This is a genomic window from Dactylosporangium sp. NPDC006015 (assembly GCF_040614215.1).
GTDB classification, from domain to species: domain Bacteria; phylum Actinomycetota; class Actinomycetes; order Mycobacteriales; family Micromonosporaceae; genus Dactylosporangium; species Dactylosporangium maewongense.
Genome location: NZ_JBEXUD010000028.1, coordinates 57,672 through 154,569, shown reverse-complemented (window position 1 = coordinate 154,569; position 96,898 = coordinate 57,672). Strand labels below are relative to the sequence as shown.

At 70.5% G+C, this 96,898-nt stretch carries 90 protein-coding genes and 1 tRNA gene (1 of these 91 running past the window's edge); 44 read left to right on the top strand and 47 right to left on the bottom strand.

The window, feature by feature from the left end; all coding sequences use genetic code 11:
* The 3 genes from ABZ321_RS37625 to ABZ321_RS37615 all read right to left on the bottom strand — a co-directional run.
* Positions 1–1,367: FtsX-like permease family protein (locus tag ABZ321_RS37625; RefSeq protein WP_354900292.1), on the bottom strand; the 1,367-nt coding region annotated here is incomplete at its 3' end.
* A 45-nt stretch (positions 1,368–1,412) separates the two neighbouring features.
* On the bottom strand, positions 1,413–2,390 hold the full coding sequence (gene meaB / locus ABZ321_RS37620; protein WP_344510211.1) for a methylmalonyl Co-A mutase-associated GTPase MeaB: 978 nt from the start codon (positions 2,388–2,390) through the stop codon (positions 1,413–1,415).
* A 208-nt stretch (positions 2,391–2,598) separates the two neighbouring features.
* A complete protein-coding gene (locus tag ABZ321_RS37615; RefSeq protein ID WP_344510213.1) occupies positions 2,599–3,786 on the bottom strand; it encodes an acetyl-CoA C-acetyltransferase in 1,188 nt (395 codons plus the stop codon).
* 73 nt (positions 3,787–3,859) lie between these two features.
* On the opposite strand from ABZ321_RS37615, the gene mce reads away from it, so the two are divergent.
* The 5 genes from mce (at position 3,860) to ABZ321_RS37590 (ending at position 11,766) form a co-directional block, all read left to right on the top strand.
* Entirely contained in the window at positions 3,860–4,336 is a 477-nt protein-coding gene (gene mce, locus ABZ321_RS37610; RefSeq protein ID WP_344510215.1) for a methylmalonyl-CoA epimerase, read from the top strand.
* A gap of 158 nt (positions 4,337–4,494) precedes the next feature.
* The gene (gene ccrA, locus ABZ321_RS37605) at positions 4,495–5,844 is read left to right on the top strand and encodes a crotonyl-CoA carboxylase/reductase (protein ID WP_344510217.1); all 1,350 of its coding nucleotides are present in this window, start codon (positions 4,495–4,497) and stop codon (positions 5,842–5,844) included.
* A gap of 618 nt (positions 5,845–6,462) precedes the next feature.
* Positions 6,463–7,707 carry a cell division protein DivIVA gene (locus ABZ321_RS37600; protein ID WP_344510219.1) on the top strand — a complete coding sequence of 415 codons (1,245 nt, stop codon included), beginning with the start codon at positions 6,463–6,465 and terminating at the stop codon, positions 7,705–7,707.
* Positions 7,708–7,828: 121 nt separating this feature from the next.
* On the top strand, positions 7,829–10,294 hold the full coding sequence (locus ABZ321_RS37595; protein WP_354900289.1) for a hypothetical protein: 2,466 nt from the start codon (positions 7,829–7,831) through the stop codon (positions 10,292–10,294).
* 185 nt (positions 10,295–10,479) lie between these two features.
* Positions 10,480–11,766 (top strand): hypothetical protein, encoded by a 1,287-nt coding sequence (locus tag ABZ321_RS37590; protein ID WP_344510223.1) that lies wholly within the window; start codon positions 10,480–10,482, stop codon positions 11,764–11,766.
* Positions 11,767–11,816: 50 nt separating this feature from the next.
* Here the strand turns inward: ABZ321_RS37590 and ABZ321_RS37585 are convergent, their stop codons facing one another.
* The 3 genes from ABZ321_RS37585 to ABZ321_RS37575 are packed head-to-tail and all read right to left on the bottom strand — an operon-like array spanning position 11,817 to position 14,476.
* Positions 11,817–12,473, bottom strand: a complete 657-nt coding sequence (locus ABZ321_RS37585; protein WP_354900287.1) for a PIG-L family deacetylase — start codon at positions 12,471–12,473, stop codon at positions 11,817–11,819.
* Positions 12,443–13,237, bottom strand: coding sequence for a glucose-1-phosphate cytidylyltransferase (locus ABZ321_RS37580; RefSeq protein ID WP_344510227.1), 795 nt, complete (start codon positions 13,235–13,237; stop codon positions 12,443–12,445). Before ABZ321_RS37580 ends, ABZ321_RS37585 begins: the two co-directional genes overlap by 31 nt.
* A 6-nt stretch (positions 13,238–13,243) precedes the next feature.
* Positions 13,244–14,476 carry a class I SAM-dependent methyltransferase gene (locus ABZ321_RS37575; protein ID WP_344510229.1) on the bottom strand — a complete coding sequence of 411 codons (1,233 nt, stop codon included), beginning with the start codon at positions 14,474–14,476 and terminating at the stop codon, positions 13,244–13,246.
* 216 nt (positions 14,477–14,692) lie between these two features.
* On the opposite strand from ABZ321_RS37575, the gene ABZ321_RS37570 reads away from it, so the two are divergent.
* The 14 genes from ABZ321_RS37570 (at position 14,693) to ABZ321_RS37505 (ending at position 31,344) form a co-directional block, all read left to right on the top strand.
* Complete coding sequence (locus ABZ321_RS37570; RefSeq protein ID WP_344510231.1) at positions 14,693–15,721, top strand: SDR family oxidoreductase; 1,029 nt, start codon at positions 14,693–14,695, stop codon at positions 15,719–15,721.
* Positions 15,722–15,803: 82 nt separating this feature from the next.
* Positions 15,804–16,988, top strand: a complete 1,185-nt coding sequence (locus tag ABZ321_RS37565; protein WP_344510233.1) for a methyltransferase domain-containing protein — start codon at positions 15,804–15,806, stop codon at positions 16,986–16,988.
* Entirely contained in the window at positions 16,989–17,951 is a 963-nt protein-coding gene (locus ABZ321_RS37560) for a glycosyltransferase (protein ID WP_344510235.1), read from the top strand.
* An 8-nt stretch (positions 17,952–17,959) separates the two neighbouring features.
* A complete protein-coding gene (locus tag ABZ321_RS37555) occupies positions 17,960–19,570 on the top strand; it encodes a lipopolysaccharide biosynthesis protein (RefSeq protein WP_344510237.1) in 1,611 nt (536 codons plus the stop codon).
* A gap of 10 nt (positions 19,571–19,580) precedes the next feature.
* On the top strand, positions 19,581–20,891 hold the full coding sequence (locus tag ABZ321_RS37550; protein WP_354900284.1) for a glutamate-1-semialdehyde 2,1-aminomutase: 1,311 nt from the start codon (positions 19,581–19,583) through the stop codon (positions 20,889–20,891).
* A 10-nt stretch (positions 20,892–20,901) separates the two neighbouring features.
* Complete coding sequence (locus ABZ321_RS37545) at positions 20,902–22,158, top strand: hypothetical protein (RefSeq protein ID WP_344510242.1); 1,257 nt, start codon at positions 20,902–20,904, stop codon at positions 22,156–22,158.
* A gap of 420 nt (positions 22,159–22,578) precedes the next feature.
* A complete protein-coding gene (locus ABZ321_RS37540) occupies positions 22,579–23,586 on the top strand; it encodes a Gfo/Idh/MocA family oxidoreductase (protein ID WP_344510244.1) in 1,008 nt (335 codons plus the stop codon).
* 22 nt (positions 23,587–23,608) lie between these two features.
* Complete coding sequence (locus ABZ321_RS37535) at positions 23,609–24,742, top strand: DegT/DnrJ/EryC1/StrS family aminotransferase (RefSeq protein WP_344510246.1); 1,134 nt, start codon at positions 23,609–23,611, stop codon at positions 24,740–24,742.
* 57 nt (positions 24,743–24,799) lie between these two features.
* Positions 24,800–25,666, top strand: a complete 867-nt coding sequence (locus ABZ321_RS37530) for a sugar transferase (protein ID WP_354900282.1) — start codon at positions 24,800–24,802, stop codon at positions 25,664–25,666.
* A 52-nt stretch (positions 25,667–25,718) separates the two neighbouring features.
* A complete protein-coding gene (locus ABZ321_RS37525; protein WP_354900280.1) occupies positions 25,719–26,990 on the top strand; it encodes a glycosyltransferase family 4 protein in 1,272 nt (423 codons plus the stop codon).
* Positions 26,991–27,044: 54 nt separating this feature from the next.
* A complete protein-coding gene (locus ABZ321_RS37520) occupies positions 27,045–28,040 on the top strand; it encodes a hypothetical protein (protein WP_354900278.1) in 996 nt (331 codons plus the stop codon).
* Positions 28,037–29,521: an O-antigen ligase family protein gene (locus ABZ321_RS37515; protein WP_344510254.1), complete on the top strand. Its 1,485-nt coding sequence runs from the start codon at positions 28,037–28,039 to the stop codon at positions 29,519–29,521. The genes ABZ321_RS37520 and ABZ321_RS37515 overlap by 4 nt, the downstream gene beginning before the upstream one ends.
* A 15-nt stretch (positions 29,522–29,536) precedes the next feature.
* On the top strand, positions 29,537–30,358 hold the full coding sequence (locus tag ABZ321_RS37510) for a glycosyltransferase (protein ID WP_354900276.1): 822 nt from the start codon (positions 29,537–29,539) through the stop codon (positions 30,356–30,358).
* Positions 30,355–31,344, top strand: coding sequence for a glycosyltransferase family 2 protein (locus ABZ321_RS37505; protein ID WP_344510258.1), 990 nt, complete (start codon positions 30,355–30,357; stop codon positions 31,342–31,344). The genes ABZ321_RS37510 and ABZ321_RS37505 overlap by 4 nt, the downstream gene beginning before the upstream one ends.
* Here ABZ321_RS37505 and ABZ321_RS37500 read toward each other — a convergent pair.
* The 6 genes from ABZ321_RS37500 to ABZ321_RS37475 form a co-directional block, all read right to left on the bottom strand.
* Positions 31,335–31,667, bottom strand: a complete 333-nt coding sequence (locus ABZ321_RS37500; RefSeq protein WP_344510260.1) for a hypothetical protein — start codon at positions 31,665–31,667, stop codon at positions 31,335–31,337. The two genes, ABZ321_RS37505 and ABZ321_RS37500, sit on opposite strands and share 10 nt — an antisense overlap.
* A 737-nt stretch (positions 31,668–32,404) precedes the next feature.
* A complete protein-coding gene (locus ABZ321_RS37495; RefSeq protein WP_354900274.1) occupies positions 32,405–34,189 on the bottom strand; it encodes a 3-hydroxybutyryl-CoA dehydrogenase in 1,785 nt (594 codons plus the stop codon).
* Positions 34,190–34,416: 227 nt separating this feature from the next.
* Positions 34,417–35,172, bottom strand: a complete 756-nt coding sequence (locus ABZ321_RS37490) for a maleylpyruvate isomerase family mycothiol-dependent enzyme (RefSeq protein WP_354900272.1) — start codon at positions 35,170–35,172, stop codon at positions 34,417–34,419.
* Positions 35,173–35,230: 58 nt separating this feature from the next.
* Positions 35,231–35,731 (bottom strand): DUF456 domain-containing protein, encoded by a 501-nt coding sequence (locus tag ABZ321_RS37485; protein ID WP_344510268.1) that lies wholly within the window; start codon positions 35,729–35,731, stop codon positions 35,231–35,233.
* 10 nt (positions 35,732–35,741) lie between these two features.
* Complete coding sequence (locus ABZ321_RS37480) at positions 35,742–36,725, bottom strand: alpha/beta hydrolase (RefSeq protein WP_354900270.1); 984 nt, start codon at positions 36,723–36,725, stop codon at positions 35,742–35,744.
* A 30-nt stretch (positions 36,726–36,755) separates the two neighbouring features.
* Complete coding sequence (locus ABZ321_RS37475; RefSeq protein ID WP_354900268.1) at positions 36,756–37,172, bottom strand: hypothetical protein; 417 nt, start codon at positions 37,170–37,172, stop codon at positions 36,756–36,758.
* A gap of 133 nt (positions 37,173–37,305) precedes the next feature.
* Between ABZ321_RS37475 and ABZ321_RS37470 the strand changes: the two genes are divergently transcribed.
* The 3 genes from ABZ321_RS37470 to ABZ321_RS37460 all read left to right on the top strand — a co-directional run bounded on the left by ABZ321_RS37470 (position 37,306) and on the right by ABZ321_RS37460 (position 39,100).
* Positions 37,306–37,662: a DoxX family protein gene (locus tag ABZ321_RS37470; RefSeq protein WP_354900266.1), complete on the top strand. Its 357-nt coding sequence runs from the start codon at positions 37,306–37,308 to the stop codon at positions 37,660–37,662.
* An 80-nt stretch (positions 37,663–37,742) separates the two neighbouring features.
* Positions 37,743–38,243 carry a MarR family transcriptional regulator gene (locus tag ABZ321_RS37465; RefSeq protein ID WP_344510276.1) on the top strand — a complete coding sequence of 167 codons (501 nt, stop codon included), beginning with the start codon at positions 37,743–37,745 and terminating at the stop codon, positions 38,241–38,243.
* Between the two features lie 155 nt (positions 38,244–38,398).
* Entirely contained in the window at positions 38,399–39,100 is a 702-nt protein-coding gene (locus ABZ321_RS37460; RefSeq protein WP_344510278.1) for an SDR family NAD(P)-dependent oxidoreductase, read from the top strand.
* Between the two features lie 566 nt (positions 39,101–39,666).
* Here ABZ321_RS37460 and ABZ321_RS37455 read toward each other — a convergent pair.
* The gene (locus tag ABZ321_RS37455; protein ID WP_354900264.1) at positions 39,667–40,470 is read right to left on the bottom strand and encodes an alpha/beta fold hydrolase; all 804 of its coding nucleotides are present in this window, start codon (positions 40,468–40,470) and stop codon (positions 39,667–39,669) included.
* A gap of 104 nt (positions 40,471–40,574) precedes the next feature.
* On the opposite strand from ABZ321_RS37455, the gene ABZ321_RS37450 reads away from it, so the two are divergent.
* A complete protein-coding gene (locus ABZ321_RS37450; RefSeq protein ID WP_344510282.1) occupies positions 40,575–42,080 on the top strand; it encodes an aldehyde dehydrogenase family protein in 1,506 nt (501 codons plus the stop codon).
* A gap of 92 nt (positions 42,081–42,172) precedes the next feature.
* Here the strand turns inward: ABZ321_RS37450 and nucS are convergent, their stop codons facing one another.
* Positions 42,173–42,832, bottom strand: coding sequence for an endonuclease NucS (gene nucS, locus ABZ321_RS37445; protein WP_344510284.1), 660 nt, complete (start codon positions 42,830–42,832; stop codon positions 42,173–42,175).
* A gap of 65 nt (positions 42,833–42,897) precedes the next feature.
* Here nucS and ABZ321_RS37440 point away from each other — a divergent pair, with 65 nt between their 5' ends.
* Positions 42,898–43,527, top strand: a complete 630-nt coding sequence (locus ABZ321_RS37440; RefSeq protein ID WP_344510286.1) for a DUF4126 domain-containing protein — start codon at positions 42,898–42,900, stop codon at positions 43,525–43,527.
* Positions 43,528–43,539: 12 nt separating this feature from the next.
* Here the strand turns inward: ABZ321_RS37440 and ABZ321_RS37435 are convergent, their stop codons facing one another.
* Complete coding sequence (locus ABZ321_RS37435; RefSeq protein WP_344510288.1) at positions 43,540–45,555, bottom strand: protein meaA; 2,016 nt, start codon at positions 45,553–45,555, stop codon at positions 43,540–43,542.
* 77 nt (positions 45,556–45,632) lie between these two features.
* On the opposite strand from ABZ321_RS37435, the gene ABZ321_RS37430 reads away from it, so the two are divergent.
* Genes ABZ321_RS37430 through ABZ321_RS37420 form a run of 3 tightly spaced genes read left to right on the top strand, consistent with a single transcriptional unit; the run spans position 45,633 to position 49,598 of the window.
* Positions 45,633–46,475, top strand: a complete 843-nt coding sequence (locus ABZ321_RS37430; protein WP_344510290.1) for an ABC transporter ATP-binding protein — start codon at positions 45,633–45,635, stop codon at positions 46,473–46,475.
* Entirely contained in the window at positions 46,472–47,257 is a 786-nt protein-coding gene (locus ABZ321_RS37425; RefSeq protein WP_344510292.1) for an ABC transporter permease, read from the top strand. Before ABZ321_RS37430 ends, ABZ321_RS37425 begins: the two co-directional genes overlap by 4 nt.
* A 43-nt stretch (positions 47,258–47,300) precedes the next feature.
* A complete protein-coding gene (locus ABZ321_RS37420) occupies positions 47,301–49,598 on the top strand; it encodes an ATP-binding protein (RefSeq protein ID WP_354900261.1) in 2,298 nt (765 codons plus the stop codon).
* Here the strand turns inward: ABZ321_RS37420 and ABZ321_RS37415 are convergent.
* Positions 49,583–50,434 carry a 3-hydroxyacyl-CoA dehydrogenase family protein gene (locus tag ABZ321_RS37415; protein WP_354900259.1) on the bottom strand — a complete coding sequence of 284 codons (852 nt, stop codon included), beginning with the start codon at positions 50,432–50,434 and terminating at the stop codon, positions 49,583–49,585. The genes ABZ321_RS37420 and ABZ321_RS37415 overlap by 16 nt on opposite strands.
* An 89-nt stretch (positions 50,435–50,523) precedes the next feature.
* Between ABZ321_RS37415 and ABZ321_RS37410 the strand changes: the two genes are divergently transcribed.
* Entirely contained in the window at positions 50,524–50,835 is a 312-nt protein-coding gene (locus tag ABZ321_RS37410; RefSeq protein ID WP_354900257.1) for a hypothetical protein, read from the top strand.
* A gap of 195 nt (positions 50,836–51,030) precedes the next feature.
* On the opposite strand, the gene murA is transcribed toward ABZ321_RS37410, so the two are convergent.
* Positions 51,031–52,314, bottom strand: a complete 1,284-nt coding sequence (gene murA / locus ABZ321_RS37405; protein WP_344510297.1) for a UDP-N-acetylglucosamine 1-carboxyvinyltransferase — start codon at positions 52,312–52,314, stop codon at positions 51,031–51,033.
* Between the two features lie 28 nt (positions 52,315–52,342).
* Between murA and ABZ321_RS37400 the strand changes: the two genes are divergently transcribed.
* Positions 52,343–52,924, top strand: coding sequence for a cob(I)yrinic acid a,c-diamide adenosyltransferase (locus ABZ321_RS37400; RefSeq protein ID WP_344510299.1), 582 nt, complete (start codon positions 52,343–52,345; stop codon positions 52,922–52,924).
* Here ABZ321_RS37400 and ABZ321_RS37395 read toward each other — a convergent pair.
* The 11 genes from ABZ321_RS37395 to ABZ321_RS37345 all read right to left on the bottom strand — a co-directional run bounded on the left by ABZ321_RS37395 (position 52,912) and on the right by ABZ321_RS37345 (position 62,353).
* Positions 52,912–54,468 carry a PQQ-binding-like beta-propeller repeat protein gene (locus ABZ321_RS37395; RefSeq protein WP_354900255.1) on the bottom strand — a complete coding sequence of 519 codons (1,557 nt, stop codon included), beginning with the start codon at positions 54,466–54,468 and terminating at the stop codon, positions 52,912–52,914. The genes ABZ321_RS37400 and ABZ321_RS37395 overlap by 13 nt on opposite strands.
* A gap of 90 nt (positions 54,469–54,558) precedes the next feature.
* Complete coding sequence (locus ABZ321_RS37390; protein WP_344510303.1) at positions 54,559–55,014, bottom strand: DUF2550 domain-containing protein; 456 nt, start codon at positions 55,012–55,014, stop codon at positions 54,559–54,561.
* Between the two features lie 16 nt (positions 55,015–55,030).
* The gene (locus ABZ321_RS37385) at positions 55,031–55,315 is read right to left on the bottom strand and encodes a F0F1 ATP synthase subunit epsilon (RefSeq protein ID WP_344510305.1); all 285 of its coding nucleotides are present in this window, start codon (positions 55,313–55,315) and stop codon (positions 55,031–55,033) included.
* A gap of 254 nt (positions 55,316–55,569) precedes the next feature.
* On the bottom strand, positions 55,570–56,997 hold the full coding sequence (atpD, locus tag ABZ321_RS37380) for a F0F1 ATP synthase subunit beta (protein ID WP_344510307.1): 1,428 nt from the start codon (positions 56,995–56,997) through the stop codon (positions 55,570–55,572).
* Positions 56,997–57,923, bottom strand: a complete 927-nt coding sequence (locus ABZ321_RS37375; RefSeq protein ID WP_344510308.1) for a F0F1 ATP synthase subunit gamma — start codon at positions 57,921–57,923, stop codon at positions 56,997–56,999. The genes atpD and ABZ321_RS37375 overlap by 1 nt, the downstream gene beginning before the upstream one ends.
* Positions 57,924–57,926: 3 nt before the next feature.
* Entirely contained in the window at positions 57,927–59,564 is a 1,638-nt protein-coding gene (gene atpA / locus ABZ321_RS37370) for a F0F1 ATP synthase subunit alpha (protein WP_344510310.1), read from the bottom strand.
* Between the two features lie 40 nt (positions 59,565–59,604).
* The gene (locus ABZ321_RS37365; RefSeq protein ID WP_354900252.1) at positions 59,605–60,423 is read right to left on the bottom strand and encodes a F0F1 ATP synthase subunit delta; all 819 of its coding nucleotides are present in this window, start codon (positions 60,421–60,423) and stop codon (positions 59,605–59,607) included.
* Positions 60,423–60,971: a F0F1 ATP synthase subunit B gene (locus ABZ321_RS37360; protein ID WP_344510452.1), complete on the bottom strand. Its 549-nt coding sequence runs from the start codon at positions 60,969–60,971 to the stop codon at positions 60,423–60,425. The genes ABZ321_RS37365 and ABZ321_RS37360 overlap by 1 nt, the downstream gene beginning before the upstream one ends.
* 43 nt (positions 60,972–61,014) lie before the next feature.
* Positions 61,015–61,239, bottom strand: a complete 225-nt coding sequence (gene atpE, locus ABZ321_RS37355) for an ATP synthase F0 subunit C (RefSeq protein ID WP_344510314.1) — start codon at positions 61,237–61,239, stop codon at positions 61,015–61,017.
* Positions 61,240–61,330: 91 nt separating this feature from the next.
* Positions 61,331–62,104, bottom strand: coding sequence for a F0F1 ATP synthase subunit A (atpB, locus tag ABZ321_RS37350; protein ID WP_344510454.1), 774 nt, complete (start codon positions 62,102–62,104; stop codon positions 61,331–61,333).
* Positions 62,105–62,137: 33 nt separating this feature from the next.
* Positions 62,138–62,353: an AtpZ/AtpI family protein gene (locus ABZ321_RS37345; protein WP_344510316.1), complete on the bottom strand. Its 216-nt coding sequence runs from the start codon at positions 62,351–62,353 to the stop codon at positions 62,138–62,140.
* 228 nt (positions 62,354–62,581) lie between these two features.
* Here ABZ321_RS37345 and ABZ321_RS37340 point away from each other — a divergent pair, with 228 nt between their 5' ends.
* Positions 62,582–63,034 carry a hypothetical protein gene (locus ABZ321_RS37340; RefSeq protein WP_354900250.1) on the top strand — a complete coding sequence of 151 codons (453 nt, stop codon included), beginning with the start codon at positions 62,582–62,584 and terminating at the stop codon, positions 63,032–63,034.
* 8 nt (positions 63,035–63,042) lie between these two features.
* Here ABZ321_RS37340 and ABZ321_RS37335 read toward each other — a convergent pair whose 3' ends face one another.
* Both ABZ321_RS37335 and glyA read right to left on the bottom strand, forming a co-directional pair.
* Complete coding sequence (locus ABZ321_RS37335) at positions 63,043–63,441, bottom strand: hypothetical protein (RefSeq protein ID WP_354900248.1); 399 nt, start codon at positions 63,439–63,441, stop codon at positions 63,043–63,045.
* Entirely contained in the window at positions 63,438–64,688 is a 1,251-nt protein-coding gene (gene glyA, locus ABZ321_RS37330; protein WP_344510322.1) for a serine hydroxymethyltransferase, read from the bottom strand. Before glyA ends, ABZ321_RS37335 begins: the two co-directional genes overlap by 4 nt.
* 44 nt (positions 64,689–64,732) lie before the next feature.
* On the opposite strand from glyA, the gene ABZ321_RS37325 reads away from it, so the two are divergent.
* Positions 64,733–66,226: an SDR family oxidoreductase gene (locus ABZ321_RS37325; protein WP_354900246.1), complete on the top strand. Its 1,494-nt coding sequence runs from the start codon at positions 64,733–64,735 to the stop codon at positions 66,224–66,226.
* A 103-nt stretch (positions 66,227–66,329) separates the two neighbouring features.
* On the opposite strand, the gene ABZ321_RS37320 is transcribed toward ABZ321_RS37325, so the two are convergent.
* The 3 genes from ABZ321_RS37320 to prmC are packed head-to-tail and all read right to left on the bottom strand — an operon-like array spanning position 66,330 to position 68,418.
* Entirely contained in the window at positions 66,330–66,899 is a 570-nt protein-coding gene (locus ABZ321_RS37320; RefSeq protein WP_344510326.1) for a phosphotyrosine protein phosphatase, read from the bottom strand.
* 6 nt (positions 66,900–66,905) lie between these two features.
* Complete coding sequence (locus tag ABZ321_RS37315) at positions 66,906–67,541, bottom strand: L-threonylcarbamoyladenylate synthase (RefSeq protein ID WP_354900297.1); 636 nt, start codon at positions 67,539–67,541, stop codon at positions 66,906–66,908.
* Positions 67,542–67,548: 7 nt separating this feature from the next.
* Positions 67,549–68,418, bottom strand: coding sequence for a peptide chain release factor N(5)-glutamine methyltransferase (gene prmC, locus ABZ321_RS37310; RefSeq protein ID WP_354900295.1), 870 nt, complete (start codon positions 68,416–68,418; stop codon positions 67,549–67,551).
* Between the two features lie 55 nt (positions 68,419–68,473).
* On the opposite strand from prmC, the gene ABZ321_RS37305 reads away from it, so the two are divergent.
* Positions 68,474–70,012 carry a GGDEF domain-containing protein gene (locus tag ABZ321_RS37305; protein ID WP_344510328.1) on the top strand — a complete coding sequence of 513 codons (1,539 nt, stop codon included), beginning with the start codon at positions 68,474–68,476 and terminating at the stop codon, positions 70,010–70,012.
* A 766-nt stretch (positions 70,013–70,778) separates the two neighbouring features.
* Here ABZ321_RS37305 and ABZ321_RS37300 read toward each other — a convergent pair.
* The 3 genes from ABZ321_RS37300 to rpmE all read right to left on the bottom strand — a co-directional run bounded on the left by ABZ321_RS37300 (position 70,779) and on the right by rpmE (position 72,553).
* Positions 70,779–70,985, bottom strand: a complete 207-nt coding sequence (locus ABZ321_RS37300) for a hypothetical protein (RefSeq protein WP_344510330.1) — start codon at positions 70,983–70,985, stop codon at positions 70,779–70,781.
* A gap of 128 nt (positions 70,986–71,113) precedes the next feature.
* Positions 71,114–72,220 (bottom strand): peptide chain release factor 1, encoded by a 1,107-nt coding sequence (gene prfA / locus ABZ321_RS37295; protein WP_344510460.1) that lies wholly within the window; start codon positions 72,218–72,220, stop codon positions 71,114–71,116.
* Positions 72,221–72,331: 111 nt separating this feature from the next.
* Entirely contained in the window at positions 72,332–72,553 is a 222-nt protein-coding gene (rpmE, locus tag ABZ321_RS37290; RefSeq protein WP_344510332.1) for a 50S ribosomal protein L31, read from the bottom strand.
* A 231-nt stretch (positions 72,554–72,784) separates the two neighbouring features.
* Here rpmE and ABZ321_RS37285 point away from each other — a divergent pair, with 231 nt between their 5' ends.
* Both ABZ321_RS37285 and ABZ321_RS37280 read left to right on the top strand, forming a co-directional pair.
* Complete coding sequence (locus ABZ321_RS37285; protein ID WP_354900242.1) at positions 72,785–73,843, top strand: RNA ligase; 1,059 nt, start codon at positions 72,785–72,787, stop codon at positions 73,841–73,843.
* On the top strand, positions 73,843–74,745 hold the full coding sequence (locus tag ABZ321_RS37280) for an AAA family ATPase (RefSeq protein WP_344510336.1): 903 nt from the start codon (positions 73,843–73,845) through the stop codon (positions 74,743–74,745). The genes ABZ321_RS37285 and ABZ321_RS37280 overlap by 1 nt, the downstream gene beginning before the upstream one ends.
* Here the strand turns inward: ABZ321_RS37280 and ABZ321_RS37275 are convergent.
* The 3 genes from ABZ321_RS37275 to thrB all read right to left on the bottom strand — a co-directional run bounded on the left by ABZ321_RS37275 (position 74,742) and on the right by thrB (position 78,426).
* Positions 74,742–74,933 carry a DUF2945 domain-containing protein gene (locus ABZ321_RS37275; RefSeq protein WP_354900240.1) on the bottom strand — a complete coding sequence of 64 codons (192 nt, stop codon included), beginning with the start codon at positions 74,931–74,933 and terminating at the stop codon, positions 74,742–74,744. The two genes, ABZ321_RS37280 and ABZ321_RS37275, sit on opposite strands and share 4 nt — an antisense overlap.
* Before the next feature lie 61 nt (positions 74,934–74,994).
* The gene (gene rho / locus ABZ321_RS37270; RefSeq protein ID WP_354900238.1) at positions 74,995–77,193 is read right to left on the bottom strand and encodes a transcription termination factor Rho; all 2,199 of its coding nucleotides are present in this window, start codon (positions 77,191–77,193) and stop codon (positions 74,995–74,997) included.
* A gap of 291 nt (positions 77,194–77,484) precedes the next feature.
* A complete protein-coding gene (gene thrB, locus ABZ321_RS37265; protein ID WP_344510342.1) occupies positions 77,485–78,426 on the bottom strand; it encodes a homoserine kinase in 942 nt (313 codons plus the stop codon).
* 47 nt (positions 78,427–78,473) lie between these two features.
* On the opposite strand from thrB, the gene ABZ321_RS37260 reads away from it, so the two are divergent.
* Genes ABZ321_RS37260 through ABZ321_RS37250 form a run of 3 tightly spaced genes read left to right on the top strand, consistent with a single transcriptional unit; the run spans position 78,474 to position 80,758 of the window.
* The gene (locus tag ABZ321_RS37260; protein WP_354900236.1) at positions 78,474–79,670 is read left to right on the top strand and encodes an MFS transporter; all 1,197 of its coding nucleotides are present in this window, start codon (positions 78,474–78,476) and stop codon (positions 79,668–79,670) included.
* 30 nt (positions 79,671–79,700) lie between these two features.
* Positions 79,701–80,534, top strand: a complete 834-nt coding sequence (locus ABZ321_RS37255; protein ID WP_344510346.1) for an SPFH domain-containing protein — start codon at positions 79,701–79,703, stop codon at positions 80,532–80,534.
* An 11-nt stretch (positions 80,535–80,545) separates the two neighbouring features.
* Complete coding sequence (locus ABZ321_RS37250) at positions 80,546–80,758, top strand: hypothetical protein (protein WP_344510348.1); 213 nt, start codon at positions 80,546–80,548, stop codon at positions 80,756–80,758.
* Between the two features lie 142 nt (positions 80,759–80,900).
* On the opposite strand, the gene thrC is transcribed toward ABZ321_RS37250, so the two are convergent.
* From thrC to argS, 4 genes are read right to left on the bottom strand one after another with little or no spacing between them, the layout of a single operon-like run.
* Entirely contained in the window at positions 80,901–81,950 is a 1,050-nt protein-coding gene (gene thrC, locus ABZ321_RS37245; protein WP_344510350.1) for a threonine synthase, read from the bottom strand.
* Between the two features lie 4 nt (positions 81,951–81,954).
* Positions 81,955–83,226, bottom strand: coding sequence for a homoserine dehydrogenase (locus ABZ321_RS37240; RefSeq protein WP_344510461.1), 1,272 nt, complete (start codon positions 83,224–83,226; stop codon positions 81,955–81,957).
* 8 nt (positions 83,227–83,234) lie between these two features.
* Complete coding sequence (lysA, locus tag ABZ321_RS37235; protein WP_344510352.1) at positions 83,235–84,620, bottom strand: diaminopimelate decarboxylase; 1,386 nt, start codon at positions 84,618–84,620, stop codon at positions 83,235–83,237.
* A 4-nt stretch (positions 84,621–84,624) separates the two neighbouring features.
* Positions 84,625–86,283, bottom strand: a complete 1,659-nt coding sequence (gene argS / locus ABZ321_RS37230; protein ID WP_354900233.1) for an arginine--tRNA ligase — start codon at positions 86,281–86,283, stop codon at positions 84,625–84,627.
* Between the two features lie 176 nt (positions 86,284–86,459).
* On the opposite strand from argS, the gene ABZ321_RS37225 reads away from it, so the two are divergent.
* The 4 genes from ABZ321_RS37225 to ABZ321_RS37210 all read left to right on the top strand — a co-directional run bounded on the left by ABZ321_RS37225 (position 86,460) and on the right by ABZ321_RS37210 (position 89,515).
* Positions 86,460–87,401 (top strand): DUF3105 domain-containing protein, encoded by a 942-nt coding sequence (locus tag ABZ321_RS37225; RefSeq protein ID WP_344510356.1) that lies wholly within the window; start codon positions 86,460–86,462, stop codon positions 87,399–87,401.
* Between the two features lie 43 nt (positions 87,402–87,444).
* Positions 87,445–88,032: a DUF305 domain-containing protein gene (locus ABZ321_RS37220; protein ID WP_354900231.1), complete on the top strand. Its 588-nt coding sequence runs from the start codon at positions 87,445–87,447 to the stop codon at positions 88,030–88,032.
* Positions 88,033–88,076: 44 nt separating this feature from the next.
* A tRNA-Arg gene (locus tag ABZ321_RS37215) sits at positions 88,077–88,148 on the top strand.
* A 359-nt stretch (positions 88,149–88,507) separates the two neighbouring features.
* A complete protein-coding gene (locus ABZ321_RS37210; RefSeq protein WP_354900229.1) occupies positions 88,508–89,515 on the top strand; it encodes an RNA polymerase subunit sigma-70 in 1,008 nt (335 codons plus the stop codon).
* Positions 89,516–89,600: 85 nt separating this feature from the next.
* Here ABZ321_RS37210 and ABZ321_RS37205 read toward each other — a convergent pair whose 3' ends face one another.
* A complete protein-coding gene (locus tag ABZ321_RS37205) occupies positions 89,601–90,188 on the bottom strand; it encodes a dihydrofolate reductase family protein (RefSeq protein ID WP_344510362.1) in 588 nt (195 codons plus the stop codon).
* 225 nt (positions 90,189–90,413) lie between these two features.
* Here ABZ321_RS37205 and ABZ321_RS37200 point away from each other — a divergent pair, with 225 nt between their 5' ends.
* Positions 90,414–91,349, top strand: coding sequence for a hypothetical protein (locus ABZ321_RS37200; protein WP_354900227.1), 936 nt, complete (start codon positions 90,414–90,416; stop codon positions 91,347–91,349).
* A 187-nt stretch (positions 91,350–91,536) separates the two neighbouring features.
* Entirely contained in the window at positions 91,537–92,412 is an 876-nt protein-coding gene (locus ABZ321_RS37195; RefSeq protein ID WP_354900225.1) for a hypothetical protein, read from the top strand.
* A 67-nt stretch (positions 92,413–92,479) separates the two neighbouring features.
* On the opposite strand, the gene ABZ321_RS37190 is transcribed toward ABZ321_RS37195, so the two are convergent.
* Positions 92,480–94,747: a S8 family serine peptidase gene (locus ABZ321_RS37190; protein WP_354900223.1), complete on the bottom strand. Its 2,268-nt coding sequence runs from the start codon at positions 94,745–94,747 to the stop codon at positions 92,480–92,482.
* A 563-nt stretch (positions 94,748–95,310) separates the two neighbouring features.
* Here ABZ321_RS37190 and ABZ321_RS37185 point away from each other — a divergent pair.
* A complete protein-coding gene (locus tag ABZ321_RS37185) occupies positions 95,311–95,895 on the top strand; it encodes a hypothetical protein (protein ID WP_354900221.1) in 585 nt (194 codons plus the stop codon).
* Here ABZ321_RS37185 and ABZ321_RS37180 read toward each other — a convergent pair.
* Entirely contained in the window at positions 95,892–96,323 is a 432-nt protein-coding gene (locus ABZ321_RS37180; protein ID WP_354900219.1) for a hypothetical protein, read from the bottom strand. The two genes, ABZ321_RS37185 and ABZ321_RS37180, sit on opposite strands and share 4 nt — an antisense overlap.
* Positions 96,324–96,336: 13 nt before the next feature.
* A protein-coding gene (locus ABZ321_RS37175; RefSeq protein ID WP_354900217.1) for a hypothetical protein crosses the window boundary here: on the bottom strand, positions 96,337–96,898 show its final stretch. It continues 572 nt past the right edge of the window; 562 of the gene's 1,134 nt are visible here — the last part of the coding sequence; the start codon falls outside the window, past its right edge; it ends in the stop codon at positions 96,337–96,339.

Sequence of the window (96,898 nt, the reverse complement as noted above, 5' to 3'; positions counted from 1 at the left end):
GACAAGCAGGGCCTGCTGGACGCCGTCGCGAGCCACGGTTTTGTGTCGTACCTGGGTGGCAAGATGGGGCTGCCGGAGACGGGGGATCCTGTGGACGCCACGACGACGCCGTCCGCGACGCCGGCCCGCCGGCCGCCCCGCTCCGGCACGCGCCGCAGCAGGCCGAGGATCGGCCGGGCGAGGGTCTGCCGGCCGGCGAGCACCGCGGCGGCGATCCCGGCGGCCAGGGCGAGAGCGGCGCCGGTGAACACCGGCCAGCGCACCTCGACCCCGACCCCCTCGGCCAGCAGCGCGCCGGCGGCGACCTGCACGAGCAGCAGCCCGGCCGCGATCCCGGCGGGGACCGCGGCGACGATCAGCAGCAGCACCTCGCCGAGGCCGAACCTGGTGGCCCGTCCGGACGGGTAGCCGCGCAGCTTCGCCAGGGCGATCTCCGGCGCGCGCTCCTCGGTCAGCGAGGCGACGAGCAGGAACAGCACGAACCAGCACAGCAGCAGCAGCGGCACCGCGATGACCGGCGCCGTCCGTCCGATGCTGGCCTGGTCGGCGTCGATGTCGCGCAGGACCGCCGGGAGGGTGGTGGTCAGCTCCAGCTCCTCGCCGCGCAGCCGGTCACCCAGGGTCTGGATGCCGTCGCGGAGCCCGGCGACGTCGTCGAGCCTGACCCGGTCCGCGCGCAGCGGGTACTCCAGGCGGGTCGCGAGCGTCGCGGTGCGCTCCAGCCGCAGGTCGTCCTCGGTCATCGAGAACAGGGCGTCGGCCGTGCTGTCGCTGGCGCTGAAGTAGGAGGTGCGGCCCCAGTACGCGGCGTCGGCGTCGGTCGGGGTGTAGAGGCCGCTGATCGTGAACGTCTTGTCGTGCCCGCCGGTCGCCGGCCCGAGGTGGACGGTGAGGTGGTCCCCGGTCTTCAGGTCCCGGGCGGCGGCGGTGCGCTTGCTGACCACGATCTGGCCCGGGTCGTCCGGGCAGGTGCCGTCGATCGTCAGGTGGTAGCAGGCGTTGTCGCGGTACGCGAGCTTGGCGTTGGTGTCGCCGAACGAGATCTCGGTGTCGATGGCCGCGACCGGCAGGTCGAGCCGGTCGGCGAGCAGTTGGTCCTTGGCGAGCGCGGTGTTCATGGCCAGCCGGATCTCGGCGAGGTCCTTGAACGCGGCGCTGTCTGCGGTGCCCTTTGCCCCGGCGGTCAGCCCGGTCGCGTCGGTGGACGCGGCGGACAGGCCGTCGGTGAGCACGGACTGCTGCGCGGCACGGCTGTACGCGGGTGCGAGCACGGCCGCCGTGGTCGCCGTCACGGCGAGGAGGAAGACCACGAACGACCGGCCGGCCCGGTACCTGATGCCACGCAGCATGACGGTCCAGGCCGTCAAGATGTGCCCCCTGTGCTGGTCGAGCTGAAGGTTGACCCGCAGACCTTAGCGGTCGTTCCGCCGCTCGGTCATGGTCACCAGCTCGCTCGCGGCGGTGTGTGGATCCAGGTCACCGTCCGCCACCTGCCTCGCCAGGCCGGCGAGCACGGCGCCGTCCCGCAGGGCTTCCATCCGGCCACGCAGCGTGCCCAGCGCGATCGCCTCGATCTCGGCCGCGGCCCGCCGCTCGCGACGCCGGCGCAGCTCGCCGGTGTCGTGCAGGTGCTCGCGGTGCTCGGTGATCGTCGCAACGATCTCGTCGATGCCCTCGCCCCGCGCCGCGACGGCCCGCAGCACCTTGGGCCGCCACTGGCCGGGCGCGCGCTCGCCGAGCCCGATCATGCCCTGGATGTCGCGGTACGTGGCGTCGGCGCCGTCCCGGTCCGCCTTGTTGACCACGAAGATGTCGGCGATCTCCAGCACGCCCGCCTTCGCCGCCTGGATCGAGTCGCCCATGCCCGGGGCGAGCAGGACCAGCGTCGTGTCGGCGAGCCCCGCGATCTCGACCTCGGCCTGGCCGACGCCGACGGTCTCCACGACGACGGGGTCGCAGCCGGCGCCGTCGAGCACCCGCACCGCCTGCGGGGTCGCCGCCGACAGCCCGCCGAGGTGCCCGCGGCTGGACATCGAGCGGATGTAGACGCCCGGGTCGGTCGCGTGGTCCTGCATCCGGACGCGGTCGCCGAGGATCGCCCCGCCGGTGAACGGGCTGGACGGGTCGACGGCGAGCACACCCACCCGCCTGTCCTGCTTGCGGAACGCGCGGACCAGCTCGTTGGTGGTGGTGGACTTGCCGACGCCGGGCGAGCCGGTCAGCCCCACGACGTGGGCGTCGCCGGCGTGCGGCGCGAGGGCGGCGGCCACCTGCGGTAGCAGCTCGTCACCGTCCTCCACCAGCGACACCAGGCGGGCGACGGCGCGGGGGTCACCCTCTCGCGCCTTCGCCACCAGGTCCGGCACGTCCCGCGATCGCCGGACGCTCACCGCTGCGGTTCCTTGTCGCCGTTTTCGCTCATGTACGGCATGATCGCCGCTCCAGGCGCTCCGCGCCCGGGGGTGAGCCCCGTTCCTCCCCCTCGACCGAGCCGACCGTCCACCCCGAGCACCGCTCGATATGCGGGGCGGCGGCCGGTGATCGCCGTTCCGGGCGTTCGACCGGCCGCCGGGACCGCTGGCGCGAGTCGCCGCAGGGTCACTGCTTGGGGACGCGGAGCAGGAGTGCGTCGCCCTGGCCGCCGCCGCCGCACAGGGCCGCGGCGCCGAGCCCGCCGCCGCGGCGGCGCAGCTCCAGCGCGAGGGTCAGGGCGAGCCTGGCGCCGGACATGCCGATCGGGTGGCCGAGCGCGATCGCTCCCCCGTTGACGTTGACGATCGCCGGGTCGATGCCCAGGTCGGCGGTCGACTGCACGCCGACGGCCGCGAACGCCTCGTTGATCTCCACGAGGTCGAGGTCGGCGGCGGTCAGGCCGGCCTTGCCGAGCGCGTGCTTGATCGCGTTGGACGGCTGGCTGGTCAGCGAGTTGTCGGGGCCCGCGACGTTGCCGTGCGCGCCGATCTCGGCGAGCCAGGTCAGCCCGAGCTCCTCCGCCTTCGCCTTGCTCATGACGACGACCGCGCAGGCCCCGTCGGAGATCGGCGAGGACGTCGCGGCGGTGATGGTGCCGTCCTTGCTGAACGCGGGCCGCAGCTTCGCCAGGGTCTCGGCCGTGGTCTCGGGCCGGATCTGCTCGTCGTCGGTGACCAGCAGCGGGTCGCCCTTCCTCTGCGGGATCTCCACCGGCACGATCTCCTCGGCGAGGCGCCCCTCCTTCTGCGCGGCGGCGGCCCGCTGGTGGCTCGCCGCGCCGAACGCGTCCTGCGCCTCGCGGGTGATGCCGAGCCGGGACACGTGCCGCTCGGTCGACTCGCCCATCGACACCTGGTCCCAGGCGTCGGTGAGGCCGTCGAGGGCCATGTGGTCGCGGATGACGACGTCGCCGTACTTGTAGCCCTGACGCTGCCCGGCGAGCAGGTGCGGGGCGTTGGTCATCGACTCCATGCCGCCGGCGACCACGATCTCGAACTCGCCGGCCCGGATCAGCTGGTCGGCCAGGGCGATCGCGTCGAGGCCGGAGAGGCAGACCTTGTTGATCGTCAGGGCGGGCACCGACATCGGGATGCCGGCCTCGACCGCGGCCTGCCGGGCGGGCATCTGGCCGGCGCCGGCGGTCAGCACCTGGCCCATGATCACGTACTGCACCTGCTCGGGCGCCACGCCCGAACGCTCGAGCGCCGCCTTGATGGCGACACTCCCGAGCCTGGTGGCGGGAAAGTCTTTGAGGGCGCCGAGCAGCCGCCCCATCGGCGTGCGGGCGCCGCTGACGATCACCGCTTGAGTCATCGTGAGGCCTTTCGAGAGATGGTTCACATCGCACCGTCGCGACTGAACGATTACTAGGGTTCAGACTATCGCCATGACGACCTCGGACCCGAAGTTGGATATCTCACCCGTCGGCATTCTCCGCATCGATCACGTCGGTATCGCCGTCGCGGATCTCGACGAGGCGATCGCGTTCTACGGGCGCGTGTTCGGCATGCGTTGCGTGCACGAGGAGACGAATGAGGAGCAAGGGGTGCGCGAGGCGATGCTGTCGGTCGGACCCACCCCCGAAGGGGGTTGCCTGCAGCTGCTCGCGCCGCTGAGCCCGGCCTCGACGATCGCGAAGTTCCTGGACCGCAGCGGTCCGGGCATGCAGCAGCTCGCCTACACGGTGAGCGACATCGATGCGACCTGCGCCGAGCTGCGGTCCCGTGGCGTCCGGCTGCTGTACGAGACGCCCCGCCGCGGCACGTCCGATTCCCGCATCAACTTCGTGCATCCGAAAGACGCCGGAGGCGTACTTGTGGAGCTGGTGGAGCCGTTCCGAGCAGCTTCGAGCAACCACTCCTGAGGAGGTCAGTGGACTTCTTCACAGGCCGGTTCCCGATTTAGCTACCGTTCAGTAACGTCCGCTTCAGGGCATCGAGATGTGTTGCCGATCCCCATAGGCACCCCGCTTTCCGGGGTCCCACGCTTTATGCCTTCATCCCGGACGTTAGGAGCCCAGCGGTGCAGCAGATCCTCGACGCGATCATGCAGGCGGAGCGGGCGGCGGACCCCGCGGCCGAGCTCCGCGCCGTGGCGGGCCTGCCGGTGCCCTCGTCGTACCGTGGCGTGGTCGTCCGCGCCGACGAGACCGACATGTTCGACGGCCTCGCCACCCGCGACAAGGACCCCCGCAAGTCCCTGCACGTGCAGGAGGTCCCCACGCCCGAGGTCGGTCCGGGCGAGGCCCTGATCGCCGTGATGGGCAGCGCCGTCAACTACAACACCGTCTGGACGTCGATCTTCGAGCCGGTCTCGACGTTCGGCTTCCTTCAGCGGTACGGCCGCCTCAACGACCTCTCGAAGCGCCACGACCTGCCCTATCACGTGGTCGGCTCGGACGCGGCCGGCGTGGTCCTGAAGGTCGGCCCGGGGGTGAGCAAGTGGAAGCCCGGCGACGAGGTGGTCGCGCACTGCCTCAGCGTCGAGCTGGAGGACGCCACCGGGCACGACGACACGATGCTCGACCCGCAGCAGCGGATCTGGGGCTTCGAGACCAACTTCGGCGGCCTCGCCGAGCTGGCCCTGGTCAAGGCCAACCAGCTCATGCCGAAGCCCACCCACCTGTCGTGGGAGGAGGCGGCCTGCCCCGGGCTGGTCAACTCCACCGCCTACCGGCAGCTCGTGTCCCACCACGGCGCGCAGATGAAGCAGGGCGACACCGTCCTCATCTGGGGCGCGTCCGGCGGCCTCGGCTCCTACGCGACGCAGTTCGCCCTCAACGGCGGGGCTACCCCCGTCTGCGTCGTGTCCAGCCCGCAGAAGGCCGACCTGTGCCGGGCCATGGGCGCTGAACTGGTGATCGACCGCTCCTCGTTCACCTTCTGGAAGGACGAGCACACGCAGGACACCGCCGAGTGGCGCCGCTTCGGGGCGGAGATCCGCGCCCTGACCGGCGGCGACGACCCGGACATCGTGTTCGAGCACCCGGGCCGCGAGACCTTCGGCGTCAGCGTCTACGTCGCCAAGCGCGGCGGCACCATCGTCACCTGCGCGTCGACGTCGGGCTTCATGCACCAGTACGACAACCGGTACCTCTGGATGAACCTCAAACGCATCATCGGCAGCCACTTCGCCAACTACCGCGAGGCGTGGGAGGCCAACCGGCTCATCGCCCTCGGCAAGATCCACCCGACGCTGTCGCGCACCTACTCCCTGGACCAGACCGGCCAGGCCGCACACGACGTGCACCGCAACGCGCACCAGGGCAAGGTCGGCGTGCTCTGCCTGGCCCCCACCGAGGGCCTCGGCGTCCGCGACCCCGAGCTGCGCGCGAAGCACGAGACCGCGATCAACCGCTTCCGCAACCAGTAGCCGGCCGACACCCGCCGCACCTAGCCGCGGCGGTTACCACCCCTCAAGCCGGGTACGCACCAGACCCCGCGACGGGACGCCACAGCGTCGTGGCTCCCGCCGCGGCCCACCACTCCGGCCACGGCCCCACCCCGCTCGCCGAGCCGCCGCCATCACCCCTCGGTCCACAGACGTTGGTCAATGCCCCGAGACGTCCCGTTCCGGATGGGGGGCGGATAGAGGGTGCGCGATGTGGACCCGAATCAGAGATCATCTTGTGGGTGGATCGCGCGGGGTCTATGGAACGAAAGCCGCGAACCGGGGCATTGATCAACGTCGTCAATGGGGTGGGGGCGGGTGTGGTTGAGTTCAGTGAGCAAGAAGACCCACCGGGGTGGCGGGGCGGCGGGGCAGGTGGCGGCGGGGGTGTGTCATCCGAGGTGAGGGGCGGTATGGACGTTGTCTCGGTGGGTGCACTTTTCGGTGATTGCGACCTGGCCGTACGGTCACTCGACACGCCGACAAAGCATGACAAAAACATGGCGTGTCCTGGTCCGGTGAAGTTGACCTTGCGACCATCTCGGAAGAGTGCCGTTGCACCCTTGCGAAAGCCCCCCGGTGGTCTGCAAGTATGTGCCAATGCCCCAGCAGCAGTCCTCGGTTGACTTCTTTCAGAACGGCTCGGATCACGAAGAGCTGAGTGTGGTCCTGCGCGGTTACGACCGTGCCCAGGTCGACGCCAAGCTGCAGCGGATCAACGCGCAGCTCCAGCAGGCCAACCAGGCTCGCGAAGAGGCCGAGAGCCGGCTCGCCGAGTCCCAGCGGCGCATCCGTCAGACCGAGCAGCGGCTCGGCACGATGGAGCAGAAGCTGAGCGACACCAACAAGCAGCTGGAGGAGAACAACCGGCCGACGCTGTCGGGGCTGGGCACGCGGGTCGAGCAGATCCTGCGGCTCGCCGAGGAGCAGGCCAACGACCACCGGGGCGAGGCCAAGCGGGAGTCCGAGGGCATCATCTCCGCCGCGCGTCTCGAGGCTCGCGAGATCACCGACAAGGCGCGGGCCGAGTCCGCCGCCATGAAGGCGACCGCTGAGCGCGAGGCGGGCAACCTGCGCACCGCCGCCGAGCGGGAGGCCGCCGAGGTCCGGGTGCAGGCCCGGCGCGAGGCCGACACGCTGCGCGCCGACGCGGAGCGCGAGACCAAGCAGCTGCGCACGGCCACGGCACACGAGGTCGCCGAGCTGAAGGCCACGGTCGAGCGCGAGGTGGCGACGCTGCGGGCCACCGCCGAGCGGGAGATCACCCAGCTGCGCGCCAAGGCCGCCCGCGAGGCGGAGGAGAAGCGCGCCGAGGCGACGAAGCTGCTGACCGACGCGCGGGACAAGCGCGACAAGGACCTGCAGTCCCTCGCGCTGGAGATCGCCGAGCGGCAGGAGAAGGCGGAGCGCGACGAGTCGGCCCGTCACCAGTCCGCGGTCGCCGCGACCCAGAAGCTCGTCAACGAGGCCGAGAGCCGCGCCCGGGCCGCCGAGGACCGTGCGAAGGAGATCGAGCAGCGGGCCGAGGCGCGCCGGGTCGAGTCCGAGCGCAGCGCCGCCGAGACGGTCGAGAAGGCCAAGAACCTGGCCGACAAGACGGTCAACGAGGCCCGCGCCGAGGCGCACCGCCAGCTCAGCGAGGCGCGTGCCGAGGCCGAGGAGACCACGCAGCGGGCCCGGCGCGAGGTCGAGGACCTCACCCGCCAGAAGGACGCGGTCACGTCGCAGCTGGGTCAGATGCTCTCCGGCCTCGCCGGGATCATGCCGACGGTCCAGCCGCCGCAGCAGGCCGGCCCGGCCGACGCCAAGAAGGAGTCCGGAGACGGCAAGAAGGTCTCCGCCTGACGTTCGCGGGGCGCGGTGATCCGGCCGCTTCTCGATCATTCACGGGGAGTTCGATCGCACGTCCCGTCATGCGCGGTGTGTAATTGCGCGTGGCGGGACGTTGCGTGTGAGGATGGGTGTCATGTCAGACCGCGACCTCTTCGACACGGGCCCGGGCGGCGTCTCTTCAGAGCCCGACTTCGAGACCGCACTGCGTGGGTACAACCGCAGCCAGGTCGACAAGTACTGGACGCAGTCGGAGAACGAGATCCATGCCCTGAAGCTGGAGAACGAAGAGGTCTGGAGCCAGGTCCAGGCGCTCGCCTCCCAGGTCCAGGAGCTGCAAATGGAGCTCGCTGACCTGCGCCGGCGCGGTCCTGTGGGCGAGGTCTCGTTCCGTCATCTGGGCGCCCGCGTCGAGCAGATCCTGGGGCTCGCCGAGGACCAGGCCGAGTCGATCCGCGCCAATGCCGTGCAGGACATCGCGGGCCTGCGCGGCGAGGCCGAGCGGCTCCTCGCCGACGCCCGCGGCCGGGCCGCCAAGGCCAACGAGGACTTCGAGCTCGCCCTCGCCGCCCGCCGCGCGGAGGAGGAGCGGGCGGTCACGGAGCGTCGCGCCGCGCTCGCTGCCGAGGTCCGGGCGATCGAGGAGCGGGCCGCCGCTTCGCGGGCCGAGGCCGACCGGATCGTCGCGCACGCGCACGCCGAGGCGCAGCGCATCACCGCCGAGGTCACCGCCCAGCTCGAGCAGGCCCGCTTCCAGGCGGAGCGGGAGCTGCAGGCGCTGCGCGCGTCGGCCGAGCAGCACTCGGCGCAGGTCCGCGCCCAGGCCGACCAGCACGCCACCGCCGCCCAGCAGCACGCGGCGACCGTGACGAGCGAGGCCGAGCAGCAGGCCGCCGCGATCGTCGCCCAGGCGCAGCAGCAGGCCGCCGCGGTCACCACCGAGGCACAGCAGAAGGCGTCCGCGGTCACGGCCGAGGCCCAGGCGCAGGCGACCGCGCTGACCACCCAGGCCCAGGAGACCGCCGCGACCGTCGCGGCGAAGGCGCAGGAGGCCGCGACCGCCGTGGCCGCGCAGGCCGAGGAGCACGCCGCGACCGTCACCGCCCAGGCGCAGGAGACGGCCGCCGCCGTCGCCGCGCAGGCCGAGCAGGCCGCGAATGCCGTCACCGAGCAGGCCGCCGCGCAGGCGAAGGCCATCGCCGACAGCGCCGTGGCGAAGGCCGAGGCCGCGGCCGCCGAGGCGCACGCCGTCGCGACCGAGGCCCACCGCAAGAGCACCGACGAGGCGACCCGGAAGGCCGACGCCGAGGCCGTGCAGCGGGCCGACGCGGCCCGCGCCACGCTCGACCAGGAGCTGCGCGACCTGCGCGCCACCCACGACGCCGAGGTCGCCGAGCTGCGCACGACGGCCGACCGCGAGCTCGCCGAGGCCCGCGCCGCGGCCAAGGCCGAGACCGACCAGCTCCGCGCCACCGCCGAGTCGGAGGCCGAGACGCTGCGGACCACGGTGCGGACCGAGGTGGACGAGCTGCGGGCCGCCGCGAGGACCGAGGCCGAGACCCTCACCACCGCCGCGTCAGCGGAGGCGGACCAGCTCCGCACCGCCGCCAGCACCGAGGCCGAGACGCTGCGGAGCACAGCGCAGACCGAGGCCGAGACGCTGCGGACCACGGCGCAGACCGAAGCGGAGTCGCTGCGGACCACGGCGCAGACCGAGGCCGAGACGCTGCGCACCGAGGCCGCGGCCGCCGTGACCGCCGCCCAGGCGGAGGCCGCGACCAAGGCCGAGGCCGCCACGAAGGCGGAGACGGAGGCGATCGCCAAGGCCGACGCCGCCGCGAAGGCCGGCGCCGAGGCCACCGCCAAGGCCCAGGCCACGGCGAAGGCCGAGGCGGAGGCCACCGCGAAGCAGGCGGCCACCGCGAAGGCCGAGCTCGAGGCCGTCACCGCGGAGCTCACCGCGGCGGAGGGCCGGCTGGCCGAGGCCCGGGCGCAGGAGGCCGCCGCCCGCGAGCGACTCGATGAGGTCGCCGGCGCCGAGGCCCGCCTCGCCGACCTGCGCGAGCAGGAAACGGCGCTCACCAGCAAGGTCGCCCAGGCCGAGACGGCGCTCAGCGGCGAGCTGGCCGGCCTGCGGGCGCAGGAGACCGAGCTGACCACCCAGGTCGCGGCCGCCGAGGCGCGCCTGGCCGAGCTGCGGCAGCAGACCGCCGACGCCGAGAAGCTGAGCGAGCAGGCGCAGCAGGCGACCGACAAGGCGAAGCAGGCCGACGACAAGGCCAAGCAGGCCGAGGCACAGGCGAAGGCGGCCGCCGAGAAGGCGAAGCAGGCCCAGCAGCAGGCAAAGCAGGCCGGCGAGAAGGCCAAGCAGGCCGAGGAGCAGGCGAAACTCGCCGAGGAGCGGGTCGAGGCCGCGCAGCGGCGGGCCGAGGAGATCGACCAGCTCGCCACTGCCGCCGGCACCGAGGCCGCCGAGCGCGCCGCCCAGACCCTGGCCGAGGCCGAGCAGTCCGCCGAGGCGATCCGCGAGGCCGCCCGCATCGAAACGGCGACCCCAGCGGCAACGAACGGCAACGGCAAGGTGAAGGTCGCGGCCGAGTAAGGGCCGAACTGGCGAAACACCCCGTGCATCAGGTGCGGAAAGCCGACACTCAAGTTGAGGACGTGATGACGAATCACGTATCGTCCGCGGGTCTGCGCGCCTAGTCACTCAGGGGGAAGAGCGTGAGCAGTACGGAGCAGGTCGAGCGCCCCGGACGCCACTCCGTTCCACCCCAGAAGCCACGCGTGTCCGCGCGCACCGTGGCGATCGGCGTCGCCATCGTCGTGGTGGTCGCCGCGGGCGGGATCGCGGCCGCGGCGTACACGAGCGGCGGCTCCGAGAGCCAGTCGAGCAGCGCCGACGAGAAGGCCACCGTCATCAGCACCGACGGCGCCGTCGTCGACGGCAAGCAGCTCACCACTGCGCTGCACATCAAGGCCAACAACGTCAAAGTGGTCAACACGACCGTGCGGCACCGGGGCACGGCGGCGATCCGGATCTTCCCGGGCGTGCACGGCACCGTCGTGGAGAACACCGAGGTGTTCTGCGACGGCAAGGACATGGTCGGCGTCGGCAACGGCGGCTACACGGCCACGAAGGTCAAGGTGCACGGCTGCGCGGTCGGCTTCCAGCACTACGCCGGCGCCCCGGCCACGGTCACCGACTCGACGGTCGACGACAAGCCGTACAAGGCCAGCTACGCCTTCACCGAGCAGGGCAAGAAGCACCCGACCACCGGCACGGGACTCGTCGCCGGGCCGGTCGCGGCCGCGAAGCCCTGGCCCGGCCCCGACAACACGGGCGTGCCGGCGGGGACCACGCTCACCCCGTACACCGGCCCGTACGCGATCACGCAGGAAAACACCGTCATCGACGGGAAGATCCTCACCGACTGCGTCGAGATCAAGGCGAAGAACGTCACGATCAAGCGGTCGAAGATCAACTGCAAGAACAAGGGCGGCATGATCATCCGGGTGTTCGACGAGCTCGTGCCCGACGCGAGCCTGCTCGTCGAGGACACCGAGATCACCGGTGACGGCGAGGGGCTCGGGGTCGGCTTCGGCCACTACACGCTGCGCCGCGTCAACATGCACAACCTCAACGAGGGCCCCCGGGTCTCCGACGGCGCGGTGATCGAGGACAGCTGGATCCACGGCCTGGTCTTCACCGACGAGAAGGACCACCAGGACATCCTGCAGACGACCGGCGGCACCGGCATGATCGTGCGGCACAACACGCTCGAGGCGTTCAACCCGGCCACCAACGACCCGTTCAACGCGGGCTTCCAGCTCGGCTCGGAGACCGCCCCGAAGCTGAGCGACCTGCTGGTGGAGAACAACCTGTTCAGCGGTGGGAACTACACGGTGAACCTGCGGCCGGACACGAAGACCGAGAAGGTCGTGTTCCGCAACAACGTGTTCGTGCAGAACAGCCGCTACGGCGCCGCCTCCAACGAGGACCTCCCAGGCGTCACCTGGGAGGCCACCAACGTCTTCCTCGACGGAGGCAAGCCCGTCACGCACGGGCCGTAGCGCAGGCCCGACTCGCACGGGCCCAAGAGCAGGCCCGTCACGCACGGACCCTAGAAGGTCACGACCGCCTTCGTGACGGTGTACGCCTCGGCGTAGTGCGACCGGCACTCCATCCCACGGATGCGGGCGAGGCCGAGGAACACCTCGTCGTCCCACCAGTCGCGGGCCTTCTGCGACGGGAAGTGCTCGTGCAGCAGCGCGACCTTGCGCCGGCCCTGCTCGACGGTGAGCGGCACGTACACGTTGCGCCGGGACAGATCGCCGTCCCACTTCGGGATCTCGTAGTGCATGACGAGCGAGTTCCGGAAGGCGGTCGAGGCGAGCGAGCCGAGCAGCCGGTGGTCCTGGTGCGCGTCGTCGGTCGACGGCGCCAGGACCAGGTCCGGGGTGCCGAGCCGGGCCGCGGCCTCGACGATCTCCTTCGTCGCGTCCCAGTGCGCCGGGAGCCGGCCGTCGGGCAGATCACCCAGCGAGAACCGCACCGCGCCCTGGGACAGGAACGCCGTCGCGGCCGCCCGGGCCTCCGCCTGCCTGGCAGGAACACCCGTCGCGAGGACGTAGTGGACCGAAACCCCGGCGGGCAGGGAGAGCAGCAGCCCGCCGGCGGCGATCTCGATGTCGTCCGGGTGTGCACCCAGGGCGACCACGGACCGCACGCCGGCGAGGGAGAAGCCGATCATGCGGACGGGCGGCGGGACGCGTCCCACAGCATCCACGGGCAGTTGCCGTGGTTGTAGGCCTCTTCCATCTCCGCCCGGTCTTTGAACGTGTCGACCGCGCGCCAGAACCCGTCGTACTGCTGAGCCAGCAGCTTCCGGTCCGGGATGAGCCGGTCGAAGGCGTGCGGCACCATGTCCTCGCCGTCGCGCAGGACGTCGAAGATCTCCGGCCGCATGATGAAGTAGCCGCCGTTCTCCCAGGTCATCAGGTCGCGGAAGTCCCGGACCCGCGACACCGACCCGTCGTCTGACATCTCCAGGATGTGGTGCGTGGAGACCGGCGGCACGGCGAGCATGCTGACCGCCGCCGTGGACGCCCGGAAACGCTCCACCATCTCCGGCAGCGGCGCGTCGGTCAGCGTGTCGGCGTAGTTGGCCAGGAACATCGGCTCGTCCTCGACGTACTTGCGCACGCGCATGAGCCGCTCGCCGATCGTGGCCTTGAGGCCCGTGTCGATGAACGTGATGTTCCAGTCGGTGATGTCGGTCGAGAAGAGCTGCACGTCACCGTTGCCGCCGACGAGGGTGAAGTCGTTGGACAGCGTCTCGTCGTAGTGCAGGAAGTAGTCCTTGACCACGGCGGCGCCGTAGCCGAGGGCGAGCACGAAGTCGGTGTGCCCGAAGTGGGCGTAGTAGCGCATGACGTGCCACAGCAGCGGCCGGTCGCCGATCATCGCCATCGGTTTCGGGACGTTGCTCGTGCCCTCGCGCATCCGCATGCCGAGACCACCGCAGAACAGGACGACCTTCACGACAAACTACTCCTCGACGTCGAGAGCCGGGATCGGGTAGACCAGCTTGCCGCCCCAGTCGCGCACGTACGACAGCTGCGCGCTGATCTCGGTGCGCAGGTTCCACGGCAGGACCAGGACGTAGTCGGGCCGGTCCGCGGCGATGCGCTCCGGCGCGTGGATCGGGATGTGCGTGCCCGGCAGGAACATGCCCTGCTTGTGCGGCGACCGGTCGACCGTGTACTCGAGCAGGTCCTCGCGGATACCGCAGTGGTTGAGCAGCGTGTTGCCCTTGCCCGGGGCGCCGTAGCCGACGACCCGCTTGCCCTCGGCGCGCGCCTTCATGAGGAAGTCGAGCAGGTCGCGCTTGATGGTGAAGACCTCGCCGGCGAAGCCCTTGTGCCCCTCGAAGGTGTGCAGACCGGCCGCGGCCTCGGCGTCGAGGACGGCCTTGACGGCCACCGAAGGTTCACCCGCTGTTTCACTTCGCTGTGCGTGCACGCGCAGCGACCCGCCGTGGGTCGACAGCTCCTCCACGTCGACGACGGTGAGGCCGCCCTTGGCGAGCGCCCGCGACGCGGTGAGCAGGGACAGGTACTGGTAGTGCTCGTGGTAGATCGTGTCGAACTGCCGGCGCTCGATCAGGCGCAGCAGGTGCGGGAACTCCAGCGTGACCAATCCGTCCGATTTGACCAAATTGGCGAGTCCCTGACTGAATCCAATAATGTCCGGAATATGTGCATAGACGTTATTTGCGGCAACCAGATCCGCACGGCCGTACTGCGCCGCGACCGATTCGCCGGTTTCCGGCCCGAGAAAGCACACCTCTGTCCGGATCCCCTTTTCGCGGGCGACCGCGGCGACATTTCCGGCTGGCTCAACGCCGATCACGGGAATACCCGCGGCCACAAAGTGCTGCAGAAGGTACCCGTCATTACTGGCCACTTCGGCGACCAGGCTGTCGGCCGTTAGGTTGAGCTTCTCGATCATAGCGACGGAGTACTGCCGCGCATGCTCCACCCAGGATGATGAATAGGAGGAGAAGTAGAGGTAGTCGGAGAAGATCTCCTCACCCGCCACGTAGGCCGGGAGCTGCACCAACAGGCACTCAGAGCAGGTGCGCACGTGCAGCGGGTAGAACGTCTCCGGTGCGTCGACCTTCTCTGCGGGCACGTAGCTCTCACACAGTGGCGACATACCGAGGTCGACGAAGGTCTCGGTGAGCTCGGCACCACAGAGCCGGCACGAGACAACGGGCATGCGTCCCCCCAAAATAATCGTTGGCGCTAGGCTCCCACCTATACGGCTGGAGCATGATGTGGACGCGTCAGCCTAAGGCAGAATCCAAGCCAAGAAGCTAGCGGTCGCGGAACACTGCTGTTCAACGTCAGAGTAAGAAGTCCGACACACCACCGAGGGCACTTTCGGTCCCTCTTAGACTCGCCTTCCACCCGCCGAGCGTTCGGGAGCTTTGCCATGCGCGTACTCGTCACCGGTCACGACGGATACATCGGCAGTGTGCTGGTGCCGATACTCCGGCAGGCCGGGCACGAGGTCGTCGGTCTCGACACCGGGCTGTTCGCGGACTGCGTCCTCGGGCCGGCGCCGGAGGAGGTCAAGACGCTGCGCGTCGACCTCCGCGACGTCGAGCCGTCGCACGTCACCGGGTTCGACGCGGTCATGCACCTGGCCGCGCTGTGCAACGACCCGCTGGGCAACCTCAACCCCGACCTGACGTATGACGTCAACCACCGCTCGACGATCCGCCTGGCGAAGGCCGCCAAGGCCGCCGGGGTCCAGCGGTTCCTGTTCTCGTCGTCCTGCTCGCTGTACGGCAAGGGCGCCGACGACACCCCGCTGGACGAGACGGCCGGCTTCCAGCCCGTGACGCCCTACGGCGAGTCGAAGATCCTCTCGGAGCAGGGCCTGCTGGAGCTCGCCGACGACGACTTCTCGCCGGTGTTCCTGCGCAACTCCACGGCCTACGGCTTCTCCCCCCGCCTGCGCGGCGACCTGGTCGTCAACGACCTCGCCGCGCACGCGCTGCTCACCGGGCAGGTCCGGCTGCTGTCGGACGGCAAGGCGTGGCGGCCGCTGGTCCACATCGAGGACATCTCCGCCGCCTTCCTGGCGCTGCTGGAGGTCGACCGCGGGCGCGTGCACGCCAAGGCGTACAACATCGGCAAGAGCAGCGAGAACTACCTGATCCGCGACGTGGCCAACCTCGTCGCCGAGGTGGTGCCGGGCAGCGAGGTGACGTTCGCCGAGGGCGCCGGCACCGATCTGCGCAACTACCGGGTCACCTGCGACCTGATCGCCGCCGAGGTCCCCGAGTTCCAGCCGAGGTGGACGGTCAAGCTGGGCGTCGAGCAGCTGATCGAGCAGTACCAGCGGCACGGCCTGACGATCGAGCAGTTCGGCAGCCAGACCCACCAGCGCATCAAGCGGATCAAGGCGCTGATGGAGGCCGGCAAGCTCGACAACGACCTGCGGTGGACGGCATGACCGGCCAGCGCAGCGACTCGGGCCGGTCATCATCGGCGCAGGTTCAGTCAGGACGACGCCGGAGCGCAGCGGAGGTGGTGGCATGACGAGCGACCGGATCTGTGACGCCTGCGGCGAGGAGCGGCTGGTCCCGTTCGCCGACCTCGGTGACATCCCGGTTCTGTGCGGGGTGCACTGGGAGGCGCACGGCGACGCGGTCGCGTCCCCCGTCGGCCGGATGGAGCTGGCGCACTGCCCGCGCTGCGCCTACGTGCGCAACGTCGCGTTCGAGCAGGACAAGCTCGTCTACGACACGACGATGGACACCAACCTGCACTTCTCCCCCGCGTTCCAGCGGTTCTCCGCGGACCTGGTGCAGAGCCTCAGCGAGCGGTACGACCTCAGCGGCAAGCTCGTGCTCGACGTCGGCTGCGGCCAGGGCGAGTTCCTCAAGGAGCTCACCCACGTCAGCGGCGCCAGCGGCGTGGGCTACGACGCGATGTACGCGGGCGAGGTCGGCACCAACGGCCTGACCACGTTCCACAGCGGGCTCGCCCCGCGCGGGTCCGGCCTGCCGAAGTACGACTTCTTCACCTCGCGGCACTGGTTCGAGCACCTCGACGACCCGTTCGAGTTCCTGGTCGACCTGCGGGAGCAGGCGAAGGGCCGCGAGGTCTTCGGCTACGTCGAGGTCCCCGACGCGGTGTACGACCTCGCCACCGCCGGCTGGGAGGTCATCTACCCGCACGTGTCGTACTTCGACGCCTACTCCCTGGCGAGCATCTTCGGCCGGGCCGGCTGGACGGTCGAGTCGACGGGCACGCTGTTCTCGGGCATGTTCCGCTACATCGAGGTGTCGGCCAACCGCCCCCGCGCCGGCGGTCACGTCGCGCACACCGGCGAGCTGCCGTCGATGCGGGCCCGCGACAAGCAGCTCGCGGCGATCGCCGGCTTCGCCGAGCGGCACCACGCCGAGCGGGAGCGCTGGCGGAGCACGATCGCGAAGCTCAACGCCGACGGCGCGCGGCCGGTGCTGTGGGGCGCGGGCTCCCGCGGCGTGCAGTTCCTGACCCTCGCCGACCGCGAGCTGGGCCTGCACGGCGTCGTGGACCTCAACCCGCGCAAGTGGGGCCGCTTCCTGCCGGTCACCGGGCACCGGGTCGACCCGCCGTCGACCCTCACGACCCTGCAGCCGAAGGCCGTCGTGATCACCAACCCGGCGTACAAGGACGAGATCGCCAAGTCCCTCGCCGACCTCGGCGTCACCGCAGAGATCCTGGTGGCCTAGATGCCCAGAGTTTCGATCGGGATGACGACGTACAACGTCGAGAAGTACCTGCCGCTGGCGATCGAGTCGATGCTGGCGCAGGACTACCCGGACTTCGAGATCGTCGTGTGCGACAACCTGTCCACCGACAGCACCTGGGAGATCCTGGAGCGCTACGCCGCCAAGGACGAGCGGGTCCGGGTGTACCGCAACCCGGAGAACCTCGGCGAGGCCGGCAACTTCCGGCGGGTCGTGCAGCTGGCCCGCGGCGAGCTGTTCCGGCTCGCCGCGCACGACGACCTCGCCGCGCCGACGCTGATCAGCCGGTGCGTGGAGGCGCTCGACGCGCACCCCGAGGCGATCCTGGCCTTCCCGCAGACGATGCTGATCGACAGCGACGGCAACGAGATCGGCCCGTGGGACGACGCCATGGACACCCAGACCCTGCGCTCGCGGGGCCGGGTCAGCTGGTACGCGCGGAAGTGGAACCTCTGCAACGAGGTCTTCGGCGTGGTCCGCACCGACGTGCTGCGCAAGACGCGGCTGCTCGGGCCGTTCCTGTCCAGCGACGTGCGGATGCTGCACGAGCTGGCGCTGCGCGGCGAGTTCATCCAGGTGCCGCAGCGGCTGTTCTACCGCAGGATGCACGCGACCAACACGTTCGGCGCGCAGCGCGACACCGACGAGGTGCTCGAGTGGCTGGAGCCGGGCGCGGCGAAGGGCAAGAACCGCAAGCGCAAGCCCGCCTCGGACCAGAGCCACCACACCAGGATGACCTGGGAGATCACGAAGGCGCTCATGAGCAACGAGCTGCCGGTGACGGAGCGGGCGGTCGCCACCGGGGCGTTCCTGACCTCGTGGGGCACCCGCCGCGGCCGGGCCAAGCTGGGCCGGATCCGCCGCTCGATCACCCGCACGCCGATCGCGCCGCCGGTCTGGGAACAGCCCCAGCAGCAGTCGTCTGACCAGCAGTCGCAGGCCTAGGAGTCCGCATGAGTCAGAGCGTCGACAGCAGCGTCGACCCGCTCGACCGCACCGTCGATCTTGACCGTACCGCCGAGATCAGCGCTCTGACACCACCGGCGACAACGACGACGCTGGACGCACCGGAGGAGGAGGCGCCGCGCAAGCGCCTCAAGTCCGCGATCTTCTGGTCGTACGCGCTGACCGCCGGCCGCCTGGGCACCACGACCGTCGTCACGTTCGTGCTGGCGGGCATGCTGGGACCGCACGCGTTCGGCGTCGTGGGCACCGCGCTGCTGTTCGTGATGATCACGCAGATGCTGCTCCAGCAGACGCTGCTCACCACGATCATCCAGCGCGAGAAGCTCGAAGGCGACCACCTGGACGCCGGGTTCTGGCTCGTCATCATCGGCAGCCTGGTGCTGACCGCGGTGGCCGCCGCCGCGGCACCGCTGTGGGCGGCGTTCAACAACCAGCCCGAGGTCACCATGATCTGCGTGGCGCTGACCCCCATGATCCTGCTGCAGGGGCTGACCGTGGTCCCCGAGGCGATCATGCGGCGGAGGATGACGTTCCGGCCGCTGGCCATCCGGACGCTGATCGCGAACGTCATCGGCGGCGTGGTCGGCATCGCCATGGCGCTCGCCGGCTACCAGGCCTGGGCGCTGGTGGGGCAGCAGCTGGTGGTGGGCGGCGTCGGCGCCGTCGTGCTGTGGACCGTCACCGACTGGCGCCCCCGCTGGCGGCTGCCCCGGCAGGCGATCAAGGACCTGTGGGGGTTCTCCGCCCAGTCCGCGCTCGGCGGCATCGGCGTCTTCCTGGCCATCCGCATCGACCTGTTGGTCCTGGCCAAGTTCTTCGGCCCGGTGGCGGTCGGTCTGTACCGCATCGCGCAGCGCCTGCCTGACATGCTGACCGAGGTGACCAGCCGGTCGCTGCAGCAGGTGTCGCTGCCGGAGCTGGCCCGCCTGCAGCGCAAGCCGGCCGAGCTCGGTGACCGGCTCGCCAAGATGCTGCACGTGTCCGCCGTCGCCGGACTGCCCGCGCTGGGCATCCTCGCGGCCGTCGCGAAGCCGCTCGTCGCGCTGCTCGGTCCCGAGTGGTCGCCGGCCGGCACCGGCATGCAGCTGCTGTGCATCGTCGGCATCGTCAACGTGTACGGGGTGCTGCTCGGCCCCGCCCTGCAGGCCGTCGGCCGGCCGGGCATCAACACGGCGCTGTCCTGGTTCCAGCTCACGGTCGGGGTCGGCACCTTCTACCTCATCGGGCAGTGGCTCAACGGCTCCACCGACGACCGCGCGCAGGTCGCCGCGATCGCGCTGGGCATGTCGGCGGTCGAGCTGTCGATCACGATCCTGATGATGTACATCACTTTCGTGCGGGTGTTGAAGGTCAGCACCTGGCAGATCCTCGGCCCGACGGTGCCGGCGTTCATCGCGGGCTCGGCAGGCTTCCTCGTGCCGTTCCTCGTCGACCGGTTCGGCCTGGTCAGCGGGCCGTGGGTGCTGAAGCTCCTGGTCTACGGCGTGCTCGCCACCGGCATCGCCGGCGGCCTGCTGCTCGCGCTGGACACCCGTACCCGCGGGATGGTCATGCGCAAGGTTCAACCATTGCTCGGAAAGAAGCTCGGAAAGAAGTAGGAGCGGGTCTTTGCTGTTCGACGAGTCCAACCGCCTGCGGCCCCTGGCCCACGCGGTGATCCCCGGTGGCGCGCACACGTATGCGAAGGGGGACGACCAGTTCCCCGAGGAGGCGCCGGGCTTCATCGTCCGGGGCAGCGGCTGTCACGTCTGGGACGCCGACGGCAACGAGTTCGTCGAGTACGGCATGGGCCTGCGCTCGGTCACGCTCGGCCACGGATACGCGCCGGTGGTCGAGGCCGCGGCCCGGCAGATGGCGGACGGGCTCAACTTCAGCCGCCCGGCGACGATCGAGCTGACCGCCGCGGAGCGGCTGCGCGGCGCGCTCGGCGTGCCCGACCGGATGGTGAAGTTCGCGAAGAACGGCTCCGACGTGACGAGCGCCGCGGTGAAGCTCGCCCGCGCGTTCACCGGCCGGGACCTCGTCGCGATCTGCGCCGACCACCCGTTCTTCTCCACCGACGACTGGTTCATCGGCACGACCGGCATGCCGGGCGGCATCCCCGGCGCGGTCCGTGACCTGACCGTCCGGTACCGCTACAACGACCTGGCCAGCGTCGAGGCGCTGATCGCCGAGCACCCCGGGAAGATCTCCTGCCTGGTGCAGGAGGTCGAGACGACCGAGCCGCCCGCGCCGGGCTTCCTCGAGGGCCTGCGGGCGCTGTGTGACCGGCACGGCATCGTGCTGATCTTCGACGAGATCATCACCGGGTTCCGCTGGCACGTGCGCGGCGCCTCCCACGTGCACGGCGTGCGGGCCGACCTGACCAGCTACGGCAAGGCACTCGGCAACGGCTTCGCGGTGGCCGCGCTCGTCGGCCGGCCCGACATCATGGAGCTCGGCGGGCTGCGCACCGACCGGGAGCGGGTGTTCCTGCTGTCCACCACCTACGGTGCCGACACGCACACCCTCGCCGCGACGATGGCCGTCCTCGACGTGTACGAGCGCGAACCGGTCATCGAACACCTGCACCGCCAGGGCCGGCGGCTGGCGGAGGGCGTGACGGCGGCCGCGGCGGCGCACGGCGTCCAGGACTTCGTGGGCGTGGCCGGCCGCGACAGCAACCTCATCTACATGACCAAGGACAGCGACGGCGAGCGCTCGCAGGCGTTCCGGACGCTGTTCCTGCAGGAGCTGGTCCGCCGCGGCGTGATCGCCCCGTCGTTCGTCGTCAGCTACTCCCACACCGACGCGGACATCGACCGCACGATCGAGGCGGTCGACGGCGCCCTCGCGGTCTACGCGAAGGCCTTGAGCGACGGCGTCGACGCCTACCTGGTCGGTCGCGCCGTGAAGCCCGTCTTCCGCCCTTACGTCTAGGGGAGCCACCGTGGTCGCAGTCCTCGAGCGGGAACAGGTCCGGCGCGGCACCCGTACACCGGTGAAGGCCGCCCTGGTCGTCGGCGCCCTCGTGGCCGGGACGGCGGCCTCGATCCTGCGGCAGCCCGGGCCCGGGGCGCTGGACACGATCTGGGCCGAGGACGGCGAGATCTTCCTGACCCAGGCGGCGCGTGACGGCGCCGGGGCGTTCACCACGTCCTACGCCGGCTACTACCACCTCGTCGCCCGGCTCGTCGCCGGCGTCGCGGCGCTGCTGCCGGCGTCCCAGGCCGCTGCGGCGCTCGCGATCGGCGCGGCGCTGGTCACGACGGTCTTCGCGATCGCCGCGTATGCCCTGAGCGGGGAGTACCTGTCCTCGACCGTGGCCCGGCTGGTGGTGTCGGTGCCGGTCGCGGTGCTGCCGATGGCGCAGGGCGACGTGCTGAACTCCCCGGCGAACCTGCACTGGACCGGTCTCTACGTCCTGTTCTGGTTCCTGCTGTGCCGGCCCGCCTCGGTCGCGGGGAAGGTGCTGGCGTGCGCGGGCATCGTGCTCATCGTCGGCAGCGACATCCTGACCGGCGTCTACCTGCCGCTCGTCGCGTTCGTGCTGTGGTTCCACCGGGACCGGTACGCGGTGGCGAAGGCCGTGGCGTTCGTGGTGCCCTTCGCCGTGCAGGTGCTCGGCCTGCTCACCGGGGCGAGCGAGCGGGAGGGCCTGGCGCCGGACCCGGTCCGGGCGGTGACCGGCTTCGTGCTCCGCGCGGTGCCGACGGCGCTGTTCGGCGAGCGTTGGGTCGGCCAGACGGTCAACGCCCGCAGCCTGATCTTCGCCGCGCTCGCGTGGCTGATCCTCGGCGCCGTGCTGGTCCTGGGGCTGCGCAAGGTCGTCCGTCCACGGTGGACGCTGGTGATCGCGGCGGGCGTGCACAGCGCGCTGGTCTACCTCGCGCCGGTCGCGCTCAGCGGCATCGCCACCCCGCGGTACAACGTGGCGCCGGCCCTGCTGGTGCTCGTCACGCTCGTCGCCCTGCTCAACGACGTGACCGGGGTCCGGATCCTCGCGGCGCTGGTGCTGGTGGTCTGCGCGGTCAACTTCCGGGTGGACAACGCCCGGGCGGACGGGCCGGCCTGGCACACGGGGTTGCGGGGCGCGGAGACGGCCTGCGCCGCCGATCCGGCGGCCACGGTGAGTATTGAGGTGACTCCGCTCGCGGCACCTGGGTGGCATGTCGCACTGCCGTGTGACTATGTCGACAAAAAATAACCCTCTGGCATTGGGGCCATCGTCGGACAAGCAATTATCAGGCGAACTATGATCCACTCCAGAGTTAAAGCATGAATTTCCTCGACCGTTCGGGCAGGGTTGCCTGGCGGAACGACGGAGCCCTCTACACCCCGGAACGAGATTCACCTTCTGCGGCCCGCATGTACGCTGAGCTGCGAAACAGAAGATCAATCTTGTCCGTTTAGCCGCATTCGTACAGAATGCGCAAATTAGGTTTTTTGTTCAATTTAACAAGTCAAGCGGCATTTCATGTTTCGTTAAAAGCGGCATGTAAAGAATGCGACACGGCGAGTTTGCCAGTGCCCACTTGCCCCGCTGACGCGTTATCCGCCAGTGTCGCTAGGCGACTGCCCGTGGGGGGGCGCCGCGACCTATTTTTCTTGGGGAGCAGGGTCGGTCATGAAGGTTGGCGTCATCGGCTGTGGTTACTGGGGGGCGAAGCACGTGCGCGTGCTGTCATCACTCCCCGAGGTGTCACTGGTCGTCGCGATCGACGCACAGACGGAGCGGATCGATCCACTGCGCCGGATGTACCCGAGCGCGCTGTGCGTCACCAGCCTGGACGAGGTGATCGACCTCATCGACGCCGCGATCATCGCCACGCCGCCGCGCTCGCACGCGCCGCTGGCGAAGCGGCTGCTCGCCGCCGGCAAGCACGTCATGGTCGAGAAGCCGATGACCGCCTCGACCGCGGAGGCCCGCGAGCTCGTCGCGATGGCCGACGAGGCCGGCCTCACCCTCGCCACCGGGCACACGTTCGAGCACAACGCGGTGGTCAAGCACCTGCGCGACATGGTCGCCGCCGAGGAGCTCGGCAAGATCTACTACATCGACACCGCGCGGCTGAACCTCGGGCTCTACCAGCCCGACGTCAACGTCGTCTGGGACCTCGCGCCGCACGACATCTCGATCATCAACATGGTGCTGGGCAGCACGCCGACCGCGGTCAGCGCGTGGGGCACCAGCCACGCCGGCACGCCCTTCGAGGACGTCGCCTACCTGCGCCTGGAGTACGGCGCGATCGGCGCGACCGCCAACATCCACGTCAGCTGGCTCGACCCGTCGAAGGTGCGACGCGTGACGGTCGTCGGCAGCCAGCGCATGGCGGTCTACGACGACATGCTCGACGAGGGCCGGCTGCGCATCTACGACAAGGGCATCCAGGGCGCCCCGCTGGACGGCACCGTGCCGATGTCGTACCGCTACGGCGGCATCACCTCGCCGCACATCCCGATGACTGAGCCGCTCGGCGAGGTCGACCGGGACTTCGTGCAGTCGGCGATCACCGGGCGCACCCCTGCCGTCGACGGCCGGCGCGGGCTCGCCGTGGTGGAGGTCCTGGAGGCCGCCGCCGAGTCGATGGCCACCGGCCGCACCGTCAACATCTCCCAGCCCGCAACCGTCTGACTCGAGAGGAACACCACGTCCCGTGCGCATCCCGTTCAATGACCTCGCGACGCCGCACGCGTCGATCGTTGAGGACGTCGTCGCCGAGGTGCGGGCGTTGGCCGGCAACTCCCGCTTCATCGGCGGGCCGGCCGTCGAGTCCTTCGAGCAGGATTTCGCGGCGTACTGCGGCACCACGCACGCCGTGGGCGTCGCCAACGGCACCGACGCGATCGAGCTGACCCTGCGGGCGCTCGGCATCGGTGGCGGCGACGAGGTCCTGGTGCCGGCCAACACGTTCATCGCGACCGCCTCGGCCGTCGCGGCGACCGGCGCCACCCCCGTCTTCGTCGACGTCGACCCGGTGAGCCTGCTCGTCACGCCCGCCACCCTGGAGGCCGGCAAGACCGAGCGGACCGCCGCGGTGATCCCGGTGCACCTGTACGGGCACATGGTGCCGCCGGCGGACGTGCTGCCGTTCGCGGCGAAGCACGGCCTGGCAGTGCTCGAGGACTCCGCGCAGGCGCACGGGGCGGACGCTCCGGCGCAGCATGACGGCCTGGGTGAGAAGGTGCGGGCCGGGTCCTACGGTGTCGCCGGAACCTTTAGTTTTTACCCAGGCAAGAACCTTGGTGCCTGGGGAGACGGTGGCGCGGTCGTGACCGACGACGCCCAGCTCGCCTCGCGGATCCGGTCGCTGGCCAACCACGGCCGGTCCGAGGGCACCGACCACTACGAACACCGCTACATCGGGCGCAACAGCCGGCTCGACGCGTTGCAGGCGACAGTCCTGCGCCGCAAGCTAGCCGACCTGGACGCGGCCACCGCTCAGCGCCGTCGCGTCGCGTCGGTCTACGCGGAGGCACTCGCCGCCCACGGAATCCCGATGGTGGCACCGCTGCCCGGCGTGGACAGCGCGTGGCACCTGCTCGTCGCCCGGGTCCCGGGACGGGAGCAGGTGCGCCGCCTGCTCGACGAGGCCGGGATCGGCACCGGGGTCCATTACCCGGTTCCGTGTCACCGCCAGCACGCCTACGCTACCGACCAGACCGTCAGCCTCCCGGCGGCCGAACAGGCCGCCACCGAGATCGTCTCACTTCCCTTCTTCCCCCACCTGCGGGACGAAGAGGTCGCCTATGTCGCGGACCACCTCGCCAAGGCGATCGCCGCGCTCTGATTTCCGTCAGCTCGCTCGTTCGTTGTCGCACCAACGCACAGTGAGGAGGTGTCGCCGTTGACCGCGCCACAGGCCGTCGACGCCACACTGAACACCACGCCGCCCGTTTCCGCCCAGGAGGACGAGACCGACGACGCCACCGTCGTCATCTCGTCCCTGCCCCAGCCCACCGCTCCCGCCGAGCCGTCCGTGTCCGACGACGCCACGGTCGAGATCCCGATGCCGCAGCGCGTGCTGCGCAAGGTCGGCAGCGGCTGGGGCCTGATCCAGGGGCACCGCGAAGGCCGGTCGCTGATCCCGAAGCGGTCCCTGCGGCAGCTCGTGGAGGGGCTCGTGGCGCTGGGCATCCTGGCCGCCCTGTCGCCGATCCTGCTCGTCGTCGCGCTCGCGGTGAAGTGGACCAGCGAGGGCCCGATGCTGTTCCGGCAGGAGCGGCTCGGCCTGCACCGCAGCACGTTCAAGATCATCAAGTTTCGCACGATGAGCAACAAGAACAGCGACGCGCAGCACCGCGAGTTCGTCAAGAAGATGCTCACCTCCGACGACGACGTCGACGGTGGCGAGCAGGGCGTCTACAAGCTGGTCAACGACCCGCGGATCACGCCCATCGGCGGCTTCCTGCGGCGCACCAGCATCGACGAGCTGCCCCAGCTGTGGAACGTCGTGCGCGGCGAGATGTCGCTCGTCGGCCCGCGCCCCGTCCTGGCGTGGGAGGCGGACCTGTTCCCGCCGGAGGCGGAGCGGCGCTTCGCGGCCCGGCCCGGCATGACCGGCCTGTGGCAGGTGTCCGGCCGCAGCACCCTGGACTTCAAGGCCGCCCTCGAGCTCGACGTCGTCTACGTCGAGAAGAAGTCGGTCTGGTACGACATCACGATTCTCTGGCGGACCGTCGGAGTGGTCTTCAACCGATCGGTGGCACGGTGAGAATTCCGGAGCGTAGCGGGGCATTCGCTCGCCGCGAGGGCAGGGTGGCTCGGTGAAGGATCCGCGACTCCACGTCGTGATTGCGGTGGCGAATCTGCCGGTCGAGCGCGACCGGCGGGTCATCCGTGAGGTGAAGGCCCTCGAAGCGGCCGGATACCGGGTGACGGTGATCTGCCCCCGCGGCGCCTCCAAGATCAGCCACGTCCCCGGTACCGTCGACGCCAAGGTCCGCTCGTACAAGATGTACGAGTCGTCCGGCGGCGCGGTGTCCTTCGCGATCGAGTTCGCCTGGTCCTTCGTGTGCATCGGCTGGCATCTGATGGCCGCAGTGCTCCGCGACCGGGCCGCCGCCGCGCAGGTGTGCAACCCGCCGGACGTGTTCTTCCCCCTCGCGCTGCTCATGCGGATGCTGGGCCGCCCGTGGGTGTTCGACCACCACGACCTCTCCCCCGAGGTGTACCAGGCCCGCGGCGGCCGGCCCGGCTCGCTGCTGGACCGCATCCTGCTGCGCTTCGAGAAGTGGTCGCAGCGCGCCGCCTCGGCGGTCGTGTCCACCAACGAGTCCTACCGGGAGCTCGCGATCAGCCGCGGTGGCTGCGACCCGTCGCGGGTCGTCGTGGTCCGCAACGGCCCGTCGGCCGCCGAGGTCAAGCCGGTCGCGGCGGCACAGCTCGACGTCGACGACCACACGATCGTCTACCTCGGCGTGCTCGGCGCGCAGGACGGCGTCGACAACGCGATCCTCGCCGCCGAACGCCTGGTCGACCTGCGCGGCCGGCTCGGCTGGCGCCTCGTCGTCGCCGGCGACGGCGAGTGCCTGGAGAGCCTCAAGGCGCTGACGGTCGAGCGCAAGCTCGAGGACGTCGTGGAGTTCACCGGCTGGCTCGGCGTCGAGGAGATCGACCGGCTGCTGCGCACCGCTTCCGTCGGATTGCAGCCAGATCCTCGCAGCGCGCACGCCGAGGTGTCGACAATGGCCAAGACTGTCGAATACCTCGCCCGGGGGCTGCCCGTCGTCGGCGTGGACATGCGGGAGACCCGGCGCAGCGCCGGCGACGCCGGTGTCTACGTCCCGAACGGCACTCCTGAGGAGTTCGCCGTCGCCCTGCACCGCCTGCTCGACGACCCGGTTGCACGCGCGTCGATGCGCAATGTCGCGCTCGCACGGTTCCGTAATACCTTGGCCTGGGAACACCAGGCGGCGGCGTATGTCCGGCTATGGGATGAGTTGCTGTCCACCCGCCGGGAGAGGTACAAAGCGGGATCGGCGATCGTTCGGCAAGCCGCACCAGCGGACGTCAGTCAGGCAGAACAACGACAGTGATAAGCGCAATTACATACCGCCCGCCCGGCGACCGCGCTTGTGTGAGGGGATGACGTGGACCTCTGGGATCTCGCCAAGCTGATGGGTCGCCGCTGGTACCTGATGGCGCCGATGATCATCTTGACCCTCGCCGCGACCAGCTGGGCGCTGCTGACGATCAAACCCGACTACACCTCGACCGGCCAGATCATGCTGATCCCGCCGGCCGACCGCACGCCGCTCACGCCGGCCGAGCTCCAGTCGACCAACACCTGGGTCGAGGTCGGTGAGGACATCATGGCGAAGGCCCTGTCGATCTCGCTGAACACCACCGCGACCCACAAGGAGATCGCCGGCGAGGGCTTCTCGGACGCGTTCGAGGTGGCCGCCGAGGACCGCTCCAGCATCCTCACCGTGACCGCGACCGCCACGACGCCCGAGGCGGCGCAGGCGACCGTGCAGCGGCTGGAGAAGCAGATCACCCGCGAGGTCGAGGAGATGCAGGCGCGCTACAAGCCCAAGGCGGGCCGCGCGATCAGCACCCAGGTCCTCGACGCCGGCGACACCATCGAGGTCGTCTCCTCGAAGGTCAAGCGCGCCGCGGTCGTCATCGTCGGCGTCGGTCTGCTGCTCACCGCAGCGGTGACCATCGTCGGCGACAACATCCTGCGCCGCCGCGCCCGCAACCAGCGGCGCCGCCAGCAGGGTGACGACCTCGAGCCCGGCAACGACACCGACGTCATCTCCGACGGCGACCGGCAACAGCAGTCAGGCCGGGCCAACGGCGCCGGCGGCGGGGATGCCGTCGCGAAACAGGACGAGACGGCCGTGATCAACCTCGGCAGGATCAAGAGCACCGTCGCGTCCGGCAACAACGGTGGCGGCAACGGCAACAGCGGCAACGCCGCCGGTCCGGGCCTCACCGTCGCGTACCGGCAGGCCGAGAACGCCCCCGACGACGACCGCCGCGGGGTCGAGACCGACGACGCGACGATCATCCTGCCCCTGGGCAACACGCCGTGGGCCGGCCGGGAGGGGCGCGACAAGGACGCTGAGGCGCGCGGCCGTTGACCTCCAGCACCGTCGCCGGCGAGAGCCGCACACGTCAGGCGCCACCCGATGCGGTGGCGCCCGACGACCTGCGGATCTTCAAGGGGAAACCGAAGCGGAAGCGGCCCCAGGGCTACCGGCCGTCGCCCGACCTGCTGCCGGTCCTCGTCGACGAGCGGACCTACGCGTCCCGCCGCCGGCGCAGCCACATCGACGCCGCGTCGCTGCTCGTGCTGGTCGTGGTGCTGATCCAGCTGCTCCCGTCGCGCCTCGTCGTCCCGGACCTCACCTCGGTCGGCCGGCCAGGCCTGCTGATCGGCCTCCTGCTCGCCCTCTGGTGGCTGCTGTCGAAGCTGCACCCACGCCTGGCGATGACGGGTCCGCAGCCGATGCGCTGGGCGTTCGTGGTCTACGCGCTGACCCTCCTGCTGTCCTACGCCGCCGGCCAGTTCCGCGGCATGCCCGTGCTGGAGGCCAACTCCGCCGACCGCGCCCTGCTCGGTGCGCTCGCGTTCATGGGCATCGTGTTCATGACCGCCGACGGCGTGCCGACCCGTGACCGCCTCGACGACGTGCAACGCGTCCTGGTGTACTGCACCGCCATCAACGCGCTGCTCGGCATCATGCAGTTCATCACCAAGAAGGACCTGACCCAGAGCATCGTCATCCCCGGCCTGACCCTGCAGGGCGAGCTGGTCGGTCTCGCCGACCGCGGCGGCGGCGGCCTCATCCGGGTCGCCGGCACCACCGGGCACTTCATCGAGTTCAGCGTGGTCATGGCGTTCGCGGTGCCGCTCGGCATCCACTACGCCCGCTACGCGAGGACCAAGCTCGAGCGCCGGATCTTCCTCGTCGCGACGCTGGTCATCGCGGGCTCCATCCCGCTGGCGCTGTCGCGCACCGGCATCCTCGCCGTCGGCATCGCGCTGCTGTGCATGTGGCCCGCGTGGAACTGGCGTTTCCGCTTCAACGTCCTGGTCATCAGCGTCGGCCTGCTCGCCCTGCTCTCCGTGGTCCGGCCCGGCCTGCTCGGCACGCTGCGCTCGCTGTTCAGCAACGCCGAGGACGACCCCAGCATCAAGGGCCGCACCGACGACTACGCCATCGTCTTCCAGTACGCCTCCGAGCGCCCCTGGCTGGGCCGGGGCACCGGCACGTTCATCCCCGAGCTCTACCGCTACCTGGACAACCAGTGGCTGATGACGCTCATGAACAACGGCTACCTCGGCATCGCCGGAATGGTGGTCCTGCACTTCTCCGGCGTGTTCCTCGCGATCATCGCGTTCCGCCGGGCGGAGAACGAGGTCGACCGCCACCTGTGCGCGGCGATCTCGGCGGTGCCGCTCATCGCGGCGCTCACCGGCCTGACGTTCGACTCGTTCTCGTTCAGCACCTTCGTGGTCGTGCTCGCCCTGCAGCTCGGTGCCGCCGGCGCGATGTGGCGCTTCACGCACCCGGCCCGCACCACCCGCAGCGCCGCCGTCGGCGCTCTCCAACGCTGAATTCCTGGAGTTCCGGTGATCTCTGTCGTCATCGCCGCCCACAACGAGGCGGCGGTCATCGGTCGCTGCCTCGACGGCCTCATCGCCCCCGACATCGACATCACGGTGGTCGCCAACGGCTGCAGCGACGACACCGCCGCGGTCGCCGCTTCGCGCCCCGGCGTGCGGGTCATCGACCGCCCGGAGCCGGGCAAGTCGGGCGCGCTGAACGCCGGCGACGCCGCCGCGGTCGGCTTCCCCCGCGTGTACCTCGACGCCGACATCCCGCTGACCGCCGCGGACGTGCGCACCCTGGCGGCGTTCCTGGCGTCGACGCCGGGCCTGCTCGCCGCGACCGCGCACCGAACGCTCGACACCCGCCGCCGGCCGCTGCTGGTGAAGGCGCACAGCGCGATCAACGGCCGGCTCCCCGCGTACCGCGACGCCCTCTACGGCCGCGGCGTCATCGCGCTGTCGGCGGAGGGCCGCGCCCGGTTCGACACGTTCCCCGAGGTCGTCGCCGACGACCTGTTCCTCGACGGCCTCTTCGGCCCCGGCGAGAAGGCCGAGACGCCCGCGGTCGTCGCCGTCGTCGAGACGCCCCGCCGCACTTCGGACCTCGTGAAGCGTTTGGCCAGGGTCCGAGCGGGTAACGCCGCCCTGCGCGCCGCGGGTGCCGCCCGTCCAGCGGCGCGCTCCTCGTGGTTGCGCGACGTCGTGCTCCCCAGGCCCTGGCTTCTGCCGGCGGCGGTGGGCTACGTTGCGCTGACCGTCGCCGCGTCGCGCGCCGCCCGCCGTCGCGACGTCGGATGGGGCCACGACACGTCCACCCGCGGAGCAGTCGGAGCGCAGCAGTGAGCCTTGATCCACTCGTCAGCGTCGTCCTCGTCTCGTACAACACCCGTGAGCTGACGCTCAAGAACCTCGCGGGGCTGCAGGCGGGCACCGCCGTGCCGATCGAGATCATCGTGGTCGACAACGCCTCGACCGACAACTCGGCGGCCGCGATCGGTCACGCCTACCCCGAGGTCCGCGTGCTGCACCAGCCCGTGAACCTCGGCTTCGGCAACGCCGTCAACCTCGGCGCCGCGCACGCCAAGGGCCGCTGGATCCTGCTCATCAACCCCGACACCGAGCCGGTCGGCGACGTGATCCGCACCCTCGTCGAGTACGCGGGCAGCCACCCCGAGTACCGCATCTACACCGGTCGCACGCTCCGCGCCGACCACACCGACGACGGCCACTCGGTGCACGCGCTGCCGAGCCTGTGGGGGTACGTCTGCTTCGCGACCGGCCTGTCGTCGCTGCGCCGGCGCTCGCAGCTGTTCAACCCCGACGAGCTGCCCGGCCTCGACCGCGTCATCGGCGGCGAGGTGCCGGCCGTGTCCGGCTGCCTGCTGCTGATCGACCGGCCGCTGTGGGAGCAGCTCGGCGGCTTCACCCCCGACTACTTCATGTACAGCGAGGACATCGACCTCTCCGCCCGCGCCCGCGACCTGGGCGCCCGCCCCGTCCTCGTCCCGGAGGCCCAGCTCCTGCACGTCGGCGGCGCCGCATCGAGCACCGTCAACAAGCGGATCATGGTCCTGCGCGGCAAGACCACGTTCGTCCGCCTGCGCTGGTCCCCCGGGCGCGCCAAGCTTGCCCGTCTCCTCATGTCCGCCGGTGTACTGGTGCGCTCCGCCGCCGGCGCAGGCTGGCGCGACGTCTGGCGCCAGCGAGCGACGTGGCTGTCCGGCTGGCCCGCTCCGACCGCCCCCGCGGCCGTCCCCACCCAGCCGCTGCCCGCCCCGATCTCGGCCGTGCCGTCACCGGACCCCGCCGCGGCGCGACCTCACCCGTAGCGGGGCGCGCTCCTGGACCGCTGGATGTTGGGCGTCCGCCGCTCACGGGCCCGCCAGCACCCCGTGTGCCAGTGCCGCCGGTCCGCGAGATCCCCGCGCCCGTCCGCCGGCCACGCCACGAGATGCGGCACCCCCGGCGCGATCTCCTGGTCACACCCCGGGCACCGGTACGCCTTCACCGCCGCACTCGACGGAATGTTGCGCACCTGCCACTCCCCATCACTCCACGCCTGCACCCCTTCAACGCCACGCTTGACCCGCTCCAGATCGATCGGCTCAGGCACAGCGTCGCGCCGGGCATGGTTGCGACGGGGACTCACCATTCCAGCGTACCGACGCCCACCACCAACCAATGATCACGGCCCCACCACACCCAGCCGCCACCCCGCGATCCCGGTCGCGCCACCCCCGCCACGCCGTCGCCAGCCATGACCGCCGCCTTGCCGTGACTGTCGTCCCGCCGTAGCCACAGTCGCGCCGCACTACCGCTCGCCGTGATTGTCGCCGTGCCGTGATCGCAGTTGTGCCGCAACCGTCCATCGTGCACCATCGCCACACTGCGACCACACCACCGCGATCAGCGCCGGGCAGCACCACCTTCTTGCAGTGCGGATCGCCGCGCCGCAATCGCCGCCCGGCCGCAGTCACCGCCTTGTAGTGACCGCCGCCCGTACTGCGATCACTACCCCGCCGCACGACCACCGCCTCACCACACGATCACCGCCGCGCCGCAATCACCGCCCGGTAGTGACCGCCGCCCGTGCTGCGATCACAACCCCGCCGCACGACCACCGCCCCACCACACGATCACCGCCGCGCCGCAATCACCGCCCGGTAGTAACCGCCGCCCACGCCGCGATCACCGCCCGGCTAGGGACGCCGCCCGGCCGCGATCACCGCCCGCTAGGAACCGCCGCCCGCGCCGCAATCACTGCCACGCCGCAATCACTGCCACGCGGCGAGCACCGCCGCGCCGCGAAGGGCTGTCGTGCGGCGGGCAGTGACGCGGCGGGGCGGCGGTTGTGTTGTGGTCAGTGGTGGTGGGTTGGTGCTCGGGTGGTCAACGCTTCGAGTAGTCGCGGAAGCCGCGGCTGACCTTGCGGCCCAGGTAGCCGGCGGTCACCAGGTGCTCCAGCAGCGGGGCGGGGGCGAAGCCGGGCTCGCGCAGCTCCAGGTACAGCTCCCGCTGGATCGCCAGGGACACGTCCAGGCCGACGACGTCGAGCAGCTCGAACGGGCCCATCGGGTAGCCGCAGCCGAGCTTCATCGCGTAGTCGATGTCGTCCGCCGTCGAATACGAGGCCTCGACCATCTTGACCGCGTCGTTGAGGTACGGGAACAGCAGCGCGTTCACCACGAAGCCGGACCGGTCGGCGCACACCACCGCGTGCTTGGCCAGCGCCCGGCACACGGCGGCGGCGGTCTGGACCGTCGCGTCGGAGGTGCGGATCGTCCTGACCACCTCGACCAGCCCCATGACCGGCGCCGGGTTGAAGAAGTGCAGGCCGACCACGTCGGCGGGCCGCTCGGCCGCCACCGCGCACTCGATGACCGGCAGGCTCGACGTCGTCGTGGCGAGCACGACCCCCGGCTTGCAGATCTCGTCGAGCGACGCGAACAGCGCCTTCTTCACCGACAGCTCCTCGACCACCGCCTCGACCACCAGGTCGACGTCGGACAGGTGGTCGAGGCTCGCCGACCACGTGACCCGCCCGATCGCGGCGTCGCGGTCCTGCTCGGTCAGCTTGCCGCGCACGACCCCCTTGTTGAGCGACGTCTTCAGCCGCTCGCAGACCTTGGCCGACTTCTCGGCGCCGCGCGTCACCGACACGACCTCGAACCCGGCCTTCGCGAACACCTCGATGATGCCCGTCGCCATCGTCCCCGACCCGACGACGCCCACCTTCGCGATGTTCGTCGGCCTGCCGTGCTCGGCGGTGCTGGACGGCGTCAGCTCGTCGGCGACGACGACCGGCGACCCGGGCTTCTCGTACGTGTAGAACCCCCGCCCGGACTTCCGCCCGAGCAGCCCCGCCGTCACCATCTGCTTGATCAGCGGCACCGGCGCGTGCCGCCGGTCGCGACCGCCCCGGCGGTACATCGTGTCGAGGATCTCGTACGCGGTGTCGAGCCCGATCAGGTCCATCAGCGCCAGCGGCCCCATCGGCAGCCCGCACCCGAGCTTCATCGCCGCGTCGATGTCCTCGCGGGTCGCGTACTTCGCCTCGACCATGGACACGGCCTGGTTGAGATACCCGAACAGCAGCGCGTTGGCGATGAAGCCGGCCCGGTCCGTGATCGTCACGTCCACCTTGCCGAGCCGCTCGCACAGCGCCTCGATGTCCGTGACCACGTCCTGCGACGTGACGACCGTCCGCACCACCTCGACCAGCTTCATGATCGGCGCGGGGTTGAAGAAGTGCATGCCGATGACCTGGTTCGGCCGGCCGGTCGCCACCGAGATCTCGGTGACCGACAGGCTGGACGTGTTGGTGGCGAGGATGGCCTCGGGCTTGCACACCTTGTCGAGCTCGGCGAAGATCCGCTGCTTGAGGTCCAGGTGCTCGGGCACGGCCTCGATGACCAGGTCCACGTCGCCCAGTGCGTCCAGCCCGACCGCGAACGTCACCCGCTCCAGCAGCGCGTCGCGGCCTTCCGCGGACAGCTTGCCCTTGGCGACCGCCCGGTCCAGCGACCCGCGCATCGTCGACTCGCCCCGGTGCAGCGCCGCGTCGCTGATCTCGACCGCGGTCACCGAGAGCCCGCTCCGCGCGAACACCTCCACGATGCCGGCGCCCATGGTGCCCAGCCCGACCACGCCCACGGAACCAAACTCGCGCGCCATCGCACGACCTCCCTAACGACCGATCAGGTTACTGGCGAGTCTCCCACGCCACCCGGCTCCCGCGCCCTGTGGGATATCTTGCTGCGCCGCACTCCCGCCCCGCCGCCAGCGGCGGCACTGCCAGCGCCGATGCGCGGCAGCTTCCCTCCAGGCCGACCGCACCGCCGCCCGATCGGATTGCGGAATTGGTCACTCCCCCGGGCACGGATCGCCACTGCAGCGGGCGGTCAGGTCCAGCGGATGGTGGCGCTGGAGCGCCAGAGCGACAGGACGGTGGGGTCACCGTTGACGTGGAGGTCGGCGGTGGCCCGACGGTTCCACAGGGCTAAGTACAGATCGCTGGCGGGACCGCGGAGGGTGCAGTCGGCGGCGGCGTCGGTGCCGCGGGTGATGTCGGCGCCGGTGGGGCCCATGCGGACGGTCCAGGAGTTGGGGGCGTCGGAGGCCTCGACGGCGAGCGTGGCGGGGGCGTCGCAGCGCAGACGGCTGCCACGGGCGGCATAGAAGGTCATGAGCAGCTCGTCGATGCCGTCGACACCGAGGTCGCGGGCGACGCCGTCGGACTGGCCGACGGCGGCGTGGAGGTCGGCGCGATGGATGATCGTCTCGTGGGCCTGGCGGCGCGCCCAGAAGGCGAGGGGCGAGTCGGCGGGGAGGAAATGCCAGCAGGTCAGGTCGCCGGGGGCGGCGCGGAGCCGGTCGACGAGGGCGAGGTGGCCGGCCTGGAACCACGGGACGAGGTCGGCGTCGGCCGGCATGGGGCCGACCGCCTGCTCCTCCTCGTCATCGGTGAGGACGGCGGCGCGGGCGTCGCGGACATAGGCCGTCGCCCAGCGGTGCACATAACCCACGTGCTGGACGAGGTCGCGGACCGTCCAGTCGGGGCAGGTCGGCACGGGGGCGTCGAGGCCCGCCTTCTCGGCGGCGTCGACGAAGTCGAGCCCGGCACGCTCCAACGCATCGATGTGCTGCCCGATTTCCATGCCGTCATGCTAAGCCGACCCCCCGACAAAAAACGCCGGCGGAAAGTCACACCGAGGCTCAGGCGGCCAGCAGGCCGCCCACCCAGATGCCGGCGATGATCAGGGCGGTGGCGAGCTCGATGAGCATCGACACGCCGGCGGCCTTGAGGGCGTGCTTGGTGGACTGCCAGGCGAGGCTGGTGTCCTTCTGGCGGATGCGCTCGACGATGAAGACGCCCAGGACGAAGCCGATGACGAGGCCGACGACCGGGATGAGGAAGAAGCCGACGATGCCCAGCAGGCCGCCGAGGAAGAGGGTCAGGTTGGGCACACCGGCGCGCTTGAGGTTGCGGCCGGGGACGAGGTACTTGGCGGCGAACCCGAGGCCGAGCACGATCGTGGCCGCGACCGCGACGGTCCAGCCGACGGCGCCGTGACCGCCGAAGACCGCCCACACCATGACCCCGGCCCAGCACAGGACCAGGCCGGGGAGCATGGGAATGACGACGCCGATGGTCCCGATCAGCACCGCGGCACCCGAGATGAAGGCCACGAGGCCGGAGCTGTCGGTCACATCCACGCCGATCAGGCTAAGCGGAGGCGACGACACCCGCCAGTGCGGCGGCGAAGTCCGCGGCGCGCTCCACGTGCGGGGAGTGGCCGCACCCTTCGTAGACGATCTCGGTGTACGGGCCGTACGCGGTCAGCACCGCCCGGGTCTGCCCGATCATCGGCTGGGGCGGGCACTCCTCATCGCCGGGCCAGCCGGGGACGAGGCCGAGCTTGCCGAGCTGCGCGAGGTCGAAGAACGACGCGTCGGACACGATCGCGTCCTGGTCGCCGCGGATCCACGTGATCGGGGGCTTGACCGGCAGGTCGACGATGCCCGAGAGGTTGAGCCAGCGCGGCGACAGCGTGTTGAGCACCCCGCGGTCGCCGGGGCCGACGCCGGGCCAGTTGTCGCTGGCCGATCCGGTGCCGGGGTAGTTGTCGTCGCCGACGAACGTGCTGAGCATGGTGTCCAGCAGCAGCTCCTCGTCGTCGCCGAACGAGTCCGGCGACGCGACGTAGAAGGCGCGCATGACGTTGCGCGGCGAGGCCTGCTCCTCGGTGCCACGGTCCGCGGCACCGAGGAGCCGCACGAAGTCGGGGTTGGCCGATCCGCCGCCGGTGCCGGCGAAGTCGGGCGTGGTCGGGGTGCCGGACAGGTCCCGGGTGCCGCCGAACCCGTACGGCGAGACGGGCGCCTCCAGCACCAGCGCCGCGATGGCATCAGGGTGGTCGAGCAGCAGCTGCAGCGCGACACCACCGCCGAGCGAGTGCCCGACGACCACCGGCGGCCGGTCGAACCCCTTCAGCAGCGGGACGAGATCGTCGGCGAAGTCGCGCACCCCCCGGGTGGCGTCGACGGGGAGGGCGGGGCTGGCGCCGTACCCGCGCAGGTCTGGCGCGACGATGCGCCAGTCCTGCGGCAGGTGGCGCAGCAGGGGCTCCCAATATCCGGATGACGAGCAGTTTCCGTGGATGAGCAGGACCGGAGGGCCGTCGACCGGACCGCGAGTGGTGACGTGCATCACCGCATCGTGACACCCCGGCCGACCGCCTCACATGGTGCCGGCCCACATGTTCCGGTCGTTTTTCGTGAGGGCCCAGATGACTGCGACGTCGGCCGCGATGATGAGCATCGACCACAGCGGGTAGTACGGCAGGAACAGGAAGTTGGCGATCGCGCTGATCGCGGCCAGGATGATGCCGAGCACGCGCGCCCAGACCTGGCCGGCGAGCACCCCCACGCCGCCCGCGGCGACCACCACGCCGAGCGCCAGGTGGATCCAGCCCCAGGTCTCCACGTCGAAGCCGAACAGATAGTTGTCGGTGAGCACGTAGAAGGTGTCTTCGAAGATCGCCGTCAGGCCGACCACGATCTGGAAGATGCCGATGACGACCATCATGCTGCCGCCGAAGACGGCGAAGCCGGTGACCCAGCCGGATTGGCGGTCCGTTGTCGATGTCGTACTCATGCGGCCCACCGTGGGCCGCCCAGAGGTGAACCAGGCTCACCCTTCCCGGATGCACGGCGATGAGAACTTGACGCTTCAAGTACACGTGCCGCACCATCTACTTGAAGCTTGAACCAATTAGGGAGACATCGCCATGAACGTCGTTCTCTGGGTCCTGCAGGGCCTGCTCGGCGCCGCCTTCATCGGTGCCGGCCTGATGAAGGCGACCCAGCCGAAGGAGAAGCTGCCCGCCGCCATGACCTGGACCCAGCGACGCAGCGCCGGGACCATCAAGTTCATCGGCGTGACGGAGCTGCTCGGCGGCCTCGGCCTGATCCTGCCGTGGGCGACCGACATCGCGCCCGTGCTGACCCCGCTCGCCGCCGTGGGCCTGCTCGTCATCATGCTGCTCGCGGTCGTCGACCACGTCCGCGCCAAGGAGTACTCCGTCATCCCGGTCAACCTGGTGCTCGGCGCGCTCGCGCTGGTGATCGCGATCGGCCGGTTCTGACGCGAATCGGACGTCGCACCGGCCGCGGCGGACGGCAGGTGGACACCGCAAGCAGCACCGGACGAGGCACCATGGATGACATGAACGACGAGACACGATGGCTGGACGACACCGAGCGACGCGCTTGGCTGTCGCTGCTGGCCGTCGTGCTCGTCGGCTTCCCGGAGCTGGAGCGCACGTTCCGCCCGTACGGTCTGGTGCACGTGGAGTACGGGCTCCTCGCGGCCCTCAGCGGCGAGGACGAAGGGCTGCGCCTGTCGGAGCTCGCGGCGCAGATGAACATGTCGCAGAGCCGGCTCAGCCACCGCATGCGCAAGCTGGTCGACCTCGGCTACGTGGAGGTGTCCGGCGACGCGTGCGACGGGCGGGTCAGCATCGCCAAGGTCACCGAGGCCGGGCGGCGCTTCGCCGAGCAGGTCTCCCCTGCCCACGTCGCCGACGTCCGGCGGCTCATCTTCGACCACCTCGACGACGCCCAGACCGCGGCCCTCGCCGACGCGCTCGGTGCCGTCGCCGACCGCCTCGGCTCCAGTTGCCCCGGCGCGCCCAAGGGTCCACCCGTGCCGAAGGCCCGCGCCTGACTCCCGTTCCGCTGCTCTTCGCCGGTACGTGGCCCTCGCCGTACACCTGCCGCAGACGCGACATCGAGGGCCTGTGAGGGACAGCCGGAAAGCCGTCACCGCATCGGGACCACAGAGCCTGTCGGCGCGTGGTCCGACAGGAATAGAGTGACCGCATGCGTGCGGTCGTGATCACCGGAGTGTCCCGCGGCTTGGGCGCCGCCCTCTTCGACGTGTGCAACGCGCGCGGTGACCGGATCCTCGCGGTCGGCCGGCACTTCACCCCCGAACAGCACCAGAGCCGCGACGACCGGCCCGGCGACATCACGCTCTTCTCGACCGACGTCGCCGACGCGCACTGGCTGCCCGACCACGACACGCTGCGACCGTTCCTGCGCGACGCGGACGAGGCCGTGCTGCTGCACAACGCCGCCGTCGTCGAGCCGATCGGCGCCGTCGGCAAGCTCAGCACCGAGGCGATCACGCGCGCGATCGCGGTCAACCTGACCGCGCCCGTGGTGCTCACCAACAGCTTCCTGCGCGCGGCGCCCCGCGAGGCCCGGCTGCGGGTGCTGTTCATCTCCTCGGGCGCCGCACACCGGATCATCGACGGCTGGTCGCTGTACTGCACCACGAAGGCCGGCGGCGAGACGTTCTTCGAGGCGGTCGCGTCGCAGGTCGCCGACGACGAGCGGGTCACGGTCGCCAGCGTCGACCCCGGCCAGATGGACACCGGCATGCAGGACGCCATCCGCCGCGCGGCCGCCTCCGGCACCTACTTCCCCGGCCAGCAGCGGTGGCTCGACGCCCACGCCGAGGGTCGCCTCGCCGACCCCCTCACCGTCGCCGAGCGCATCATCAAGGAGCACGCCCCCTAGCCCGGCACCGGACGGTCCACCACTCCGACCCACCCCCGGATAAATCCGGCGCAAGCGCCAGACTTATCCGACATTTCGTATTTGTCCGAAGGGGAGGGTCGGAACGCAGCTCGCCCGAGGGGTCGGAACGCAGTTCGCCCGACGGGGAGGGGTTGGGGCTCGGTTTGCCCGACGGGGCCGGGTTGAAGCTCGACTTGCCCGAACGGACATGGCTGACGCTCGGCGCCGCCGCCATGGGACCGACCTGGGCGATTTTTGTCCGGTGGAAGGGCTGAAGCTCGGCGCCGCCCATGGGACTGGCAGCTTCGTCCGGCGAAGAGGACTGGAGCGCGATCCCGTCGCACGAGCGAGGCCGGCAGCGCGGGCGATCTGGCAGGGCGCTCTTCGAAGCACCCGCCGGACAATTACGAAATGTCGGATAAGTGCGGCGCTTGCGCCGTACTTATCCGGGGCGTGCGCCGTACTTATCCGGGGCGTGCGGCGCGATCGCCATGATCGAAGGACAACCGTGGCCGTCCGGGCGACCGCCACACGACTTCGATCACGACCGGCATGACCACGACGCGTCAGAGCAGCACTTCGCGCAGGCGCGGGGCGAAAGCGGCCGGATCGCCGTGGCCGCCGTGGCCGCCGGGGAACTCGACGACGTCGACGCCCAGGCGGTCCGCGAGCTCCACCCCCACCCGGTGCGGCGCCTCCCCCGCGCTCGCCGCGCCGACCGCCGGCACGATCCGGGCGGTCCCCGCGCGCAGCGAGTCGAGGTCCGGCACCCAGACGCCGAAGGCGGGCACCTCGTAGCCGATGAAGAACGGCAGGTTGCCCTGCATCCGCGCCATGAAGTCCGGTGACGCCTCGGCGCCCTTCTCGTCGGCCATCTCCAGGCCCGCGCCGAAGACGCGCATCGCCGCGCCCCAACCGTCGTGGTGGAAGGTAGCCTCGACCTCGCGCATCAGGTCGCGCCAGTGCGTGGCGTCGCTGAGCAGCTCGAACGCGGGCGGCTCGTGCGCCACCACCGTGCGGACCAGCTCCGGGTGCCGGGCGGCGAGCTCCAGGGCGATCTCCGCGCCCGAGCTGTTGCCGAACACGTCCGCCGGCTCGTCCTCGGTCACGCCGACCGCGCCGAGCAGCCGGTACGCGTCGTCGCCGTGCTCTTCGATCGACTGCACGGCCGGCGGGCCGTCCAGCGGGCTGCGCGAGTTGCCCCGGCGGTCGTAGGTGACGACGGTCCGCTCGTCGGCGAGCGCCTCGGCGAGGCCGTCGAAGCCCTCCGAGTCGTACACGCCGCCGCAGATCAGCAGCAGGACGGGCCCGCTGCCACGGATCTCGTAGCGCAGCGTCGCCCCGGGCACCTCGAGCGTTTCGACCTTCATGACTCCTCCTCGGTGGCTTCGACCGTCGGTCGTTGCGGGCGTGGCGCGCTCGACACGGTTTTCGGGGCTACTCGTGAGTAATTTCCGGGTTTACACTCGGCGCCATGACCGCCACGCGAACTCCCGGCGTCCCCGCCATCGACGAGGGCTCGCTGATCTCGACCAGCCCGGCCAGCGGCGAAGAGGTCGGCCGCTTCCCCGTGGCCTCCCCCGATCATGTCACCGAGTCGGTCCGGCGGGCCCGGGACGCGGCGGGTTGGTGGGCCGGACTCGGCTTCGCCGGCCGCCGCAAGCGGCTGCTGACGTTCCGCAGCCTGATCGCCAACCGCCTGGAGGAGCTCGCCGAGCTGATGCACCGCGAGGGCGGCAAGCCCACCGCGGACGCGCTCGTCGAGGCGATCGCCGCGGTCGACCACATCGCCTGGGCCGCGAACCACGCCCGCAAGGTGCTCGGGCGGCGCCGGGTCGGCTCCTCCATCCTGCTCACGGAGCACAGCTCCTACCTGGAGTATCTGCCGTTCGGCGTCATCGGGGTCATCGGACCCTGGAACTACCCGGTGCTCACGCCGATGGGCTCCATCGCGTACGCGCTGGCCGCCGGCAACGCAGTGGTGTTCAAGCCCAGCGAATACACGCCGGCGGTGGGCCAGTGGGTGGTCGACCGGTTCGCCGAGGTGGTGCCCGAGCAGCCGGTGCTGCAGATCGTGCACGGCATGGGCGACGTCGGCGGCGCGCTGTGCCGCTCCGGGGTGGACAAGATCGCGTTCACCGGCTCGACCGCGACGGGCAAGAAGGTCATGGCGGCCGCCGCCGAGTCGCTGACCCCCGTGCTGCTGGAGTGCGGCGGCAAGGACGCCATGATCGTCGCCGCCGACGCCGACCTGGACGCCGCCGCCGAGGCCTGCGTCTGGGGCGGCCTCACCAACGCGGGTCAGACCTGCGTCGGCATCGAGCGGGTGTACGTGGCGGACCGCGTCTACGACGAGTTCCTCGGCCGCGTGGTGGCCCGCGCGGCGAAGCTCACGGTCGGCGAGGAGGGCACGGCCGACATCGGCCCGATCACGATGCCCTCGCAGATCGACATCATCCGCCGGCACATCGAGGACGCGCTGACCCGCGGCGGCCGGGCGGTCCTGGGCGGCGCCGAGGCGGTCCGGCCGCCGTTCGTCAGCCCGACGATCCTGGTCGACGTGCCGGAGGACGCGGCCGCCGTGCAGGAGGAGACCTTCGGCCCGACGCTCACGATCGCCCGCGTCGCGAACGCCGAGGAGGCCGTCGAGCGCGCCAACGGCACCGGGTACGGCCTGGGCGGCGCGATCTTCTCCAAGTCCCGCGGCCTGGAGCTGGCCCGCGGCATCCGCTCCGGCATGACGTCGGTCAACTCGGCCCTGACCTTCGCCGGCATGCCGTCGCTGCCCTTCGGCGGCGTGGGCGGCTCGGGCTTCGGCCGCATCCACGGCGAGGACGGCCTGCGCGAGTTCACCCGGCCGAAGGCGATCGTGAAGCGCCGCGGCCCGACCCTGCTGCCCCTGACGACGTTCGACCGCACCCAGAAGTCGATGCTGCAGGCCCTGAAGCTCGTCAAGCTCATCCACGGCCGCACCAAGTAGCCGGCCGGTCGGCGTGAAGATCGAATGACGGATCTGGCTGTGATGACGACCAGATCCGTCATTCGATCACGGTAGGCCTGAACGCGCGCGGGTCAGAACAGCGTCAGCTCGTCCTTCACCACGCCGCGGAGGGCGTTGTAGTCGAGGACGACGCAGCGGATGCCGCGGTCCTCGGCGAGGACCCGGGCCTGGGGCTTGATCTCCTGGGCGGCGAAGATGCCGCGGACGGGGGCCAGCAACGGGTCGCGGCCGAGGAGCTCCAGGTAGCGGGTCAGCTGCTCCACCCCGTCGATCTCGCCGCGGCGCTTGATCTCGACGGCGACGGAGGCGCCCTCGGCGTCCTTGCACAGCAGGTCGACGGGGCCGATCGCGGTCATGTACTCGCGGCGCACCAGCGTGTAGCCCTCGCCGAGGGTGTGCGGGGCGGCCGCGAGCAGCACCTGCAGGTGCGCCTCGACGCCGTCCTTGACCAGGCCGGGATCGATGCCGAGAGTGTGGTCGGTGTCGTGCAGGATCTCCTCGACGGTGATCTGCAGCTCCTCGCCGCCCTTGTTCACCACGCTCCACAGACCGTCGGTCTGCGAAAGTCGGCAGGGCGGCGTCATCCACATCAGTGGCTTGTAGCCACCGGTGTCGGAGTGCACCAGGACCGAGCCGTCGGACTTGACCATGATGAGGCGGATGGCGGGCGGCAGGTGGGCCGTGAGCCGGCCGATGTAGTCGACCGAGCACTTGGCGATGACGAGACGCACGCGCGACAGCCTAGCCGGGCCCGGACAGCAGCGCCGAAGTGGCGGGTCGATGTCATGCTAGGGGCGTGCTTGAGTCATTGACGGGGCTCGGCCTGGCCACGTCGGCCGGGCTCAACGCCTACATCCCGTTGCTCGCCATCGGCGTGCTCGCGAGATACACCGATCTCATCACGCTGCCCGACAACTGGGCGTGGATGGAGAACGGCTGGACGCTCACGATCGTCGCGGCGCTGCTGGCGATCGAGTTCGTCGCCGACAAGGTGCCGGTGGTGGACCATGTCAACGACGTGCTGCAGACGTTCGTGCGGCCGACCGCCGGCGGGCTCGCGTTCGGCGCGGCGTCGAGCTCCGAGACGGTGACGGTAACCGATCCCGGCTCGTTCTTCAGCAGCCATCAATGGGTGCCGCTGGTGGTTGGCGGGGCGATCTCGCTCGGCGTGCACGGCATGAAGGCCGCGTCCAGACCGGTGATCAACGCCAGCACGGCGGGCTTCGGCGCGCCGGTGGTGAGCACGATCGAGGACATCGCGAGCGTGGCGATGTCGCTCGTCGCGATCATCCTGCCGGTGCTGGTGCTGCTGTTCATCGTGCTGCTGTTCGTGGCGTTCTGGTGGCTGATGCGACGCCGCAAGCGGCGCAAGGAGGAGAAGGCCGCGGCCAGGTGGGCCCAGTCCCAGGGGTACCGGCCGACCTGACCGCGAGCCGCGTCACTGCGCCTGGATCACCAGGATGGGGAGCTTGTGCGCCTCCCGGACGACGGTGACCAGCTCGTCGACCACGTCGGTGATCGCGAAGTCCTTCGGGGTGAAGACCCTGGCCACCCCGGAGGCGAGCAACGTGGCGGCGTCGGACGGCGGGATGATGCCGCCGACCACGACCGGGAGGTCATCGAGGCCTTCGGCGCGCAGGCCCTCCAGCACCGACGCGACCGCCGCCAGATGTGAACCTGACAGGACCGAGAGGCCGACGAGGTCGACGTCCTCCTCGACGGCCGCCGCGACGATCTGCGCCGACGTGAGGCGGATGCCCTGGTAGACCACCTCGAAGCCGGCGTCGCGGGCGCGGACGGCGATCTGCTCGGCCCCGTTGGAGTGTCCGTCGAGGCCGGGCTTGCCGACCAGCATCCGCAGCCGGCCCGCGCCGAGCTCCTCCGCGGTGCGCCGGACCCGCTCGCGGACCGCCACCAGCGCGGAGCCGGGCACCGTCGAAGCCCCTGCGGAGACGGCGCCGGTCAGCCCGGTGGGGGCGCGGTACTCACCGAACACGTCCCGCAGCACCGACGCCCACTCGCCGGTGGTGACGCCGGCGCGGACGCAGTCCAGGGTGGCCTCCATGAGGTTCCCGGTGCCGCCCGCGACCTGCCGCAGCCGCTCGAGCGCGTTGTCGACGTCGGCCGGTGTACGAGCGGCGCGCCAGGCCAGCAGCGACTCCACTGCGGCGCTCTCCACCGCGGGGTCGATCTGCTCGATCGCGGCGGCACCGGCGGCGACCAGCGGCGACGGCTCGGTCTCGGGGAAGCGGTTGACGCCGACCACGACGTCCTCGCCGCGCTCCATCCGGCCGCGCCGCTCGGCGAGCGACGCGACGAGGGCGCTCTTGAGGTAGCCGGACTCCACGGCGGCGACGACCCCGCCCATCTCCAGGACCCGGTCGAGTTCCGCGGTCGCGCCGGCGACCAGGTCGTCGACGAGGGCGGTCATGACGTGCGAGCCCTCGAACAGGTCCGGGTACTCCAGCAGGTCGGACTCGAACGCGAGGACCTGCTGCATGCGCAGCGACCACTGCTGGTCCCACGGGCGGGGCAGGCCGAGGGCCTCGTTCCACGCCGGCAGCTGCACGGCGCGGGCCCGGGCGTCGCGCGACAGCGTCACGCCGAGCATCTCCAGCACGATGCGCTGCACGTTGTTCTCGGGCTGCGACTCGGTGAGGCCCAGGCTGTTGACCTGCACGCCGTACCGGAACCGCTTCGCCGACTTGTCGGAAATTTCATACCTGTCGGTCAGGATCCGGTCCCACAGCAGGCCGAAGGCCCGCATCTTCGCGGTCTCCTCGACGAAGCGGACGGAGGCGTTGACGAAGAAGGAGATCCGGGCCGCGACGGCGGCGAAGTCGGCCACCTGGCCCGAGTCGCGGACCGCGTCGAGCACGGCGATCGCGGTGGCCAGGGCGAACGCGACCTCCTGCACGGGCGTCGCGCCGGCCTCCTGCAGGTGGTACGAGCAGATGTTGACCGGGTTCCACTTCGGGCAGTTCGCCACGGTCCACGCGATGGTGTCGGTGGTCAGGCGCAGCGACGGCCCCGGCGGGAAGATGTGCGTGCCGCGGGACAGGTACTCCTTGACGATGTCGTTCTGGGTCGTGCCCGCGAGCGAGGCGAGCGGCGCCCCCTGCTCGCGCGCCACCGTCACGTACAGGCTGAGCAGCCACATCGCGGTGGCGTTGATGGTCATCGAGGTGTTCGCGAGACCGAGGTCGATGCCGTCGAAGAGCGTGCGCATGTCGCCGAGGTGCGCGACCGGCACGCCGACCCGGCCGACCTCGCCGCGCGCCAGCTCGGCGTCGGGGTCGTAGCCGGTCTGTGTGGGCAGGTCGAACGCGACCGACAGGCCCGTCTGACCCTTGCCGAGGTTGCGCCGGAACAGCGCGTTGGAAGCGGCCGCTGACGAGTGGCCGGCATAGGTGCGCATGACCCACGGGCGGTCGCGCTCGGGGAGCTTCGCCATACAAGCACCTTACTGAACGGTAATTTGGTGAGGCTGGTGAAAATCCTCACCGGAGCCTCGTGCCTATAGTGAACGCCGTGACGGATGCGATCACCGTGCGTGGGCTACACAAGCGGTACCGGGGACATGTCGCCGTCGACGGCGTCGACCTCGACGTGCACCGCGGTGAGGTCTTCGCGCTGCTGGGCCCCAACGGCGCGGGCAAGACGACGACGGTCGAGATTCTCGAGGGGTTCCGCCGGCGTACGAGTGGCGAGGCGACCGTGCTGGGCGTGGACCCGCACGACGGCGACGCGGCGTGGCGGCAGCGGGTGGGCATCGTGCTGCAGAGCACCGGCGAGTTCGACGACCTGACCGTGCGCGAGGTCGTGCACCACTTCGCGCTGTACTACCGCAACGCCGACGACCCGGACGCCGTCATCGAGCGGGTCGGGCTCGCCGACAAGCGTGGCGCCCGGACGCGGATCCTGTCCGGCGGGCAGAAGCGCCGCCTCGACGTGGCGCTCGGCATCATCGGCCGGCCCGAACTGCTGTTCCTCGACGAGCCGACCACCGGCTTCGACCCCGAGGCGCGGCGCGAGTTCTGGGGGCTGATCCGGGCGCTCGCCGCGGCCGGCACCACGATCCTGCTCACCACCCACTACCTGGACGAGGCCGAGAACCTCGCCGACCGGGTCGGCGTGCTCGTCGGCGGCAAGCTCATCGCCGTCGACACCCCCGCCCGGCTCGGCAACCGCGGCAACTCCGCCACGACCGTCACCTGGGACGAGCCGGACGGCCCGCGCCAGGAGCAGACCGACACCCCGACCGCGGTCGTGACCCGGCTCGCCGCGCGGTTCGGCGGCGAGGTCCCCGGCCTGACCGTGACCAGACCCAGCCTCGAGGACGTGTACCTGCGGATGATCGGCGCCGGCGAATGACCACGTTGCGGCTCGGACTGGCCCGCGGCGGGCTGGAGATCAAGCAGTTCCTGCGCAGCCGGGAGTCGGTGATCTTCACGCTCTTCTTCCCGCTGCTGCTCCTCGTCATCTTCGGCTCGGTCTTCGACGCCGAGATCGCCCCGGGCGTGTCGTTCACGCAGTACTTCGCCGCCGGCATGATCGCCGCCGGGCTGCTGACCACCGGGTTCCAGTCCCTCGCCATCCAGATCCCGATGGAGCGCGAGAAGGGGATCCTCAAGCGGCTGCGGGGCACGCCGATGCCGCGGACCGCGTACTTCATCGGCAAGGTCGTCATGGTCCTGGCCATCGGTGCGGCGGAGACCGTGGTGCTGCTCGTGACCGCGGCGGCCTTCTACGACCTGCCGCTGCCCGCGACGGCGGCGAAGTGGGCGACGTTCGCCTGGGTCGCGGTGCTCGGCATCAGCGCGTGCACGCTGTGCGGGATCGCGTTCTCCTCGCTCGCCCGCTCCGGACGCGGCGCGCCGGCGATCGTGACCCCGGTCGCGTTGGTGCTGCAGTTCATCTCCGGCGTGTTCTTCCAGTACACGAGCCTCCCCGACTGGATGCGCTCCATCGCGTCGCTGTTCCCGCTGAAGTGGATGACCCAGGGCATGCGCTCGGTCTTCCTGCCGGACTCGTTCGCGGCGCGGGAGGTCGGCGGGTCCTGGGCGCTCGGGCACGTGGCCGTGGCGCTCGGCGCCTGGGTCGTGATCGGGCTGGCGCTGTGCATCTTCACGTTCCGCTGGACCGACCGGGGATAGTTTCGCTCAGGGTTGCAACCCGGTTGCCGATCAGTGCGGGGTGATGGGTCGGCTGGGCACGGCGGTCCGGCATGCCGGCGCTGTCGGCATCCTGGCGATCCTGCTCGTCCTCGCCCTCGGGCTGGCGGCGTCCTGGAACGCGGCCGCCTCCCTGCGGAGCAACCAGCAGGCCCGGGCCAACGCCGTCATGGACCGCGACACGTCGCTCGCCGAGGCGGCCGTGCGCACCGAGGTCCACCGGTACCTCGACACGCTGCGCACCGTCGCCGCAGCCGTCGGATCGCACGAGACGCTGACCTTCGACGACTTCGCCACGACCACCGCCCCGCTGCGCGACGCCGGACTGCCCGGAGCCACCTCGCTGGTCTTCGTCGTGGCCGCCGAGGACTCCCAGTTGGAGCAGGTCCAGGCGTACTGGCGGGACCGCGGCGTCACGGGACTCGACCTGACCGCCAAGGGCAGCGGGCGGGAGCACCTGTTCGTCATCTTCTCCCGGCCGCTGGACGGGGCGCCCGCGACCCTCCCCGGCACCGACCTGTCGCAGTCCGCCGAGCCGACCGCCGCCCTCAACGAGTCCCGCCGCGCGGGCGCGCCCGCCGTGTCCGACACGTACATCCTGCTCCGCGACCGCTCCCTGCCCGTCGCGCAGCAGCAGCGCTCGTTCGCGATCGCCGCGCCCGTGTTCGGCAACCCGACGCCCGCCGGCACGAAGACGTTCAAGGGCTGGGTCGTCTTCGGCCTGCGCGGGCAGGACTTCGTCGGCGGCGTGCTGGACGCCGCCACGCAGGGCAAGGTCGACGCGGACCTGTGGGCCGCCAACGGCGTCGGCCAGGACACCCGGGTCGCGTTCCTGCACCGCATCCCCGGCACCGACCTGCGCCGCGAGGTGGCGATCCCGGTCGGGAACCGGCGCTGGCGGCTCGTCCTGGCCGCCGACTCCGGCCGGCTCGCCGGGCTGTCCGGCCCGGCCGACACCGCCCCGCTCGCGATCGGCGCCGGCGGCACGATGCTGACCCTGCTGGTCGTGGCCATGCTGTGGGCCCTCGCCGGCGGCCGGGCCCGTGCCGAGGCCCGGGTCGTGTCCGCCACCGCCGGGCTGCGCGAGGCCGAACGCACCGCCCGCCGGCAGGTCGCGCTGCTCAACGGCATTCTCGACCGGATCAGCGACGGCGTCGGCGTGGTCGACGAGCACGGCACCTTCCTGGTCCACAACCCGGCCGCCAAGGCGATCCTCGGCATGGACGCGGACGCCACAGGGATGGATTCCTGGCAGTCGCACTACGGCATCTTCCGGCCCGACGGCCGGACCGAGTTCCCGACCGCGGACCTGCCGCTGGTGCGCGCCCTCGCCGGCGAGTCGACGGACGGCGTCGAGATGGTCATCCGCAACGCCGGCCGGCCGGAGGGGACGCTGCTGTCCGTCAGCGGGCGGCCCCTCGACGTGGACGGGCGGCGCGGTGCCATCGCCGTCTTCCACGACATCACGGAGGTACGGGAGCGCGAGGGCGACCTGACCGCCTTCGCGGGCATCGTCGCCCACGACCTGAAGAACCCGCTGACCGTCATCGCCGCCCACGCCGAGATGGCGCACGACGCGCTGCTGTCCTCGTCCTCGGCCCTGCTCGGCGACGGCGCCTGGGACGCGCTGGTCGCGGGTTTCCGCGACGCCGGCGCCGGGGGCACGCTGGTCGCGGGTTCCCGCGACGCCGGCGCGCGGGACGCGATCGTCGCGGGTCTTCGCGACGCCGGCGCGAGCGTCGAACGGGTCAGTGCCGGGGTGGTGCGGATGCGGCGGCTGATCGACGACCTGCTCGCCTACACCACGGCTCGCGACGCGGCCCTGAAACCGCGGCCGCTCGACCTGGGCGGGCTCGTCGCCGAGGTCGTCGCCGAACGGGTCAACCACCTCGCGGTCCGCCCGGACATCTACGTCGGACCGCTGCCGTGGGTCGACGCCGACCCGGCGATGCTGCGGCAGGTGCTGGACAACCTGATCGGCAACGCCCTCAAGTACGTCCAACCCGGCCGCATCCCGAAGGTCGACGTCAGCGCGTCACCGGCCGGACCGGGCTGGGTGAGGGTCGAGGTCGCGGACCGGGGCATCGGCGTGCCCGACGCCGACAAGCCCTACGTCTTCGAGTCCTTCCACCGGGCGCACACCGGCCAGTCGTACGGCGGCACCGGCCTCGGACTGGCCATCTGCCGCCGCGTGATCGACCGGCACGGCGGCTCGATCACCGTGGTGGACAACCCCGGCGGCGGCAGCCGCTTCAGCTTCACCCTGCCGGGGGCTCCCGTCGCGCTGGAAGCCCCGGCGGAGCTCGCTCAGGCGTACTTGTAGAAGCCCTGCCCGGTCTTGCGCCCCAGGTCCCCGGCGACGACCATCCGCGCCAGCAGCTCCGGCGGGAAGAACTTCGGGTCGGCGGTGTCGGTGTGGATGTTCTTCGCCGCGTGGTACAGCACGTCGACGCCGGTCAGGTCGGTCGTCGCCAGCGGCCCCATCGCGTGGCCGAAGCCGAGCTTGCACGCCAGGTCGAGGTCCTCGGCGCTCACCACGCCGCTCTCGACCAGCTGCACCGCCTCGACCACCAGCGCGGCGATCAGCCGCGTGGTGACGAAACCGGCGACGTCCCGGTTGACCACGATGCACGTCTTGCCGATCTCCTCGGCGAACGCCCGCGCCGTCGCCAGCGTCTCGTCGCTGGTCTTGTAGCCGCGCACCAGCTCGCACAGCTTCATGACCGGCACCGGGCTGAAGAAGTGCGTCCCGACGACCTGCTCGGGCCGCTGCGTCGCGGTCGCGATCTGCGTCACCGGGATCGCGGACGTGTTCGTCGCCAGCACCGCGTCCGCCCGGCAGATCTTGTCCAGCGTGGCGAACAGCTCCTGCTTCACGTCCAGCCGCTCGAACACCGCCTCCACGACGATGTCCGCCTCCGCCGCCGCGTCCAGGTCCGTGGTGGTGGTGATCCTGGCGAGGGCCTGCTGCACGTCGTCCTCGGCGATCACGCCCTTGCTCGCGAACTTCGTCAGCGACTTCTCGATGCCGTCCACACCGCGCCGTGTCGCCTCATCGGTCAGGTCCCGCAGCGTCACCTCCCACCCGGCCTGCGCTGCGACCTGGGCGATGCCAGACCCCATCAGCCCCGCCCCGATGACCGCCAGTCGACCCGCCATGTGACTCCCTCTCGCATCGTCGTTGACCTGCTGACCTTATCCGGCTCCGAAGGGTGATCATCTAGTGGCAGACTGTCAGTGTGCCCCTCATGTACCTCGCAGGATGGGCGGCGTCCGCCGGCGCACTCGCCACCCTGATCCTGATCATCCGCCTGCTCCGCCTCGGCGAACGGCGCCCGAGCCAGTCCGGCGTCCGCCTGCCAGAGCCCGGCAGCGCCCCCGACTACGGCCTGCTCCGCTCGGTCTCGCTCATCGGCGACCTGGCCTTCGCCCGCGACGTCCGCGACCGCCTCCGCCGCAACGGCCTGCGCGCCACCCTCGCCACCGGCTCCGACGGCATGGTCCGCGTCCTCGTCTTCGCCGACGAGTACGACCGCGCCCGCCTACTCCTGGCGCAGTAATCCCCGTTCCTCATGATCCGGAAGACTTTGTGTCGTCATAGCAGCACAAAGTCTTCCGGATCACGGAAACCGGCGCAGCCGCTTGGCCTGCCTCGCGTCTCGGCGCGGGCAGTGCGTCGCGGAGCGGCGCATTGGGGTGCGGGTGAGAATCCCCGCCGGGCCCCGCCGCGGCAGCGGTGGGGGAATTGCAGCAGCTCAGAAGTCGAACTGGTCGGGGGGTGCGACGGCGCGTTCGACCTCGACGCCCAGGCCGCGCAGGTCCGACTCGAAGCTCGGGTAGCCGCGGTCGATGTGGTGCACGTGGCGGATCTCGGTGACGCCGTCGGCGCAGAGGCCGGCGATGGCCAGGCCGGCGCCGGCGCGGATGTCGGTGGCGGTGACCGGGGCGCCGGAGAGGCGTTCGACGCCGCGGACCACCGCGTGGTGGCCGTCGGTGCGGATGTCGGCACCGAGGCGGGACATCTCGTTGATGAACATGAAGCGGCCGTCGAAGATGTTCTCCGTGATGAGGGACGAGCCCTCGCTGACGGAGGACAGGCCGACCGCCATGGGCAGCAGGTCGGTGGCGAAGCCGGGGAACGGCAGGGTGACCACGTCGACGGCGCGGGGGCGGTCGGCCATGCGGACGCGGAAGGAGTCCGGGGTGGTGTCGACCTGGCCGCCCGCGGTGGCGACCTTGTCCAGCGCGATCTCCAGGAAGCTCGGATCGATGCCGTGCACGGTCACGTCGCCGCGGGTCATGGCGGCGGCGAAGGCCCAGGTGCCGGCGACGATGCGGTCGCCAACGGTGCGGTGCGAGACGGGGCGCAGCTCGGGGACGCCCTCGATGACGAGGCGGGAGGAGCCGGCGCCGGAGATGTCGGCGCCCATGTCGGTGAGCATGCGGCAGATGTCGACGATCTCCGGCTCGCGGGCCGCGTTGTCGATCTCGGTGCGGCCGTTCGCCAGTACCGCGGCCATGAGCAGGTTCTCGGTGGCGCCGACGCTCGGGAAGTCGAGCCAGATGGTGGCGCCGTGCAGCTTGGGGGCGGTGGCGATGACGAAGCCGTGCTCGCCGGAGATGTCCGCGCCCATCCGGCGCAGGCCCTCGACGTGCATGTCGAGGCCGCGCGAGCCGATCGCGTCGCCGCCGGGGTGCGCCACGCGGACGTGCCCGCAGCGCGCCAGCAGCGGGCCGAGGACGCAGATCGAGGCGCGCAGCCGGCGCACGAGGTCGTAGTCGGCCTCGGTGCCGAGCCGCTCGGGCACGTCGATGATGACGCGGTCCTCGTCCTGCTCGACCTCGCAGCCGAGGCGGCGCAGCACCTCCGCCATGATGGCGATGTCGGTGATACGGGGCACGTTGGTGAGCACAGAACGCCCGGTCGCCAGCAGCGCGGCGGCCATGAGCTTCAAGGCGGAGTTCTTGGCGCCGACCACCGACACGTCACCGGCGAGCCTGGCGCCGCCCTTCACACGGATCACGTCCACGACCGCCATCGTAGGTGCATTCCGTACGGTGAAGCCCATGGCCATTCATCTCACCCGCATCTACACGAAGACCGGTGACACCGGCACGACCGGATTGGGCGACTTCTCCCGCGTGCCGAAGACCCATCCACGCATCGGCGCGTATGCCGACGTCGACGAGGCCAACGCCGCGCTCGGGGTCGCGGTCGCGATGGGTGAGCTGACCGAGGAGCTGCGGGCGGTGCTGACCGTCGTGCAGAACGATCTCTTCGACGTGGGCGCCGACCTGTGCAACCCGATCACGGCGGAGCCCGAGTATCCGCCGCTGCGGGTCACCGAGGAGTACCTGACCCGGCTGGAGACGTGGTGCGACGAGTTCAACGAGCGCCTGCCGAAGCTCGACTCGTTCATCCTCCCCGGCGGCACGCCCGGCGCGGCGCTGCTCAACGTGGCGAGGACGGTGACGCGCCGGGCCGAGCGCAGCGCGTGGGCGCTGATGGAGCTCGACCCGGAGCACACGAACGAGCTGGCGGTGAAGTACCTGAACCGGCTGTCGGACCTGCTGTTCATCCTCGGCCGCATCGCGAACCCGGACGGCGACGTGAAGTGGGTCCCGGGGGCCAACCGTCAGGTGCCGTAGACACCCAGCCCCTCGCTGGTGTGCACCAGCAGGCGGCCGTCGGCCACGATCGGCCCCGCGGTGGCGCCAGAGGGGCCGGTCCACAGCACGGCCCTGCTGGCGAGGTTCAGCGCCAGGACCCGGCCGAGGTTGACGTACAGGACGCCGTTGGCCACGACGGGGAACGATGAGGCGACCGAGTTGACCTGGGCCGGCCCGGCCTGCGTGAAGGTCCAGCGGTCCGCGCCGGTCGCCGGGTCGATCGCGTGCAGGACCGGCGGGGTGGCCAGGTCGACGCTGTAGAGGGTCGTGTCCTGCACGGCGGGGAAGCCGAAGGTGCCCGGGCGGGTCCACAGCGTCCGTCCGGTGGCTCCGTCGTAGGCGACCAGCCCGTTGAAGCCGAGGTAGACCCGGCCCCAGGCGGCCACCGGCGTCAGCATCGACTGGCCGGCGGGCACCGACCACAGCACCGCGCCCGTGGTCGCGTCGATGGCGGTCAGCGTCTGGACGTTGCCGCCGGCGACGTAGAGCCGGTTACTGTCGTACGCCACCGTCGCCGTCGTGTAGCCGGTGAGCTCACAGGTCCAGCGCACCGCGCCGGTCGCGGCGTCGAAGGCGTACACGAGCGTGTTGTCGCCCTGCGCGTCACCCTTGGCGTAGAGGGTGTCGCCGACCAGGATCGGCGCGTTGAAGAGCTGGTTGCCGTCGATGCGGAAGTTCCACCGCTCGACCCCGGTCATGGCGTCGAACGCGTGGATGAAGCCGATCTGCGTCCCGGCGTAGACGAGGCCGTTGCCGACGGTCCCGCCGGTGGTGTAGCGCAGCGCGGGCTCGGTGGCCGGCGGCGTGGTCCAGCGCACCGCGCCGGACGCCAGGTCGGTGGCGGCGAACTGCAAGGTGTTCGCCTGACCGTAGGCGATGCCGTCGGCGACGACCGGCGCCTCGATGTCGGCGCCGGTCAGCCGCAGCCGGTGCAGGGTCCCCACGTTGGCGGCGCCGAGTGTCCGCTCCCCCGCGTTGACGCCCGCGTGCCCGGCGCCGCCGCCCCACGTGCCCCACGCCGCCGAAGCGGCCGGGGGCACCACCGCCGGGTACACCTCGACCTCGAACAACGAGTAGCCGTAGCGGGTGGCGCGGGTGAGGCCGGTCAGGCGGACGTACCGGGCGGCCGCCGTGGCGGCGACGGACAGCGTCTGCGTCCCGCCGGTACCGGTGGCCGCCGGCACGAGGTCGAACCACGACGTGCCGTCCGGCGAGCCCTGCAGCGTGAACGTGCGGGCGTAGGCGGCCTCCCACCGCAGCACGACCCGGCACAGCTGCTGGGCACCGCCGAGGTCGACCTGGAGCCACTGCGGGTCGCTGAAGGCGCTCGACCAGCGGGTGGCGGAATTTCCGTCGAACGCCTTCGCCGGCAGCAGGCTGCCGTTCTCCGACGACGATGCGGTGGCGGGCCGGTTGAGCGCGATGTTGGTGGTGCCGCAGGTCGCGGCAATCGCGGCGGCGGGCGCGGGCACCGCGAACAGCACTGCCGCGGAAATCACCACGGCAGCGAGCAATCTGGACATACGTGATTCTCCTAGGGGTGACGGCCACTGGGAGAGCGCTCTCAGACGGCGTCAGTCTCCACCAGGAGAAAGAGAAACGTCAATTTCTGCTTAGTTTGTGCGGTACCTGTACGGCCGGGTCTCCGGGGTCGACTCACCCGGAGGCGCCGCCTCTACCCAGGACAGGAACCCGGTCAGCGCCCGCTCCGCCATCGCGATCTCGACCGGCGACTGCCGGCTGACGCACCGCACGATCACCCAGTCCGGCGGAAGCACCAGCAGCTCGGCCGGGTCAGGGGTGCGACGGCGGTCGACGGAGAGCCCACGCCGGGAAAGCACCCGGCGCGGGCCAGGCCAGAAACTGAAGATGCGATACCACTTCAGCTCGTCGCCGGCGAAGCGGGCCAGGCCCGCGGACCAGCCCCGGCCGGGCAGCATGGTGCTCAGCCGGACACCCAGCTCGATCGTGCCGCCCTGCCGGGCGATGACCACGCGGCGCAGGAAGAGCAGCGCCAGAGCGGCGAGCAGGATGAGGACCCCGATGCCGATTCCCTCGACGATCCTCACCACCGCCGCCCGCCGGTCAGTGCGCGGCTTGCGCGGAGGCGGGGGTGCAGCTCTCGGCCAGCACCGTCACCCCGGTCGCCGTGACGGAGAGGAACCCGCCCGAGACGTCGAAGGCGATCTCCTGCCCACCGGAGTGCTTGATGCGCACCTGGCCCTCCTCGGCCAGCTGACCGAGGAGCGGCGCGTGACCGGGAAGCACACCGAGCTCGCCCTCCGTCGTGCGCGCCATGACCATGTCGGCGTCACCGGACCAGACTTTTTCCTCGACGGCTACGAGCTCGACGTGCAGCTGCCTCGCCACGCTAGTTACTCCTCGTGTGCGCGATTGGTTTTGCCGAGTGTAGTCAATGATCCGACGCGGCGAGCAGTGGGCCTCGCCACGTTGGCACAACTCCTGAAATGCCGGTGGAGCGGCGATCCGCAATCGCGCTGCAGATGACCACTCAACACTTCAGAGCGTGACGTATGTCACGCCGCGATGGTGGCGTTTTCCTGAAAACCAAGCAGAAAAGGGCGCCCCCCGAAGCGGGAGACGCCCTTTGCCGTACGGCTATGTCAGTCCTTCATGAGCTCGTGCGCGTTGCGCTCGAGGTCCTCGAGACCGCCACACATGAAGAAGGCCTGCTCGGGGAAGTGATCGTACTCACCCTCGGAGATCTTCTTGAACGACTCGATCGTCTCCTTGAGCGGGACGGTCGAACCGGGGACGTTGGTGAACTGCTCCGCCGCGTAGGTGTTCTGCGACAGGAACCGCTCGATGCGCCGGGCACGGCCGACCGTGACCTTGTCCTCTTCGGACAGCTCGTCCATACCGAGGATGGCGATGATGTCCTGCAGGTCCTTGTACTTCTGCAGGATCCGCTGCACCTCGCGGGCGACCGTGTAGTGCTCGATGCCGACGTACTCCGGCGCGAGAATGCGCGAGGACGACGCCAGCGGGTCGACGGCCGGGTAGATGCCCTTGTCCGAGATCGACCGCTCGAGGTTGGTCGTCGCGTCCAGGTGGGCGAACGTGGTGGCCGGCGCCGGGTCGGTGTAGTCGTCGGCGGGCACGTAGATCGCCTGGAGCGAGGTGATGGCCTTGCCCCGCACGGAGGTGATGCGCTCCTGCAGCAGACCCATCTCGTCGGCCAGGGTCGGCTGGTAGCCGACGGCGCTCGGCATACGGCCGAGCAGCGTCGAGACCTCCGAGCCGGCCTGCGTGAACCGGAAGATGTTGTCGATGAAGAGCAGCACCTCCTGGTTCTGCACGTCACGGAAGTACTCCGCCATGGTCAGCGCGGACAGGGCGACCCGCAGACGCGTGCCGGGCGGCTCGTCCATCTGACCGAAGACCAGGGCGGTCTTGTCGAGCACGCCACCCTCGTCCATCTCCAGGATGAGGTCGTTGCCCTCACGGGTGCGCTCGCCGACACCGGCGAACACCGAGGTGCCACCGAAGTTCCGGGCGACCCGGATGATCATCTCCTGGATCAGCACCGTCTTGCCGACGCCGGCACCGCCGAACAGGCCGATCTTGCCACCGCGCACGTACGGCGCGAGCAGGTCGAGAACCTTGATGCCGGTCTCCAGCATCTCCGTCTTCGGCTCGAGCTCGGCGAACGCGGGAGCCTTGCGGTGGATCTCCCAGCGCTCGTTGATCTCGAGCTTCGACTCGTCGGCGTTGAGCACCTCGCCGAGGGCGTTGAACACGTGGCCCTTGGTGATGTCGCCGACCGGCACCGAGATGCCGGAGCCGGTGTCGTGCACCTCGGCGCCGCGGACGAGACCGTCCGTCGGCTGCATGGAGATGGCGCGGACCTGGTTGTCACCCAGGTGCTGGGCAACCTCGAGCGTCAGCTTCTTGGTGCCCTCGGAGAGGGTCACCTCGACGTGCAGCGCGTTGTAGATCGCGGGCATGGCGTCGCGCGGGAACTCGGCGTCGACGACCGGGCCGATGACCCGGACGACGCGGCCGACCGCGGTCTTGGCTGGTGCAGTCATCACACATCACTTCCCGCCGCCGCCAGCGCGTTGGCGCCGCCGACGATCTCACTGATCTCCTGGGTGATCGCCGCCTGCCGCGCGGAGTTCATCTCCCGCGTGTACCGCTTCAGCAGGTCGTCGGCGTTGTCTGAGGCGCTCTTCATGGCCCGCCGGCGGGCCGCCGACTCACTCGCCGCCGAGTCCAGCAACGCCGCGAAGATCCGCGTGTTGATGTACTTCGGCAGGAGCGCCTCGAGCAGTTCCTCGGCCTCCGGCTCGAACTCGTACGCCGGCAGCGGGCCGGCGACCTGCTGCTCCTCGACCTCCATCGGAGCGACGATGCGCGCCACGGGGGTCTGCGTCATGAGCGAGCGGAACTGGGTGTGGACCATGTACAGCTCGTCGACACCGTAGATGCCGTCCGGGCCGGGGCCGTCCGCAGTGTCGTCCGCGCCGTTGACGAAGGCCTGGATGAGGGTCTCGCCGATCTCCCGCGCGTTCTCGAAGCGCGGCAGTTCGGAGAAGCCCGTCCAGCTGCCCGCGATCTCGCGACCGCGGAACCGGTAGTACGCCACGCCCTTGCGCCCGGAGACGTAGAGCGCGACCTGCTTGCCGTCCGCGCGCAGCCGCGCGATGAGCTGCTCGGCCTGACGGATCGCGTTGGCGTTGTAGCCGCCGCAGAGCCCCCGGTCGCTGGTGACCAGCAGCACCCCGGCCCGGCGGACCGGGCTGCGCGGCACCAGCAGCGGGTGGTCGACGTTGGTGTTGGTCGCCAGTGCCGTCAGCACGCCCGTGATCGCCTCGGCGTAGGGCAGCGACGCGGCGACCCGCTCCTGCGCCTTACCGATGCGGCTCGTGGCGACGAGCTCCTGCGCCTTGGTGATCTTCTTGGTCGACTTGACCGTGCGGATCCTCCGGCGCAGTGCCTGTACCTGACCGGCCATGGCTCAGCCCGACTTCCGGACCTGGCGGGTGACGGTCTCGCGATCCTGCTCACCCTGCAGCGCCTTGGCCGGGGCCTCGTTGATCGGCGCCTCGGAACCCTTGGCCGTGAACGTCTTCTTGAAGTGGGCGATCGCGTCGGTCAGGCCGTCGATCGTCTCCTGCGGCAGCTTCTTCGACTCCGCGATGGCGGCGATGAGCTCCTTGCGGTTGCTGCGGAGGTACTGCAGGAACTCGCCCTCGAAGCGGCGGATCTCGCCGACCGGCACGTCGTCGAGCTTGCCGGTGGTGCCGGCCCACACCGAGACGATCTGGTCCTCGACCGCGAACGGGGAGAACTGCGGCTGCTTGAGCAGCTCGACCAGGCGGGCGCCCTTGTCCAGCTGGGCCCGCGACGCCTTGTCCAGGTCGGACGCGAACGCCGAGAAGGCCTCCAGCTCGCGGTACTGCGCGAGGTCCAGCCGCAGGCGGCCGGCGACGTCCTTCATGCCCTTGACCTGGGCGGAGCCGCCGACGCGGGACACCGAGGTGCCGACGTTGATGGCGGGACGTACACCCTGGTTGAACAGGTCGGACTCGAGGAAGACCTGACCGTCGGTGATCGAGATGACGTTGGTCGGGATGTAGGCCGAGATGTCGTTGGCCTTGGTCTCGATGATCGGCAGACCGGTCATCGAGCCGCCACCGAGCTCGTCGGACAGCTTCGCGCAGCGCTCCAGCAGCCGGGAGTGCAAGTAGAAGACGTCACCCGGGTAGGCCTCACGGCCCGGCGGGCGGCGCAGCAGCAGCGACACGGCGCGGTAGGCCTCGGCCTGCTTCGTCAGGTCGTCGAAGACGATCAGGACGTGCTTGCCGCCGTACATCCAGTGCTGGCCGATGGCCGAGCCGGTGTAGGGGGCGAGGTACTTGAAGCCGGCCGGGTCGTCCGCCGGGGAGGCGACGATGGTCGTGTACTCCATCGCGCCCTGCTCCTCGAGGACACCGCGGGTGGCGGCGATCGTCGAGGCCTTCTGGCCGATGGCGACGTAGATGCAGCGGACCTGCTTCTTCGGGTCGCCGGACTTCCAGTTGTCGCGCTGGTTGATGATCGTGTCGAGCGCGACCGTGGTCTTGCCCGTCTTACGGTCACCGATGATCAGCTGGCGCTGGCCCCGGCCGATGGCGGTCATGGCGTCGATCGCCTTGATGCCGGTCTGCAGGGGCTCCTTGACAGGCTGGCGGGCCATGACGTTGGGCGCCTGGAGCTCCAGCTCGCGGAGGCCCTCGTTGGTGATCTCGCCGCGGTCGTCGATCGGCTCGCCAAGCGGGTTGACCACGCGGCCCAGGAAGGCGTCGCCGACCGGGACCGAGAGCACCCGGCCGGTCCGCTTGACCTGCTGACCCTCTTCGATGCGCTCGAAGTTGCCGAGGACGACGACACCGATCTCGCGCACGTCAAGGTTGAGCGAGACGCCGAGCGTGCCGTCCTCGAACTCGAGCAGCTCGTTGGCCATCGTCGAGGGCAGACCCTCGACCTGGGCGATACCGTCGCCGGCGTACGAGACGACGCCGACCTCCTCGCGGGAGATCCGTGAATCAACGGACGACACGTAGCGCTCGAGTGCGCCCCGAATGTCGTCCGAGGAGATGGTCAGCTCGGCCATTCCTCAACCTTCTATCTGGAAGTGAATCAAGCTTCGGGGATTAGTTGGCGAGTGCCGTCTTGGCCTCGGCGAGACGCCGCGACACCGTGCCGTCGTACAGGTCCGAACCGACCTTGACCCGCATGCCACCGATGATGCGTGGATCAACGTCGATCTTGAGGGAGACCTCTCGACCGTACAGCTCAGCAAGACGACCGGCCAGGCGCTGCTCGTCAGCCTCGGTCAGGGGGGCCGCGGTCGTGACGTAGGCCACCGAGTGGTCGCGCTGCTTCGCGGCCAGCTCGACGAGGCGGGTCAGCGAGCTCTCGAAGCCCCGGCCACCGAACCCGGTGACCGCCAGCTCCGCGAGCCGGGCGGTGGCCGGCTTGACCTTGCTACCGAGCAGGTCCTGGATCAGCTGGACCCGCGCCTCCAGCGGCGACGAGGCGTCGGCGAGCGCCGCGGCGAGACGGGAGTCGCCGGAGACGACCTGCCCGAACCGGAACAGCTCGTCCTCGACGTCGCCGAGCTCACCGGCGCGGTCGACGCCGGACAGCAGCGTGGTGACCCCGAGCAGCTCGACGCCGTCCAGGAGCGCACCGGGGCCGGACCAACGGCCCGTGACCAGGGTCGCGAGGATGTCGAGTGCCTCGTCGCTGACCTTGCCCTCCAGGACGGAGCGCAGGAGCGCGGCGTGGTCCTCACCGGCGCGACCCGGGTCGGCCAGGGCCCGGCGCAGCGGCCGCTCACGCCCGAGCAGACCGGCCACGGCGAGGATCTCCTCGCCGACGGCACCGATCCGCTGAACGTCAGCGCTCGCCGCGAATGCGGCGAGCTTGTCGGCGGCGGCTCCGTAGGACTCCCGGTTGATGGTGTCCATCAACGCCGCCCTGCGGTGCCGGCAGGACTGTCACCGATCTCGTCGAGGAACCGCTCGACCGTGCCACGGCGGCGGGCTTCCTCCTCCAGCGACTCCCCGACGATCCGGCCGGCGAGGTCGACCGCGAGCGAGCCGATCTCGGCGCGCAGCTGACGGACGATGGTCTGCCGCTCGGTCTGCAGGGCCTCGCGGCCGGCCGCGATGATGCGGTCGCTCTCCTCACGGGCCTTCGCGAGGATGTCCTCACGGATGCCCGTGGCGTCGGCGCGCGCCTCGTCACGGATGCTGGCCGCCTCGGTGCGAGCCTCGGCGAGCTGCTGCTTGTACTGCTCCAGCAGCCGGTTGGCCTCGGCCTGCGCCTCCTCGGCGCGCTTGATGCCACCCTCGATCGCGTCGACCCGTGCGCGGAAGGTCTCCTCCATGCGCGGGAAGACGAACTTCATCAGCACGAAGCACAGGATGCCGAAGGCGATCAGGCCGACGACGATCTCCTGCCAGATCGGGATGATCGGGTTGTGTGCAGCTTCCCCTTCAGCGAGGAAAGGCAGCATGGGAAACCTCCCGCTCTAAATGTTGGTGGAGGCGGGGGGCTTACTTGAAGACGAAGCCGAAGGCGATACCCAGCAGGGCGAGCGCCTCGACCACGGCGAAGCCGAGGAACATGTACGTACGGGTCAGGCCGGCCGACTCGGGCTGACGGGCGGTCGACTGGATGTACGACGCGAAGATGATGCCGACACCGATGCCGGGGCCGATGGCGGCGAGGCCGTAGCCGATGGCGCTGAGGCTGCCGTTGACTGCTGCCAGGTGGTCCATGTGGAATTCCTCCTGAGATCTCGCGTGACGCTCACGCGGGACAACTGAAAAAGGTGGTGCCGTTCGCTATCGAAAGCGGGGGAAAGGCGGCTCAGTGCTCGTCGGCGAGAACGCCGGCCAGGTAGTTGGCGGTCAGCAGCGTGAAGACATAGGCCTGCAGCGCCGCGATCAGCAGCTCGAAGAAGGTGAGGCCGATCGTCATCGCCCACGAGACCAGCGAGATCGGCTTGAGGAAGAAGCTCTCCGCGTTGAGCAGCGCGAAGCCGCCGAGCGTGAAGACCAGCAGCAGCATGTGCCCGGCGAACATGTTGGCGAACAGACGCAGGGCGAGCGTGACCGGCTGGAGGATGAATGCCTGCAGGAACTCGATCGGGATCAGCAGGAACTGCATGTACCACGGGGCGGGCAGGTAGACGGCGTGCTTGATGTAACCGGCGAAGCCGTGCTTCTTGATGCCCTGGTACAGGTACAGCACATAGGTGCAGATCGCCAGGCCGGCCGGGAATGCGATGTGCGCCATCGGCGAGACCTGGATGAACGGGATGATCGAGAAGATGTTGCCGACCAGGATGAAGACGAACAACGACGCGAGGTATGGCGCGAACCGCAGCCCCTCGTGGCCGATGACGTCCTTCGCGACACCTTCCCGCACGAAGCCGTAGATCGACTCGGCGAGCCACTGCTTCTTGGTCGGGACGATCTTGGGGTCGCGGTAGGAGACCAGGAAGTAGATGAGCACCAGGGCCACGGCCAGCCACAGGAACAGGCTGAACTTGGTCAGCCACTCCACCCCGAACAGGTGGGGGGGGAAGATGTCTTCCACGCTGGGCGGGAAAGGCGTCTCCGCCAAAACCAGACCGCTCACCACGTCCCTCTCGTTATCGATTCAACCGATGCGTCAGGCGCCGAGGCGCTTGACGACCAGGTAGATGCCACCAGCGGCGCCGAGCACGCACCCGATCGCCGTGATGATGCCTCCGGCGTTGAGCCACTCATCGATCAGCCAGCCGACGAAGCCCCACACGGCGATGCCCGAGATGAGGTATCCGACGGCGGCCCAACCTTCGTTGGCACCACTCGATCCGGACTGCTTGGGTGTCTGGTTACCGGCCATGACGCGGTGACCATATCAGCCTGCCGGGAGCACCCGTGCATCGACCCCCGCGTGCTCGTCGCGCGGGGGTTGCTCTAGGGCCGGATGCCATCAACCGACGGCCGTCAACGTTACTACGCCTAACGCCAGGCGAACGTCAACTACACGACTGATGCGTGAGTGAATGTTGCGCACGGTCACTCCCAGGGGGTTAGCTGAAGGTCAAGGATAACAATGCGTATGGGGGTGATGACCTTGCGCAACGCCGTCATCGCGTTTTTCGTCATTCTGACCGCCATCGTGATCACCAAGACCGACCCCGGCGACAGGTCGCCGGCGGCGTCGAGCGGCGGCGGCCAGCGGGTCGTGTGTTCGGTTTCACCGCAGCGACCCGCGGAGAAGGGCGGCAGGATCGTCGCCGCCGCGCAGTTCCGCTGCGACCCCCCCGGTCCCGACGGGCTGACCGTCACCGTCCGCCTGCAGCGCAACGACGGCGGCACCTGGGTCACGGTGGCCCAGGACACGTTCGTCACCAACGCGGCCTACACGACCCGCGAGCACTCCGCGGCGGCCAGGACCCGGCAGGTCGGCACCGCCTGCGCGGCCGGCACCTTCCGCACCCACGTGGAGGCCAACGTGTACGACAACCGGCGCAACTCCGGTCTGTCGAACGCCAGCGGCGAGCGCCGCAACCCCTGCTGACGGCGCTGCTAGGAGGGCTCGATCTCCACGTAGGGGATCTTCGCCCGCCACACCCAGACCGCCTGGGCGGCGACCCAGATCAGCGTCCCGGCGATCACCAGCGCGCCCAGCCACGGCAGGCCGCCCCAGCCGGTCTCCGCCACGATCCACATGACGACGCCGATGATCGCGAACTTCAGGATGTACGTGCCGAGCGCCACCGGCATCAGCAGGTGCCGGGCCCGCAGGTCGGTCACCGCGATGGTCAGGCTCGACACGGTGTAGCTCAGCATGACGAGCGCCACACCGGCGAGGGCGCCGAGCGCGCCAGTGCCGCCGTCACGCCACCAGGCGAGCGGCGCGGCGGCCACGAGCAGGCCGCCCATCGCGATCAACGCGGTCGGCAGGTGCTGCAGTCGCTTCCTCACAGTGGAGCAGGATACGCCGGGAACCGCCCGACCAGCTCGGTCACCCGGTCGCCGACCTGCTCGCCGCGGATCGCGCCGCCGATCAGCTCGGCGATCTCGGCCATCTCCGCCTCGCCCATCCCCTGCGTCGTCACCGACGGCGTGCCGACCCGCACCCCGGAGGCGGTCATCGGCTTCTCCGGGTCGTACGGGATGGCGTTCTTGTTCAGCGTGATCCCCGCGGCGTCGCAGCGCTCCTCGGCGTCGCGCCCGGTGATCCCGAGCCCGCGCAGGTCGATGAGGGCCAGGTGGGTGTCGGTGCCGCCGGACACCGGCCGCATCCCCTGCGCCTCGAGCCCGGCGGCGAGCGCCCGCGCGTTGCGCACGACCTGGGCCGCGTAGTCCGCGAACGCCGGCTGCGCCGCCTCGTGCAGCGCGACCGCCTTCGCCGCGACCGCGTGCATGAGCGGCCCGCCCTGCGTGAACGGGAAGACCGCCTTGTCGATGCGCTGCGCGAGGGACTCCCGGCACAGCAGCATGCCGCCGCGCGGGCCGCGCAGCACCTTGTGCGTCGTGCAGCTGACCACGTCGGCGTGTTCGACCGGCGACGGGATCGCCTTGCCTGCGACGAGGCCGATGAAGTGCGCCGCGTCGACCATCAGGTAGGCGCCGACCTCGTCGGCGATCGCGCGGAAGCGGGCGAAGTCGATCAGCCGCGGATAGGCGGTGGCCCCGCAGATGATCATCGCGGGACGGTGGCTGAGGGCGAGGTCGCGCACCTCGTCGTAGTCGATCAGCTCGTCCTCGCGGCGCACCGGGTACCCGACCGTGTTGAACCACTTGCCGGAGAAGTTGACCTTGCTGCCGTGGGTGAGGTGCCCGCCGTGCGGCAGCTCCATCGCCAGGACGGTGTCGCCGGGCATCAGCAGCGCCGCGTACGCCGCGAGGTTGGCGCTCGCGCCGCTGTGCGGCTGGACGTTGGCGTGCTCGGCGCCGAACAGCGCCTTGGCCCGCTCGATCGCGAGCTCCTCGGCCCGGTCGACGGCCGCGCAACCGCCGTAGTAGCGGCGGCCCGGGTAGCCCTCCGCGTACTTGTTGGTCAGCGTCGAACCCAGCGCGGCCAGGACCGCGGGCGAGGTGAAGTTTTCGCTCGCGATGAGCTGCAGGCCGCCGCGCAGGCGTTGCAGCTCGTCGAGGACGACGTCGGCGATCTGCGGGTCCGTCTCGCGGAGCGCGTCGAAGTCCGGCCCCCAGTAGGTGTCGCCCATGAAAACGAGTCTAGGGCGCATGAGCGCAGGGTAAGCATGAAGTCATGCGATGCCTCGTGACCGGTGCGACCGGCTATGTCGGCGGCCGGCTGGTCCCCCGTCTCCTCGCCGCGGGCCACGAGGTGCGCTGCCTGACCCGCGACCCGCGGCGGCTGCGGGACGTACCGTGGGCGGATCGGGTCGAGATCGTGCAGGGCGACCTGGTGGAGGAGCAGGACGAGCGCCTCACCGACGCCATGCGCGACGTCGACGTCGTCTACTACCTGGTCCACGCGCTCGGGCAGGCGGCGTTCGAGGACGTCGACCGGCTCAGCGCGCTCAACCTCGCCGTCGCCGCGGTCGACGCCGGCGTGCAGCGGATCGTCTACCTGGGCGGGCCGGCGCCGAGCGAGAAGATCGCCTCGCCGCACCTGCGCTCGCGCGGCGAGGTCGCCGACATCTTCCTGCGCAGCGGCGTGCCGACCGTCGTGCTGCGCGCGGCCGTCATCATCGGCTCCGGCTCGGCGTCGTTCGAGATGCTGCGGTACCTCACCGAGCGGCTGCCCGTCATGATCACTCCTCGCTGGGTGCACAACCGGATCCAGCCGATCGCGATCCGCGACGTCCTGCGCTACCTCGTCGCCGCCGCCACCGTCTTCCCCGTGCCGCTCAACCGGGCGTTCGACATCGGCGGTCCCGACGTGCTCACCTACGCCGAGATGATGCGGCGGTACGCCGTCGTCGCGGGCCTCCCGCCGCGGACCGTGCTGCCGGTCCGGGCGCTCACTCCCTGGCTGTCGTCGCACTGGGTCGGCCTGGTCACGCCGGTGCCCAACCGGATCGCCCGCCCGCTCGTCGGCAGCCTCATCCACGAGGCGGTCTGCCGCGAGCACGACATCGCCGCGTTCGTGCCCGACCCGCACGACGGGCTCACCGGCTTCGACCTCGCCGTCCGGCTCGCGCTGCGCAGGATCCGCGACGCGGACGTGGAGACCCGCTGGGCCAACGCGGCGCTCCCGGGCGCGCCGAGCGACCCGCTGCCGTCGGATCCCGCGTGGTCCGGCGGCACGGTGTACCGCGACGAACGCAGCCGGACCGTCGAGGCCGCGCCGGACCAGCTGTGGCGCGTCATCGAGGCGATCGGCGGGCAGAACGGCTGGCACTCCTTCCCGCTCGCCTGGTCGGTCCGCGGCTGGCTGGACCGGCTCGTGGGCGGGGTCGGGCTGCGCCGCGGCCGCCGCGACCCGCACCGCCTCTACGTCGGCGAGGCGCTGGACTTCTGGCGCGTCGAGGAGATCGTGCCGGGCGAGCTGCTGCGGCTGCGCGCGGAGATGAAGCTTCCGGGTCAGGCCTGGCTCGAGATGCGCGTGGCGCTCGATCAGCGGGGGCGGCTGGTGTACGAGCAGCGCGCCGTCTTCCTGCCGCGCGGACTTGCCGGCCACCTGTACTGGCTCGCCGTCGCGCCCTTCCACGCGGTCGTCTTCGGCGGCATGGCGCGCAACATCGCCCGCTCGGCCGAGCGCCTGCCCTTGACCGAGACCGCGGACGTCAGCGGTTGACCAGCTTCCCCGTGCGCCGGCACGCGGTCAGCGGTTGAGCAGCGCCGCCGTTCGTCGGCACGCGGTCAGCGGTTGAGCAGCGCCGCCGTTCGTCGGCACGCGGTCAGCGGCTGAGCAGCGCCGCCGCGAGGGGGCGGGTCAGCGCCTGGACCTGGTCGGCGACGATGCCGAAGAAGTCGTCGGGGCGGCCCCACGGATCGGCCAGGTCGTCCTCGTCACGCACCTCGTCGCGGGCCTTGTCCACCAGGTCGACGAGCGCCACGCCACGGTCGTACACGTCGGCGGTCGCGGGCAGGTCCGCCACCACCGCCGGCAGCAGGCGCGCGAACTGCCCCCACACGAACGTCCGGCTCGCCGCGTCCGGCCGCAGGGACACCACGAAGTCGACCTGTTCGGCCGTCGCGGTCAGTACCAGATCCGAGGCGTCGACGTGCTCGGCCAGCAGCTTGCGGGCGCGGAAGCCCGCGGTGTCGCCGCCCCGGGCGAGCACCTGCCGGGCCGCCTGCGGGTCCATCGGCTCCCCCGCGTGCCATCCGCCGGTGCCCGCGCCGTGGACATAGACCAGGTCAGGCGGCGCGCCGAGGGCGGCGAGGTCGGCGACCAGCAGCCGCTCGGCCATCGGCGACCGGCAGATGTTGCCCATGCACACGCACAGGACGCTGAACGGCGCCATGCGGCCTCAGTCCTCCAGGCCGATCAGGGTCGGCACGACCTCGCGCAGCTTCTCGATCGGGATCGCGCCGGCCCGCAGCACCCGGTGCTCGCTGTTGGTCACCGAGATGATCGTGCTGGCGACCGGCTCGGGGCACGGGCCGCCCTCCAGGTAGACGCTCACCGAATAGCCCAGCTGGTCGCGGGCCTCCGCCGCGGTCTCCGCCGCCGGCTGGCCCTGCTTGTTGGCCGACGAGACCGCCATCGGTCCGGTCTCGCGCAGCACCTCCAGCGCGATCGGGTGCAGCGGCATGCGCACCGCGACCGTGCCGTCGCCGCCGAGGTCCCACTGCAGGCTCGGCGCGTGCTCCACGACGATCGTGAGCGCGCCCGGCCAGAACGCGTCGACGAGGTCGCGCGCCGCCTGCGGCAGCCCGAAGACGAGCCCGTCGAGGGTGTGCCGGGAGCCGACGAGCACCGGCACCGGCGCGGAGCTGCCCTTGGCGTTGTTGAGCGCGGTGACCGACCAGGACTTGAACGCGTCGGCGCCGATGCCGTAAACCGTGTCGGTCGGCATGACGACCAGGTCGCCGCGGCCCACCGCCTCGATCGCGGCGGCGATCCCACGGTCGCGCTCGGCAAGCTGGCTGCAGTCGTAGAGCATCACGCGGCTAGTCTGCCACCCGCCGGGCGGTGACGAAGCGCGGGCGTCCGGCGAGATCGCGGTGGTCCGTCACCTCGTCGAAGCGCCCGGTCGCGCGGATCAGCGCCGGCAGCGTCTCGCCGTGGCTGTCGTCGTGCTCGATCCCCAGCCGTCCGCCGGGCCGCAGCAGCCCGGCCGCCCGGTCGACGAGCCCCGGCATGAGCGCCAGGCCGTCGCCGCCCGCGAACACGGCGTCGTGCGGGTCGTACACCGAAACCTCCACGTCGACCGGCGCGCCTTCCGGGACGTAGGGCGGGTTGCTCAACACCAGGTCGACCGTGCCGTCGAGCTCGCGCAGGGTGGCCGGGTCGGTCACGTCGCCCTCGACCACGTGGACGTCCGGCGCCAGGCTCGCCACGTTGCGTCGCAGCCACCGCAGCGCGGCGGGGCTCCGCTCCACGCACCACACGTCGGTGCCCGCGTCCCGCATCGCGATGGCGATGGCTCCCGACCCGCCACAGAGGTCCACGATTGTCGTTTTCGGCGTCTGTACGAGCTGCCGCCGCGCCTTCTGCGCCCACTCCACCAGCAGCTCCGTCTCGAACCGTGGGATGAAGACGCCCTCGCCGACCGCGAGCTCGTGCCCGTAGAACGGCGCCGTGCCGGTCAGGTGCTGCAACGGAACCCGCGCGCTCCTCCGGCCGACGAGGTCGCTGATCCGCGCCCGTTGTCCCGCGTCCGGCAAGGGTTCGGTCAGCAGCCGCGACCTGGAGATTCCCAGCACGTGGGCGGCGATCAGCTCCGCGTCGACCCGCGGCGACGCCACCCCCGCGAGGTCCAGCGCGCGGGTGGCGGCCGCGATCACCACGGAAAGCGTGGCGGTTTCGCCGTCCGGCATGTCATCTTCGGTGCTGTGCACCCCATAATCATGGGGCGCGCGAAAGGAGGGTCCGATGGCGGTGGCAGACCGCACGTCGGAGCTGACCCGCGCCCGGCGCCTGATCTTCGACGACCACCTCGGCGAGGCGATGACGGTCATCGACCGCATCCTGGCCGGCGACCAGCCCCCGCACGACCGCGTCGAGGCGCTCACCCTGCGGCTCATCGCCCTGATCAACATGGGCAGCGCCGAGGACTACCCGGCCGCCCTCGACGCCGGCCTCGCCGCCGCCCGCCAGGTGCAGGACCCGGCGCAGTACGGTGAGCTGCAGGCCCTCGCCGCGATCGTCGCCCTGCGGGCGGGCTCGCTGGACCGCTGCGTCCGCGCGCTCGTGCACGGCTCGCGGGCCCTCGGCGCCGTCGAGCTCACCGACGAGACCACCGCGTGGGGCTGGCACAACCTGGCGATGGCCTACTCGTACACCGGCTTCCACGAGCACGCGAACGCCGCCATGGAGAAGGCCCGCGAGGTCGCCGCCGAGGTCGGGGTCGCCACCGCCAACACCGACTTCGCCACCCCGCAGATCCGCCTCCTGCACGCCGTCGAGCTGGACCACCTCGGCGACAGCGAGGGCTGCCAGCGCATACTGCGCGACGTCGTGAGCGACCTCGAGCGCAAGCACAAGGACAACGACCTCGACAAGCTGCGCCCCATCGCCCGCGGCGCGCTCGGCTACGCGGTCCTGCGCCTGGGCACCCTCGGCATCCAGGGCCTCGTCACCGACGTCGACCCGTGGCCGCTGCTGGAGTCCGCCGGGATGTCCACCCGCGCCCGCGACCTGCGCACCCTCGGCGCCGTCTGCAAGGCCATCGCCGAGCGCCGCCCGATCGAGGCCGTCGCCCGCCTGGAGACCGCCCACGTCAGCGACGAGTCCCTGGGCGCCGCCGAGCAGCACCGCCTCCGCGCCCTGGCTCATCTGGGCACCGGCGACTACCGCTCGGCATACCACGCCGACCGCCACGCCTTCCACGTCGCCAACGTGCAGCCCGACCGGCTCCGCGACCTCTTCGTGGAAGGCATCGCCGCGCTCCTGGACCACGAGGACCTGGTCCGCCGCGTCGACTTCCACCGCGGCGAGGCCCAGACCGACCCCCTCACCGGCCTGCCCAACCGCCGCTACCTCGAGGAGCACGTCACCAAGCTCGTCGCCACCGGCGGCCACGCCGTCCTGGGCGTCTGCGACCTGGACGGCTTCAAGCAGGTGAACACCCGCCACGGCCACCTCTCCGGCGACCTCGTCCTGCAACGCGTCGCCGGCGTGCTCAACCGCGTCATGCGCAAGGGCGACTTCGTGGCCCGCTACGGCGGCGACGAGTTCGTCGTCGTCCTGCCCACCACCTCGGCCGCCGAGGCCCGCGAGATCCAGCGCCGCATCGTCGCCGCCGTCGCCGCCGAGGACTGGCACGCCCTCGTCCCGGGCACCCCCGTCGGCGTCACCATCGGCTGGGCGGGTCTGTCGGGCGAGGACTTCGAGTCGGTCGCCGAAGCCTTCGAAGCCGCCGACCACGCCATGCTGCGCGCCAAAACCCCCCGCCCCCGCGCCGCCAGCTGAGCCGTGCTTCCGCCCCACCGCTGCGCGGCGGGTCCCGGCGGGGATTCTCACCCGCACCCCAATGCGCCGCTCCGCGCCGCACTGCCCGCGCCGAGACGCGAGACAGGCCAAGCGGCGCATACGCGCCGCATCCGGTGGCCACCCACCGCGGTGGCCGGGGTCTGCTCTCTCATGATCCGAATGGTTCGGTAGCCCTGACTACCAGAACCGAACGGGATCACGAGCGGCGAGCGTCTGACGGCCCGGCCGCGCTCAAGCACCGCCCCCAGTCCGCCACAAACCCGAATTATCCGGCGGCATGCCTGATCCGATGCGAGTCCCCAGCCTGTGAAGCCGCACCCGAGGCCGCCTCTCCCCGTGATCCCGAATGGTTTCAGTAGCCCTGGCTACCAGAACCGCACGAGATCATGAGGTAGTGGCGAACATCGCTCGCTAGACCGGGCGGTACCAGGCCAATCCCCATGATCAGGAAGACCTTGTGCACCCCTGACTACACAATCTCTACCGGATCACGGAAACTCCGGGCAGTCTCGAATCAGTTCGGCAGTCCTGACCACCAGAACCGCACGGGATCATGAGGTAGTGATGAACATCGCCTGCTTGACCGGGCGGTACCGGAGCGGTTCCACATGATCCGGAAGATGCGCTGCGCGAGAGGCCAGGTGGGATGCTGGCGAGGTGTCGGGGGTGCCGACAGTTCCCCTGCGTGCCGGATATTTCGGGATTGGGAGGGGGCGGCAGCGTGAGGAAAGGAGTTAGGAGCGGGTCAGCGGACGGCGTGCAGGATGCGGGCGTTTTCCTCGCGGATGCGGGCGCGCTCCTGGTCGGCGCAGACGGCGGCCCAGGCGTTGGCCTTGGCGGTGGGCATGCGGTCGGCGCCGAGCATCGACAGACCCACCTTGTAGATCAGGTCGGCAGCGGTGCCGACCACTACGCGTGGGGCTGTGGACAGGTCGACGGGCGACGATGGCATGGCGTCCCTCCGGAGGCTCGGCTCGGCAGCGTGATCACGATCGGTAAGGTCGTCCGGCTCGAAACGCTACCTGACTCCAGGCTGCCCCTGCACCGTTTCCGCAATGTGACGTCTGCGTTAGACCCGCATCACCCTCGGCTGAGCTGGTCGTCACCTGCGAGGCGGGCCTTGCGGTCGGCGTCGGCCAGGGCGTCCAGGACGCCGTCGAGGTCACCGGCCATGGCCAGGTCCAGGTTGTACGCCGTGTAACCGATGCGGTGGTCGGAGATGCGGTTCTGCGGGTAGTTGTAGGTGCGGATGCGCTCGGAGCGGTCGACGGTGCGCACCTGGGAGCGGCGGGCGTCGCCTGCCGCTGCGGCGGCCTGCTCCTCGGCGAGGGCGGCCAGCTTGACCTTGAGCATGCGCATCGCGCGGTCCTTGTTCTGCAGCTGGGAGCGCTCGTTCTGGCAGGAGACGACGATGCCGGTCGGCAGGTGCGTGATGCGGACGGCGGAGTCGGTGGTGTTGACGCTCTGGCCGCCGGGGCCCGAGGAGCGGAAGACGTCGATGCGCAGGTCGTTGGCGTCGACCTCGATCTCGCCCGCCTCCTCGATCTCGGGGGTGACGAGGACACCGGCGGCGCTGGTGTGGATGCGGCCCTGCGACTCGGTGGCCGGCACGCGCTGGACGCGGTGGACGCCGCCCTCCCACTTGAGCCTGGACCAGACGCCGTTGCCGGCCTCGGGGATGCCGCGGGTCTTGATGGACACGGCGACGTCCTTGAAGCCGCCCAGGTCGGACTCCTGCGAGTCGAGGACCTCGGTCTGCCAGCCGTGGCGCTCGGCGTAGCGCATGTACATCCGCAGCAGGTCGCCGGCGAACAGGGCGGACTCCTCGCCGCCCTCGCCCGCCTTGACCTCCAGGATGATGTCCTTGGCGTCGTTGGGGTCGCGCGGGGCGAGCAGCTCGGCCAGGCGCTCCTCGATGTGCGGGATGCGCGCCTCCAGCTCGTCGGCCTCACCGCCGAACGCCGGGTCCTCGGCGGCCAGCTCGCGGGCCGCCGCGAGGTCCTCGCGGGCCGCGTCGAGCTCGCCGGAGGTCTTCGCGATCGGCGACAGCTCGGCGAAGCGCCGGCCGGTCTTGCGGGCCAAGCCCTGGTCGGCGTGGATGCTCGGGTCGGCGAGCTTCTGCTCGAGCTCCTGGTATTCGGCGAGAAGCGCCTGCAGTCGCTGCCCTGAAGAGGTGTCGGTGCTCATTGTCTCGCGCCCCACAAGAGAATCCCACGAGGGGAAAACGGCCAAAGACGAAGTCGGCGCCCGCACCGACCCCCGTGCCAGACAGAGGTGGTGCGGGCGCCGGAGGCGCAGCTAGGCCTTCTTGGCCTGGACCTTCGCGTACTTCTGCTGGAACTTCGCGACCCGGCCGGCCGTGTCGAGCACACGCTGCTTGCCCGTGTAGAACGGGTGGCAGACGGAGCACGTCTCCACGTGGATCGTGCCGCCCTTGGCGGTGCTGCGGGTGGTGAAAGCGTTGCCGCAGGAACAGGTGACCTCAGTGGTCGCATACTGCGGGTGGATGTCCGGCTTCATGGCCGCCGTCCTTTCGTCGTGGTCGCCGGGTCGCCGTATGGCGTGAACCGGAACCTGGTCTGGCCGTCGGTCAAGTCTGCCATGACCGGGTCACGGCACCTCAACCGGTGTCTGTAACGCCACTCCCCCCGCCGGCATTCCCGCCGCCGAAGCGAGCGAAGCATGGTAACCGCGCTGCACCCAAGTACACGCGAATAAGGCGAGCACGGCTCACCTACCCTGGCCCGTGCTATGAGCCTTCACATCGACGCACTGTGTGACCCGGCGCTGCTGGCCGAGATGGCCGGCGGCGGCTTCGTGCGCACCCAGCGCCACCCCTCGCTGCCCCTGCTGATCCACAACTACACCGAGAAGGCGCAGTACGAGAACGTCTGGAACGCGGCCACGCTCGCGTGCCGGGGCCTCGTCGCGCACGCCGAGACCGGCATGGTCCTGGCGCGGCCGTTCACGAAGTTCTTCAACCACGGCCAGCCGGGCGTGCCCGAGATGGACTTCGACGGTCCGGTGCGCGTCACCGACAAGGCCGACGGCTCGCTGGGCATCATGTACCCGACCCCGGACGGCTGGGCGTTCGCGACCCGCGGCTCGTTCGACTCGGAGCAGGCGCGGCACGCGACGGCGCTGTTCCGCCGGCGGTACGCCGGCCGCTTCACGCCGCCGGAGGGCCTCACAGTGCTGGTGGAGATCATCTACCCGTCGAACCGGATCGTGCTCGACTACGACGGCCTCGACGACCTCGTGCTCCTCGGCGCGGTCGAGATCGCCACGGGCCGCAGCCACGGCCCGGAGGTGGTGCCCGGCTGGCCGGGCCCGGTCGTCGACACGTTCGACCACGCGACGCTCGCCGACGCGCTCGCCGCGCCGCCGCGCGACAACCGCGAGGGCCTCGTCGTGCATTTCACCGGCACCGACACCAGACTGAAGATCAAGTATTCGGAGTACGTGCGGCTGCACCGCATCGTGACCGGGCTCAACGCGCGGGTCGTGTGGGAGGCCGCCGGCGCCGGCACGCTCGACGCGCTGCTGGAGCCGCTGCCCGACGAGTTCCACGGGTGGGCCACGAGAATCGCCGACGGGCTGCGCGAGGAGGCGGCGGCGCTCGCGGCCGAGGTCGAGTCGGCGTACGAGGCGACCGTCGCTACGCTGCCCGACGGCTGGGGGCGCAAGGAGTTCGCGCTCGCGGTCGCGAAGCACCCGGCGCGCAGCTGCCTGTTCCTGCGCCTCGACGACAAGGACTACCGGGGCCTGCTCTGGCAGCGGGTCCGGCCCATGGTGACGGAGGAGAGCTGATGGCGTCGCTGACCATCACCCGGGGGCTGCCCGCCTCGGGCAAGACCACCTGGGCGCGTGAGCAGGCGGGGCTGGTCCGCGTGAACCGCGACGACCTCCGCGCGATGATGCACGGCGGCCGGGTCGCCGACGACACGCTGCGCGGCCGGGCCGAGAAGGAGGTCACGCAGGCGCACCACGCCGCGATCGACGCGCTGCTGCTCGGCGGCGCCGACGTCGTGTGCGACGACACCAACCTGCGGTCCCGGGTCGTGCGCGAGCTGGCGGAGCTGGCGGCGAAGCACGGCGCGGCCTTCACCGTGCGCGACTTCACCGACGTGCCCGTCGACGAGTGCGTCCGGCGCGACGCCCTGCGCGAGGGCCCCGGTCACGTCGGTGAGGAGGCGATCCGGTCCATGCATCAGCGGTACCTGGCGGGCCGCGCCCTGCCCTTGTCGCTGCCGGTGCTCGACACCGACCCCGGTGTGACGTACGAGCCGCCGCCGGACGCGCCGCGGGTGGTGCTGGTCGACATCGACGGCACGGTCGCGCTGATCGCCGACCGCAGCCCGTACGACGTCAGCCGGGTCCGCACCGACCTGCCCAACGCGCCCGTGATCGCGGCGGTCCGGGCGATGCACGCGGCGGGGCACGAGATCGTGTACTGCAGCGGCCGCACCGACGACTGCCGCGACGACACGGCGGCGTGGCTGGACGAGCACGTCGGCGTCCCGTACGCGGGCCTGTTCATGCGTGTCACCGGCGACCAGCGGCGCGACAGCATCGTGAAGCAGGAGATCTTCGACAAGGAGATCCGCAGCCGGTATCACGTGGTCGGCGTCTTCGACGACCGTCAGCAGGTGGTCCGGATGTGGCGGGCCCTGGGCCTGACCGTCTTCCAGGTCGCGGAGGGCAACTTCTAGTTCAGCGCTTCCGGCTTGTGTACGGCCTCGCGCCCGGTCTTGTCGCTCCGCACCACGAACTGCGGCTCGCGCTCGGAAGCGGCGACGGTCCGGCCGGCGGCCTGCGTGCGGCCGGTGACCCTGCGGATGACGGTGCCGTTGACGGTCTTGCCGTGCGACCGCCAGCGCACCTTGTCGCCTCGTTTCATGGTGTACAGGTACCCGAAAGCCCCCGTGGATCACGTCCACGGGGGCTTTCGAATGGTCGCCTTACTCGCCCGGTGTGGTCTGGGCGATCTGCATGAGGAACTCGACGTTGGTCCGGGTCTTCTTCAGCCGGTCCAGCAGCAGGTTGAGCGCCTCCTGCGAGTCGAGCGCGTGCAGCACCTTGCGCAGCTTGATGACGATCGCGAGTTCGTCGGGCGCCAGCAGGATCTCTTCCTTGCGGGTGCCGGACGGGTCGATGTCGATCGCCGGGAAGATGCGCCGGTCGGCGATCTTCCGGTCGAGCTTGAGCTCGGCGTTGCCCGTGCCCTTGAACTCCTCGAAGATGACCGTGTCACCGGTCGAGCCGGTCTCCACCAGCGCGGTGGCGATGATCGTCAGCGAGCCGCCGTTCTCGATGTTGCGGGCCGCGCCGAGGAACCGCTTCGGCGGGTAGAGCGCCGTCGAGTCGATACCACCGGACAGGATGCGGCCGCTCGCCGGCGACGCGTTGTTGTATGCGCGGCCGAGCCGGGTGATCGAGTCGAGCAGCACGACGACGTCGTGGCCCAGCTCGACGAGGCGCTTCGCCCGCTCGATCGACAGCTCGGCGACCGTGGCGTGGTCCGTCGGCGGCCGGTCGAACGTCGAGGCGATGACCTCGCCCTTCACCGACCGCTGCATGTCGGTGACCTCTTCGGGCCGCTCGTCGACCAGGACCACCATCAGGTGGCACTCCGGGTTGTTGCGGGTGATCGCGTTGGCGATCGACTGCAGCACCATCGTCTTGCCGGCCTTCGGCGGCGACACGATGAGCGCCCGCTGACCCTTGCCGATCGGCATGACGAGGTCGATGACGCGGGTGGTGAGGATGTGCGGCTCGGTCTCCAGCCGCAGGCGGTCCTGCGGGTAGAGCGGGGTCAGCTTGTAGAACTCGGGGCGGCGCTTGGCCTCCTCCGGGTCCATCCCGTTGACCGTGTCGAGGCGCACGAGCGGGTTGTACTTGTCGCGCCGCTGCTCGCCGTCGCGGGGCTGGCGCACGGCACCGGTCACGGCGTCGCCGCGGCGCAGCCCGTAGCGCTTGACCTGCGACATCGCGACATACACGTCGTTGGAGCCGGACAGGTAGCCGGTGGTCCGCACGAACGCGTAGTTGTCGAGCACGTCGAGGATGCCGGCGACCGGCACGAGCACGTCGTCGTCGCTGACCTGCGGCTCGTTGCCACCGCGGGCGCCCGCGGCGCCGGTCGGCTGCACCTCGCCGTCGCGGTCACGGCCGCGGCGGCGGTCCCGGAAGCGGCTGCGGCGGCCGCGGCGGCCGGTGCCGTCGTCGTCGCCGTCCTCGTCGTTGAAGCTGCCGCGCTGGTTGCGGTCGCCGCCGGCGCGGTCGGTGCGCTCGCCACCGCTGCGGTCGGCGCCGCTGTTGCGGTCAGCGCGCTCGGTGCGGTCGCCGCGGTCGTTGCGCTCGGCCCGCTCGGTGCGCTCGGTCCGCTCACCCCGCTCCGTCCGGTCGCCGCGCTCGGTGCGCTCGGCGCGGTCGGTGCGCTCGGCGCGGTCGGTGCGCTCGCTCCGCTCGGCCCGCTCGGCGCGGTCCGTGCGCTCGGCGCGCTCGGTCCGGTCACCGCGCTCGGCCCGCTCGGTGCGGTCGGCCCGCTCCGTGCGCTCCGTGCGCTCCGTGCGCTCCGTGCGCTCGGCGGCCGTGGCAGAGGCGGCGGCGCGCGAACGGGTGCGAGCCGGGCGCTCGGTGGTCTCGGCAGCCGGCTCGGCGGCCTTCTCCACCGCGGCCGGAGCCTGCTCGGCGGCGGTCGCGGGGGCCTCGGTGGCGGCGGTCGCGCGCGGCTCCGGCGGGCCGGCGGCCCGGGTGGCCCGGCGAGGGGAACGCGTGACGGGTGCCTCGGCCGCGCCCTGGGTGGCGGACGGCCAGTCCTGCTCCGACGGCTCGGCGGCGCGCGCCGCGGCACGCGCCCCGGCACGGACCCGACCGGTGACGGCGGGAGCGGCCTGCTCGGCAGCCGCGGCGGCGGGCGCCGGGCGGGACTCGCCGGACTGACGCTCCTGGATGGCCGTCACCAGCTCACCCTTGCGCATCCGCGCGGTGCCGGAGATGCCCAACGAGGCGGCCAGGCTCTGCAGCTCAGGCAGCAGCATGCCGGACAACCCGGTGCCAGAGCGGCGCCGACGCGTCGCCCCGGTTTCGGCGCCGTCGGTCTCGACCGCGGCGCGGTCACTCGAGACATCCGACGTGACGTCGGTGGTGTCGCTCAATGGATTCCTTCCCTCGTTAGGCCGGGATGCCCGGAGACGAGACACGGTGGCCGGGCGGCCCGGGGGCTCCCACCTCGCTGCCTGGCAGCGGTGCGGGAGGTGTTGCAGCGCTGTGCGGTGAGCCGGGCGCCACCATCTGCGGCCTGACCCAGCCGTGCGCGCGCGATCACTGGAAACGCGGGTTGGCGGCCGGGCGTGCGCAAAGGGGTGCCACGGAAATCGGAGCACGCCGCCCCGCATGAGATCGCCGCACGGAGCGGCTGCTGTAGGACTAGAGAGTAAACAACTCGGCTAGCCAGCGGCAACAGGGTCCCGATCGGCGTGTTCCAGCGTACCCCATACCAGGTCAACACCGACGAGGGCACCCACCAGATCGACATCGAGCGGCAGCACCCGCCAGCCGGGCACCGCGGAGGGCGTCCAGTTGTCGCCGGTCAGCGCCAGGACGCTCGGCCCCGCACCCGAGATGACGGCCGCGACGCCCTCGGCCCGCAGCGACGCGACCAGGTCCGCACTGCCGGGCATGGACGGCGCCCGATATCCCTGGTGCAGCCGGTCCTCCGTGGCCGCGAACAGGTGCGACGGATCGACGGTGATCGCATGAACGAGCAGCGCGGCCCGTCCGGCGTTGAGCGCGGCGTCGGCGTGCGGCACGGTCGCCGGCAGCGCGGCCCGGGCCACCTCGGTCAGCCCGCGCGACTCCGGCACGAAGACGAACGGCCGGACCGGCGCGGCGGGATCCACCCGTACGGCGGCGGCACCGGCATCCTCGGTCCAGGCGATCGTCACCCCGCCGAGCAGGCACGGCGCCACGTTGTCCGGGTGCCCTTCGAGCTCGGCGGCGATGCGCAGCAGGCCCTGCTCGTCGAGCCGCTCCGCGCCGTCGCTGACCAGCGCCCGGGCGAGGACCACCCCGGCCACGATCGCGGCCGACGACGAGCCCATGCCGCGGGCCTGCGGGATGCGGTTGTTGCAGCGCAGCGCCAGCCCGGCCGGCCGCTCCCCCAGCTCGTCGAACACCCGCCGCATGGCCCGCACGACCAGGTGCGTCTCGTCGCCGGGCAGCTCACCGGCGCCCTCGCCGATCACCTCGACGGTCACCCCGTGGCCGGTCACCCGCGCCTCGACCTCGTCGTGCAGCGACAGGGCCAACCCGAGCGCGTCGAAGCCGGGTCCCAGGTTCGCGCTCGTCGCGGGCACGCGGACGGTGACCGGAGTGGACAGCAGGGCCATACCAATAATGAGATCACGCCCGTCGCGGCACCCCCTAGGGTGGGCCGGTGCCGCCCACATTGTCGATCCTGGTCCGCAACCGCGACTTCCGCCGCCTGTTCACGGCGGACCTGATCGGCCTCGGCGCCGACTGGTTCGTGCAGATCCCGCTGCTCACCCTGCTGCTGCAGCTGACCGGCTCCGGGTTGTGGGGCGCGCTCGTGCTGGCCGCCGACGTCGGCGTGATCGCGCTGCTGCAGCCGTACGCGGGGGTCATCGCCGACCGGTTCGACCGCCGCAGGATCCTCATCGCTGCGGAGATCGCGATGGCCGTCGCCACGCTCGCGCTGCTGCTGGTGCGCACCGCGGCGGCGGCGTGGCTGGCGGTGCTGTTCATCGGCGTCATCGCGGTGGCGAAGGCGTTCTTCGTCCCGGCCGCCTCGGCCGCCCTGCCCAACGTCGTCGACGCCGACGACCTGCCCACCGCCAACGCGCTGTCCGGCGCCGCCTGGGGCACCACGCTCGTCGTCGGCGCGTCGCTGGGCGGCATCGCGTCGGCCGTCGTCGGCCCGTACTGGTGCTTCGCCCTCTCCAGCGCCCTGTGCTTCCTGTCGGCCGTCCAGATCGTCCGCGTCCACCGGCCGCTGCAGGTCACCGTCGCGACGGCGAAGCCGGAGATCGGGGAGGCGCTGCGGTACATCCGCAAACGCCCGCGGGTGGCCTCGCTGGTGACGGTCAAGGCGGCGGCCGGCCTCGGCAACGGCGTGCTGACCACCTTCCCGCTGCTCGCCGCGGCGCACGGGTTCGGCTCGACGGGCGTGGGGCTGCTCTTCGCGGCGCGCGGCCTCGGCGCGCTCGTCGGCCCGTTCGTGCTGCGGCGGGTGCTCAGCCACCCCTCGTGGCTGCTGCCGGGCATGGCGGTGTCGATGTCGCTCTTCGGGCTGATGTACCTCGCCGTCGGCGCCGCACCCTGGTTCGCGCTGGTCCTCGCCTGCGTCACCCTCGCGCACCTGGCCGGCGGCGGCAACTGGACGATGTCCAACTTCGCGCTGCAGGCCGAGATCCCCGACGCGCTGCGGGGCCGCATCTTCGCCACCGACGTCATGCTCGCGCTGCTGTCGGTCGCTGCGTCGCAGCTGATCGTCGGCGCGTTCATCGACCGGGCCGATCCTCGCCTGCTCGCCGCCATCTGCGGCGCCGTGACGCTCGTCTACGCGGCCGGCTGGACGGTGGTCACCAGGCGGCTCCGCTTTGCGGTATCGTAGTGATATCACTTCGATAGCTGGGAGGCTGTCATGGAGCGACGTGCGTTCCGCGTGTCCGGGTTCCTGATCCTGCTCGTGCTGGTCGCCGCGGTCGGCGCCGCGGCCGCGGTCGACCACACCGGCGTGCTGGTCGCCGTCGCGGCCACGGCCGCCGTGCTGCTCATGACGGGCTTCACCGTCGTCAACCCGAACCAGTCGCGGGTCGTGCAGTTCTTCGGCCGCTACGTCGGCACGATCCGCACCGCCGGCTTCCACTGGACCGTCCCGCTGAGCTCGAAGCGCAGCGTCTCGCTCCGGGTGCGCAACTTCGAGACCGCCCGCCTGAAGGTCTCCGACGCCGACGGCAACCCCGTCGAGATCGCCGCCGTCGTCGTCTGGCGCGTCGTCGACACGTTCAAGGCGTCCTTCGGCGTCGACGACCACATCTCGTACGTCGCCGTCCAGGCCGAGGCCGCCGTCCGGCATCTGGCGACAAGCTACCCGTACGAGACGCACGACGACGGCCGCACCAGCCTCCGCGAGGGCACCGCGGTCAGCGAGGAGCTCACGGTCGAGCTGAGCGAGCGGGCCGCCCTCGCCGGCGTCGAGGTGCTCGAGTCGCGCATCACCCACCTGGCGTACGCCCCGGAGATCGCCCAGGCCATGCTCGCCCGCCAGCAGGCCAGCGCCATCGTCGGCGCCCGCTTCAAAATCGTCGAGGGCGCGGTCGGCATGGTGCAGAGCGCCCTGGACCGCCTGCGCGAGCTGGAGGTCGTCGAGCTGGACGAGGAGCGCAAGGCCCAGATGGTGGCCAACCTGCTCGTCGTCCTCTGCGGCGACCGCAACGTCCAGCCGGTCGTGAACACCGGCTCGCTGTACAGCTGAGGTCCCCGCTCGTGGCCGAACGCAAGAAGCTGCTCCTGCGCCTCGACCCGCAGGTCTACGACGCCGTGGCCCGCTGGGCGTCGGACGATCTGCGCAGCGTCAACGCGCAGATCGAGTTCGCCCTGCGCCTGGCCCTGCGCCAGGCCGGCCGGCCGCCCCGCTCCTCCCCCGCTCCCGGCGACGACACCGACGCCGTTTCCCATGATCCGGAAGAGTCCGTGTAGCCAGGGGTGCACAAGGTCTTCCGGATCATGAGGGAAGTGGACGCGGACGGAGAGGGCCAGGGCCCGGCGCAAGCTGGGCCCCGGCCCGGAGACCGCGGGAGCCGCGGTCCGCACCACCGCGGACCTTGGCCATGAAGAAGGATCAGGCGAGGTCGAGGGCCTTCGCGGCGGCGAGGGCGTCGGCGGGGATCGTCGTGGGGGCCGGGGCGGTCGAGATGGCCCACTCGGGGTCCTTCAGGCCGTGGCCGGTGACGGTGCAGACGATCGTCTGGCCCTGCTCGATCAGGCCCTGGGCGCTGGCCTGCAGCAGGCCGGCGACGGAGGCGGCGCTGCCGAGCTCGACGAAGACGCCGACCGAGCGGGCCAGCAGGCGGTAGGCCTGCAGGATGTCGCGGTCGGTGACGGCCTGGATGACGCCGTTGGACTCGTCGCGGGCGTCGACGGCCTTGGTCCAGGAGGCGGGGTTGCCGATGCGGATCGCGGTGGCGATCGTCGACGGCTCGCGGACGACGGCGCCGTTGACGATCGGGGCGGCGCCCGAAGCCTGGAAGCCGAACATGCGCGGGCGGCGGCTGGCGTTGCCCGCCGCGTGGTCCTCCTGGTAGCCCATCCAGTAGGCGCTGATGTTGCCGGCGTTGCCGACGGGCAGGCAGTGGATGTGCGGGGCGTCGCCGAGGCCGGCGACGATCTCGAACGCCGCGGTCTTCTGGCCCTGGAGGCGGTCGGGGTTGACCGAGTTGACCAGGGAGACCGGGAAGTCGAGGGAGAGCTTCGAGGCGAGCGCCAGGCAGTCGTCGAAGTTGCCGGAGACCTGCAGGAGGCGGGCGCCGTGCACGAGGGCCTGGGCGAGCTTGCCGAGGGCGATCTTGCCGGTGGGGACGAGGACGGCGCAGGTGATGCCGGCGCGGGCGGCGTACGCGGCCGCGGACGCCGACGTGTTGCCGGTGGAGGCGCAGATGATCGCCTTCGCACCTTCCTCGACGGCCTTGGAGACCGCCACCGTCATGCCCCGGTCCTTGAAGGAGCCGGTCGGGTTGGCGCCCTCGACCTTGAGGAACACGTCGCAGCCGGTCCGCGACGACAGCTCCGGCGCGGGCAGCAGGGGCGTGTTGCCCTCGTGCAGGGTCACCACCGGAGTCTGTGGTCCGACCGGTAACCGGTCGCGGAACTCTTCGATCAATCCACGCCACATGGCGCTACTCCCCTTCGACACGCAGGACGCTCGCCACGGCGCGAACGATGTCCAGGGCCCGCAGTTCGGCGACGGTGGCCGCGAGGGCGCGGTCCGCGGCGGCGTGCGTGACGATGACCAGCACGGCCTGGTTGCCGCGGCCCGACTGGTTGACGGTCGCGATGCTGACCCCGTGTTTGGCGAAGACGCCCGCGACGGCGGCGAGGACGCCTGCCTTGTCCGCGACGTCCAGCGAGATGTGATACCTGGTGAGCGCGTCGCCGATCGGACGGACCGGAAGGTCGGCATACGCGCTTTCGGAGGCGGCGTGGGTGCCGGCGAGCCGGTTGCGCGACACGGCCACCAGATCGCCGAGGACGGCGCTCGCGGTGGGCGCGCCGCCGGCGCCGCGGCCGTAGAACATGAGCTGGCCGGCGGCCTCGGCCTCGACGAAGACGGCGTTGAACGCGTCGCCGACGCCGGCGAGGGGGTGGGTCCGCGGGATCATCGCCGGGTGGACGCGCACGGAGACGGCGTCGTCGAGCTTGGTGGCGATGCACAGCAGCTTGATCGTGCAGCCCATCGCCTTCGCGCTGGCCATGTCGGCGGCGGTGACCTCGGTGATGCCCTCGCGGTGCACGTCGGCGGCGGTGACCCGGGTGTGGAACGCCATCGACGCGAGGATCGCGGCCTTCGCGGCGGCGTCGAAGCCTTCGACGTCGGCGGTCGGGTCGGCCTCGGCGTACCCGAGCGCGGTCGCCTCCTCGAGGGCCTCGGCAAAGCCGGCACCGGTGCTGTCCATGGAGGACAGGATGAAGTTGGTGGTGCCGTTGACGATGCCGGTGACGCGGGTGATGCGGTCGCCGTGCAGCGAGTCGCGCAGCGGGCGCAGCAGCGGGATCGCGCCGGCGACGGACGCCTCGTAGTACAGGTCGGTGCCGGCCTCGGCGGCCGCCTTGTGCAGGGTCGCGCCGTCCTCGCCGAGCAGCGCCTTGTTGGCCGTCACGACGCTCTTGCCGCCGTGCAGCGCCTCCAGCAGCCACGTGCGGGCCGGCTCGATGCCGCCGACGACCTCGACGACCACGTCGACGTCGTCGCGCTTCACCAGGCCGAGCGCGTCGGTGGTGAACAGCGACGGGTCGATCGGCAGGTCGCGGGCCCGGCCGGCGCGCCGCACGGCGACCCCGACGAGCTCCAGCGGCGCGCCGATGCGGGCCGTCAGGTCCCGCTCGTGCTCGTGGAGGAGCCGGACGACCTCCGCGCCGACCGTCCCGCAGCCAAGCAGCGCCACCTTCACACTCATGGTCACCCCACGTCCAAGTTGAGCAGGTCGTCCTCGGTCTCCCGGCGGACGATCACCCGCGATTCCCCGTCAACCACCGCCACGACCGGTGGACGGGGGACGTGGTTGTAGTTGCTCGCCATGCTGCGGCAATAGGCCCCTGTGCCCGGCACCGCAAGAAGATCTCCGGCCTGAACGTCTGCCGGCAGGAACTCATCCTTCACGATGATGTCCCCGGCCTCGCAATGTTTTCCCACCACGCGGGCGAGAATCGGCGGTTCGGCGGAGGACCGGCCCGCCACGGTCGCGGAGTATGCCGCGTCGTAGAGCGCCGTGCGGATGTTGTCGCTCATGCCGCCGTCGACGCTCACGTACGCGCGGATCCCGTCGACGTCCTTGACCGTGCCGACCTCGTAGAGGGTGAACATCGCCGGTCCGACGATCGCCCGGCCCGGCTCGATCGACAGGTGGGGCACGCTGAGGTGCAGCGCCGCGCACTCCTGCTTGACGATGCGCATCAGGTTCGCCGCGAGGTCGGCGGGCTCCGCCGGCGTGTCCTGGGTGGTGTACGCGATGCCGAACCCACCGCCGAGGTCCAGCTCGGGCAGCTCGACGCCGTGCTGCTCGTTGATCTGCGCCTGCAGCGACAGCAGCCGCCGGGCGGCGACCTCGAACCCCGACGTGTCGAAGATCTGCGAGCCGATGTGCGAGTGCAGGCCGCGCAGGTCGAGGCTGTCCTCGGCAAGGATCTTGTCGACGGCGCCGGCGGCGGCGCCGCCGGACAGCGAGAAGCCGAACTTCTGGTCCTCGTGCGCCGTGGCGATGTACTCGTGGGTGTGGGCCTCGACGCCGACGGTGACCCGGACCATGACCTTCGGCCGGGTGCCCGTGCGCTTGGCGATGGCGCTCAGACGCTCGATCTCGTCGAACGAGTCGACGATGATCCGGCCCACCCCGGCCTCGACGGCCCTGGTCAGCTCGGCGACGGACTTGTTGTTGCCGTGCAGGCCGATGCGCTCCGGCGGCATGCCGCCCCTGAGCGCCACCGCGAGCTCGCCGCCGGTGCAGACGTCGAGCGAGAGGCCCTCCTCGACAAGGATCCGGACGATGTGGGTGGCGATGAACGCCTTGCCGGCATAGAAGACCTCGGCGCCGCCGAAGGCCTCCTTGAACTTCCGGCAGCGTTCGCGGAAGTCGGCCTCGTCGAAGATGTACGCGGGGGTGCCGTGCTCGTCGGCGATCTTTCGGATATCTACCGATCCGACCTCGATCGCGCCGTCCTGCGTTCGCTTGACCGTTTTCGGCCACAACTGCGGGACGAGGGCGTTGACGTCGTCGGGGGTGCGCAGCCAGGACGGGCCGCTGAAGCCCAGTTCCCCGTGCAGCGCTCCGGCTTCATGTGCGCGCATTGGCTTACATCCGTTCCGGTGCAGAGACGCCGAGCAGGTCGAGCCCGTTGACGATGACCTGACGCGTCGCGTCGTTGAGCCACAACCGGGCCCGGTTGGTCTCGGAGATCGGCTCGTCGCCCTGCGGCAGCACCCGGCAGTTGTCGTAGAAGCGGTGGTAGGCGCCCGCGAGCTCCTCCAAATAGCGTGCCACGCGGTGCGGCTCCCGCAGCTCGGCCGCGGTCGCGACCACGGCCGGGAAGTCGCCGAGCGCCTTGAGCAGGTCGAGCTCCTTCTCGTGCACGAGCAGCGCCGGGTCGTACGTGTCGGTCCGGTGCAGCCCGAGGTCGGCGGCGTTCCGGGCGACGGAGGCGGTGCGGGCGCCGACGTACTGGACGTAGAAGACCGGGTTGTCGTTCTTCTGCCGCGTGATGACCTCGATGTCCAAGGTCAGCGGCGAGTCGGTCGAGGAGCGCGCGAGGGAGTACCGCGCGGCGTCGACACCCACGACCTCGATCAGCTCGTCGAGCGTGATCAGCGTCCCGGCGCGCTTGCTCAGGCGCACCGGCTCACCGCCGCGCAGCAGGCTGACCAGCTGGCCGATCAGCACCTCGATGTTGCGCTCCGGGTCGTCGCCGGCGCACGCCGCGATCGCCTTGAGCCGCCCGATGTACCCGTGGTGGTCCGCGCCCAGCATGTAGATGCAGCGGTCGAAGCCCCGCTCGCGCTTGTTGATGTAGTACGCGGCGTCGGCGGCGAAGTAGGTCTTCTCGCCGTTGGACCGGATGAGCACCCGGTCCTTGTCGTCGCCGAAGTCCGTGGTGCGCAGCCAGATCGCGCCGTCGGCCTCGAAGATGTGCCCCTGCTTGCGCAGCTCGTCGAGGGCGTGCTCGACCGCGCCGCCGTCGTGCAGGGTCTTCTCGGAGAACCAGACGTCGAAGTGCACGCCGAAGCGCTCCAGGCTGTCCTGCATCTCCTTGAGCATCGCCGTGTAGCCCTCCTGCTGGAAGGCTGCGGCCTGCTCCGCCTGGTCCTTGTCGAGGATGTCCGGATTTTCCCGGACGATTTGCCGTGCGATGTCCTGAATGTACTCGCCGGGGTAGCCGTCGGGCGGCGTCGGCTGGCCGTTGGCCGCGGCCTGCACCGACTCGCCGAACCTGGCCATCTGCACGCCCGCGTCGTTGATGTAGTGCTCGCGGGTCACGTCCGCGCCGGCCGCGGACAGGATCCTGCCGAGCGCGTCGCCGACCGCGGCCCAGCGGGTGTGGCCCAGGTGGACCGGCCCGGTGGGGTTCGCCGACACGAACTCGAGATTGATCTTCTCCTTCGTGAGGGTCTCGCCGCGCCCGTACGAGCGGCCCGCCTCCACCACGATCCGCGCCAGCTCACCGGCGGCGGCCGCCGACAACCGGATATTGAGAAAACCCGGTCCGGCGATCTCCACGGCATCGATCCCGGGAGTTTCCTGCAAGTTTTTCGCGACGGCGGCGGCCAGGTCGCGCGGGCTCAGCCCGACCTTCTTGCCCAACTGCAGGGCGACATTCGACGCATAGTCACCATGCTCCGGGTTTCGCGGTCGCTCCACGCTGGTCGTCGCAGGAAGAACGGACGCGTCGAGGTCACGCTCGGTAAGCGCCGCCCGGGCGGCTTCGAGGACTGCTACGGCGAGTTCAGCGGGAGTCACCGACAAATGCTATCGGGGGTAGACTCCGGTACTTGGCGGAGGCCCGTTCTGCTGGTCACAATGCGGGACGGCCGCTCCGGCGGTATTGACCGACCGCGCGTCCCGCCCGACCCCCGACCGTTGACCAGACGAGGCCCGATGAGCGAGCACCACGCTGAGCGTTGCGAGGCGACGACATGAGCATGAGCACCCAGCACGGCGGCGGCAACCGCAAGCCGTCGACCAGGCCCGTTGCCGGCGCCAAGCCGAAGCAGGGCGGCGACGAGGCCATCGAGGACGACCTCGACGAGGCGGCCGCCGCCGCTTCGGAGGAGGACGCGCCGGTCTCGCTCGGCAAGGAGTCGACCACGACGTCGGCTTCCGGCAAGCAGAAGGCGAGCCCACGCAAGTCCGCCCCGCCGCGCAAGACGGCCCCCACCGGCAAGCGCCCGGTGGCCAAGAAGGTCGCCCCGGTGAAGGTGAAGCAGGGTGCCGCCTGGGGCCCGATCATCCTCTTCTCCGTGGTCGGCCTGCTGGCCCTCGGCATCGTGGGCTTCGCCGTCTACCAGGTCAATGAGAACGGGCTGACCGTCCGCGAGCGCGCCGACCGGATCGACGGCATCAAGGACTACTTCAAGATCAACAAAGAGTACACCGAGCAGCGGAACCACGTGTGGGGCCCGCAGAAGTACGACCTGTCGATCGCGAACCCCCCGGTCTCCGGCAACCACAACCAGAACTGGCAGCGCTGCCTCGGCGACGTCTACGCGGCGCCGATCGCCACTGAGCACGCCCTGCACGCCCTGGAGCACGGCGCCGTCTGGATCACGTACCAGCCGAACCTGCCGGCCGACCAGGTCGAGGCCCTGGCCAAGAAGGTCAAGGGCAAGGACTACCTGCTCATGAGCCCCTACGAGGGCCAGGCCAAGCCGATCTCCCTGCAGGCGTGGGGCTTCCAGCTCCAGGTCGACAAGGCCAGCGACGGCCGCATCGACGAGTTCATCAAGGCCCTGCGGCAGAACGCCAGCCTCGAGCCCGGCACCCCGTGCTCCCAGGGCGACATCATCACCGAAACCGGCACGACCCCGCGCGACCTGGGCAAGGACGGCGGCGGCACCGGAATGACCTCGGGCGGCTGACCTGTTCGCACAACTCACGGCCCGAGCACGCCTGACCCTGGGCGTGCTCGGCGCCGTCCTCCTCCTCGTCGTGGGCGTCAGCGTCGGGTTCCTCATCCCGACGCTGCGCGGCCCCGGCGACGACTCCGTGGACGCCGGCTTCGCCCGCGACATGAGCCTCCACCACACCCAGGCCGTCGAGATGGCGATGTTCGCGTACCGCCTCGGCTCCACCGACGACATCCGCACCCTCGGCTACGACATGGCCCTCAGCCAGCAGTGGCAGATCGGCCAGATGCAGACCTGGCTCAACGAGTGGCACCTGTCCACCAACAGCGACAAGGCCCCCATGGCCTGGATGCCCGACGGCAAGAACGCCCTCCAGCCGGACGGCCGCATGCCCGGCATGGCCTCCGACGACGAGCTCAAGAAGCTCAAGTCCTCCACCGGCAAGGACTTCGACACCCTCTGGTGCCAGCTCATGCTCCGCCACCACCTGGGCGGCATCCACATGTCGGAAACCGCCGCCAAGAAGGCCTCCACCACCGAGGTCCGCGACGCCGCCGAGAAGATCCGCGTCTCTCAGCAGTACGACATCACCGCCCTCACCGAAAAACTCCAAGACCTGGGAGCGCAACCCCTCCCCTCCTGACTCAGGAGCCACAGGCGGTCTGTTATCCTTTGCGAGGCCGCAAGGCCCCCGTAGCTCAGGGGATAGAGCACCGCCCTCCGGAGGCGGGGGCGCAGGTTCGAATCCTGCCGGGGGCACACAGCGCAAAAGCGCGAGTGACCAGCCAAGAAACGAAGCCCTTGACCAGCAGTTCTGCGGTCAAGGGCTTCGCTCATTTGTCCGGCTGTCACCGGCTAATTCCCGCCATGATCGACGGTCCGCCCCAATACGCCCCCGAGGGCCAGGGGCAGGGACCTACGCCGGAGGCAGGCGAATCCACTGGTCATCGGGTACTACGGCGGCCTGTGTCTGACCTGGAGCACCTACCCTGGATCGGCCCGACCCATCCGCCCTGGCGAACGGCCCGGTGTCAGCGGCTTCACCGATCAGAATTCCTCCGCCACGTCGTCGGTTCTGGTAGCCCTCTCGCACCGCACCGGTGGAAGGATTGGTGACCATGACCGACGCTAGACCGCTGGGCGCTGACGAGGCCTCGTTCATCGCGGTGGCTCGCTCAGGCGATACGGCGCGGTTCGCGCTCATCACGGAGCGCCACCGGCGTGAGCTGCAGGTGCACTGCTACCGGATGCTTGCGAACTACGAGGACGCCCAGGACATGACGCAGGAGACGTTCCTGCGAGCGTGGAACAAGCGGGAGTCGTTCAAGGGCCACGCTGCGCTGCGGACCTGGCTGTACCGGATCGCGACGAACGTCTGCCTTGACTTCCTGGAGAAGCGCAACGATCGCACACCCGTGCCGTCCGGGCTGGCGGACGTCGGCTCCGAGGTGCTGTACCTGCAGCCGTACCCCGACCGGATGCTCCCCGAGGACCCGCAGGAATCGGTGGTGGCGCGGGAGACGATCGAGCTGGCGTTCATCGTCGCCGTCCAGCACCTGCCGCCGCGACAGCGGGCGGTGTTCATTCTGCGCGACGTCGTCGGCTGGCCGGCGTCGAAGGCCGCCGACGCCCTCGATCTGACCATCGCATCGGTGACCAGCGCGCTGCAGCGGGCACGCGTGACGATGCGCGAGCAGCTGCCCGATCGCCGCCTCGACTGGCGGAGCCCCGCCGCCCACGAGCTGTCGAATGACGAGCGCGGCGTGGTGAAGTCGTACATCGACGCCCATGAGCGCAACGATCTCGACGGGTTGATGTCCCTGCTGCGCGACGACCTGCGCTTCGTGATGCTGCCCGAGGCGGGCACCTCGGTCGTCACGGCCAAGGACGCGGTGGACGGCTGGGTCTCCGGTGGGCTCTTCCAGCCCGGCCACGACGACTGGCGCTGCATCGCCACGACGGTCAACCGCATGCCCGCCGCCGCACTGTACCTCCGCACCCCTGACGACCCGGAGTACCGGCTGTTCGCCATCGCGGTCCTGCACGTCGTCGACGGGAAGATCGCCGAGCTCACCGGATTCGACGCCACCGACAAACCATGGCTGGACCTGCCCCCGACACTGTGATCAGACAAGTCCCCGCCGGCGTTGCCGGCGGAGCATCTCGATGCCCGACGAACCCGGCCCCACGAGCCGAGCCGCTGGCCCGTGCTCATCGCCTCGTCTCGTATCGGGTCAGCAGGACGCCGCCGGGAAATGTCCGCGTCTCCACGAGATTCAGGTTCACCCAGCTGTCCAGCGCGGTGAAGAACGGCGTGCCGCCGCCCACCAGGACCGGCACGGTGACCAGCATGTACTCGTCGATCAGCCCGGCCCGCATGGCCGCCCCGGCGAGCGTCGCGCCGCCGATGTCCATCGGGCCGGCGTCCTCTGTCTTGAGCCGGGTGATCTCGGTGACCGCGTCGCCGGTGACCAGGCGGGTGTTCCAGTCGACCGTGCTGGTCGTCGAGGAGAACACCACCTTCGGCATGTCCCGCCAGCGGCGGGCGTACTCGATTTCCGCCTGTGTGGCGCCGGGCCGCTGGTCGGCGGTCGGCCAGTGGGAACTCATCGCCTCCCACAGCTTGCGCCCATACAGCGCCAGGCCCGTCGCCCCCACCCGGTCGGACCACCACTGGAACAGCTCGTCGCTCGGCGACGAGTCCGGTCCCTCACCGCCACTCCAGCCGAGGTCGTCGCCGGGCGCGGCGATGTAGCCGTCCAGGGTCACATTCATGCCGAAGGTCAGTTTCCGCATCATGCAGCCTCTCGAAAGTCGATCTTCTACATACAGACGGGCGCTGCGCGAAAACCTCATCGGTGCGCACTGCTGGCAGACACGAGGTCAGCCCGCGCATCGGCGCAGCTCAACCCAGGCAACGTCACGGTCAAGCCGTGCAGGTTTGTCTCTAGCCGGGGGCACACAGCGCAAAGCGCGAGTGACCAGCCAAAGCGAAGCCATAGACGAACGGAAACGAGGAACGCGGTGACGGCCACTCTGCCGCCGGACTTGTCGGCGACGGTCCGAACGCGGCGATCTGCGCCCGCTTGTACGCCGGTGCCGGACGCCATCAATTCCACGTTGGGCCGGAAACCATTCAACGAGGCATACCTGCGACTCGACGGCTGGCGGCGAGTCTCATCGGCGGCACAATTCGATGCTGTGGCAGAACCTACGTGGACGGCGAGCCTGGCTGACGTTGTTCGCAGGCGCGCGGCTTCTCAACAGCCGGCGCCATCGGCAATACCCGGGATCCTCACGGAGATCGTCGGGCATTGGGTAGAGGCCACCGACCAGCATGGTGTTTGGTGGGACGCAGCGGCGTGGCGGGACGGCCTGGCTGGGACACCGTTGGTCGGCGCAGTCGAGCGCGTCGCGGACGGGCTGACGCTCCTGTCCGATCGAACTCTGATCACGCGCGAGCATGTCTTCTCGGTCAGGGACCGGCCAATCGACCTCTTCGTAGCTTCGATGGCGTGGGGTTACGGGTTGAGCGGCTACGGCTGGTATCGCACTCGCGCATTGTTCGGCCGAGATGGCAGTGCGCAGATACCCAGGTTGGTCGGCGAACTTCAGGAGTCCGCCGGCTCACCCGAGCGAACCTGGACGGTACTGAGGGGCAGTCAGGGCCTGCGCGGGCTCGGCCCAGCCTTCGGTACCAAGATCGCCTACTTCGCCGGGTACGACCGCACTGAAGGTTGTGGGCCGCTCATCGCCGACCGGTGGACCGCGTGGTCATTCTGGGCTCTTGCCGGAAGTTGGGACATCCGCGCGTCTGCCGACCTGTACAGGCGATATGTCGAGACGGCGACGAGTTGGGCGGCGGAGGTTGGCGTGCGCAGCGACGACCTGGAGCGGGCTCTCTTCGTAGCTGGCCCACACGTTCTGCGAACGTGGCGGGCACTGAAGAGCGGGCGCTGATCGGATGTCCACAATCGAGGGCTACCGGGCCGTGGGCCATCAAGGCCCTCCTTGAGCCCTGACCACAGCACCGGTAGCGCCTCGTCGAGGCCTTCGACGCGCCCGCCGGAGCATCGAACGCTGAGCGGGGGCTCGGGAACTGACCGGTTTTTGTATCGCCGAGTGACCTGTCATGCCGGATGGATGCGTGGTCCGCTTGAGGCCCCAAAAGCTTCGAGGAGGATCGATGTCGTTCAAGGGTCGATGGCTTGGGCGGGTGCTGCTCGCTGGGTTCTGCTCCTTGCTCGTTGTGGGGGCCACGCCCTCAGGGGCGCAGGCCGCGCTGGCGCTGACTCCAGATGTTCCCAACAACACCTTCAGCCCGTGGACGTGGAGCTTCAACGTGACGGTGCCGCGGTGGAATGTGGTCTTTGTGCATCCGTACCAAGGGGGTGATGAGGACCTGAGCATCACGCGGGCCGGGGTGCGGCTGGCGCAGACGGGGTCGACGCAGGTCAGTGAGCAGGCCGGCGCCCGGATGGACTTCATCGCGCTCAACAACCATTACCTGCCGCTGGGTGCGTACACCGCCAACACGACGACCTACAGCGGCAGTCCGGCGTACCAGATCATTTTCCGGCAGTCGGCGGGGACCATCACGCCGCATCCGTTCAATTCGCCGGCGCGGTTCGTCGCGGCGAGCACGAATGCCAAGGGGTACGCGATGCTCGGCACGATCTACGACCTGCAGACGCAGATCGGGCAGGACCTCATCATCTCGGCCGACACGCCGGGTGGGGTGTTCCTGGTCGCGGACTACGCCACCATGCCGATTCCGACTCCCGTGCCGCCGGTCTGCTGCGTGAGGATCTCGGCGATCTCGCGGTGGCTGTCGCTGGAGTTCCTGAAGGACACCGAGCGCTGCATCCGGGTCAGCGGTGACGGTTCGCTGCGGGGGCTGGTGGTGCTGTTCCGCGACGGGCCCGGTGACGCGGCGCCGCCGACCCGGCGCTTCAACGTCGAGTACGCCACGACGGCGCAGGCGGAGTCGCGCGGCTGCCGGTGGGCGACGATGCAGGAGTGACCGGTGAAAAGGAACCGCCCGGCCCCCCTTCCACCGGGGGTGCCGGGCGGTTTTGGTGCTGTGTGGGCTAGGCCGAGATGTCGATGAACGAGGCCCAGCTGTTGTTGTACTCCGCGAAGTTCGCGTGGTTGTCCGCGGAGCGGGTGTAGACCTGCGTCGAACGGTTCGACACGTTGAACAGCACCGAAGGCGCGGAGACAGCGGCGCCGCCGATGTTGTTCCAGCCGGACCAGCCCTTGTAGTAGTACACGTACTGGGTCTGGCCACCAGCGGTCGCGGCGTACGCCTCGGTCGTGCCGTAGCGCGGGTTGTAGATCACGCCCGGGTCGCTGGCGAGGCTGCCCTTGAGGTCGATCCAGTCCGCCCAGCCGTTGTAGTAGTACCGGTAGGCGAGCGTGTTGGTCGACGTGCGGGTGTAGACCTCGGTGGTGCCGTAGGTCGGGTTGTAGATGACGCCCGGGTTCCCGGAGACGTTCCCTTCGAGGCTGACCCAGCCGGACCAGCCGTTGTTGTAGTACTTGTACTTCAGCTTGTTGTCCGTGGTACGGACGTACACCTCAGTCGTGCCGTACTTCGGGTTGTACAGCAACGCCGGGTCACTGGCGATCTGACCACCGAGGTCGGACCACCCGGACCAGCCGTTGGCGTAGTACTTGTACTTCAGCGTCCCGTCAGCGAACCGGGCATAGATCTCGGTCGTGCCGTACTTCGGGTTGTACAAGATGGACGGGTTACCCGCCAGCTCGCCCCCGAGGTCGTTCCACCCGGACCAACCGTTGGAGTAGTAACGGTAGGCAAGGTGGTTGTTCGCCAGACGCGCGTACACCTCAGTGGTGCCGTACGTCGGGTTGTACAGCACAGCCGGGTCACCCTGCGTGTCGCCACCCAGGTCAGACCAGTCCGACCATTCACTGCCGGCCCGGTACGCGTACACGATCTTGTTGTCGGTCGTGCGCCCGTACACCTCGGTCGTGCCGAAACGCTGGTTGTTGATGCCAACGGGCTTCGACGCGATCCTCGGCGGGTCGTTCTGACGGATGTACAGCAACCGGTTCGCCGTGCTGCTCGCAGCGTAGGGCGGGTAGTTGCCGTACATGTCCAGGGCACCGTTCGTGGCGCTCTGGATGAGCGCCTGACGCACCTGCGACGGGGTGTAGTCCGGATGTGCCTGCAGGATCAGGGCAGCCGCGCCGGCGACGTGCGGAGACGCCATCGACGTGCCGCCGATCGTGTTCGTGGAGCTCGGCGCGTAGATCCAGGCCGACGTGATGTCGTAGCCCGGCGCGAAGATGTCCACGCACGGTCCGTAGTTCGACCAGACGATCGGGTACTCGCGCCCGTTACCGGAATACACGAACGAACCGCCGACCGTCAGCGCCGCCGGAACCCGCGACGGCGAGTAGTTGCAGGCGTTGAGCGGGTTGCCTTCGTCGTCGCCGTTACCGGCGGCGACCGCGTAGGTCAGCCCGGACGCGATCGACCGGGCGACGGCCTCGTCCTGCGTCGCAACGATGCCCGAGGCACCGATGCTCATGTTGACCACGGCGGGCTTGACCGCGTTCGCGGTGACCCACTCGACGCCGTTGAGGACCTCGGAGTTGAAGCCGTAGCCGTAGCAGTCCAGCACGCGAACCGCGACGATCTTCACCTGCTTGGCCACACCGTACGTGGTGCCGCCGAGCGTGCCGGCCACGTGCGTGCCGTGCCCGTCACAGTCTGAGGCGTTGTCCGGCGCGTCGTGCTCGGGCGTGTTCGCCGGCGTGTTCGCGATCTTCCTTACCGCCCGGTCGACGAAGTTCCTGCCCCACGAAGCCCGGCCGCCGAACTCGTCGTGCTCCTTGTACAGGCCCGTGTCGATCACGTACGCCGTCACCGACGACGCCGTGTTCGGGTAGGTGTACTGGTAGTTCCTCGTCAGGCCGCGGCTGTCGATCCGGTCGAGGTTCCAGACCGGGTTGTTCTGGGTGTCCGCCTTGTGCAGCAGCACGTCGCGCGAGACGGACGCCACCGACGGGTCTGCCGCCAGACGCGCGGCCTGGTCCTCGGAGAGACCGCTGACCGCGTAGCCCTTCAGCGTGACGCTGTACTCGCTGGTGACCTTGCCGCCGTGGCGCGACGACAGCGCCTTGGCCAAGCTGGAGACGTTGGCCTTCGCCTGGGACGTGTTCAGACCACTGAAGGCGTTGCCCTTCAGCTGAACGATGTAGCCACCGGCCAGGCTCTGGTTCGCGTCGCCGAGAACCTCGCCCCGCGGAGGATTGACCACCTCCGCCGATGCCGGCGTGCCCGAGACGAGCACCACGCCCGCGGCGGCGAGCGTCGAGACGCCCACCATCGCCCAGCGCCGCGGCCGGCTTACGAGCCGTCCATACGCAGCCCTTTCCTTGCCCTTTGTGTTGATGGTTATTCCCTCCCCATGAGGATCACCCGGCGGACATCGACGGTTCACGCCAGAAGGGTGATCGGAATATGGAGAGACTAAGTGGACTACCCCGTTCTCGGCCACCCCGTTCGGGTGTTCATGTCGTGAAGATCGGACGAAGGGACTAGCCGTGTGTTAGCCAGGCGGCGAGGATCCCCGGCGGTTTGATCCTGACCGTATGCTTCGCCCGACGTCCGGCCTAGGAGCGCAGCATGTCCGATCCATCCCAGTCCCTGCCCCAGCAGCCTCCCTACCCGCCGGCCGCGCCTTCACCGTTGCCGCCGCAGCAGGTGTACGAGCAGCCGCAATTCGGGCAGCCACAGCCGCCGCAATCCGGGCAGACGCCTTACGGGCAACCGCAATACGGTCAACCGCAGCAGGCCCAGTACGGTCAGCCACAACCGCAATACGGACCGGCGCAATTCCACCAGCCACAGTGGACACCGCCGCCCGCCAAGAACCGTACGGCGCTGATTGTGAGCATCGTCGCAGTCGCCGTCGTCCTGCTGTTCGCGGCGGCGGTGACGGTCGCGTACAAGCTCACGCGCGACGACGAGCCGGCTGCGACCGCCTCCGCGGCGAGCACGGCCGGTGGTGGCGGCGGCGAGAAGCGGCTGCGCCTGACGGCGCCGGCGACCGTCGGGTCGTGGAAGAAGGCGAGCAGTCAGGAGCTCGCCGACAAGCTGAGCGCCGCCGGCACCGTCACCCTCATCGACGAGCCGTTCGCGGCCCAGTACGACAACGGCGGCATCACCGCGGCGATCTGGGGCGGGACCGGCAAGGACATCCGGTTCGACTCGGCGCAGGAGCTGTTCACGGCGTTCGTCAAGGGCGCCCTGACGATCACCCCGGGCACGCCCGGGACGACGTCGCCGGTCGACCCGGGGCTGATCGGCGGGCAGGCGTACTGCGTGGCCATCACGGGCAGCGGCGCCGGTTCGTCGGCCTGCCTCTGGTTCGCGGATCAGCTGACGGTCGGGTTCGTCTTCACCGGCGGCGAGCCGGACGCCGCGGGCGGATACGTGAAGGAGATGCTGTCGGGCTTGGTGACCTTCGGCTAACGGTCCGGCACGCCGAGGTTCAGCTCGGCGGTGGCGAGCATGCGGGCGATCTCGATCCGCGGCTGCCGGAACTCCATCGCCACGACCTGGAACGGGTCGACGACGTGGACGGCGCTCTGCGCGTCGGTGGCGCTCAGCACATACCGGTAGCCGCGCGGCGCGTTCGGTGCGGGCCGGACCTCCCAGGCCGCGCCGAGGCGGGCCGCCATGACGCGCGCGACGAACGACACGAGGTCGGCGTGCAGGGTGACCCAGTCGTCGGTCTGGAACTCCGTCAGAGGCAGCCGGTTCACGTACACCTGCAGCAACGGCACGACGGAGACCGGGTCGCGCTCGGCTTCGTCCGCGGGGGCACCGACTAGCTCGGCGACCCCGGCGAAGTTCTTCCGCGAGCCGGCGGCCCAGTCCTCCAGATCGGCGTCGGTCACCATGGACGGCCTTTCACCGGTTGCGCAGACGGGCGAGGAACGAGCGGGGCGCCGGCCGCTGACCCACGACGGCCGCGGGCCGTTTGACGGCGGCCGGCCGTTTGACGGTGGACGAGGGCGCGGTGATCAGGCCGCGGGTGCGCAGCTCGGCCCAGATCCACGGCGGGCACAGCCCCCGGTAGCTGCGGAACTCCTCCAGCGGCACCCGGGTCGGCCGCAGCTCCAGCCAGCTCTCCTTGCTCAGCACGCCGCGGCACCGATCCAGTGGCAGGGGTAAGTAGTCGTCGAAGCGCGACTTGTCCTGGCTGGTGATCTTGAGCACGTCGGCGCCGCCGGTGTCGGCGCTCAGCACCAGCACCGGGCGGTCCTTGCCTTCGTCGTCCTCCTCGAAGGTCACGAACGCGTTCCACACCTCGTGCGTCTTGGGCACGCGGACGGCCGGGTCGCGGGCCGGCCGCGGAGCCACGTCGGGACGGAAGCGGCGCAGCACCGCGATGGTCAGGACGGCGGCGGCGAGGGCGAGCAGCGGCAGGGTCAGCAGCATGATCGCCACCGTGGTGGTGGAGGCGGTGCGG

Coding starts and splice junctions, on each gene's coding strand:
- ABZ321_RS37495 (WP_354900274.1), bottom strand. CDS start 34,189: ATGGCGCGCGAGTTTGGTTCCGTGGGCGTGGTCGGGCTGGGCACCATG.
- ABZ321_RS37285 (WP_354900242.1), top strand. CDS start 72,785: ATGAGCCTTCACATCGACGCACTGTGTGACCCGGCGCTGCTGGCCGAG.
- prfA (WP_344510460.1), bottom strand. CDS start 72,220: ATGAGCACCGACACCTCTTCAGGGCAGCGACTGCAGGCGCTTCTCGCC.
- ABZ321_RS37465 (WP_344510276.1), top strand. CDS start 37,743: ATGAACGACGAGACACGATGGCTGGACGACACCGAGCGACGCGCTTGG.
- ABZ321_RS37595 (WP_354900289.1), top strand. CDS start 7,829: ATGTCAGACCGCGACCTCTTCGACACGGGCCCGGGCGGCGTCTCTTCA.
- ABZ321_RS37455 (WP_354900264.1), bottom strand. CDS start 40,470: ATGAAGGTCGAAACGCTCGAGGTGCCCGGGGCGACGCTGCGCTACGAG.
- ABZ321_RS37325 (WP_354900246.1), top strand. CDS start 64,733: ATGCGATGCCTCGTGACCGGTGCGACCGGCTATGTCGGCGGCCGGCTG.
- thrC (WP_344510350.1), bottom strand. CDS start 81,950: ATGTGGCGTGGATTGATCGAAGAGTTCCGCGACCGGTTACCGGTCGGA.
- ABZ321_RS37315 (WP_354900297.1), bottom strand. CDS start 67,541: ATGCTCTACGACTGCAGCCAGCTTGCCGAGCGCGACCGTGGGATCGCC.
- ABZ321_RS37470 (WP_354900266.1), top strand. CDS start 37,306: ATGAACGTCGTTCTCTGGGTCCTGCAGGGCCTGCTCGGCGCCGCCTTC.
- thrB (WP_344510342.1), bottom strand. CDS start 78,426: ATGGCCCTGCTGTCCACTCCGGTCACCGTCCGCGTGCCCGCGACGAGC.
- ABZ321_RS37425 (WP_344510292.1), top strand. CDS start 46,472: ATGACCACGTTGCGGCTCGGACTGGCCCGCGGCGGGCTGGAGATCAAG.
- rpmE (WP_344510332.1), bottom strand. CDS start 72,553: ATGAAGCCGGACATCCACCCGCAGTATGCGACCACTGAGGTCACCTGT.
- ABZ321_RS37450 (WP_344510282.1), top strand. CDS start 40,575: ATGACCGCCACGCGAACTCCCGGCGTCCCCGCCATCGACGAGGGCTCG.
- atpA (WP_344510310.1), bottom strand. CDS start 59,564: ATGGCCGAGCTGACCATCTCCTCGGACGACATTCGGGGCGCACTCGAG.
- ABZ321_RS37410 (WP_354900257.1), top strand. CDS start 50,524: ATGTACCTCGCAGGATGGGCGGCGTCCGCCGGCGCACTCGCCACCCTG.
- ABZ321_RS37375 (WP_344510308.1), bottom strand. CDS start 57,923: ATGGCCGGTCAGGTACAGGCACTGCGCCGGAGGATCCGCACGGTCAAG.
- ABZ321_RS37420 (WP_354900261.1), top strand. CDS start 47,301: ATGGGTCGGCTGGGCACGGCGGTCCGGCATGCCGGCGCTGTCGGCATC.
- ABZ321_RS37475 (WP_354900268.1), bottom strand. CDS start 37,172: ATGAGTACGACATCGACAACGGACCGCCAATCCGGCTGGGTCACCGGC.
- ABZ321_RS37500 (WP_344510260.1), bottom strand. CDS start 31,667: ATGGTGAGTCCCCGTCGCAACCATGCCCGGCGCGACGCTGTGCCTGAG.
- ABZ321_RS37570 (WP_344510231.1), top strand. CDS start 14,693: ATGCGCGTACTCGTCACCGGTCACGACGGATACATCGGCAGTGTGCTG.
- ABZ321_RS37600 (WP_344510219.1), top strand. CDS start 6,463: ATGCCCCAGCAGCAGTCCTCGGTTGACTTCTTTCAGAACGGCTCGGAT.
- ABZ321_RS37490 (WP_354900272.1), bottom strand. CDS start 35,172: ATGGAAATCGGGCAGCACATCGATGCGTTGGAGCGTGCCGGGCTCGAC.
- ABZ321_RS37205 (WP_344510362.1), bottom strand. CDS start 90,188: ATGATGCGGAAACTGACCTTCGGCATGAATGTGACCCTGGACGGCTAC.
- ABZ321_RS37615 (WP_344510213.1), bottom strand. CDS start 3,786: ATGACTCAAGCGGTGATCGTCAGCGGCGCCCGCACGCCGATGGGGCGG.
- prmC (WP_354900295.1), bottom strand. CDS start 68,418: ATGCCGGACGGCGAAACCGCCACGCTTTCCGTGGTGATCGCGGCCGCC.
- ABZ321_RS37210 (WP_354900229.1), top strand. CDS start 88,508: ATGACCGACGCTAGACCGCTGGGCGCTGACGAGGCCTCGTTCATCGCG.
- ABZ321_RS37560 (WP_344510235.1), top strand. CDS start 16,989: ATGCCCAGAGTTTCGATCGGGATGACGACGTACAACGTCGAGAAGTAC.
- ABZ321_RS37415 (WP_354900259.1), bottom strand. CDS start 50,434: ATGGCGGGTCGACTGGCGGTCATCGGGGCGGGGCTGATGGGGTCTGGC.
- ABZ321_RS37305 (WP_344510328.1), top strand. CDS start 68,474: ATGGCGGTGGCAGACCGCACGTCGGAGCTGACCCGCGCCCGGCGCCTG.
- ABZ321_RS37395 (WP_354900255.1), bottom strand. CDS start 54,468: ATGTCCAGATTGCTCGCTGCCGTGGTGATTTCCGCGGCAGTGCTGTTC.
- atpD (WP_344510307.1), bottom strand. CDS start 56,997: ATGACTGCACCAGCCAAGACCGCGGTCGGCCGCGTCGTCCGGGTCATC.
- ABZ321_RS37540 (WP_344510244.1), top strand. CDS start 22,579: ATGAAGGTTGGCGTCATCGGCTGTGGTTACTGGGGGGCGAAGCACGTG.
- ABZ321_RS37275 (WP_354900240.1), bottom strand. CDS start 74,933: ATGAAACGAGGCGACAAGGTGCGCTGGCGGTCGCACGGCAAGACCGTC.
- ABZ321_RS37300 (WP_344510330.1), bottom strand. CDS start 70,985: ATGCCATCGTCGCCCGTCGACCTGTCCACAGCCCCACGCGTAGTGGTC.
- ABZ321_RS37280 (WP_344510336.1), top strand. CDS start 73,843: ATGGCGTCGCTGACCATCACCCGGGGGCTGCCCGCCTCGGGCAAGACC.
- ABZ321_RS37565 (WP_344510233.1), top strand. CDS start 15,804: ATGACGAGCGACCGGATCTGTGACGCCTGCGGCGAGGAGCGGCTGGTC.
- ABZ321_RS37365 (WP_354900252.1), bottom strand. CDS start 60,423: ATGGACACCATCAACCGGGAGTCCTACGGAGCCGCCGCCGACAAGCTC.
- ABZ321_RS37255 (WP_344510346.1), top strand. CDS start 79,701: ATGGAGCGACGTGCGTTCCGCGTGTCCGGGTTCCTGATCCTGCTCGTG.
- ABZ321_RS37320 (WP_344510326.1), bottom strand. CDS start 66,899: ATGGCGCCGTTCAGCGTCCTGTGCGTGTGCATGGGCAACATCTGCCGG.
- ABZ321_RS37345 (WP_344510316.1), bottom strand. CDS start 62,353: ATGGCCGGTAACCAGACACCCAAGCAGTCCGGATCGAGTGGTGCCAAC.
- glyA (WP_344510322.1), bottom strand. CDS start 64,688: ATGGGCGACACCTACTGGGGGCCGGACTTCGACGCGCTCCGCGAGACG.
- ABZ321_RS37480 (WP_354900270.1), bottom strand. CDS start 36,725: ATGCACGTCACCACTCGCGGTCCGGTCGACGGCCCTCCGGTCCTGCTC.
- ABZ321_RS37555 (WP_344510237.1), top strand. CDS start 17,960: ATGAGTCAGAGCGTCGACAGCAGCGTCGACCCGCTCGACCGCACCGTC.
- ABZ321_RS37340 (WP_354900250.1), top strand. CDS start 62,582: ATGACCTTGCGCAACGCCGTCATCGCGTTTTTCGTCATTCTGACCGCC.
- ABZ321_RS37190 (WP_354900223.1), bottom strand. CDS start 94,747: ATGGTGGGCGTCTCGACGCTCGCCGCCGCGGGCGTGGTGCTCGTCTCG.
- ABZ321_RS37435 (WP_344510288.1), bottom strand. CDS start 45,555: ATGGCGAAGCTCCCCGAGCGCGACCGCCCGTGGGTCATGCGCACCTAT.
- lysA (WP_344510352.1), bottom strand. CDS start 84,620: ATGCGCGCACATGAAGCCGGAGCGCTGCACGGGGAACTGGGCTTCAGC.
- mce (WP_344510215.1), top strand. CDS start 3,860: ATGACGACCTCGGACCCGAAGTTGGATATCTCACCCGTCGGCATTCTC.
- ABZ321_RS37575 (WP_344510229.1), bottom strand. CDS start 14,476: ATGCCCGTTGTCTCGTGCCGGCTCTGTGGTGCCGAGCTCACCGAGACC.
- ABZ321_RS37460 (WP_344510278.1), top strand. CDS start 38,399: ATGCGTGCGGTCGTGATCACCGGAGTGTCCCGCGGCTTGGGCGCCGCC.
- ABZ321_RS37400 (WP_344510299.1), top strand. CDS start 52,343: ATGGCCATTCATCTCACCCGCATCTACACGAAGACCGGTGACACCGGC.
- ABZ321_RS37225 (WP_344510356.1), top strand. CDS start 86,460: ATGAGCATGAGCACCCAGCACGGCGGCGGCAACCGCAAGCCGTCGACC.
- atpE (WP_344510314.1), bottom strand. CDS start 61,239: ATGGACCACCTGGCAGCAGTCAACGGCAGCCTCAGCGCCATCGGCTAC.
- murA (WP_344510297.1), bottom strand. CDS start 52,314: ATGGCGGTCGTGGACGTGATCCGTGTGAAGGGCGGCGCCAGGCTCGCC.